The organism is Providencia sp. PROV268 (genome assembly GCF_028477805.1).
In the GTDB taxonomy this organism is placed as follows: domain Bacteria; phylum Pseudomonadota; class Gammaproteobacteria; order Enterobacterales; family Enterobacteriaceae; genus Providencia; species Providencia stuartii.
The window spans coordinates 1-94,503 of sequence record NZ_JAMPLW010000020.1 but is presented as its reverse complement, the minus strand read 5'-3'; the positions used below and the strand labels follow the sequence as shown (position 1 = coordinate 94,503).

The window sequence follows — 94,503 nt, the reverse complement described above, 5'->3', positions numbered from 1 at the left end:
TTCGCATAATCTGGTCGCTTCACAACGACACGACGTTTAGCTAAGGCTAAAGCGGGAGCCAATAAAGAATCGGCATCATCATCAGCCCCTACCAATGATTGAAAAACACGCATCTCTTTTTTGACTAATGCACTTTTTTGGCGGTGTGGATACATTGGGTCGAGATAAATAACATCAGGCGGTGTTGTGATATTGGCTAATGCAGTAATACTCGAGGCATGGATTAACGACATACGTTGTTTTAGCCACTCGCCAATTTCGCTATCTTGATAACCACGTTGTAGTCCATCATCTAACAGCGCGGCAACAACAGGATGACGTTCAAACATACGTACCTGACAACCTAGCGCCGCTAACACAAAAGCATCACGCCCAAGACCAGCAGTCGCATCAATTACATCGGGTAAATAATCTTTTTTGATCCCAACAGCTTTGGCAACAGCTTCACCACGGCCGCCACCAAATTTACGTCGGTGCGCCATTGCCCCTGAAACAAAATCGACAAAAATCCCCCCTAGTTTTGGTTCATCCATTTTGCGTAATTGCAAATTCTCAGGTGTCAGAACCAGCGCCATAATGGCATCAGGACAATGGATAAGATTCCATTTTTCAGCAAGTTGAGATAGGGCGCCTTGATCGGCACCCTCTTCACAGATCAATTGGATCTTGATGTGATCAGCCATTGATACCATAGCTCTTCAACATTGCATCCAGCTCAGGCTTACGGCCACGGAAACGTTCAAACAGTACCATTGGCTCTTCTGAACCACCACGACTGAGGATATTGTCGAGGAATGATCGCCCAGTTTCGCGGTTAAAAATACCTTCTTCCGCAAAGCGTGAATAGGCGTCTGCCGCAAGTACATCTGCCCATAAATAGCTGTAATACCCCGCAGCATAACCACCCGCAAAGATATGGCTGAAGGCATGTGGGAAACGGCTCCATTCAGGTGATGGAACAACGGCTACTTTTTCTTTTACCGCATATAAGGTTGGCATGACTTGCGCGCCTTTCGCTGGGTCATATTCAGCATGTAAGCGGAAATCAAATAAACCAAACTCCAACTGACGCAGAACAAACATGGCAGATTGGTAGTTTTTCGCTGCCAACATGCTATCAAGCATTGCGCGTGGTAATGGCTCACCCGTTTCATAGTGTCCAGAGATAAACTCAAGCGCCTCAGGCTCCCAGCACCAGTTTTCCATAAATTGGCTTGGTAATTCAACGGCATCCCAAGGTACACCATTGATACCCGCAACATCGGCGACATCGATTTTTGTCAGCATATGGTGCAGGCCATGACCAAATTCGTGGAATAGGGTGATCACTTCATCATGAGTGAATAAAGCGGGTTTATCACCAAGTGGTTTGTTGAAGTTACAAGTCAGATAAGCGACAGGGTTTTGTAGCGAGCCATCTTTATGAACCATTCTACCTGCACAATCATCCATCCACGCACCGCCACGTTTGTGCTCACGCGCGTATAGGTCAAGGTAGAAGCTACCGCGCAATGTGTTGGTGTCATCATATAGCTCAAAGAAACGCACATCGGGGTGCCATGTTTCAACATCTTTGCGCTCTTTTGCCGTTAAACCATAAATACGATGAACGACTTCAAACAGACCTTCAATAACACGTTGCTCTGGGAAGTAAGGGCGCAGTTGCTCATCACTCAGTGAGAATTTGTGCTGCTTCTGTTTTTCGCTGTAATAAGCAATATCCCAAGATTCGAGCTTATCGACGCCATAATGTTCTTTCGCAAATGCGGTGAGTTCCGCTAATTCATCCTTACCTTGTTGATGAGCTCGTTCAGCTAAATTGGTTAAGAAGTCTAATACTTGCTCTGGCGATTCAGCCATTTTTGTTGCGAGTGACTTTTCAGCAAAGTTTTTAAAACCAAGCAATTGAGCGAGTTCATGACGCAGTGCCATCAATTCATCGATAAGTTCACTGTTATCCCATTTGCCTGCATTCGGACCCTGATCGGAAGCTCGAGTGCTATAGGCATAACTCATCTCGCGGCGTAGCTCAGCGTTATCTGCATAAGTCATTACAGGTAAGTAACTTGGCATATCCAGAGTGAGTAAATAGCCTTCTTCACCTTTGGATTCAGCCATTGCTTTTGCTGCCGCGATAGCGCTTTCAGGCATACCAGCCAGTTCGCTTTCATCTTTAATTAATTTGGTCCAGCCCATTGTCGCATCAAGGACATTGTTGCTGAATTTAGAGGCGATTTCTGACAAACGGGCAACAATTTCACCGTAGCGCTGTTGTTTTTCAGGTGGTAGACCAATGCCTGACAATTCGAAGTCGCGCAGCGTATTTTCAATCGATTTTTTCTGGGATTGGCTGAGTGAAGCAAATTGTGCACTATCTTTTAGGGATTTATACGCCAGATAGAGAGGTTCATGTTGGCCCATCCAAGTGCTGAATTCAGAGAGTAATGGTAGGCATTTTTCATAAGCTTCACGCAGTTCTGGGCTATTTTTGACGGAATGAAGGTGCCCAACGGGTGACCATACACGGGATAGTTTATCGCTTGCTTCTTCAAGCGGTTGGCATAGGTTATCCCAAGTATATTGATGAGTGGCTGACAGGATATTTTCGACAGTTTGACGATATTCAGTCAGGACTTGTTGAACCGCAGGAAAGACGTGATCAGGTTCAATTTTAGTAAAATGAGGTAGTACAGAATCGGTTAATAATGGGTTTGTCATATAAACATCCTGTGATAGCAGGCTTGCGCTCGTAGGCCAAGGCTTACTGTATTGACAATAAGTTAAACGGCTGACCCTCAACTTAACGAAAGCAGCACGCCACTGTGAATATGTAAAATTATATGGGGGCGGAAATGAAAACCTCAATACAAGATAACGTTTTTTGTGCTTAATCTTTATCAATAAATGTGACTATTTGATTTCATAGGCTTTGGAAAATAGAGTATTCGGGCTATAATCAAGCCTCTACAGATAAGGAAGATCGTCGTCTCCGGTGAGGCGGCTGGATTTCAAATCCAGTTGGGGCTGCCAGCAGTCCCGGGCAGGTTCGACTCCTGTGATCTTCCGCCACTCAAGTTCAATACACCGCCACAAAAATCAGCTAATCCCTTAAATATCAATTATTAATCCACTTTCAATTTAACGGATGCCAGCTCAGCTCACCCCAAATCAATAGGATTGTGGGGGCATATGAGGTGCCCCAATGACATAAACCGCCCGTCAGGTAGAGGCTGCAAAGCCTAAAGAGAAGCCATATAAACTCTTTGATGGTGGTGGCTTATGCCTTGAAGTTACAACGAAAGACTCATGCTACTGGAGAATGAAGTAGCCTTTAGTGGTAAAGAAAAAGATTAGTTTTTGGTGTATTGCCTATCGTGACGTTTGCTGAAGCGCGTGAAATGTGAAACCCATTTTGGCGACAGATATCTTCGACTTTCATACCTGAATCAGCGAGTTTTAAAATATTAACGATTTGAGTTTCAGTAAAACGAGCTTTTTTCATCATGACCTCTGCAATTTTAGGGCAGAAACTCTAATTATCGCTGTCTTATTTTAAGGGAAGTGGACATATATGGATGGGTGCAGGGAAATGTGTGGTGGTATGTGGATTACATGGACAAGCGTTTGAATAATATAGCCAGTGTGAATTTTAAGTGATGATTGGCCATCTTTATCTATAAATATAAAGATGGCCATATCTATTAGAAATTTAAATAATATTTAATATATTATTTATTATTAACATTATGGTTTATTTATAATGTTGTTGAATCTTTTGCGCAGTAGCAAATCCACGTTTTGCTTCTTTCTCGGCAATTTCAACAGACAAACCAATATAAGCTCGAGGGTCTAACATTTCTTTGATTTCATCATTGCTAAATGCCGCGGAAATGATCTCATTCTTAGTTAAGTTAGTATAAAAATCCTCACCATCAGCAGCGGTTTTAATCGCTTCCTCATAGAGTAGTGAGTGAGCTTTATCTTTACCCAATTTTTCAGCCATCTTCATCATAACGTATTCAGTATTATCTAATCCTTTATTTCTGAGGACGTTATGTAGCATTCTTTCTTCATGAGGCACAATCGTTCTAGACAGCTCTTCAGTTCTCAACAAGATCTCCGTAGTAAGCTCTAATGCTTCTTCAATCAAGCCATCAAACAACATGTATGAACTGCTATCCCCTTCATATGGTCTCACAGCAGAGTACATACCCACACTTGGCAAGGAATATAATTTCTGTGAGTTAGCAATGATCCCTTTGGCTAATTTAGGGTTAATTTTATGTGGCATGGTACTGCTACCCACGGTGCCTTTAGTAAACCCTTCCGAAACCTCAGCGATTTCTTCCAATGTTGTGCTATAGACTTCTTCACCAATTTTATGGCAGATGTTAGCCATCAACGCTAAGTTAGCCATATATTCTAATTTATGGGTACTCAGGTTTCTTGATGGTACTTCCATCGCTTCCATGCCCACTAATTCGGCAACTCTTTTTTGTACCTCTAAACCTACACCTGGCATGGAGTTAAATGCCCCAACAGCGCCGCCCATCATGATAGTAAATACACGCTTTTCACACTCTTGCATACGCTGATAACAGTCAATGAAGTCACTGATCCAGACAGAAACCTTATATCCATAGGTAATCGGGATCGCATGGCGACCATGGGTCCTTCCCGGCATGACCATCGATTTGGTTTTCAATGCTAAATTAGATAAGTTTTCAATGATCTCGCCGAGCAGCAACATAAACTTATGATGTACCGTCTTCATCATATACAGCTGTGAACTTTGTTGTATATTCTGTGTGGTAATTCCATAATGAATATATTTACCGCTCTCTTCGGAACAAGCATTCACCAGTACTTTTAAAAAAGGTACAAAGCCATGACCGATTTTTTGATAAATACGGTTCATTTCTTCGAAATCAATATTCTCGATAACTGCTTTTTCTTTAATTTCATCCGCTGCCGATTGAGGAATAAAACCAAGTTCGGCTTGAGCCTGAGCTAGCATTGATTCAAACATTAACCAAGTTGAATATTTGGCTTCATTCGATAACAGGTCTTTTATTCCACGGTCATCAATAGTTTTACTTTTAGAATCGTATAACGCTCTCATTTTGTATCCCTTCTTTATTTCTTCATTGCTTCATCAACAGCATTACGAACAAACTCAACTTTTGGACCATAGACAACATGGACATGGTTTGCCGATGGGAAGAAGAATGCAGTACAACCAGACTCCAACATTAAATCTTTATCAATTTGATTCACTTCTGCGACGTCAATACGCATACGGGTAATACAGTTATCAACATTACGAATGTTTTGTTTTCCACCTAATGCATTGATCAGTATTTCTGCAACCTCGCCATAACGCTTTTCTTTAATTAAGGTATTTTTCAAATTACTTGATTCTTCTCTGCCCGGTGTTTTGATATCAAATTTGATGATTGCCCAGTAGAAGATAAAGTAAGTGACAACAGCTAAACAGCTTCCGATAATCACTAAGAAGATCCAGTTCGTATGTTCATACAGCAAGCCAAAGATAGTGAAGTCAAATATTGTTCCCCGGATATAGCCGATTGCAACACCCGCTAAAGAGAGTAGAACTGCACCAATCCCAACAATGATTGCATAAACTAAATATAAAAGAGGTGCGATAAAGACGAAGGTAAATTCTAACGGTTCAGTCACGTTACCTAATATGGCGGTTAATACCATGGTAACTAACATTGATTTAACTTCAGCACGATTCTCTTTTTTGGATGTTTTATAGATGGCTAAGGCAATAGCAGGGAATAAGAACAAGGTCACTAACATCTGCTGTTGAGCCATAAAACGTGTCAGGCTTGGCATCATTGCCCAGTATTCACTGTTTGGTCCTTGTTTGAATAACACTTCCGTCATTGCAGGAACAACCCCGACAAAAGTTTGCCCATCAATAACGTAAGAGCCGCCTGCTTCTGTAAATCTAAATAAAACGTTCCAAACATGGTGTAAGCCAAATGGAATAAAGAGTCGTTCACCACCTGCCGTAAAGAATGGTCCGACTGGGCTGAGGATCACGGCTGATAATTTCATCAAGCCAAGAACCAAAATTTCCCAAATAAAAGGTAAGACTGCACCCACTGCGATCATTAAACCAATCATAATAATCGATACTGATTTTTTACCTGAGAAGAAGGCAAATGCAGTCGGTAACTCAAGGTTATAGAATTTATCGGTGGCCCAAGCAGCAATTAACCCAGTGATTATCCCGCCCGCGGCGCTAATATTCATGGTTTGTATGCCTAACACCTTAATTTGCCCAACCTGAGTCATAACGGCAGGATCCGCAAGCTTACCTGTCAGTACTAGCCAGACATTAATGGTTATGATTAATGTTAGGTAGCCAACGACAGAGGCAAAAACAGCAATGCCTTTATCTTTTAAGCTCATGCCATAAGCCACCCCCATTGCGAAAAGGAGCGGGATATTGTCAAAAATAACACCTGCAATTGAACGGATACTGACTAATAACGCATTAACGGTTTCATTCCCCAGAAAAGGAAACCGAGCTATCATATAGGATTGAACTAAAGCACCGCTGATACCCAAAATCATACCAATGGGTGCCAAAACACCGATTGGAAGAAGTAAGGTTCTCCCAAAACGTTGAATTGATTCACCGAACTTTTTTTTGGCCATATTTTTTTCCTTATGACTTCGAATATAAAATATATTCTAAATAATTCGAGGTGCAGCTAAGCGACAAGCCAAAAAATCGTTATGCGCTTAGAAAACGCTGCAACTAGAAGTATGACGAGTATAAAAGGGATACTAGCACTGGAGATCGAGTAAAATAAATGATGTTTCGGTTTTAAATATTATCTTAGGTCATTAATTATGACCTAGGTCATTTTATTTTTTCCAATATGAGAGGAAATTATTCTAAATAATGTAGGAATAATATTGTTGCTCACATTAAATAATGGTTAAAATTATTTAAGTTAAGTGGATATAATAAACAATACATAGGCATTTCTTTAGATAAAAAAATTTTAATTTAACTTTATTTATACTTTAGTGATTCGAGATATAGATAAGTAACAAATCAACGTAGTCACCATACTTTAACGAGAAGCATTGCAGTTTGAAATATGACGAGTACAGATTATTTTAAAGCAAATACTCCAATTCATTGATCAATAAATCAACTAAAATAAAAAAGCCAGTTCTGGACTTGGTATCATCGATCTTAGTGTCATAACTATCTGAAAAACAAAATAGAGTATTGTCTGCATAGCTGGTAAGCTCATTGGTATGAAATGCTGTCATACTAATGATATTTGCCTCTTTTAACTGGACAATTTTCGCTGTTTCAATGATTTTTTTTGTTCCCCCAGACAGAGAAATAAAAATCACGGTATCGTCCTTGGTCACTAAGCGTGTGAATGAATCCGATAGGTTGTAATCATTAATAAAAAAGCAATGTAGCCCCAGTGCAAACAGCATATGTTCAAGATAAAAACCTACAGCTTTACTCGTTCCCCTAGCAACAATAAAAATATTCCTAGAATGACGTAATGTTTTGGCACAATTAGCAATTTGCTCCTCATTTATCAATGTAAAGCTTTTATTAATGTTTCTTTCTAGTTGTTTTTTGTAGGATGACGGGTTTATTTTTTCTGTTTTATTTTTGCTGAGAATATAATTATTAATTTGAAATTTAAGCTCTTTAAAACCACTAAACCCTAATTTTTGCGATAAGTTAATGATCACCGTTTTTGAGACAAAGGTTTTAGCCACTAATTCATTAATATTTAAATAAGGGATATCAGTAATATTATCGGTAAGATATTTTAATACTTTTTTTTCGCTAATTGTTAAGTTATCGTAATTTTTTAAAAATTCCAACATACCTTACCGCCTTATTCAGTATAAAAACAGCATCAAAAACCGGTCATTTGATCAATTTTACCGTTTCATCAATATCTATTTCATCTTCTGAGAAGATCAGCGTTGTGCCATGTAACGTGGTGATCGCCAATTTTTTTAATGAGCGCATATCACCCGCTTTAATGTCTGATTTTGGCCTAATATTATTCATTAAAGCGCCTACAGATAATACAGCATTTTCTTTATTAATTCCTGTATCAGCAGGTACTTCTTCACTGTAAACCACATAAGACTTGATGGATGTCAGCTTAATACGTTCACCAGCAATATAAATATACTTGCTTTCAGGTATTACTTTAACAGCGTAAGCCGATAACCCTTTATTATTTGTTGTTGGCTCAAAGGTGACTGCTGCATTTTTCTTAATCAGATCAGGGTTGGCGACCTTAATCACATGAAAATAGCGGTTATCGCCGTTTTCATCTTTGATAAACCCAAAACCTTTATCTTCAAACCACGTTGTGATTGTTCCATTCATCGCCATTACCGCCCATTCAATTATTTCATTACAGACTGCAGTATAAAGCACAATGATAGTGCAAACTATGCCTTTAATTTAGCTTGTTACCTAAATTAGTTATTATATGCGAAATAATTTGAGGTGCAGCTAAGCAACTCATTGGCGCCTAACATACCAGTAAGTAACATAACGTATTTTAAATAATCAAAATAGATAAATTATCAACTTGCTATACTGGTTTGGCAGGTTTTTTGTGATTTGATTTTAAGTTATATCGATATTTTTTAGCGGCTGGTATTTTGTAATACCGCCGCCTGCTTTTGGCATTTTATGAATTTTTTGGGAATTATTTCGATGTTCCTAAGCCACCAATGATGAGGTTTAGCCCGTCTATAAAGCGTTGGTCATAGTTATCAGAAAACAATGTTGCTTTAGCTTCCCATGTATATGGGTACTTATCATTCGATAATTTATTGAATTCATTTAATTTTTCTTGTAGATCACTGCCGTTAGAAAAGAGAGCCGCTTGCTGCTCAATACAGCACCCTAAAATAAAATAGAACACGGTCATGGTGCAGCTTGCTGCTTTGTCGGCGGACATTCCTGACTGTACGAATGTTTTGATTAATGCGTTATTAATTCGTAATACATTATCTGAAATTGCATAGGTCCCAGCGAAAACACGGGCGCCATCTCTGTGTTGTAAGAGCGCTTTTCGCAACTGAGTTGTGATCTTCAGTAAATTAGATTTCCAATCATCACTATCGCACTCATTGAGTGCAACCTCCGCAACAATGTGATCTGCCATGCCTTCGACCAACGATAACTTATTGCTGAAATGCCAATAAAGTGAAGCGGCTTTGATATTCAGTGCGTCCGCAAGCTTGCGCATCGTTAATCCATCAATACCTTCTGTTTCTAAAAGTTGAAGCGCGGTCTCAAGTATTTGTAACCGTGTGATTTTTGGAGTTTTCATAAATAATTCTCATTTAGCTCTTTATTCCCTAACAATGTTAGTTTAACATATTTATCCAACCTAACAATGTTAGATTGCGGGTGTTATTTATTGCGTTGCCAATCGGTGTAAGTATAGAGGTCCATAGAATGACGACAAATGAGACTAAACAATTTTCAAGAAAAATCATTGGATTAACACCTTGGGTTAGTCTGTTGTGTGTCGGCGTATTAGTTGCTATGACGACCCTCAATTGGGATCGGTGGCAAAGTAATCGACGCTATCAAGAATCGAATAATGCCTACATTAAATCGGACTCTGCAATACTGAAATCAAGAATGACGGGGTATATCTCACGTATTTTGGTGGAGGATTATCAATATGTCCGTGAGGGAGACGTGATTGCAGAAATTAACAACCAAGAGGAGTTGTTAAATCAACAGATTGCTAAAGCTAACTATAAAAAAGCACAGCAGCAACTCAATAATCTTGCGGATGAAATTAAAGAGTATGACCTGACCATTGAAAAATTATGGAACCGTTATAAAGCAGCAGGTATTGAGGTTTCTCAAATGCAGCGTAGTCCTTTACTGCGTAAAGAATTAATTAAAAGTGGGGCGATCACTTCTCAAAATTACCTTGATGCGAACTCAGATTTACAGCGGTTAATAAAACTGGAACAAGCCGCAAAAGCCGAATGGGAGCAAGCAAAACAATCGAAATTACTCTTAGCTCAACAAGAGAATATTCGTCTTGCAGAGCGTGATATTGCCTTGGCCAATTATCAACAAGCAAATACGCAAATTTCGTATGCGACGATTACTGCACCTTTTGATGGGCAATTAAATAAAATTAAGCTGAATGTAGGAAGTTTGGTAACGCCAGGCACCGAAATTGTCACCGTCACACCGCGTTCACAGCCTTATGTCATTGCTCATTTAAAAGAAACCCAATTAAAAAATGTCCAGTCGGGGCAGTCTGTAGCCATTTCAGTGGATGCTTTTCCTGATATGACATTTAGTGGCGTCGTGCGTGATATTGGAGCACAAAGCAGCGGAGAGTCCGCTTTAATTCCCGCAGATAATAGCAGCGGAAATTTTACGAAGGTCGTCCAAAGGATCCCTGTTTATATCAGTTTATTATCAGAGCAATCGGCGATAGATAAGTTGCGTCCGGGTATGTCGGTCATTGTGAATATTGATACTCAGAGTACGCAGTCACAAGGAGACTGAGATGAGATTAGCAATATTGCAAAATAGCAAAGAAACTAATCCGCTTTTTGTTGTGATATCCGTCTTTATCGGCGCAATATTGTCGACGTTATTTGTACGCATGTTCTCTTTATCACTGGCGGATATTCGAGGCATTTTTGGGTTAGATGTACAAGAAGGCACATGGATTAATGTCTCTTTAAACGCTGCGCAATTAATCAGCATGACATTGACGCCTTGGTTTATGGTCGTGCTGGGTGCCGAAAAAATATTAATGAGTACCAGTGCCGTATTGTTGGTGAGCTTTCTCTCTTTTCCATTAATAGGGGAAGGTGGGGATCTATTTACTGCATTAGTCTTGATCCATTTTGTTATTGGTTTTTGTTTAGGTGTGTATTTACCGATGACAATTTCATTGGCTTTACGAAACCTACAACAGAATGTTTGGTTAATCGTTATGGCCGCGTATAGTTTGCGCGTCTCTTTGGGGATGGATGCGGGGGTCGGAATTTCAGGATCTTTTATTGAAATTTTTGGCTGGCAATGGATGTATTGGGTCTGTGCTTGTTTTGCCTGTTTAATATTTATCTTTGCATGGAAGGGAATGCCATTAGTCGGAATTAACCATGATTTTTTGGCCCAAACAGATTGGGGAGGCATGGCGCTGAAAAGTGTCAGTTTGGTTTTACTGTATATTGGTGTTGTGCAAGGTGAAATGTTGGATTGGTATGATTCAGGCTTGATCACCGCTTGCTTAATCGCGAGTGTGGCTCTTTTTGCTATTTTTATTATTCGTGCATTCTCTTTTAAGCAGACTTTTGCTCACCCCAACTGGTTAATGAATAGAAATTTATTTCTTTGTTTTGTCGTTTCCTGTTTATACGGCTTTTTGATGCTAGCAAATTCGCTGTTTATTCCCTCATTTTTAATCACAATTGGGGGATTAAAACCTCATCAGATAGGCGAAGTGACGAATATTGCTTTTATTTCATACCTATTGTTTAGCCCGATCGCAATTTGGTTAGCTAGACGGGTGGACTCGCGGTTATTAATGATCATCGGTGTGTCTATTATTGGTGGCGCGAGTCTATTGGGAATGCAGGTTGATTATCAGTGGCGAGTTGATGAATTTATTCCATTAATGATCATGCAGTCTTTTGGGGAGTGCTTGGTGCTCATTGGCTTAATTGCTTCTTTTGTGGTCAATATTAAGCCGCAAGATGCATTAAATTTAGGCGCCTACATTTCTATTGCGCGCGTATTGATGCCTGCAATAGCAGGCGCATTAATGAACACTTATTTACGAATCTCTTTTGATGAGCACTTTGAGGCAAAAAGAGCTTTTATTCAGACTGGGGAGCAGAAATTACCCACAATGGATAGCGTGAATATGAGTTTGTCTCTTATCAGTAGAGAAGCTCATGTTGGCTCATTCATTGATGGCTTCGCCATTACATTAATGGTTGTTATCATAGTATTAACCTTATTAATGTTTATAAAACCCGCACCAGAGAATAACATCGTCCCTGGGGGGAAATAAAAAATGACAGGTGATTTATTGGTTCGCGACAACGGTCAGTGAAATTTTATCAGTATTATTTTTAGGAAATGGGCTAATTTGCTCGGTCATCATAATTAGCTCATTATTTTTTTCTACCCTTGCACTAATACCTAAGTTGTTTTTTCTAATAATTATGTCTGGAGGGAGTGCAACACTAAATGCAATAGTGCGTCCAGCTTCTTTAGTTTTAAACTGAAAGTTATCATTTTTAGTACTTTCATTATCATTTTGTTGTAATGGTGAAAATGACAGAGTAATAATCGATTCATTTGGTATATCAATATTTTTGGAATAAATATTACCTTGTAAACTGATTGCGTTTTCTTTATTACTAAGGTTATGCGGTTTTTTCACACAACCAGATAGAAAAAAAGCGAGAATAAATAAAAATATTGATGTTTTTAATCTTTGTTTATAATTCATAATCTTCATATTGATACTCTTTATCTTTATAAGATAGTGCGATTAAATACTTTTTGAAAGAAACATTGAATATATGAATAAACCCCTTTCTTTTGGTGGTTGAATAGCGCATGGCTAGCCTCCGATTTAGTGCCCGTATAGAGGATGCCGACTCTAGGCAGCGTCATAATTAGGTTTTCATCAAGCTCCATTTTTTTGAAAGAGAGGCGTAATTGTCTGACTAATTTGTAATAACTACTTTCAGTCACAATTGTTCCACGTTTTTCCCAGATCTCATACATAATTTCTCGCTTACTGCTGGTTTTATTCAGTAATAATTTCAATAAGCATGATTCATTCTCTGAAAGATTAATCGTTTTCTTCCCCCGAGACAGGGTTCGCTTAAGTGGGTCATAAACAACATGTTCAGATAAAATAATAAGAGGTTCTTGTTCAATTTGTTCAGTATTATTCATATTATTTTCCGTAAATATAATTTCATCGACAAGTTATTCTTCCATATCCTAACGTTCAATACGTCGTGCCACAATATAAAAAAACGACACACTATAAGATATTTATAAAAAAAAGACGATTTTTAATAAAAACTCTCTGTTTTTTTAGGATGACTTAATTTATAACTTTACGACGCGCTATATATATCAATTTTGTATATTGATTTTTTATATTTTTCTATGGAATGTTTTGGGTTAAGACTTAACATAAAAATAATATATTAAGTCTATGAGAAGGTGGGGATATTAAAAGGAGTGACGCTTTAAGTGTGCTATAACGAATTTAATTGATTAATAAAATTTGAACTCATCATCTTGGTCACCCTCTAGACTAATACTACTGATACTATCATTCATCTGGTTGATAAATGGCTGAGTCATCAGGTTAGTTGCATTAACTCGATATAAGGTTTTTTCAAATGTTGCTTTGAGTTGTTCTTGATCAGCAAATGCGTCGGGAGTTTTTAGTCGTTGCATTGCTCCAGTAATAAACCGCTCTTTTGCTTCATTCGTTGAGTTGGCGAGTTTTTTATACAAGACCAAAAAATTGGCTCTGCGCGCTTCGTTATTTGTGTCATCAATTTTTAATTGACTTAATAATTGATTGATCTCGGTATGTTCAGCATCAGTTAATACAATATAGCGCTCTTGAGATGCTGTCGGTTTGACGGTGGTAGATTTTGTGTGCCACGCATCACTCACTTTGGTTGTAATATTGGGGCGATTCGAACCTGTTGATATTTTTTCATTCATTCCTACGTTGAGTCTATTAAGCGTTAGTGGGGATATCATTACAATCTCCTTGTTCGATCAAAGCCATGATGTGCTGATAGGCTGATTTTCTCTCTGCTAAAATTTGGCAGCGGGCCGAGACGGATAATATTTGAGGCAAAGTCTGCTCGGCGGCAATCGTCGGGGAAAAATGAATGACTTCATTACCTATTTCTAAAGCAATATCCCCCTCTACACTGGGTAAGATTTTTAGACCCGCCTCGATATGGTTAAACATGTTTTGTAACCTATCAGGTAAATACAGTGTGATGGGGCGTCGCTCTTGTTGCTGAATAAGGTATTTAGCAATGATTTCTTGTAAGTGTGGATCATGAAAAAGCGCAGAAAGTTGCTGCAATAACGTTTCTTGGCTTTGATTCACGGCTTGTTGATAGCACTTTTCGCTGATCTCAATGCTTTCAATTAATTTAGACAGGAGCTGTTTTAAGCCATCAGAGTAGCCTTGCTGATAGGCAATTTTGTGAATATGTTCCACCTGTTGCTGAGCTTGTTGATAACGCTCTGTGGCTTGCTGTTGAGCTTGTTGTTCAATCTGTTTCACATAGCGAAACGCACGAGTAGCATGATGTTTAATCAATACTTTTTCACATGCGGTTTGTTGGATATCAGGCTGTATTTTTTCTGACATAACGGCAAGTTTCTTCAATGATATTCCAAGGTAGCATCGCGTTAAACGATGAAGGGATTAGCGCTAACGTTTGATTGCTGAACATATATTTTAACCTCTCGGTATAAGCACGCCCGAAGGGAGTGATATAGGCGAAAAGTTGTTCAGCCCCAAGCGCAAGTAAATGTTGGGGAGTCGGGCTTTCTCTATCAGTGCACTGCCAGAGTGGGTCACTGTATTTGTGGCGTAAGTCGGAAAAAGCCGCCAACTCTCCCCACCAAGGCAGCGCGCCTGAATGTAAAATAGCCCCTAATCCGAGAGCGACTTTTGGGAGTTGATTCCACTCCATCGACAAAATACGAGGTAGCCGTGCCGTTGTGCTATCAGGCCAAGGCAAAAGATACTGTTGGATCAACTGCTGGTTATGCAGTTTTTTTAACGTTGCAGGTAATCGATGATAATCAACATCACTGTATTCTAAATGGAAATAACTCCCCGGCGCTAAGAAGATATCTGCTTGCAGAAGTGGATGAATATTATGCAATAGTGTCATCGATTTTTGCCTCTATAGCGGCCTTGTCTTGATCATCTCTATTTTTCAATGATTGCTGGCGGTGCCAAAGGAATATGGCTAGGCCAAGAACAGCGGCTCCCCCGAGCGTCAGTATGGCAACCCAAATAGGATTAAATATTGATTCAGGTTCAGTGCGAATTTGATGCTGTAAAGGTGGGCGGCTGACAATCACCACAGAAACATTGTCATAATTGGTTTCTGCAAAGCTACTGGTTAGGAATAGTTTGATTTTATTCATCATCAATTTCGGGTCTTCATTACCAGAGTAGGTCACTAAACTAGACACTTTTTGCGTCTGCTTAGTCGGGGTATTACCATTCAGAGGGTAACTGACATGCACCCTCGCATTAACAACATCAGGGATCGTTAATAGAGATTGCTCTAAGCGTTGTTCAATCAAGGAGAGCAGTCGAGTGCGTTCCGCCTGTGGTGAAGCAACCAGCGAGTCTCCCGGGAAAGCCTGAATGATCTCCACAGGGTCTTTAGACGGTAAGTTATATTGACGTAATAAATCTACGGCGATCACAAAGTCACGCGGCGATACCTTTATAGAATCCCCTTGTTTATTATCTTGTTTACGTGAAGCTTCAACGCCATGCTCTTGTAAGATGGCTAGGACTTCATTGCTCTGGCGTTGGCTAAGATGACTGAGTAAGAGTTGGTTATCACACCCAGCCAATAACCCGACGAAGGTAATTAGGATTAATTTCTTCAATGTATTCATGACTTATTGGGCTTTTAGTAGAGTATCAATAGCACCTGTGGCTTTATGGGTGAGGGTCGACACAAAATTGAGGCCTAAACTGTATTGGGCGATTGAATTTTGCATATTCATCACATCAATGGGATTGCTAACATCTATGGTATCGGCTTGGTGAAAAAGGGCCTCTTTTTTATTTTGTACTTCAACAGAATATTGTGCATAAAGAGATCTAACCGTACTTTCAAGAGATTGAGTCGATACGCTGTCAGTAGTATTATCTAACATCATTGACATGAAAACGGATCGATTAATAGGCTGTATCATCATAGGCTCCTAAAAGGTAGAGCACCCACAAAGCGATGCTCTATTGTGAAATTAAACGTTACGGATAATGGCTTGAGCGGTATCTTTAATGGATTTCATTAAGTTGCTTTGTAACTGTCTTGCCATATTGTAGCTACCACTTAAAGCGGTAATTTTTCCGAGAGTCAGTGGGTTATCGACTTCTAACTTTACCGTCTTACCATCAGGTGTTGTCGTCTTACCATCAAGTATGTCTTTTAATTCATCGGCGAACTCTTTGGCTCGGTTACTGACATTCGCACTACTGCGATACATCATTCCCCAGTTTTTATCACCAGCCACCGGCGTTTCGAATGCGGATGACTCCCAATTACCCGTGTCTTTATTAATACCTAGAATACCTGAATCTGACATATATCACCTCATTAATTAATTGTGTTTGAATTAAACGACCAATGGTTATGGCCTAAAATAATAAAACCCTGATCGTTACGGATAAATGATTTCCCTGTTAGTTGATTCGTTGCCAGAGAAATTGAAAACTGAATATGCTGATTTCCCCATTGATTAATAAATTGATCCGCGAGCCGAACAGTAGACGATATCTGTTTATCATCCAAACTTCCTTGAACAATAAATATGGTCATATTATCTTTATCAACTCGTTTCCACGGAACGTTACTTTCTGTTAATCCTATTTCCGCCTTTTTTATCAGTTCGTCTAAATTGACGGTCAAAATTTCACTGTTTTTATAGCAGCCAAGATAACCTTTCATAATATTATTAATGATTTTTTCATCCTTAGTGGTTACCTGTTTATTGGCTTTTCTAACAATAGGGTGACAAGGATTACTTAAATCAATCTTTAATAAACTCGGTACGTTTTCGGAAATTTTATTCTCAATTTCACTTTCCAACTGAGCTATTTTTGTTATCTGATACTTTTCAGAATAATGCTCTTTTCTTAGGCGTTGAATACTCCAGTCGACGTCACGCTGATTTCGCACTAAAATTAAGGTTTCACCTTGCTGGTTCAGAGTCACAATGATGGGATAATGGCTGCCTTGTAGAATGTTTTCGACAGTGTTTATCTTTTTTAAAGAATTATTTCCAGAGTAGTATTGAATAACTAGAATTATTGAAAAAATAGTTAAAACAAATAGCCCAAAGAAAATAAAATTTTTCTTGGTTAATTTGGATTCCAGCATAGGTTGACTGTCATTTTCAATACAAATTTCAGGTAATGCAGGCTCACGAGTTGATAGGTTCCATGGTGCATCAATTGGTTTTATTGCAATAGGAAATGTGTCGGCCAATATTAATTCTTGAAAGGGGATAGGAATAGACTTTGATTTCATACCATCATTGATATGAAGATAAAATATTGGTTCATCGGCATCATTGATATGATCATTCGAACCATCCTCTGTTGTGATAGCTAGTTCGTAATGTATTGATTCACTAGGGATATAGTAAGTCATAAGCCCATCATTATCGACCTCCGTGTGGTATTCAACATTCGGGTCAATAACAATCAAATGAGCGTCAGCAGTTAACATTAGCTCATGTCCATTCATGGGGCCGCTAGCAATTTTCATTATACAAGCGCGGCTATTTGTATCTTTCATAAAGTAAATTCCAATGACAAGAAATTGGCGCTAGTAAAACTGATAACTGCATTTCCGTCAGTAGAATTTATCTTAATCATTCTGACCTATTATGTTAGATATCGAGTATGAGTTATTCCGGATTATTCCTTTGTGCCATGATGCATTTTCCGCCATTTTAGCGCTATTGATTCTCTTTAGATAAAGTAGAAACATCATGGTGAATACAAATATTGCGGCATTACTTGAAAATAAAGAAGGCTGCTTCTCTTTACAAGACAGCTTAGTTTTAGCGATACCTAACGCTGAGGAAACAGCGTTAATTTTTCATTCTCCCTATTCGGGTAAAAAAGTAGAGGTAATGGGGCAATCTTTATTTGTATTCCCATCATCAGATATTACTTCTATTAATAAAAAGGGCTGGTTTATTCATTCAATGCTACTTTCTGAGGTCATTGAAGTTCTTGCTGTTATTGATACCGCAATGGGGCAATCATTTCTTGCAGAAAACGAAATAACCTCATCAGATAATAAAGAAGATGAAGTTATTCATCTATCAAGTGATATTTTTTCCGAATATTCAATAAAGAATATTGTTATTGATTTGATTATTCAACGGCAACCTCAGTTTTATTCATGGTGCAATATATTAAGGCGCTATGAAGCATACGGCATTATGCGTTTTTTACTTTCTGCCGCCGAAAAAGATAAAAATGCCAATATTAACCAGCTATGTGCAAGGTATGGTGTGTCGGCTTCTTATTTTAGGCAGCTATATCGAGAAAACTTTAATAAAACAGCAAAAAGAAAAATTATGAGTGTGCGAATGGCATCAGCCATTTTGAAATTAATTGAAAGTGATAATTCAATACTCGATGTTGGGTTGGAAGCGGGTTATTGCTCCGCATCGCATTTTACTAACGATATTAAAAAAGAGCTAGGGTTAACTCCCTCTGATATTAGGCACCTTGGAGCAAAATTATATGAGCAGTAAAAGAGGTGGAGTGATCTTATTGTCACTCTTTTTACTGAGTGTGGATCATAGTTTAGCGCAAACGACAGTGATCACAGCAGAGCCGGTTAAACAAGAAATGGGTCAGGAGACCTTTGTCGCCAATAATATTGCGGTAGGAAAAGTGTTTGATTCTATCGCTGAGCGACTGAATAAGCCGATTATTCTCAGCAAACTTGCGGCACAAAAACGCATTACAGGTAATTTTAATTTAGCGAATGCCGATGAAATGTTTAAAGCATTAACTCGCCGTATTGCGCTGGTTTGGTATGACGATGGTGCAGCGATTTATGTTTATGATAATAGCGAAATGCGTAGTGCAATTATTCCGATGAATAATGCCAGTAGCCAACAAGTCCTCAATTATATTAAGAAAAATGGGATCTACGACCCGCGTTTTCCTGTCCGTACTCAAGGGGAAAATAGCCTGCTATTTGTTTCTGGGCCGCCGTTATATGTTGAATTGATAAAAGCCGCTACGCTGTATCTTGATGAGCAAGTTAAGCAGGAGTCGTTATCTGGGGGAGAGTTGGCAGTGATCCCCGTAAAATATGCTTCTGTGACAGATAGAAACTATGCGTTGCGCGGTAATAACATCACGGTGCCGGGCATGCTGTCAGTTATCAGTGAGCTATTCAAAGATACGCCGACCGGCGCCGTACCGACGCAAAAAATAACTCCCAAAGAGAAGGTTGGAGATGATATTGATGCCTTGATGGATGCACCCATCGGTGAAGCTTCTGAGTCTCTAGCGACATTTAGTCACTCTTCATCATCAAATGTGCCTTTTTCTTTGGTGGCTCACCCTGATAGTAACAGTCTAATTGTTAAAGGTTCCCCTGAACAAATTCGTTATGTTCGCCAACTGGTTAGAACGTTAGATACGCGTCGCCGCCAAGTTGAGCTATCACTGTGGATTATCGATATCACGCGTAGTGAATTGGATAATTTAGGCGTCAATTGGGAAGTTGGCACGATTAATACGGGGAACACGGCATTTTCTTTTAATCGCAGCACGTTATCAAACAGTACGGATTTTCTGTTACGCGTTGATGCCTTAAGCAAAAGCGGTAATGGCCATATTGTTTCTCGTCCTGTTCTGCTAACCCAAGAGAACATTCCTGCCTTATTTGATAACAACACCAGTTTTTATGCCAAGTTACAAGGGGAACGTATTGCCACCTTGGAGCAAGTCACTTACGGCACCATGGTGAGTGTGATGCCGCGTATTTCATCTGGTCATCAAGTTGAGATGGAAGTGAATATTGAAGACGGCGGTGAAAAACAATCAAAAAGTGGTGAGGTTTCGAATGTGGAAGGCCTTCCATCTGTTAATCGTACGACTATCAATACGGTTGCGCGTATTGCGCAAAATAGCAGTTTATTAATTGGGGGATACACCCGAGAACAAGTGGTTGAAAATGAAAGTCATATTCCTTTATTGGGGGATATCCCACTGATCGGCGGCCTCTTTAGTCATACCTCCGTTAATAAGCAAAAAATGGTGCGATTGTTTTTGATCCAACCGCGTTTATTGGACGAAAACGAAGTATGGGATGGGCGTCAGTTCTCGGAAAATCAGCGTATTAAAGAACAAAACGGGCAGTTGCACAGTACCGTTAAATTTTTGAAAACCTATATGGAGCAACCATGGCAATAACGCCTTTGGGCTTTGGTTCCCGCATAGTCAGCAGTTCACATGAAAAGAGTCGATCATCAAAAACCAGTGATGATTCGGACGAAGTATTGCGCGGTCAAGGGGTTATCGATAGTGCTGGGGAATATGCCTCAATGTCGATGTTGGCGGCGAGCCATGTAAAAAAAAGTGGCTCTAAACAAGGAGAAACCGAAGATTGGATGCAATTTGCTGAGCGCATCCTTGATGAGCATGCCGATGAAACCATTTTACATGTTGAAAGTGCGCTTAATCGGCAGTTTATGACTCCTAAAGAGCTAAGAGCATTTTTATTGCGCTTTTTTGCCGACCCTAGCGATTTGTTAATGGCGCTTGCGGCCTTAATCAATCGAGGGAAATTGAAGGCTGAGCAACTCGAACAACTAAAAGAGCTGGAGCAACAACTTAACGCTGAGGATAGCGATAGAAGCACTCAAGCGGGGATAAATATTGCACTGGTTGCGAAGGCGTTTGCGCAAAAAATTAAGCAATCCGCAGGGAACTTACGCATGTTATATCGTGAGTTTCTTAGTTATGACGGCCCTGTAGTTTATCTATATGAGCAGTGGGTTGAGGAGATGGAAAGCCAAGAGCGCGAAAATATTATGCGTTATTTAAGCAGAGCGCTGGCGTGTGATCTACAAGCCCTGCCATTGGGCGATATTAATATTAGTGAATTTGGTGATTATTTTCTCCGTGTAGGGCGGTTACGTGAATTGCAGTCACTTGAGCATGTGTTCACCCAACAATTTTTCCAATCGGGGCTTTTTCGGCAGCACAGCCAACTGATTAATTCTGAGTTTGCTAAAAAGCTCAGTCAGCTCTTTACCAGTGGTATTCGTAACCAAGCGCAATTTGAAGAGAATTTGTTGTTATTTATTTCATCACAGTTAGGGGCGATGAGCACGGACTTACGGGCGCGTTTTTTACAATTATTAATTTTGGCATTTGGAACAATACCCACCGCAATTTTTCAATCATTGGAAGCACGAGAAGAGCTGCTCAATCAATTGAAAATATATATGGACTATGTGAAGGCACAAGAGGAAATCATGATGCGCAACGGTTTGCTAAATAAGGAACAGAAACCGCATGAATAAATTTACGGGATTTCTTTTGGCGATCCGCAATCGCCCAGAATTGATGGTCTTAGTTATTATGGTGATGGTCATCGCCATGCTGATTATTCCATTACCAACAATATTGGTCGATTTATTAATTGGCTTGAATATTATGATATCGGTGCTCATTTTTATGAGCTCTTTCTATATTACTCGCATATTAAATTTTCAATCATTCCCTTCTATTTTATTAATAAGCACATTATTTCGTCTCGCATTATCTATTAGCACGAGCCGCTTGATTTTATTGGAGGCTGACGCGGGCGATATTATTGCCACCTTTGGTGAGTTTGTGATCCAAGATAATTTAGTGGTCGGTATGGTGGTGTTTGCCATTGTGACCATAGTGCAATTTATTGTGATCACGAAAGGGTCTGAGCGTATTGCTGAAGTGGCAGCACGTTTTTCCCTCGATGCAATGCCGGGTAAGCAAATGAGTATTGATGCCGACTTACGGGCAGGGATGATTGATGAATCGACGGTGAAAGAGCGGCGCGGCGACTTAGAAAAAGAGAGTCAATTATTTGGTTCTTTTGATGGTGCAATGAAGTTTATTAAAGGGGATGCGATTGCAGGGATTGTCATTATTTTTGTCAATCTGATCGGGGGAATTTCTGTGGGTGTTGCACAGCAGGGCATGGATATGTCATCGGCTCTGAATACATTCTCACTCTTAACCATCGGTGATGGTTTGGTGGCACAGATCCCAGCACTGCTTATCTCTATTAGTGCAGGCTTTATTGTGACTCGCGTTGGAGGCAATGATAAAAACTTAGGTCAAAATATCGTTTCTGAGTTATTTGCGAATAATTTTACGATTCTTATTACTGCCTTCATCGTTTTATTTATGGGGTTCCTGCCGGGTTTCCCTACTGCTATTTTTCTCTTTTTAGCCTCTTTGCTATCAGTACTATTTTTTGTTCGTTTTTGGAAAACGCGTAAAGAGAAGAATAAGCAGATATCACAAACTGAGCAGGTGAGTGTCGATTCGGAAGTCACCGAAGGGGAAACACAAAGGGAAAATAGCCGTTTTGAGCCTGAATATATTCCTGAAACCTTGCCGATTATTATTTCGGTTAATCAGCAATATAAAAAACAGCTCGAAGAAAAAAACTTTTTGTTTCGTATGAAAAAGGATGTGTTTGTTCGTTATGGTTACCGGATACCCGATATTGCCATTAATTATTCACCTATCGTTCCAGATAACAAAATCATCATTTTAATTAATGAAGTTAAAGCAGGTGAATACGATATCTGTTTCGGTGGATTTCGCTTATTAACCATGAGTGATGAATTGGAATATTTAGGCATAACGCTGACTCATTTTACTGATGAGTATGGCGCAATTAGCTCTTGGTGTGGCAAGCAAGATCACGAACATATTGAACAGCTTGGTTTGATGGTGCGTGATGATGTGACCGAGATGATTGATTGCGTTAGTACACTATTGCTGCGGCATATTAATGAGTTTTTTGGGATCCAAGAAACGAAAAACTTACTAGATGATTTAGAAGGCAAATACCCTGAGCTATTAAAAGAGTGCTATCGACACGCGACGGTGCAAAAGGTGACAGAGGTTTTCCAGCGTTTATTAATGGAGAAAATCTCAGTGCGTAATATGAAACTCATTATTGAAACTCTCGTGCAATGGGTGCCAAGAGAGAAAGATAGCTTAATGCTCGTTGAACATGTCAGAACCTCAATGGCGCGCTATATCTCTTCCCGTTTTGCCATTGATGGCCGCTTAAATGTGCTTATGGTGAATTCTGTTTTTGAAGACACCATTCGCCAAGGCATTCGTCAATCTTCTGGGGGAGTCTATTTGCATTTAGAACCAGAAAAGACCAATGAATTAATTCAAGCTGCCGAGCTAGCCCTCGAAAATAGCCATTTATCTATTCGAGATATTAATGTGCTGGTGCCGGTCGATATACGTCGTTTTGTGAAAAAAATCCTTGAAGGACGCTTTCCTGAATTAGAGGTGCTCTCATTTAATGAGGTATCTGAAATGGTGAAAGTGAATATTATTAAGACAATATAAGGAAGTTTCTTATGAAATACCGCTTTGTAGAAGCATTAAATACATTTTTAAATTCAATGGGCCGTAGTGATCTAATTAATCCGCAACTCGACTGTCATTCAAATATTCAATTAGAAATGAATGACTCGCCAGCGATTAATATCGATCTTTCTGGTGATGATTTAATTATTTGGTGTCACCTTGCTGAATATAGTCCCGCAAAATTTGATTCAATGGCGCATATGCTACTGAGCATGATCGTGGAATATTCACCTCGCAATTTTCAATTGGGGCAACCGGCATTGAATCTTATTGATAATAGCTTGGTGCTTTCGGCTGTGATGAAAGAGTCAGCCTTAAACGATACTCAACAATTTGCTGACAGCTTTGAAGAGTTCTTTGAGCGTAGTAATCAATTCCAAACAGTATTAGCTAATTAAATCATGAAGCTTTTTGATTCTTGCGCGCACCCTGCGCGCATTCATGGCTGTTTAATGGAAGCCCCTTTGCAGGGAGTTTTTATTGGTGAGATCTGTGTTGTTGAACGCTCGATAACGTCAAAAGAGCGCATAGCAAAAGCACAAGTCGTGGGGTTTAAAGAGGGCTTAACTGTGCTCAGCTTAATTGGTCGAGCACAAGGGTTAACGCGTGATATGGTGATCCGCCCAACGGGCCTACCTTTCGTGTTTGAAATGCATGAGCAGCTTGCCGGTAAAATTTTTGATGCGGCGGGTGAGCAGGTTGGTGTGCTCGGTCATACAGCCGAAACAGCGTTCTGCCCTGACTCAAGACTAATGCGTATTGATAGTCCACCCGCGAGCGTGACATCTCGGCGTCCGATTGATGAACCACTTATCACCGGTATCCGTGCGATAGATGGCTTATTAACCTGTGGTCTTGGGCAGCGTATTGGTATTTTTGCTGCGGCAGGAAGTGGCAAAACTTCATTAATGAATATGATTATTAACCACGCGAAGGCGGATATCCATGTTGTTGCTTTAATCGGTGAGCGTGGCCGAGAGGTTATTGAATTTATTGAGGAGTTACAAGCCTCTCCTCATGCAGCCCAAACGGTGCTTATTTATGCCACTTCCGATAGCCCACCGATAGAGCGGTGTAATGCGGCGTTGCTTGCTACGACAATCGCGGAATATTTCCGTGACCGTAATCGACATGTCTTGTTATTTGTCGATTCAATGACACGTTACGCCAGAGCATTACGTGATGTTGCTTTGGCGGCGGGGGAACTTCCAGCAAGACGAGGCTACCCAGCGTCGGTGTTTGAGCAACTGCCTATGTTGCTTGAGCGCCCAGGTCGTATGCAGCAAGGCTCAATTACCGCCTTTTATACCGTATTGCTAGAAAGTGAAGAAGAGTCAGACCCTATTGGTGATGAAATTCGCTCGATTCTTGATGGGCATATTTATCTTAGCCATAAGTTGGCGGGAAAGGGGCATTACCCAGCGATTGATATTTTGCACAGCATTAGTCGTGTATTCCAAAAAGTCACGACGGATACACATCGCCAAGCCGCAACAAAAGTGCGTGATCGTCTATCTAGGCTAGAACAAATTCAGCTGTATTTGGAGCTTGGCGAATACCAACGTGGGGAAAGTGAAGACAACGACAATGCTTTGGATAAAAAAGAAGATATTGAACAGTTCTTGCAACAAAAGATGGATGAAGCTGAGCATTTCGAAATTGTATTAAACCGCCTCGACTATTTGGCTTCCTGATGATTAAAAGTCTTCTTACGTTAACGGAAAGACGCCTTGATCGCGCTAAACAGGAACAATGGCAAGTGCAGTCAGCAATCCGTGCGCTACAACAACAATTAACGGATATTCAATCGCGTATTGCGATATTGACGACACAAATCGCGTTATATGAGCAATCCGCCGAACTGAGCAAAATGGCTTTTTGGGAGAGCCAAAGGCTGAAAGCCGCTTTGCTCGCGGAAATTGCTCATCTTCAATACCAAACGGAGTCAATTAATACGGAAATGACTCGGTATGAGCAATCACGAAAAAATATTGTTGTGCGTATGTTTGCGTTACGTAACAAGTGCGAGAAATTCCAAAATTATCTCAAGCAGCAACACCGTGCTCGGCGTTTAAAATCGGAACGTCAGCAACAAAATGAAATTGAGGAGTTGTCCGCCTATGGCAACAGTAAAACTGGCGTTGAATGAACTGAGTACTAGGGTAGCGGAAAACCATGCTGCCTTCCCATTAGCAAAAGGTAAACAACCCGATAGCAAGTCGCTAATTAAACAGCGTATGGCGGAGGTCGCTTCGAAGAAAGCACAAACGTCGCCACCACAAAAACGACGCAAGAAAGAAATGGAAGACAGCTTAGCGCTATTATTGGCGCAGTTACCTGTGCACCTACGCCATACTGAAACGGCGGAAAAAATGATGGCATTTTGCCAATTGGGTATCAATGCAACGGCGGATGTGAAAGCCGCCCAATCACACCGTGAATTACCTGTGATAGAAGCATCGCTGTCACATAGGGCGCTACCGATGACAGAAATATCGTCGGACAGTGAGGGTGATTCGACCGATAAAGCGCTTATTGATGCGCCATTAGTTCCTAATCATGTCACGATTGGGCAAGGTGTTATCGGGAAAACTCACTGGCAACAGGAGAGCAATCGGTTATCAAATACTGCTGAAACGGTCTCTGTAGAAACCAATGCAAATTTATCTATCTCTGCAAATACAAATAAAAATGTGGTGAGACATCAAGCGTCAATAACAGCTTTAGCGCCTCAGCCAAAAAAATGGCAAGGAGCAGAGCACAATAAGCACGCATTGCCGCCATCAACGCAGATTAAACATCGTGAAGTAGAGCAAAATGATTTGCATATTCACCATGAAACCCATCATGAAATGCCAATACCGCTAGGCGTAAAAACGACGTCAGTTACTCGAGAGGCGATGTCTGTATCCCCCCTCTCTTTCCAAGCGCCAGCGCTATCTCTGCCTACGCATGAAAGCCGGATTTTGCCTCAATCCGAAATAACCGCACGACCAATGTCACCGTCACCATCTTTGGCTTCTATTTCAGTGGCAGATCAGGGGCAGTACAGTACGCCCTCCTCATTGCCGCTTGTTCAGCCAGCGCAATCACAAAAAATAGATGAAGGCGATACAGTGCCTAAGATTAGCCAGCCATATCCGCAATTGGAAATCGATGACTCCCCTGATTGGGTGATACCACCATTAGCCACTACGACTTGCAATGAAAAGGGGCAAATAGCTCCGATGGTGCAATCTCGTCAACCCACAAATAAAGCAAATTCCACCCTAGATATGGGCACAGAAGCGATGGCGGCAGCGACAGAGAATAAAGTGACACAAATTGAAGGAAGCCGCCTCACTTATACCTTTAATCAATGGCAGAACAGCCCTTCGGTGACATTTGAGTTAGCCACTAGAGGCAGTGAACTATTGGCTACCACCACTAGCCCGGAAGTTCATCGTGCGTTACATGAAAATCAGCACCTTTTACGCAGCGATCATCCGTTATCAATTCGTGATGAAGAATCGCGTCATGAGCGACAGCGCCAACAAAGGCAACAACAGTCTGAGCAAGAAGATCATTAATCATGTTGAATATTCGTCGTATTAGCCAGCGAGCACTCCAAGTACGCGCTTGGCAGCAATGTTACCAACCTGATTTGGAAACCGTCTCCCCCAGACAGGGGGAGCGCTATTTCCAACTGACGTTAATCAGTCACACGGAAAAAGTACATGCACTGGTCAATGTGGAACGTTGGTGTCACCACCATTGGCCCGCTTTCACGCATTATGCTTGGAATAGCATTGATGAGGATAACTTAATCAGTCTATTTACGACTGAAAATCGTGGAATGCGCTTTTTCTCCGAGCATTTCCGTTGTGGTTCACTCGAAATTATTGATGATAGCCCTGCAAAGCCTTGGTTATGTGTGCAAGAGCCGGCTTTGGGCCAGGTGTTGTTACCTTCACCAATAGAAGGGTTAGCAAAACAATCAAAACAACAATTTGCGTTGCATAAGCTTAAGTTACAAGCGGATTGGGTATTGGGCTATAGCTATATTAGCGCAAAACTTCTGCAATCTATCCAGTTGCATGATGTGTTTTGTATTCAGCAATTACTGCTGAATATGTCAATCGCAGGGCGCCCTTTTGCCCGTTTTCAAAAACAACAAGAAGGTCAATTTATGATTGAAGAGACGATCGCCCCTATTGCCGATGAGAGTGCGTTATTACAAGAAGAAACCTTTTCAGATGAGGTTGTGAAACCATTCGATGTGAATGCGATGACAATCAAATTAACGTTTGTACTTGGTCAGACTGAAATTACGCTGAATGAGTTAGCCGATATTCAGCCGGGAGCCGTATATTCGATTGGTGAAAATAAAGAGCGTGAAGTCAAAGTGTATGCCAATAAGCAGCTCATTGCTGAGGGAGAGCTGATTTATATCGGTGAGAGTGACGAGTTAGGCTTAGAAATTACTCGTCTTGCTCATCTGGGTGATAAAAGGCCATAACATGTCCATTGTATCCAACGAAATACCCATGTTGGCACTGGTTTCACTGGCCACATTACTGCCGTTTATTATTGCGGCAGGCACCTGTTATTTAAAAATATCGATCGTATTAATCATGGTACGTAATGCCATGGGGGTTCAACAGGTTCCCTCAACCATGGCTTTAAATGGCATCGCGATGTTGTTATCCCTTTTTGTCATGATGCCAGTGGTACAAGACATTAGCCATTATATGCGTGAAGAGAAGGTGGATTTTGGCAATGTGGAATCGGTCGATAATTTTGTTGATGGCGGCTTAGGACGCTATAAGGCCTATTTACAAAAATATTCTGATCCTGAACTGGTGCAATTTTTCGAATCAGTACAACAGCAGCGAAATGAAGAGCCAATGGACGCCGAAGCGCATTCAGCCACACTATTTTCACTATTACCTGCCTATGCACTGAGTGAAGTTAAGTCAGCATTCGAAATTGGTTTTTATATCTATTTACCCTTTGTTGTGATTGATCTGGTGATATCTAGCATTCTGTTAGCTCTCGGTATGATGATGATGAGCCCAGTCACTATTTCGGTGCCAGTTAAATTGATCCTGTTTGTCGCTATTGATGGATGGTCACTGATTTCGAAAGGGTTAGTGATGCAATATCTTGAATTGGCACAGCAATAACAAGGATACGATGAATGGATGAGATTATTTATAGCAGCAATAAAGCAATGTTATTGATTGTTATGTTATCCGCTATCCCTGTTATTGTGGCGACAGTGGTTGGGTTGCTGGTGGGATTAATCCAAACGGTTACGCAATTACAGGAGCAGACGCTTCCTTTTGGGATTAAATTGCTGGCGGTGTTTGGCTCGTTATTTATGATTTCAGGCTGGCTGGCAGATAAAGTGATGAATTATGCGTTAGAAGTGTTAACGACAGCCATTCCAGCAATAGGGCTTTTGGGATGAATCAAGAGATACTGTCTTTTTATTCGTCCATGTATTTTACCTTTCAGGAAGGGTTAATCACATTAGCTATCGCTTGGGTACGTATTGCTCCAACACTCTTCTTTTTACCTTTTTTGAGTAACAAGTTACTCAGTAGCGGTATGATTAAAAACTGTGTGACTGTCTATATTGTATTAGGGCTCTGGCCACTGCTATCGACTCATAATCTTCAAGAAGAGCGTGTTGGTTTTATGGAAATAGTGCTGTATGAATTAGCGGTAGGGTTAATCACGGCACTTATTTTAGCTTTACCGTTTATGATAGCGAATATTATCGGTGAGCTGATTGATACTCAGCGTGGTGAAACAATTAGCAGTATTGTGGATCCTGCCAGTGGCAGTGAAGCGTCAGAACTTGCGGTCTTTATTAGTTATATCGTGTGTATGGTCTTTTTATCGCAAGGTGGCATGCTATTATTAGTTAAAACATTTGCACAAAGTTATCAGCTATTACCGTTTGCGGCAGGTTTTTCCCAATTTAATAGTTTGCCATTAGGGGAATGGATGAACCAAATGGTGGTAAAAGCGATTATATTGGCGGCACCTATTCTCATTACCCTATTTATTAGTGAAGCTGCATTGGGGTTATATTCACGTTTTTGCCCACAGTTAAATGCGTTTTCTTTATCTTTAACCATTAAGTCAATTATCGCATTTGCTGTTTTTTTGCTCTATTTTCAGAATGAAGTGCCTGATATCTTGGTTAATATGATTTCAACCTCTCCATTACATAACATCTTTATATTATCGGACCCAGCATAGAGCACATATAAAATGGCAGAGAAAACCGAAAAACCTACCGAGAAAAAAATTAAAGATTCTGCTAAAAAAGGGCAAAGCTTTAAAAGTAAAGACAGTGTTGCGGCATTAGTGTTAGTCGTTAGCGTTTATGTAATCACAGGAACAACCAGTTTATTTGAAATAGCTGGATTGATGAAACGTATTTTGTTATCACCTTATAATATTAATATCAATATATTATTAAGGGAGTTTATTGGTGCCTTTCTAAAAATAGTTATTCCTGTACTACTCGCCTGTTTTATTTCAGGAGCGATACTTTCTTTATTACAAAGTCGTTTCCGCTTAGCAACAGAAGCCATTAAAGTTGATTTTTCAAAGCTCAATCCAATTTCAGGGATTAAGAAAATATTTTCACTGAATTCTCTTAAGGAATTAATTAAAGCATTTCTTTATCTGATCGTATTTTCTATCTCGGCCATGGTATTTTTTATTCTTTGGCGGCATGACATTTTCTTGCTGTATCGTAGCACGATAAATGGAGTGATTTATCAATGGGTGGGGCTGTGCGCTACCTTTGTTGTCGTTTTTTTAGCCGTTGCGTTATTTATCATCTTAGTGGATGTGGTCACAGAATTCTTCTTGTTTATTAAGGGATTAAAAATGGAAAAACAGGAAGTGAAAAAAGAGTATAAAGATAATGAAGGGGATCCTCACTTAAAAAGCGCTCGTAAAGGGCTGCATCAGGAAATATTGTCGGAAGAGGTGAAATCCAATGTGCGTAACTCGACTTTTGTGATGGCAAACCCGACGCATATTGCAATGTTAATTTATTATAATAATGATATTGCGCCATTACCTTTTTTATTATTTAAAAGCCATGGATTACAGGCAAAAATGATTGTTCGATATGCCGAGCAACAAGGCGTTCCTGTTGTCCGTGATATTCCATTAGCTAGAAAAATATGGCGCTATTATCGGAAAGATAGTTTTATTGATGAGCATGGTTTGCAGGATGTAATGCGGATCATCAATTGGTTAATTCGCATTGAATTAGAAAAGATGGGAATAGATCTCGATGAAGAATCAATGAAACTAATAAATGAGAGAAAAATCATTCAGGAAGATAAAGACAGTTAAATTAACCATTTGTCGATAATATCGTTTTTTATAAGAAAATTCAGTTTTGAATAGTTATGATGTAATTATTAATGATATTGCGTCATATATCCTACATTTTTATAAGGTGAATATATGAGTAACAAAGAAAAACAGTCTATAGATATGGATGAATTGCTTAATGATGTTACGTCGGCATTAATGTCTGGGGCAACTTATAAAGATATTCATGGTATTTCACAAGAGATGATGGATGGCATCTATGCCTACGCTTATGAGTTTTATCAACAAGGAAAATTAAAAGAAGCAGAAACCTTTTTTCGCTTTTTGAGTATTTATGATTTTTATAATACCGACTATGTGATGGGGCTTGCCGCTGTTTACCAATTAACTAAACGTTATGAAAAGGCCGCTGAACTTTATGCATTAGCTTTTGTATTGGCTAAGGATGACTATCGTCCTTTATTTCATGCTGGCCAATGTAATTTGATGCTTAAAAAAAGCAGTGCAGCACTGCACTGTTTCGAAAATGTTTGTAATAGCAGTACCGATAGTGAGTTAAAAGCCAAATCTCAGGCTTACCTTAATGCATTGAAAAAGAATCTTGAAAAGACTGATTCAGTGCAGAAAGACTCTTCAATAAAGTAGAGGAAACAATATGGCAGCAATCACCAATATAACATCTGATAGGATAGGCCTAGTCAAAGCCTTTCAGCAAGGTGTTAATCCATTAGAAATGGGGGATAACATCGCCAAAGCGATGTTAAGTATGGAGACCGCATGCGAAGAATTAACATCAAATGAACAAGTGAAACGCAGTAAATTAGAAAGCCAGCCGCAACTGCAAGAGCCGAAAAAAGGTGTGAATGCAAGAGTGTCAATGATGGAGGCTTTCTCATCGATACGTAAGATATTAGGTGAAAATAATATCAATGAATTACGTAATCAACTGCATCAGTTAAATATTGAATCCGATGCGCTGAGGCAACATGGCAATGCGTTATTAGATTCATTTGTAAAAAATACAGAAAAACTACAGCAAGCTGAAAAAGATGTGAATGCTATTTGCGTTGACCATACTAATACCAAAAATGAGTTAGAGGAGCTAACGAAAACACAGACCCAGCAGCAAAATCGACTGAATGAAAATAAGCAGGCGTTAGCCAGTAAAACGAACGCACTCGATTTTGCTAAAGCGAGTTTAAGTGGGATACCAAAACCCCCTAAAACAGCCGATGACAAGCAAGATGCGCAAAAACTGACTCAGTTAATTGAACAGCTAACAACGGAAGTGAATGAGCTTAAACAGCAGGGGGGACAATTAACGACTCAGCTTGCGCAAAGTAATACCCAACTTGCTGATTTAGAATTAAAACTATCTACGATTGAAAGCAATCTTAAGGCCGCGTATTCAACAGCAGAAAAACTTACTGTGGCTGCTAATAGTGATCGCGACGTTTTAAATAAATTTATCCAAAATGCACCACGCCCTGTCGAAGTCGACGGTGAAAAGTGGGAAAACACGCTTGCTCTATTGACCATGTTAACCGCATCGCTGAAAAAAGCGATGAATGAAAACTCTATCCGCAATATGAAAGAGCAAGAAGAGGTGATGGCTAAGATCAGCGAAGCCTCTCGTAAAGATTCAGAGAAAAAAGCCAAAGAAGCCGAAGAGGCTCAGCGTAAAGCAGATGCTGCCAATAAAGCCGCATCGTGCGCCAGTAAGATTTTTAGCTACGTCATGTTAGCGGTTTCTGTTATTGCGACAGTCGCAACATTCGGCGCGGCTGCACCATTAACCCTTGCCGTTGCCGCAATCGGTATCGCCATTTCTGTCACTGATATCGTGTTGGAAGAGACGGGTAATGCAAGTTTAATGCAGATGTTAGCGACGGAAATTTCAAATGTTGTCACGGATATGTTGATATCGTTTGGGATGTCTGCCGAAGAGGCGAAAAAGATTGGTAGCATTGTTGGCATGGTTGTCGCAGCCGTCGCTTTTCTGGCGCTCTCTTTGGTTTCTATGTCCTCTTTTGTGAAAAACATCGCCAATACCGTAAAAACGGTCGTCAAAATTGCGGCCAATACGCTGAAAACTGTCGTGAAAAGCACATTAAAGGCGATGGCGAATACGATCGTCAATCTCGTTAAAAACCTGCTCAGCAAAATTAAAACGTTAGGCAAAGCCGCGGATGACATGGTGGTATTAACGAAATTTACTAAATTAGCCGATGCGGCGGAAGAGTTACAAAGTACCGTTAAAACAGCCAATCAGGTCGTGAGGAAGGCTCGTGATATTAAAAATGTCGCAAAAGCCGTTGATAGGACGCATGAGCAGGCTGATAGCATCAAAGATACTGCAAAAGCGGTCGACAAGTTACATGAACAGGCAGACAGCGCTAAGCATGCAGTAAAAACGGTTAATCAGGTGAATGAACAAGCAGACGGTATTAAGGATGCCGTGAAAACCGTTGATAAGGTGCATCAGCAAGCAGATAGCATCAAAGATACGGTGAAAGTGGTCGATAAAGTCGCTGATCAGGTTGAGGATGTTGCTGATATCGTTGATACAGGGAAAAAACTGGGCAAACAGAGCCTATTAGCGTCACGTGTCGAAGTTGGTGCGAAAGGGGCTGGTGTTGCGACGTCGGTGACAAGTGCGGTGACTGTTGGAGCATTACGCTTAGAAGGGGCCGCGCAACTACGAGAGCTTAAGACGCTATTCGCCAAAATGATGATGAATGATGAAATCATTAAAGTTCTCGATGAGTTGCTTGAGTCTCTGATTAAGATGCTGTCAAAACAATATGAGGTGTTTAATAACCTATTTACTGACACGCTGACCTCATTGAAACAATCAAATGAGCGTAAAGCTAATTCAATCAATCTCTCTAATTATGCCTAATTTTCATTAAGGAACTCTATTATGACGACTATTTCCTCACCAACGCCGTTTTCTATTCCAACCCAAAAGTTAGGCAATCTTGAGGGGCTGACTACTTTAACCGGTAGCGAAACTCAAACGATGTCAACGCAAGCACCAGCACAGCAAGTGTCCATCAAAGATGCTGTCGATATTACTGTGCTACGAACGCAAGATAAGCCGTTATTAAAGCTCCCTGAGCAAACGACGGTTAGTCCATCACTCCTGTTTGAAGTGAAAAACATGAACAAGGTCGAGCTTGAAGAGACCTCGAAAGTCATAGGCGGATTTTCATCGGCTTATGCAAACCTTCAGGAGCATATTGCCGTCACAGCAATCAAAGTTGAAAAAGCCGTCAGAGAAGTGATAACGGAAGAAAATAGCAAGTTGGAAAAAATGTTCCCAACAATCGCTAATTTGGACGAAAGCGAGATCAAGCAATTATCTCAAGGGGTTAATTTAATGCTGGCAGCCTCGGCAATTAAAGATGTGCAAGTGGCTCAAGCAAATAGTGAGGATGTAAAACCTGGTATTCAGTCACTTGACGCAATAAAAGAGAGCCAATTTATCGGCATTATGAGTAGCGATATTTTAATGGAGCTACGTAACCTACTGAGCCAGATTAAATCGATTATTAATACCGCTGATCGCCAACTACAAGCGGATTTTTTAAAGCTAAAAACGCAAATGGTGCAAAGTGCAGCAGATACAACGATTCAAGAGGGTAAAAAAGCATTTGAAGGAGCACTGATGGGATTTGCGGTTTCTCTGGGTGTAACACTTGCGGGGGCGGCATTACAAACTAAGCAATTAGTGAAACAAACCAAAGCTATTAATGTTCACGGTGTCGAAAGGCATAAATTATCTACTCAAGCACAATCAGAGATTGAAAGCAGTCGCCCATATATGAAAAAAACGGGAAATAAAGCGCTTGATCAACAAAATGAGTTACATGTTACTAACGTTCAAGATAAGGTTAAAGGATTGCAGTTAAAAGCGGAGCGGGAGCAACTGCAACTCGATCGAATTACCAACCAGACCCAAAAGAAATCGAGCATTATTGAAACAATGACTCGTTTATCCGATAACGCAGGTCAATTGGTAACTTCTGCGCTTAATATAGAGGTGAAAGCACTAGAAGCCCAAAAAATGGTGCTACAAGATATTGGTGATACTGCACGTGCTATAGCAAGTGATAAAGAAAAACAGATTGATACTGTTCTGGATTTGATGAAAAAAGTCTTTGATATTTTAAAAGAAATTATTGAGGGGCAAATCCGTACATTCCAAGCTGTTGCAACCAGAGGTTAGAGTATGAACGGAGTTAATATTGTTATCCAACCATCAGCTCTTGCTTCGATGACACCATCATCAGCGACAATAACTCATGATGATAGCGTGGTATCTCCACTGAATTTACAGGGGACATTTGTCCCCGATTTAGAACTCCCTATAGAGGAACGAGCTGAAAAAATCCTGCAGCAATATGGTGTTGACTACCCTGAAAAAAATAATTACCTGATTTCTAATAATATGCAAGACCATGAGCAAATCTTGGCACTAACGAGACTTGCACAATTTGAATTTAAAGATTCAATGGATAAAACCAGTAATCTTATTGCCTCAATGTCGGCGGAAATTACAAAAACTGAGGATGGCCGATCGCACATTAAAAGTATCAAGGGGTTAATTGATAATATTAACTCTAACTACCAAAAAAGCTTTGGTGAAATAACTAAAGGGGCGACGAAATATATGGAAACGCTTAATAAAGCATTAGGCTTATTGAGTACTTATATTTCAGCAGGAAAAGATGGTAAGATACGCTTTGATAGGTCAAAGTTTAATAATCAATTTATGATAGCTCTAAAGGATTATGTTATACCGAAAACCGGTACGGCATGGGATGCTTGGAGAGAGAAAGTTATTGATGATGATAGAATAAGCGATTTTATTAATGATATCGCTTCTATATCTTTTAAAGAGGGGGTGACAAGATCTACTATAGAGGGGGTGGCAAGTTTTTTTAAGAAAAAATTAGAAGGGCAAGGTTTTATTGTGAAAGAAACAGATGGAAAAATTAAAATTTACCCTGATTTTAATGTTGTCAAGGAAATAAAAAAAATAGTTGATGGTGTTGGATTAGATAAGGATGGTGACCTAATTTCCCAAGCGTTCCAAAGTATGCAAACGGCGATTGATAGTAAAAAAAATTCAGTGAATAATAGTGTATCCCGTTTATTAGAAGCTTTCCGTCAAGATAATAGCCATTTTGAAACTTTAACTCAATTATTAATTCAGTTATTAAAAGACCTATTTCAATATAATGCAGGTTTTGCTAATACATAACTGTTTAAAGACAATGTATCTTAATAGAGTGGGGTTTAAATACCCTGCTCTATTCTATTGTATCGAAATGGCTAATTATATTTATATAATTAAAAGGAGTTTCTATGCCAACAATCTCTCCCTCTACAACTATGCGAAGCACCGTTGAGCATAGGAGTAATATTCAGGCTAATGAATCCACTCATACATTGTTAAATGTTATGAATGGAGCTTTAAATATCGGTGATAGTAGCCCTATACAAATGGGAAAAAGAATCAATTTTTTTGCAAGTAGTAAAGTTCTACATCGTGAGCTTGATAGTGCTAAAGCAAATAACTTATTTACATTATTAAAAAACTCATCAGACAATTTAGTAGCAAAATATCATCTGACACCTGATATGATTGTAAATGTTCTAAGAGAAGACAAGAATAATATCAATGCAGTGTTAACTTCCTTTTCATTATTAAGCAAAGATGAAATTCCTTCTTCCGTATTAAATAGTCTTGCCAAAAATATTGCGGTGATGTCTAAGTCCTCAGCGGAAGTATCAAGTAAAACTTTAAGTAGCGAATTATTCAATTTATTACCTAAATTTGAAAGCAAACTGCAAACACGGTTTTTATCGGAATATGTTACGCCTGCGATTAAAGCTAAATTAAATGAAACTTATACTGATAGTCAATTGAAGCAGATGGCAGGTCTTGACTCTGCTCAACAGATTGATGATACAACACTGGTTAATCATTTTTTAAATCCAACGTTAGTACAGGAAAAACTAACAGGATTTGAGCGTGGGGTTAAGTCGAGCCAAGAGTTAAAATCTTGGAGTAATAAGAATTATAGATTGAATCAATGTTTTCAAAATTTAGAGGAACACATTGAAATTATTCTTGTAAATAAGCTGAGTGTACCGAGTGCAGATCATGCTCCTGTACAGATGAAACCAAAAGCAACAAGACAAGAACAGCCAACTTTATTGACCAATCCACAGCAGTCAGATGATGTGGATGGTGTGCCATATCAAACCAGTAGCCAAACGTCAGCGCCGATCATCAATAATTATTATATAACTAATAATTATGCTTGCCCTCACTGTATTTGTAAGGTGTCCGATACACCGAGTCGTTATGGTAGTGTGGCAACGACGGTAAATATTGACAGCGCGGCCTCTTTTCAGGCGGCGCCGAGTAAGACGATAGCGCAAAAAACCGCGACACCAGCGGCGGAAACCCCAACAACCTACCGAACTGAATTGCATGTTCAGCTCAGCGGTGACGGGAAAATTGTAAAACAGGATAGCCCGACACCGCCAAATAACGCCACTCAAGTTGATGATAGCGCCTCTCACCAGCCAGCGTTAAAAGATAAATCGAGTGGTGAAACATCAGAGAGCACTGAGCCACAAACAGGGGTCAATGAGGCGATTCTGCTGCAATCCAATCAAGAAAAAGAGGCTCCTGAACTTCCTCCTCGCCATCAAATGGGGGGGTATACACGCACAATGGATGGTAAATGGTTACCAAATACACAACAAACTGCCCCATTTGTGATCACCAGCGGGGGATTTAACCAAAGCACAAACCCTGTAGGCAGGTTGCAGTATAGCGCGAGTGATTCCAAGGTTGAGAGTGCAAAACCGACCGATCAACAGCTCATTGCAGCACAACGACAAAGAGCAGTAGATGGAATCGACTCTCAGTCGTTAGAAGAGCAAGTGACTCAACAGACAGATCATCTGTTTGATGCTCAGATACAACCGAATAGCCATTCACATTTAGTGGATGCGGCAAAGCAAGTGGCAACTGAATTAAGCAATATGCTGGATGTGGCAAATCGCTCTGCCATGGTGCTGAAAGACACGTCATTAGCGGCTGAACAAGCTACGCGCCAGTTAGATACACAACAATCACTAGATGATAAAGAGAAACCGGCTGTTCAATCGAAAGCAAGTTTTCCGTTGAGCAGCCATGCAAGTGGGATTTATCACGCTAAGGTGGCACAGGTTGTGGAAGAGCAGCCAACGGCAACAGTCGTTATTGAAAAAGAGAGTGCCGAACCGGTTGGAGCACAGCCTATTCATTATACTGAAACCACGGAGAAAAAAGCAGATAGCGATGTGACGAAGAAAAAATATCGTTGGCAGGTGAATACGGATAATCGGGTATATACGACGTCAGGTGGGCAGGCTAGAGATTTGTCACAGAAAAAACGTTATATCGGCGATGATCAGCGATTTAAATTAGGAAATGGGTCATGAGTACAGATAATTTAATTCATCAAACATGGCTGACGGAGCAAATAAAAGCGATCCGTGCCTATTCGGGGATCCATAAACCCATTACGATGGATTCGACCTTAATTTTAGATTTACATATTGATTCATTGGAAATGCTTGAGCTAATCACCGCCATTGAAGATTACACTGGCCAACGATTAAACGATAATATCTGGGTAAAATGGCATCGATTACAGGATATTGTTGATTACCTTTCTCAAACGAAGACCTGAAATTATTTTTACATCATGACCTGATAACAAGGATGTTCAGGTCATATCCGTGGTAATCGTACTTGTTCTATATACAACATCTTTAACAGTAATTCTGTTTACTGCTTAATGTTAAATTCACATAATATTAGACCATCTGTTTATTCTATTAATACAAACGTTTTTGTGTTTATATTGAAAAATAGCCATCGACGAGTATTTTCTCAAAACAACATATCACAAAATAAATCTGATTTAGCCAGTTAAAGATAATCTCATGGCAAATCCAAAAACCAGTGGTACTTAGGCGAGTCATTAACAAAAGGCTCGTTAGCGTTATCGCTTAAAATCGGTATTGAGTCATCATAAAAAGATTTGTTTTTGGGTTGATTATGAAAATTTTGTTTTAAAAAAACAAAAAATGGAAAATGAAAAATAATGGGGTTAATTTGATAATTTTATTTATGTTCTTTTTACAACAATAGGTTATTAACAATAAAATATATTTTATAAAATAAAAATTACATTAAATCATCATCTCATGAAATCGATCACAGAATGTACGATTCGTTAAATATATATTTCGAAACATTAATTTCATTATCTGGAGATGGGGATGAATGCGATTTCAGCGAGATATACGTTTATTCAACAAGTCGTTATTGAAGCCGGCAAATTAGCCGTATCTTACTATCATGACCGAAACCAATTAAATATTGAAAAGAAAAAAGAGGATGGGCAGGATTTAGTCACTATTGCGGATAAAAATACGGAACAATTTATTCGTGAGAAAATTCATCAGCAATACCCCCTCGATGCTCTATTTGGTGAAGAAGGGGGTTATACACAAGGCGCATCGCAATATACTTGGGTTGTTGATCCTATTGATGGCACAAGTGCATTTATTTTTGGATTGCCTTCTTGGTGTATTTCGATAGCCCTCTTGGATGAACAACAAAATACACAAATTGCGGTTGTGTATGATCCCGTACAGGAGGAGTTGTTTCATGCAATGGCGGGTCATGGCGCTTATTTAAACCAATCACCTATCCAAGTTAATGCTGTTCAATCCCTGAATAAAGGTTTATTTGGCGTTGGTATTTCAACGCGTCTATCGCCTGAATACATTATTCCTTTTCTCGATAAATTGCTCCACGCAAAAGGAATGTTTATACGCAATGGCTCTGCCGCATTAATGTTGGCTTATGTGGCGGCTGGGAAATTAATTGGTTATTACGAACCTCATTTAAATTCATGGGATTGCCTTGCGGGCTTATTGTTAATTCAAGAAGCTGGCGGTGTCATGAATAACTATAAAGAAAAGGACGATTTCTTGTTAAAAGGGAATTATGTGTTGGCATCTAGCCCTGGGGTATATCAGCAACTCGCCTCATTTAGAGATTAAAATAATAAAATTAGTAAAAGGTCAATAATATGAGTTCTAAATTTTCGTTTTTTGATATTAAAAGGCTACCGGCAGGAAAAATACCCCTCTCTGTACAACGTGATTTATGGTTAAGAAAGTTTATGGAGCCATTCATCGTGATGTGTTTGGCTTATACAGGGATCTATTTTCTTCGCTATAATTTCAAAGCAGCAACCCCATTTATTATTGAACAAACCAGTTTTACATTAAGTGATTTAGGCACAGTTGGCTTTGGGTTCTCTATTACATACAGTCTAGGCCGTGTATTACTCTCGTATTATATTGACGGTAAAAATACCAAGAAAATACTCAGTTTCTTATTAATGCTCTCGTGTGCCTCTTCATTTGCTATCGGGATGTTTTTACTTTCGTCAGGGCATTCTCTCGGGATCTTTATTTTCTTATGGGCGCTAACGGGTCTATTTCAAGCGCCGGGCGGCCCTTGCTCTAATTCAACCATAAACCGTTGGACGCCAAGAAAAAATCGAGGCCGTTTTATCTCTTGGTGGAATGCGTCACATAATATCGGGGCAATTTTAGCTGGGCCGATTGCATTATTTGGTATGGAATATGCCTTTAATGGCAATGTGGCAGGAATGTTTATTTTCCCAATTCTTTTTGCTGGGGTTATTGCTACATTTGGGATGTTCTTCGGTAAAGATGATCCGTCTGAGTTAGGGTGGAATACGCCAGAAGAGATTTTTGATGAACCAATCTCCAAAGATGATACCGCCGCGGAGAGTATGTCAAAATCTGAAATTTTTGTGAAATATGTGCTGAAAAATCCGGCGGTTTGGTTTTTATGTTTTGCCAACCTTTGTGTTTATACCATCCGTATTGGTGTTGATAACTGGAGTGTGGCATATGTCAAAATGGCGCTTGATTGGGATGATATTTCCGCGATAGGTACGATTACGGCATTAGAATTAGGCGGATTTCTAGGATCACTCACTTGGGGTTATGTGTCCGATAAAATGGGCGGTCGCCGCGCATTACTCGGTATGTTATGTATGATTTCAGTGATTTTCCCATTAATCGCTTATCAAAATATGTCCAGCGTATGGGGCATTTATATTGCATTGTTCTTTGAAGGATTCTTTATTTTTGGCCCTGTGATCTTAATCGGCATCTCTATCATTGGCTTTGCACCAAAATGTGCAACCGCGGTAGTGAACTCCATTCCAGGCTTCTTTGGTTATCTGTTTGGCGATGGAATGGCAAAAGTGTTAGTGTCTCGTATCGCTGATCCAACAGGGAAAGGTATCTCAGTGGGGGGCTTCACGTTTCATGGTTGGTCAGATACTTTCTATCTGTTATTTGCCGCAACCGCTGTAGGTATTGTGATGCTAGCGGTAGTCGCCTTCTATGAGGAGCGTAAAATTCGCCGTGACCGTAGTATCGGCCATTAAGTGATGTGTTTTCTACCCCATATACCTATGGGGTAGAGCATCATTCAATATTGAAGAAGCACTCATAGACATGTTGTAAATGGTTATGCATGCATTTGGCGGCTTCTTTAGGGTTTCTATCCAAAATTGCATTCACAATTAATTGATGGTCTTCATTCATGGTTTTGGGTAAATCAATATCCGCATAGTGTGACTCCATGCGAATAAAGCGTGTTGATTGTCGCATATCCCATAAGTGTTCCATCATGCTGTGTAATACTTCGTTGCCTGTCATTTCACTGATTAACAAATGGAAGCGTTTATCCTCGCGCAAAAAGTTTTCATCATTATCTTTTTGTTTGATGAGATCTTTCATAATCTCTTGTAATTCAGCACATTGTTCATCAGTTGCATTGCGGGCAGCAAGTTCTGCAATCATGGTTTCGAAAGATTGCCTCGCCTTCAATAAATCGCGTAAGCTAAATTCTGTTTCATCTTTTTCTGTTGCTGTACTGACCGCCTCTTTTTTGGGCTCAAACTGCGGTAACGGATTTGCCACATAGACCCCATTACCAACCCGAATTTCAATCCAACCCGTCATTTCCAGTGCAATAAAAGCTTCTCGGATGGATGATCGGCTGACTTCCATCTGTTTTGCCAGTTCTCGTTCAGAAGGCAACGGCTCTCCTGCGTTGAAATCGCCACGTTTTATACACTCAATAATAAGGTTTGAGATCTGGCGGTATAATCGTTCAACTTTCAGTGGGGCTAATGCCATGTTAATTCCTCGGTATGCTCATCCATATCGGCACATATCATACGCTTTAATCCTGATTGACTGCTAATCTGAATCACAAAAAAACAGATCTGTGAGCCATATCAAGTTAATTTTTTCTCAATTCAATAACTATAATACCGGCCTGACCACCTGACAATCAAGCCATCAGTCATTCAGGTCACATGACAACTATAATTACTTTTTGAGGATGTAACTATGCAGAGTTCAGCATCTGACATAACACCCGATAATATTGCAAAAACCGCCAGGATTAAGAAAATTCAACGGATCTCGTTACTGCTGCTGTTTCTAGCTGGGATCATTAACTTTCTTGACCGAGGCTCTCTTTCGGTCGCTAACGAAGCTATCCGAGCTGATTTAGGGCTTTCAGCAACTCAATTTGGTGTTTTGTTATCCGCTTTTTCATTATCTTACGGTATCTCACAGCTTCCTTCTGGTTTACTACTCGATAGGTTTGGCCCACGTATTGTGTTAGGAGCAGGATTAATTTTCTGGTCAACGATGCAAGGTATGGCAGGGTTGATCCAAAACTTCTGGCAATTTATTGCGCTGCGTATCGGCCTTGGGGTCGGCGAAGCTCCCTTTATGCCAAGTGGCGTTAAAGTGGTGAATGATTGGTTTAATGCCAAAGAGCGCGGCATTCCCATGGGGATATTCAACTCCTCGACCACAATTGGGCAGGCGTTTGCGCCACCTATCCTTGTGGCTCTCATGTTAGCGTTTGGCTGGCGAATGATGTTTATCATCATTGGTGTGGCTGGAATTTTAATCGGGGTGTGTTGGTATGCTTACTACCGTAACCGTGAATCATTAAAGCTCTCTGAAGAGGATTTGAAATATCTCAACTCAGGTCGTGAGGAGCAGCCAAAACAGAAAGTGACATTGAAAGAGTGGGGTGCTCTGTTTAAGAAACGTACAGTTTGGGGCATGATTTTGGGCTTCAGTGGCGTGAACTATACCGGCTGGTTATACCTTGCATGGTTACCAGGCTATTTACAGGCCGAACGTGGGTTGAGCTTGGCCAATACGGGGTGGGTCGCCGCTATTCCATTTTTATTCGGTTCGCTAGGGATGCTGGTCAATGGCATGGTGGCAGACCGACTGGCGAAAAAAGGTTATTCATTGATGAATAGCCGGAAAATCCTTATCTGCTTAGGGCTGATTTGCTCAGCGGCTTGCACTTTATTGGTCGTGCAATCGACATCTACCGCGATGGCAGTTGCTTTTATCAGCTTGGCGCTATTCTTTGTGCATTTTGCGGGCACTTCTTGCTGGGGACTCGTGCAAGTGGTGACACCAAGCAAAATGGTCGCTTCCGTAAGCAGTATTCAGAACTTTGGTAGCTTTGTTTTCGCATCATTCGCACCGATTGTTACAGGTTGGGTATTAGATACAACCGGTTCATTTAACTGGGCGCTCATTGTTTGCTCAATGGTGACCTTCGCGGGTGCATTAGCTTACTTCTTCATCGTTAAAACTCCGATTGAAGAAACTGTTACACAGTAATTTTTAGGGCACTTGTCTGTGCCCACATATTGAGGTGAGTAATATGGAACAAACATGGCGCTGGTATGGTCCTAACGACCCTGTTTCTTTGAGTGATATTCGCCAAGCAGGGGCGACAGGGGTGGTAACGGCTTTGCACCACATCCCAAATGGGCAAGTATGGACTATCGAAGAGATAGAAAAACGCAAGGCGGAAATCGAAGCTAAAGGCCTTGTCTGGTCAGTGGTAGAAAGTATTCCTGTTCATGAAGAGATCAAAACACATCGTGGTGATTATGAACAGCATATCGCTAATTACCAGCAATCGATTCGTAACCTCGCTGCATGCGGTATTGATACGGTGTGTTACAACTTTATGCCCGTACTGGATTGGACACGAACTGATTTGGAATACGAATTACCTGATGGTTCGAAGGCATTACGTTTTGATCAGATAGCATTTGCCGCTTTCGAACTGTATTTGTTACAGCGCGAGGGGGCTGAGCAAGATTACACGGCTGAAGAGCTTATTCAAGCCAAAGCTTATTATGAAGCAATGAGCCAAGCCGATAAGGATAAATTGGTTGGTAATATTATTGCGGGCCTGCCGGGAGCAGAAGAAGGCTATACCCTTGAACAATTCAAAGCACATTTACAAACTTATGCAGGCATTGATAAGGCTAAGTTGCGTGAGAATATGGCCTATTTTTTACGAGCCATTATCCCCGTAGCAGAAGAGGTTGGCGTGAAAATGGCCGTTCATCCTGACGATCCACCGCGGCCTATTTTAGGTTTACCGCGGATTGTTTCAACGATTGAAGATATGCAATGGCTAAAAGAGACGGTGGATAGCCTTCACAACGGTTTCACTATGTGTACAGGCTCTTACGGCGTGAGAAGCGATAATGATTTAGTCAAAATGATTGAGCAATTTGGTGATCGTATTCATTTTACACACTTGCGCTCGACGTGCCGTGAAGATAATCCAAAAACGTTCCATGAAGCAGCGCATTTAGGGGGCGATGTGGATATGTTTGCCGTGGTTAAAGCAATTTTGGCGGAAGAAGATCGTCGCCAAAAAGTCGGTAATATGCGCCGCATACCAATGCGTCCTGATCATGGGCATCAAATGTTGGATGATCTGCAAAAGAAAACAAATCCAGGTTATTCTGCGATTGGGCGTTTAAAAGGATTAGCGGAAGTTCGTGGTGTTGAATTGGCGATTAAACGAGTCTTTTTCCCTGATTTAAAATAATTCTGAGTACTAAGTGAGTTGGGCCTATCTAGGCCCAACTGGGTAATAAAGAGATTAAATTAGCCCTTCTTCCTGTAATGCGAGATGAAAGTGTTGCACTTCTTCCGGAGTGGCTTGAATTCTTTTTAATGATAAATCCAATATATAAGGAATGTTTTTTTGCGGTTCACAAACGGCTAAAGCATATTTTTTGCCATTTTCTTCGAAGACTATAGGGGATGTTTTTTTATTGCCTGAATAGCCAGTCGATATTTTTTTACCATCTAAATTGAATTTATAAGAAACCATCAATAGGCGGTTAGAATTAACAACTTTGGCAGGAACAGCGATAAGTTTTAGTGGCATTTTGCCGCTAGATAATAATACTTTTCTGATCTTATTGTTCGCTATGTAGCGGTAAATAATAAATACAAGGCTAAAAATTAATAATGCGATGATAATAATTGTAGTTACAAAGCGGAGCATCACATTTTCGACAGCCACATCAACCGTTAAGCGTGATAGATCATTGGCATCGGCGATTGGTTGCACGGCAACATTTCGTGAAGTTCCTAGGAAACCAAAGCTATGTGAAACAGTGTGGCCGCGGTATGTCACCTTAACATTACAATGGGTAATAACCATCAGACTTGATCTACAAGAGCCATTTATATTGGCATTAACAGGAACCGCATTTTGACCAATTTTATAGTCATACGCGATACCAGGTAATTGAAAAGCAACAAAAACGGTTAAACCGATAAGAACGAGAACAAGAAAAATTAAGCGTATTATGCCACCATCCCCTTTTAGTGGGGTTAACTGTAAGTCTCTTGTAGGAAATGCTTTTATTAATTTTTCAGGTAATTGAATATTATCTTGCATAGTAGTAGTGCTCATTGGAAATTAGAGGTATGAATTATAATAATTAAAAAAAACTGATAATAGGATTACTACCAAAATAGTATTTTTGTGAGTACAAAAGTGATTGCAGATAGGATGAAATAATTTAGTGGCTAGATAAACAAGGGTATTCAATATCTGGTATCAGTTACACTACACATATTTAGCATAGCCGAAAGATAAATAAAAAATAGATTTAAAATAGGGTTAACATAATACAAGAATAAAAAGAGAGCCACATATACGAAACTCTCTTTTTAAGAGTAAAGATGATAGCATCTTAAATTAGCTTATTTGTTTTTTAATCGCGCCTGACGCTAAGCTCCCTTTGTGGAAACTGGCTTGCCTTGGCGAAATTCGGGCGACCGCCTCTGCGGAGCAGGATGCATCGACGAGTACAAAGCTGGCATCATCCCCAACTAATGGCCACACTTGTTTGCCTTTGTCATCTAATGGCAACTTATTACCGGTGGCAATTGCCAGTGAACGTGATAGGGATAGTTCATCGGGGCGGGTATAGAGCTGGGCATATAAATTCGCTTTTTCTAACATATCACCGAGGCCAAATGGCGACCAATGATCAATCACGCTATCGGTTCCAGACATCACAAAGACACCGTTTTCATTGAGTGTTTTTAGTGGCATATGTAAGGTGCCAATAGGCACTGTGGTGGCGATAGTTATGTGTTGTTCGGCGAGTCGGTGTGCAGTTTCTTGTGCCTGCTCAGGTGTCAGTGTTGCAAGAGCAAAAGCATGGCTAATAGTCACTTTACCACGAAGAGTGCGGTTTTTATCGACGGTATCAATCATATAGTCGATAGCTGCGCGACCAGCTGGGCTTGTTTCATGCAAATGAATATCGACCCCTTTATTATAATCTAGCGCTATCTGGAACATGGTATCGAGCGATTTTTCCATTGCGCCATCAACGTTCGTGGGATCAAGTCCACCCACATAGTGCGCCCCTGCCTGCATTGCCTCTCGCATTAATGGCTCTGCTTTGGATAACAATAACCCATGTTGAGGAAAGGCAACAATTTCACAAGTTAGGTCTTGCTGGTGCTGATCAAGAACTTGAGTGAGCGCTTCAAGGTTCTTAAGACCGGAAACGGGTTCAATATTACAATGACTGCGGGCTATCGTTGATCCTTTGGATTGGATCAGTTTGATAAGCGCATGTGCGCGCTCTTGAGTATACGGCTGTAATTCCGGCAACAACTTTTGCTCAAGCGCTATCATATCAAGGATAGTTTTACCTTCTCGTGATTCGGGAGCTTGCCAAGGTCCACCATAAAAGGTTTTATCCAAGTGAATGTGCATATCACGAAAAGCAGGTAGCATGAGTTTACCATCTGCACTATAGGCTGCTAATTGCTTATCAATATGCTGTTTATTCGCGAGAAGTGCTGCAATTTTTCCATTTTTAATTTCAAGGGTGTGTAGGGCCGTTTTGGTGCCAATCACGCTCGCATCACGGTAACGAAAGCCTGTTTCCAGTAACACATCATCAAGATAGTAGTGATCATCTTTAATGGTGGTCGTGCTATTTAATGAGGTGGGGCCATTATCTGCGGCAGCAATACCGGATATCGCTCCAAATAGCGTGCAGGTGGCTGCCAGTTTTGCACTCGTTGAAAGAAACTCTCTTCTGTTGGATGGCATAAAAACTCCTTAATGAGAGGGTTGCAAGTTACTCGGCGTAACCTGCAATCGTGTGGGGCTAACCTTGAACAATGTGCGTGCCAGTTTCACCGCGTAAGGCTTGTGGCAATCTCTCAGGCGTTGTAATGATCACGCGTTTGCCACCATTGGCGAGAAATGACAGGCTAGCTTCAATTTTGGGTAACATACTTCCCGCTGGAAAATGCCCTTCACGCATATATTGCAGCATCTCCGTTGTTGTCGCCTCCCCAAGCGCTTGTTGCTCAGGTTTGCCAAAGTGAATACACACTTTCTCTACGCCAGTGGTGATAATCAAAATATCGGCTTTTAACTCTTTTGCTAGCAATGTGGTTGATAAATCTTTATCAATGACGGCGTCGACACTCTGGAAACCGCCATTCGTATTTTTAATAACAGGGATCCCCCCGCCACCAGCCGCAATAACAACATAGTTATTTTCACTGAGCGTCTGAATAGCCGCTGATTCGATAACACTCTTAGGCGCCGGTGAGGCGACGACACGGCGGTAACCTCGGCCAGAATCTTCAACAAAATGCCAGTCGGGATTGGCTTTTTTTAACTTCTCAGCTTGTTCTAGGCTGAAAAATGCGCCGATAGGCTTGGTCGGTGAGTGGAAATTAGGATCATTTTTATCGACTTCAACTTGAGTCACAATGGTCACCGCTTGGCGGTGATGGCGTTTTGCCAAGGCGTTTGTCAGGGCTTGCTGGATCAAATAGCCAATACCACCTTGTGTATCGGCGACACAGTTTGCTAATGGTGTGAGTGGTAGCCCTTCAACGGTGTGAGCGATTTCGGCACGGCGTAAATCTAATCCCACTTGAGGGCCATTACCGTGAGTCAGAACAATATTGTAATTACCCTCAAGCATATCACAGACATGGGAAGCGACCTCTTGTACCGCTTTTTCTTGAGCTTCAATCGATTGGCCGTTGTTATCTTTGATAATACTGTTGCCCCCGATGGCAACAACCACGAGTTCTTTCATTGTTATTGTATCCTGATACAGAGTCTATAAGTCGATGTGCTCAGCACATCGACGATCGGAGGTTAATGGCATTACACTGATTTGCTGATTTTCTCAGCGGTTTCAGGTTGTTGCGCTTCTATTGATTTCCCTTTATCTAAGAAGTATTTCATCACAAATAAGCCCGACATCATGAGGTAAGCGTATACAAACATCAAGGCGGGTCCTTGTGCTATCCCTACCATCGGTGAGTGGATAATACCGAAGAATACCAGTAGCGCGCCTACGGCGGCTGTTATAGCCCCACGTAGTGGCTGATTGAGAATGGCAAAGATAGCGATACAGCCCCATAACATACTGGCTAATGGCGCACCATTCCCGAGATGGACTAAACCTTGGTAGTAAACACCTTTACTGAGTAAGACATCTGTGCCGATTTGTGCCGCAGAAGTTCCCGCCGCCCCCATCATGCTGTTCATCATGGTCAGTGCCCAGTTGGCAATCCAAGGGAACAGACAGATAAAGATGACAGGCACTTCCACTTTCGGTGTCTCTCGCACCACTTGGTTAGCAGTGACAACACCTATAAACACTAGGATAGGCACAATAGCCGTCATCGGAATTATGGCTAACATAAAAGCGCCTAGACCGAACAACGGTACGATGAACATGGTAATACCAGAGGCGAGTGTATAGCCGATACTGGCTCCCATAGCTTTCCAACCTGCATGACCCACATAGACAGTGACAGGGAATGGGTTACCCATAAAACAGCCTACAGTAGAGGATAATCCATTAGCTAACATTACTTTACGGGTATTGTATTCATCGCCAGCGGCATGGGCGCTTTCAATATTTTCAAGGTCGAAAATATAGTTTGCTAAGCCTAATGGTACGGCTGAAGCCAAGTAGGGTAAGGCATGTGGTAACCCCTGTAAGAAGCTATCAATATGAATACCGGGCGGGTTAAAGCCAAATGAGGCAACGGAGGCTTTAATGGCTTCAGGACTTTGTAAGCCAGAGACCCACGCCAGCACAGTTCCTGCAATAAGCAGTAATAACCCCGTTGGAATACGCGCAAAGATAGGTTTTTTACCAAACCAGTTGATAAAAATGAGCAGTAATACGATAAATGAAACGGTAGGCGCTTCAAAAGCCTGTAACATCGGGTTCATTGCCAGTAATAGCAAACCTAGCCCAGAGAGACAGGAGAGCAATACGGTGCGAGGGATCATTTTACGGATAGTTTCGCCGAGGAATGAGCCACCGACAAGGATCATCGATTCTACAAAACACCAAACCAGTGCGATTTGAATCGCAAACTCGGCATTTTGAGTCGTTTGGTAAACAGGCATGATGACCAAAAAGGTCACGGTAAAGATAGAGGGAGCGCTTGGGCCGGAAGGCAGTGCAGTGACATCATCGCGCCCAGTCTGTTTGGCGAGTTGCTGACCAAAATAGGCATAGCTGATACTCGCTAGCAATACGGCAAAACCAAATGCAGGTGCAATACGTCCATAAACAAGATCTTTAGGGATGCCGACGACAAAGATCAGTAATCCCATCATAGTGAGCAGGTTGGTTAAGTTATTGGTCATCAGCCCGAAGTAGGCCGCCCAGTCACCACGTTTCCACTTTAGTTTCGTTACACTCATGGAATGTATCCTTCAAAGAAGAGACTGCGGGGGCAGTCATGATTAAAAACCCTATTGCTCAGGTGAATCACAGCGCATTATTATTAATTGCCCAACCGAAGTTGGGCTTATTATCGGCGACTAGGCGTATTTTTCGGCATAAGCCAACATAGCTTTTTCAAAGCAGTCGAACGGGGGATGCACAATACCAGCCCCGATCATACCGATACCTGCGTCTTTGTGGGCGATGGCCGTATTGATGACCGGAAGGATACCGCTGGCGGCAACCTTGGTAATATCAATGGCTGTGGGGATCCCCATAAAACCTAACAGCGGGATCGTGACGTTAGGGTTTTCACCTAATGTGATCTCTCGCATTTGACGTGAGAAATCGATGGCCTCTTCAACGGTTCCTCCGACCAAAGCGACAATGGCAGGAGCGGTTGCCATGGCGAATCCGCCAATGCCATAAGTCTCGGTAATGGCGGAATCACCGATATCAAGGCCTGAATCTTCGGGTTTATAGCCAGCAAACATCGGGCCGATAACTTGCTGTGAAGGGCCTGTAAACCATTGACCCGGTAGCCCACTGATACGTAATCCGAATTCATAACCATTACGCGCCATGGTGGTAACGACGGTGCTGTATTCGATACCATGAGCCGCATCCATCGCCGCTTTACACATCGCCATCCATGTAGGGCCAGAGAAGTAATCGCTGCTTGCGACAAAATCAAAAACGTCTTTTTGTTGAGCAACTGAGAAATCCGTTTGGATGATATAAGGGGTCAGTGCTTGGATAAGCAGCGTGGTGCCTGCGTTATTACGGTTATGGCACTCATCCCCCATATGCAGTGCTTGAGCCAACATCAGACGCAAGTCGATTTCGCCGGCCAGCTTCATAGCATCACGTAGCATTGGGCCTAAAACATCACGCATCCAGTTCAAGCGGTCAATCACACTTTGGTCGTTGGCTCCCATGCGTAAAATTTTTGCCATTTGCTCACTGAGGTTGGTAAATGCGCGGTTACCATAGGTTTTGTTTTCGACAATGTGCATAAACATTGAGGCAGAGGTCACACCCGCCATAGAGCCAACACAGTCGTGTTCATGACAAGGGGAAAAAATAATCTCGCCAGAAGCGGCTACGCGTTCGGCATCTACTAAATCTTTTGCTAGCCCTTCAAATACCAGTGCGCCAGTCACTGCACCTTTCATTGCGCCACACATGTCTTTCCATTCAACAGGCGGTCCAGCATGTAAGATGGTGTTTTTAGTCATCCCCGGTACGACGTTAATGGCTTGATCATAGCCAACAAGTACAGGTTGTGACTGAATAATGCGTTCTAAGGCCTGCGCATTGGCAGCGGCAATTTTCTCTTGTAATGCGCTATTACTTTCAATTTTATCTAATGCGTTGATCACGGCAATATTGCCTTGCCCGGGTGGCGTCCAATCTAAGTGCGTGACGGGAACATGCTGCTTTTTAAGGTCATCACTGAACATTTCGATGCCCACGTTAATCACATTTAATGGCTGTTTAAATAATGAAGTCATTACGCATTCTCCCCTTTCCAGACAAATTCGCGGGCTAACAAACCGGTGTTGGTGCTACTACTTGCCCAAATCACACCTGCATCGGTGAGCATTTTCACTTGGGCATCCATGGATGGAGTGTCTTGGTCAGTACCGAGAACATAACCAAGGATTTCCAGCTCTCGACCCTCTTGTTTGGCAATCTCTTTTGCTGCTTTGATGGCATCGATCATCACGCCAACAGGATCTTCATGGGAGCCGTATCCCAGCACAAAATCCATAACGATAACGCCGACTTCTGGGTCACGAGCCTCTTGCAGTAGTCGTTCGATACGGTTGGTCGGATCAATCATTGGATGGGGTTTACCATTGGTGAAGTCATCATCACCAAAATCTAAGAAGGTGTGTGCGATGCTCTGGTTAAGATCGCTTAAGCGATATTCAGGGTTTGGCTGGATATTACTGTAGACATCATCATATTTTTCTAAAGCGGCAAACATCGCTTCATCACATAAGGTGCCACCACAAAATAGACCGCGAATGTATTTTTGCTTTGGTGATAGTTTGGCTCTGACTTCTTCAATGAGAGGCCAATTGAGTGAGTGTAAATTCAGTTGTTCTTTTTTGATACCGGTGAGTAAAACCGCTTTCAATGCTGCCTCTTTGGTGCTTTTAGCAAAGCTTAAGCCAGGCTTATCGTCGGGGATTGGCTGATTACCGAGGAAACAGACCACCACAGGTTTATGGCATTTTTCGGCTTGTGCTAAAACTTTTTTAGCGACGGTGGCGGCTGGTGGCTTAGAAATTAACACAATGACGTGAGTTTCTTCATCAGCATCAAGCATTTTTAGGGCATCAATCATCATGATCCCGCCGATCTTTTCACTCAGATCGCGTCCTCCCGTTCCGATCAGTTGTGAAACGCCCGCGCCAAACTCATGAATACGTACACTCAGTTCTTGGCTGCCTGTACCGGAGGCGCCAACAATACCGATATTGCCGCGACGAACGTTATTCCCAAAACATAAAGCCGCGCCATTGATTATTGCGGTTCCACAGTCTGGCCCCATCATCAATAATCCTTTACGGCTAGCAAGCTGTTTTAAGGCTAGCTCATCATCAATAGAGACATTATCAGAGAACAGCATGACATTAAGGTCATTTTCAAGAGCAATACGGGCTTCACGAGCAGCAAACTGACCATTAACCGAAATGACCGCTAAGTTGCTTTCTGGAATATGGCTATGCGCCGAATGGAGAGTGGCATATTTGGCTTCGTGTTGTGACCCACCTTGGTTTTTCTTATTAAATAGCGCTTCAATGGCAACAAGCGTCGCCTCATTCGCTTCATCGCTGGCGCCTTTAATGACAATCATTAAATCGCCATTTTTTGCCGCTTCTAATTCTGGTGTTAATAACCCTAAATTTTTCAGCACGCCTTTATTCATCTCTGTTGCCATTGCCACAAATGCCTGCTCAACATTGTCGAGTTGATTGGCTTTAGTGGAGATAGACATCAGTGATACGGAATCAAAATACGTATTCTTTTTGATGACAACTTTAGTCGACATACTTTTCTCCAAAGTAGAGGGTCAGGTACAGTGCATCACGAATGCCTAATAACATGTCGCTGCCTGAGCTTGACCCGATATCTAAAATCTTTTGCAACTGCGAATAAGGCTTGGCGTCATTTGTATTTGCAGTCGCTAATATGTGTAGTAGTTGCAGCAAATTTTCTCGATAGTGACGGTTTACTGCTTTTTCTAAGGTAATGGCACTGACTTTAGTGGTTGCCTCTTTAGCATGGCGAATACCCTGTTCAAAAAACGGATGCAGACATTGAGCTGGATGATGTTTAAGTAATAAAAACGCCATTAATCCAACCAAATAATCATCCCCAGATGGGGTCAAACCAATACCTAGGCCAATAAACTGCCTAACCATTTCAGGCAATTTTTGATGGTCTTTTTTCTTTAATAAATTAATCAGTTCAATGCGTAATGAATTTAATTTTTTTGCTGCGGTTAAATAAAATAAATTATCTCCATGATAATGAAATAAAGAGTGTCCTTCTCTGTTTAGCAAAACATCGATTACGCTTATTTGTGTATTTAAAAAGGATAAATAGGTTTTTTTATTGATGTTTTCTGGGATAAAACACACATTATTGGGCTGCCATGGATGGCAAAAGGAAAACGATATAAAATAATATTTACCCAAATACAGTGTTTTATTACAGAAATAAATATATTCTCCTTCTTTTAAATTTAATTTAGATAAGTCATTATTCAATAATCGACAACTGTTAGGGGCATTATCTAATTCAGCACTGAGTAAAGTAAAAAGCGTATTATTAATAGAGATATTAATTGCTTTACGAAAAACTTGCTCTATTTGTCCTGAAAATGTAGGCTGATCGAATAAATTTAAAAATGTCGCATCAGCCGAAAGCCCAAACAGTTGTTGCCTTTGAGTCTTGGTCTTGTTCACAAGCCTCCTTGTGATGCACTATGCGCCCGCTGTGATTAGTAATTCAGCAATTTCGTGATAGCCTTTTTCGCGTGCTAGTTCTAAGGGTGTTTTACCGTATTTATCCGTCATATGTGGGTTGGCGCCGTGGTCGAGTAACAGCTTGACGATCTGTTGCTGCTTTTCGCCGCCATCATTTAATACGATGGCTTCAAGCAGTGGCGTCCAACCGACAAAGTTGGTGTGATTCACATTGATATCTGTTTTTTCGAGCAATTCACGGACGATTTCAACATGGCCTTTTTCGCTGGCGGGGGTGATCCCTACACCACCAAAGCGAGTTAATAAATCAAGATTGGGCTTAGCGGGAAGGACGATACGTAATAGGGTTAAGTCATTATTCAAGCAACTTAACAAAAAGGGGTTGAAGCAAGTTTGGTCTTGCTTATTAATATCCGCACCGGCATTAATGAGGAAAGTGACGCATTCGTAATGTTTATTTAAACTTGCATTTACGATAGCTGTCCGGCCTTGGCGGCTGGTAGTATTGATGTCCACTCCTTTGTCGAGGCAGTGCTTCAATAACGCTAGGTTGCCTTGTTCTGCTGCGGATAAAAACTCTTGCTCTAATGTCATGGTTTTCCCCTTATTTGGTTATCTGCATTTCATTGACGACAACCAAAATAGATAAAGACAATTTTAAATGTAATACCCAATCCGCATTATGTATGAGAAGAATGGGTATTTTTATGATGGATTAAGCATAGCAAGCTGTTGAAATAAATAGAATCCATTTAAAATTCATTCATCAATAGCAGCCTTGATTATTGAATTAAAATCAACAATTTCGTTTTTTTGTGCGCGAAAGCATAATTTTTCATCAATTCCTAGGCTTTTTTGCGTAATAAATGACCGAAACAATCCAATTTCACTGGTCAATCAGATAGGCAATAAAGGATTTAGTCAGTTTTGTGATAAGCATCAAACTAAAGGTTTTGCAACTGTTAAAAATGTGAATTAATTGATCGAGATCAGCGAGATTGTTAAGGGGATGCTCTAGTATTTATTTCAATGTTATTAATTATTTTGATTATAAATTAATGGGCTTTCTTTGCAGTTAATTCATCTAAAAAAGATAGTCCTGATAAATGGCTCAGTATGATAAAAGATTTCTTTTAAACGTAATAAAATGGTTGATAAACAACCAATATCTATAGGTTATTAAATATAATTCACATATATTCTTCTTACTTTAAGCGACAGGGTTGTTGGCGGTATTCACGGATCTGAGTCTCGCAGTGATCGATGTTGCTAGTGACCCCGCTATGTTCTGCCTTTCTGTAGCTCGAATTATTTTGATTATAAATTTTTTAATTTCTTTCTATCCAATTTCGGGTCACCAGTATGAATTCAATATTTACCGAAGAAAATTTACTGACATATACAACGGCTGCAAAATATGCCAGTTTTAGTAAGGCGGCAGAAGAGTTGGGGATCACCACGTCTGCGGTTAGTTACACCATTAAACGTATCGAAACTTATTTAGACGTGGTGCTATTTATTCGTGATACACGGAATATTGAATTAACAGAAGCGGGTTACTACTTTTACCGCAAAGCCACGGATTTATTAAATAACTTTCATCTGATCAAAAAGAGTATTTACTCTATTGAGCAGGGGATTGAGGCTCGGGTGCGTATTTGTATTAATCAGTTGCTATATACGCCTTATCACACTGCAAAGTTACTGCAAATCCTTAAAAAACAATTTCCGACTTGCCAAATAACAGTGACCACTGAGGTGTATAACGGGGTATGGGATGCCATCATCAATAATCTCTCTGATATTGCGATTGGTGCACCAGGCACTTTGATGGATGGCGGAGGCATTGATTATACGGAAATCGGGGCAATTCATTGGCAATTTGCCATTTCAGCAACGCATCCATTAGCGTTGATGCCTGAGCCTATCGCCGAAAGCCAATTGCGCTTATATCCTAATATCATGGTAGAAGATACAGCACATACCATTAATAAGCGGGTTGGTTGGCTATTGCATGGGCAAGAAGCGATACAAGTTCCTGACTTCAATACCAAATGCCAATGTCAGATTTTAGGTGAGGGGATTGGTTTTTTGCCGGATTATATGGTGAAAGAGCATGTTAAGAATGGCCTGTTGGTCATAAAACAGATCCAAAACCCACGGCAAGACTCGCACATGTTATTAGCAACTCAGCATTCTGCGACGGGCCTCGTGACACAGTGGATCCGTAGGGAATTCACCGCAAATGGGATTCTAACGAAACTCTATAGTGATTTGTTAAAACCCATTAATTAGCCCGTCACATTTTACGTGTTTATTGAACGGTGACATCCAGAGCTTTATTGATAGCGTCAGGGATCACGCTGCCATGGCTTTGATTGGGGTAAAGTGTAAATTCACAATGGCATCCATGGTCGCTGAGCATGGTGCATAATTGGCGTGAGGTTATCCAACTTGAGCGTGATTGATAATGCTTAATCTGCTCCTCGCTGAGACGCGATAAATCAGGCTTTTCTTCTAACTCTCCTAAGGTGATAAATAAAGGTGACGCATTTTGTTGTTGCGTTAACTGAGCCTTATCTATCATTGTGCCTTTTCCCCACCATAAAGAAGGGCTAGCAGAAACAAAAGATTGAAATGCCGTAGGATGCTTTTGATAAGCCATCAACGTAAATAGCCCACCAAATGAATGCCCAAACAGGGTCTGTTTTTGTTTATCAATAGCAAATTGCTGCTCCACCCAAGGGCGAATTTGGCTTGTCAGAAATTGAGATAGTTCCTCTGATCCACCACCTTGTGCGAAATCATCACCAGCAACGCGGGGCGTATAATCGTAGGTACGCAATTGCTTAGGAAAGGCTTCATGGATTGGATAACCGACCCCAATAATAATAGGCAGTTTATCTTTGGGGAGTTTTTGGATGGCGCGATTGACGACAAGCGGGAATATCCCATTGCCATCAAGCATATACAGCACAGGTCTTGGTGACTGCATCCCATGAGGCACAGCACTAAAAATTCGATAGGTACGGCTTCCCTTTGAGCTATGGGGATTTTCCATATCATGATGCTGAACATCATAAAATTGGCTGACTTGCTTATCCAATGCCGGAGGGGTTTGCGATGGGCGAGCATAGGCGGTCGTCAAAGCCATTGAAAAGAGTAAACTGGAGATAATAAGTTTATTTATCATTTGGTTATTATGTTTTTTAGTTGTTGACGGTGTCTATGGGGAGGCCTAGCGCCAGCATAGGCAAACAGCGAATATTGGCCGATGACGCCAAATATTCGCTGCCGATGGCTAAGATAACTTAGAAGCTAACATTGACGTTAGCCCAATAGCGGCGTCCGTCTTCAACATCCCAGTTGCCGCCTTTGGTATCAATTTTGGGGCCTTTTTCATTCGCAATATTCAATACTGCCAAATTGAGTTTGGTATTTTTCAGTAGCTGATACGTCATCCCAACATCCATGGTGGTGTAGCCGCTACGGTAGCGTGGTGCGGTATAACCGTTACGCTGAGCGGCCCACACCTGTTTGCCTTCATAATGGGCGCGGGTATAGAGGTTCAAGTCTTCGCTATATTGCCAGTCGAGTTTAGCGTTAGCGGTGTGTTTCGGCGTCTTATCTAGAGGGTAACCTTTCAATGACATGTTATTACTCAACTTTTCATCATCGCTTCGACGTTCAGAATCGACATATGTGTAGTTCATGCTCAGTTTCCAATCTTCTGCAAGAGGGATACCTGTTGCGACTTCAACACCCTTAATATTCGCTTTACCCACGTTATCAAAGGTATAGAGTTTTAGGCCTGTGATAGGGTCTGGCTCACCCGTATAATAGCTGGTGAGTTTATTTTTAAAATCAGTATTAAATAGCGTCAGGCTCGCATTAAAGCCTGATTCGTGGTCATAGGCGATACTGATTTCTTCACTTAGGCTTTTTTCTGGTTTCAGATCACGGTTACCATAGATAATGCCTTCACCCTTTTCGGTTGACGTACCATAGCTTGGGCTGACTTCACGTAAAGTTGGGGCGCGGAAGGCTTGTGATACACCACCTTTGATGGTGATTTCATCGGTTAAGTAATAGATGGCATAACCACGAGGATTCCAGTGGTTACCATAAAATTCGTGGTGATCTAAACGCAAACCACCAGTCAGTATCAAATTATCTGTTGCTGTAAATTCATCTTCTAAGAAGAAAGCATATTGTTCAGCGCGGAGTGTTGTGTCTTCAGTGGTCTTTTTCCCTGTCGCAGAAGTATCTTTTAACCTAGCGTGTTGGAATTGACCACCTACTGTCAGAATATTATCGGGTAAGAACGCTACAACCTTACCATCAACGACAGTATTGGTAATTTCGGGTACGCGTGCCTCATAAACAAAGTGGTAATCGCCAGCGCTGTCTTTAACTTCTGATTTGGTATTTCGTTTCGTTTGCTCTTGGTACACGCTCAATTCGGTGTTGAACAGATCCCAATCCCCTTTATAGGTAAGAGCGAAATGGTTTCTATCATTGTGTATCTCAGTTTTGGTATTTTTCTGTTTTGATTCGCCACGCATCGTATATTCAGCGAACGATTTACCCGGCGTTGAGGTGCGCTCTTGCGTTGTTCTACCCGCTTCAAGTAAAAAGGTTTGATTTTCGAGTGGGGTAAAAGTCAGTTTTGCTGTCAGGCTACGATTATCGCGTTTGTTATGGCCCTCAGTAATTTTATCTTCTTGGCGGTAATCGCCACCACCATACAGTTGTAGCCCTAATTTATCGTTGATCAATGGACCGGAGAGGTAGAAATTACCATCAGTAGAATCACCACTATCACGGTTTTCTTGTAAAATACCACCCAATGCTACATTGCCATGCCACTCATTGGTCACCTTTTTCGTGATGATATTGATAACCCCACCCATTGCATCTGAACCATACAAGGAAGACATGGGGCCGCGGATCACTTCGATGCGTTCAATCGCTTCAACGGGAGGCATAAAGCCCGCTTCAAATCCACCACTACCATTTGGGCGAGATTCACGGCTATTTTGGCGGCGACCATCGACCAATATTAAGGTGTATTCGCCGGGTAGGCCGCGAATATTAATATCTTGTTTATTGGCACTACCAACAATACTCACGCCTTCGACATCTTTTACGGCATCAGCTAAGTCGCGAACGGGTTTATTTTGTAGCTGCTCTTTAGAGATAACCGTAATACTCGCGGGGGCATCGCGTAACTGTTGTGAATATCCCGATGCAGTCACAATCATTTTGTCTGGATCTTCTTGGGCGAAGGCAGGAAGAGATGAAATGGCAGCGATAACAGCCGCTGCGAGTTGTGTGTAGTGGCGTTGAATAGACATGGTAACCCTTAAAACAAAATACAAATGTAAATGAGAGTAATAATCATATTGAATACAAATAGTATCACCGAAATAGATGAAAAATAAATAAGTGATTTGCTAATTAAATGATAAAAATGAGCGGTTAACAGGGATGAAGTAAAATGATCAACAAGCTGCAACTTCTACGCTATTTAGACGTTACAATTGAGAAATAGAATATAGCCATAAAATAAATCTGGTTAAGGCGGGTTATATTAGAAAAATAATATTTATCAAATAGTTCATTAATAAAGTGTCAACTTGATTACAAAATAGAAATTTCAAAATTAACTTAATTGACATTGTTAATTCGCTCACCTAATGTCAGCAAATAAAAGCTATTCTGTGAATATGGGCATCCTCCAATTATGTCAGTATCAGCATCACACTCATCAATGCCATTATTTCGAATCTCTGCTGCCATGTTTTTTTCGTATATGACCGTTGGATTGCCATTAACGGTAATACCCCTATTTGTCCATCAAGAATTAGGCTTTAGCGATGTATGGGTCGGGGTGGTTGTTGGTATTCAGTTTCTGGCGACGGTGTTGACTCGAGGCTATGCAGGCCGCTTAGCTGACCAAAAAGGCGCTAAAAGAACCACGTTGCAAGGGATGTGTGCCTGTGGAATATCAGGGGGCTTCTGTTTGATCGCGGTATTATTACCTCTCGCACCTTTGTACCAAATTCTATTATTGATGGTAGGACGTTTGGTTCTTGGTTTAGGGGAAAGCCAGCTGTTAACAGGTAATTTGACATGGGGTATGCGGCTGGTTGGGGCGACACAAGCGGGTAAAGTCATGTCATGGAATGGTATGGCGATTTATGGGTCGCTAGCGGTTGGCGCGCCACTCGGGCTTGTTATCTACCAACATTACGGTTTTGTCGCGGTGAGTGCGATGGTTATGTTGTTGCCCTGCATCTCTTTGCTGATTAATGGCACAGTACCTGCGGTGGCGCCTTTACATGGCAAATGGCTTCCTTTCTGGTCAGTGATCCGCAAAATTTGGAAAATGGGTATCATATTGGCGCTAAAAGGTATCGGTTTTGCGGCAATTGGTACCTTTATTTCCCTGTATTTTGTTTCTGAACAGTGGGGAAACGCTGGACTTGCCCTCAGTGCTTTCGGCTGTACTTTTGTATTAGTGCGGGTGCTGTGGGGCGGGCTGCCAGATAAAATGAATGGTTATCGCGTCGCAGTAGTCTCTCTTGCCGTAGAGTTTGTAGGGTTGCTCATATTATGGGCGGCACCAGTGTATGGGGTTGCACTCTTAGGTGCAGCCTTGACGGGGGCGGGGTGTTCATTAGTTTACCCTGCCGTGGGAACGGAAGTGGTTAAAACTGTGGCGCCTCAAATGCGTGGAACCGCATTAGGTGGTTATTCCGCTTTCCAAGATATCGCCTATGGTATTACTGGGCCGTTAGCGGGTATGGCGGTGGTTTATTTGGGATATCGAGGGATCTATTTTATTGCGGCACTCTGTGTACTATTTGCGTTGATAATGACGCTATCGGCAATTCGTCATACTCAAAAAGTGACGTGAGTATCTCGATAAGTTGCGTAGCCATAAGCTACGCAACGATATTAGTTGGCTTATTTTTTAGCGTTTTTTACTTGTTCAACAAAGTTAGCCTTCGTGTCTTTTTTACAGGCATCAATCACAACCGGTGTGAGTGTTTGGATACCATCAACATCTAAAACTGCATCTTCAACTTTATCTTTTTTAGTTAATAGCTCACCAAAGCCGACAGCCGTTGGGTAAAAATTATCATCGATAGCTAAAAACTCTTCACACGTCCACTCTGCTAAAGGCTTAGTATCGTTTTTTTTATCTTCAGCCATTGCTGAAAGGCTCGTTAATGAAGCTGCAATAATGCCGACAATAAAATATTTTTTCATAATTTCACCTTAATATTTAACGATCATTGGATGAGTTTTTCATAAAAGGTTCTAATATGGATATAGAAAAATATCCCTATTTCTTAATCATCATAGATGATGAAAAATAAAAAACAAAGAGCGCAAATCGATAGTATTTATATGATTATTTAAATACCATCGGTATTGATTCAATATTGGAAAATAAAACGCAAACTCATCATTTAATGACAATAAAAATTAAATACCAATTAAGTTTTATTTAATTAAAGGCGTTTTTACTTTTATTAAAACTATTTATAGGTATACTTTTTTTATCAACAAAAAATAAAATTCAACCTTGTTATCGATTATTGACTAATACCTATTTCGTTGCAGTTATTTCAACACCAGAAGGAAGAAAGTTGTTCGCTTAGGTCGCGTTATCATTTATCGACTTAAGCTCGGGGGTTTCCTGTAATACAACACCCATTGCCAACGTTGGCAAAGCGGAGAAAACTTTCTATGTCTTTAACGAGTAAAACATCTTGTGTTATTACAATTTCGGATGTTCCCACAACAAAGCGAATTTTAGTCATTGATGTTGGTGGTACTCATGTCAAGCTATATACCGCCCCCAACACCCCTGCCATTGAATTCGTTTCTGGGCACACCATGACACCAGAACAATTTATTCATGATGTGAATCAATGCGTTGATACCTCTCTGTTCGATGGCGTCAGTATTGGCTTTCCATCTCCTATCTCTGGAAATCGCATCCTTAAGGAACCCGTTAATTTAGCCAGTGGTTGGGTCAACTTTGATTTAGCCGATGCGTTCCCTTGCCCTATTCGCCTAATTAATGATGCCGCAATGCAAGCCGTCGGTAGCTATGAAGGTGGCAGTATGTTGTTTTTAGGGCTTGGAACTGGATTGGGAAGCGCATTGATTGTTAATCAGCAGCTACAGCCAATGGAAGTCGCGCACCTGCCATACCTTGAACACGACTATGAATACTATGTCAGTGAACATTATCGTGAATCCGAAGGTGATGCCGTGTGGCGGCAGAGTGTACTGACGGTAGTAGACCTCTTTTATCAAGCATTTATGCCGGACTACATTGTTATCGGTGGCGGGAATGTGCATCAGTTTACGACGTTACCGGAACATGTACGGCGTGGAGATAATGACAAAGCTTTTCTTGGTGGAATCAGAATTTGGGGAAATAACTTATGAATCAATCATCTAACAATCAACTTCAACTCGGTTTTATAGGGCTAGGCAGAATGGGTGCAGCAATGGTTCGTCGCATCCAACAAGCAGGCATATCGTGCGTTGTTTATGACCAAAATTCGGCTATCCGCCAGCAGCTACCTGACAGTGTTATCTTCAACCATTCATTGGAAGAATTAGTGAAGAACATGAAAGCACCACGGCATATTTGGTTAATGTTGCCCGCAGCGGTCGTAGATACCGTGATTGCCCAGCTCAAACCCTTATTGGAGAAGGGTGACACGCTGATCGATGGCGGTAACTCCCACTTTACAGAAGATATTCGCCGCGCCAATGCACTGAAAGCCGATGGAATTAACTATATGGATGTGGGAGTCAGCGGTGGCGTATGGGGTGAAGAGCGTGGTTATTGTCAGATGATTGGTGGTCCAAAAGAGCATTACCAATATTTAGAACCTGTTTTTCGTGCATTAGCACCCGGAGTCGATGCAGCGCCACGTACGGAAGGTAACCATGGTGAACCTTCACCAGCAGAGCAAGGATATCTGCACTGTGGGCCAAGTGGAGCAGGCCATTTTGTGAAGATGGTCCATAATGGCATCGAATACGGCTTAATGGCGGCTTATGCGGAAGGGCTGAATATTCTAAAACATGCGGATCAAGGGTTGCACCCAGTGGCAGCAGATGCAGAAACCGCACCACTTGAACATCCAGAGTATTATCAATATCAATTGCCTGTTGGTGAGATCAGTGAATTATGGCGTCGTGGGAGTGTGGTGGGATCGTGGTTACTCGATCTGATCGCACAAGAGATGCATCAATCCCCTGATCTGGAAAATTATGCTGGTCGTGTTTCAGATTCTGGGGAAGGCCGCTGGACCTCGACGGCGGCGATTGACCTCGGCGTGCCGGCACCAGTATTAACGAGTGCACTTTACTCACGTTTCACCTCTCGTGGCAATGACCTGTTTGCAGACCGAGTTCAGTCTGCCATGCGCCATGCTTTTGGTGGCCATAAAGAAAAAACTGAGGATCAAGGAGGGGCGAAATGAGTCGTTTCTCTTTGGTGATCTTGGGGGCAAGCGGTGATTTAACTAAACGTCTATTGATGCCTTCTCTATTTCGTTTACATCGATTAGGACTGATCCCTGATTTGAACATTATCGGGTATTCGATTGATAAATGGGATCATGACTCGTTTTTGCAACATATCCATGATGCATTGGCGGAGTTTATTACTGATTTTAATGAAACAGAATGGAAAGCGTTTAGCGAACATTTGGATTTCGTCAGTGGCTCATTAGAAGCGAATGATTTGAAGGCGTTGGAAAGTAAACTAACGCCATCTGCACTCTTTTATTTAGCCTTACCACCGACCTTATTTGGGCAAGCGGCTCAGGCGATAGGCGAAGCGGGGCTATCTAAAGAAAGTGGTGATAATTGGCGACGTATTTTAATTGAAAAACCGTTTGGTACTGATCTTGAATCGGCAGAGGTATTGCGCGGGCAAGTACATGCTTATTGGGATGAATCACAAGTTTACCGTATTGATCATTTCTTAGGAAAAGAGGCAACACAAAACTTGATGATTTTCCGTTTTGCTAACCGCGTCCTCGCCCCGGTTTGGAATGCTGAGCATATTGAGCAGGTGCAAATTACTTATGCAGAAACATTAGGTGTAGAAAACCGAGCTGTCTATTACGACCACTCTGGTGCGATGCGTGACATGCTGCAAAACCATCTTATGCAATTGCTGACATTAACGGCAATTGAGCCATTAGGGCGCTGGGATGGTGAGATTCTACGTGATCATAAAGTGGAAGTGTTGAAATCCATTCGACCAACAGATGATATGGATGCCAATGACTGGGCCGTTCGTGGGCAGTATTGTGCAGGGCAAGTGAATGGCGAAACTGCGACGGATTACTGCAACGAGCCAGGTATCCCTGTCGATACCAACACAGAAACGTTTGCCGCATTGCGAATAGAGATAGATAACTGGCGCTGGAAAGGTGTGCCTTTCTATTTACGAAGTGGTAAACGGTTAGCCAATAATTACGCTGAAATCGCTGTGCAATTTAAAGCTCCGGCCGGTGCATTACCGGGGGATATTCAGGTCGATAATAATTGGCTCGTCTTTAGATTATCCCCAACGATGGGGATGGATATGCATATGACGGCGAAGTTGCCAGGGATGAATTTAAATACGCATGGCATCGTGCTCAGCGCGCCTTATACCTTACCGGGGCAGTATGAAGTTTCGGCTTACGAGCAACTTTTAATTGATGCACTGCATGGTGAGCGTGCGCATTTCCTCCGCTTTGATGAAGTCGAATGGGCATGGCGGGTCATCGACCCTGCGCTAAAAGCGTGGCAGAAGGGAATGCCTGACCTGTATAAGGCGGGAACGGAAGGGCCAGATACGCAATCTCGGATCATGCGCCCCGGTCATCAATGGCGTTCACTGTTTGAACAGGAGGGTCGCGAATGATAGCACAGCAAGCCCCGGGCGCCCCGGGAAGCACTGCGACGTGGACAAGTAGTGCAAAAGACATGGTGGGAACGGCAATCGGTCAAGGACGAGTATGGTTTACCGTAGGTTATGGCATCTTAAATGAGGTGTATTGGCCTTCTTGCAGTACGCCACAAATTCGTGATTTAGGTTTTATTATTGCTGGGGATGACTTTTGGTCAGAGGTAAAGCGTGTCCACCAATACAGTATCACTACGCCGTCATCCTCCTTACCACTGCCAAAAATCGTGCATCAACATGAGCGTTATCGCCTTGAATTAGAAATTATCACTGATCCTGCGCGCGATGTCTTGCTGATCCATTATCATCTTGAAGGTGAAGGGCTGCGATTATATCCGCTATTAGCACCACATCTCGGCGGCGATGGTGACAATAATTATGGTTCGGTGACGCCTCAAGGGCTAGCGGCTCAGAAGAACGGGCAATATCTGATCTTGTCTGCTGAAAATGGCTTTGCAAGAGGCAGTGTGGGGTATGTTGGTAGCTCAGATGGTTGGCAGGATTTTAGTCAAAACGGTGGTATGAGTTGGGAATACCAGCAGGCTGGGCCAGGTAATATCGCGATGATAGGCGAGTTAAATCATAACTCAGGCGTATTGGCGTTAGCATTTTCTGCCAGTGCGCAAGGTGCTGCAACCTTAGCTAATAGCGCCCTAGCAGAGGGCTACCAAGAAGCAAGGCGCCAGTATGCTTATTTGTGGGCGGCATGGAATGAAACGGTGAATTTCCCTGGGTTAGATAAGCTGCCTAAAACGTTATCGGATGCTGTTCGCACTTCGGTTGTGGTCTTGAAAACCCATGAGGGTAGAACATTCCCCGGCTCGCTGGTGGCAAGTTTAAGTACGCCATGGGGAGATACTCATAAGGATCCGGGAGGATATCACCTTGTTTGGCCTCGTGACTCCGTTGAAGTCGGTTTTGCCATGTTGGCGTGTGGTTTGATCACTGAGGTTCGAGCTTTACTGGCTTACTTGATTGCTATTCAACAGCCAGATGGTCATTGGATGCAAAACAATTTCACCGATGGTCGGCCTTATTGGCAGGGGATCCAATTAGATGAAGTGGCATTGCCTGTTTTATTTGCAGCGAAATTGCATGAACAGGGCTTACTGGGGGAAATGCAAGGTGCGGCAATCCGCATGGCGCGCAAAGCGTTAGCCTTTATTGCGCAATATGGCCCAGCCAGCCCACAAGACCGCTGGGAGGAGAATTCAGGGATCAACCCATTTACGCTGTCGGTTTCGATAGCAGCATTGGTGGCTGGCGCCAAAGCGGGCTTCCTTGAGGATGGAGATAAGCAGTATGCGCTTGACTTAGCGGATGATTGGAATGAGCGGTTAGAATCATGGGTGTATGTGGCTAACACGGAGTTAGATAAAGAGCTTGGTATCTCTGGGCATTACATCCGCTTGAATCCAAATTGCCATTCTGCACGTTTTGGTGAGGTGATGTTGCGCAACCGGAACAATGAAACCATCAATACGCGTGCGTTATTGGGGATGGAATATCTCTATCTTGTTCGCTTAGGTTTACGTAAGGCATCAGATAAGCGGATTGAAGAGACGACTAAACTTGTTGATGAGCAACTGTGTGTCAATTTACCCGCGGGGCCATATTATTATCGTTATAACGAGGATGGATATGGCGAGCATGAGGATGGGCGTGCTTTTGATGGTAGTGGTGTAGGTCGTCTTTGGCCGTTACTCAGTGGGGAGCGAGGGCACTATGCCGCCGCCCGTAAAGAGGATATTAAGCCTTATTTAAATGCCATTTTGGCTTCAGCAAGTACAGGTGGTATGTTGCCGGAGCAAATTTGGGATAAGGAGAGTATACCTGAGAGGGGGCTATTAACGGGTAGGCCAAGCGGTAGTGCGATGCCACTGATTTGGGCTCATGCGGAGCTTATCAAGTTAATCTATGTGCAAAAGACGGGTGTGCCTATTGAGCAACTAAAATCGGTGAGTGAGCGTTATGGCAATAAACCTCCAGCACCACGCGCACGACATTGGCGTGATAATTTATCTTGTGGTGCGATACCCGCCAATCGCCAGTTATGGATTGAAGCACAAGAGCCATTTGTTTTGCATTATGGTTATGACAATTGGCAGGATATCAAGGAGCAGAGTAGCCAACCTCTCGGTTTAGGGTTATATGGTGTTGCGTTAGATGTCAGCGCATTGGCAGGAAAAACACTACAATTTACGCGTAGGTTTGATGCTAAGGGCTGGGAAGGACGTGACTGGCAAGTTGAGATAGAGGTGTAGTACTACTCCATTAATTAAACTAAATATCAATCGAGCACTTTATGGTGCTCGTTTTTTTGAATATAAAATCGTACTGCACCTAAAATATAGGTCAGCGTTACCTTCTCAAAGGGCAAATTAAAAAACTATTGTTTATAGGTAATAGTGACTAATTTATGGAATAATTATATATATAAATTATTTATTCTAGGTTTTAATAGGCTGTTAATAAGAACGACAAGAAAATTATCTAATCAACACTATTTATACTTATAAACACTTCACTCTTGACTAAGCCTAATCACTTATCACGTTATAAAATTTAGCTGTTGAGATTATACTCTAACTGCGGTTAATTATTTTTTTTATTATTTTGGTTAAATATTTTGTTAACCTTATAAAAAATTTTGTTTTATATTGTAGAAATTAATCAGACCAACTATAAACAGGGTTAACTATTTATCGCTGTTTATTTCTGAGATTAGTCTTATTTATTATTAATAATATGGTTCTTAATTGGATTTTTCTTATTTTTAATTTTTTTATCGTTTTGTTTAAAATAAGTTTAATCTAGATTATTATTTTGTTTTTATGAGCAAATTATATTTACTCAGCATATTTGAATGTTGAGAATAAGTTAATGCTGGATATCGCTACTTTTATTGTTTTATTATTAAATACGTACCTCCACATTAATTGCTTGTTAAATAATGATTTTTTCCTTGTTAACTCGTAAAAAGTTATAATGTTTTACTATTATATAGTCATTAACCAATGTTCTAAAAAAAATTAATTTTTTATTAAATTACGCCTGTTTTATCTTTTTTTAACGTTAAGGAGAGTTAGTTAATTAATTGACTTTTATGCTTTTTTTGCTGCTCTGTAACATATGATTGCAAAAAACATTTTCCTTAAGGTAAGTTTTGCTATTGACCATAAACAAAATTTATATATTATATCCCGATAAAAGCCAAAATAATCAGTATAAATAATTATACACCTATATTTTTGACCACCGGGACAAGTTAACTCTCTTAATGGGTATTCTGTACTCGTTAGGACTTCTATGCTCTGAATTTATTATTCATTATAATTTTGAGCAATTTTTAATCATGTAAGCAGGTTTAAGATTTTAAGCTAATAAGGGAGCTTAACTTATAATGAGTAAAAAAGATCTCGGTAGTGTTGCACCAAAAGAAAGGATTAATATCAAATATACACCTAATGATGGTGGAGCTAAATCTGAAATAGAATTGCCGCTTAATATGCTAATCGTGGGAGACATGATTGGTCGAACGGAGGAAACTCCGATTGAAGAGCGTAAAGCTATTTCCATTAACCAGAATAACTTTAATTCAGTCATGGAAAGTGCTGGAATAAGCTTAAATATCAATGTGGAAAATACACTTGATGAGAAAAGTGATTCTGATCTTAATGTGAATTTAGATATTAAATCCCTTCAAGATTTTTCTCCCGACAATGTTGCTCGCCAAGTTCCAGAATTGAAAAAATTACTTGAACTTAGAGAGGCATTAGTCGCTTTGAAAGGTCCTCTTGGCAATATTCCTGCTTTTAGAAAACGTCTGCAAGAGCTTCTAGATAATGAAGAGACTCGCGAACAGTTGCTGAAAGAACTTGATATTGCTAGCCAAAAATAATGTTTATAGAGGATTATTTCATGTCATTAAATAGCGAAACGCAGGAACAACAAGTTTCCTCATCCAATGTTTCATTGTTAGATGAGATTATGGCTCAATCTCGTATGTCTCCTGAGTCAGAAGCTTATGGTATTGCCAAACAAGGTGTTGCTGCATTTATTAGCAATCTTTTTGCTAGCCAAAATGAAGAAGAGCAAATCAATAAGCTATTGATTGATAAAATGCTTGTTGAGTTAGATAACAAGCTGAGTACACAAGTTGACCAAATTCTTCATGCACCAAAGTTCCAAGAGCTTGAGTCTTCATGGCGTTCACTGAAACTGTTAGTTGACCGCACCGATTTTAGAGAAAACATCAAAATTAATATTCTTCATGCAACGAAAGAAGAGTTATTGGAAGATTTTGAATTCTCTCCTGAAATCGTACAATCAGGCTTCTATCAGCACGTTTACTCATCCGGTTATGGCCAGTTTGGTGGTGAGCCAGTAGCCGCTGTAGTCGGTAACTATGCTTTCAATAACACCACGCCTGATTTGAAATTAATGCAGTATGTGAGTGCTGTAGGCGCTATGGCGCATGCACCATTCCTTTCTTCCGTTTCACCTAATTTCTTTGGTATTAACAGCTATGCGGAATTACCTGCGATCAAAGATATTAAGTCTGTCTTTGAAGGCCCTGCACATACTAAGTGGCGTTCATTGCGTGAAGCAGAAGATTCCCGTTATCTTGGTTTAACAGCACCTCGCTTCTTGCTGCGTCTGCCATATTCACCAACAGAAAACCCGGTTAAGTTGTTTAACTATACTGAAAATGTTAAGCAGGATCATGACCATTACCTTTGGGGAAATACGGCATTTTTATTAGCAAGCTGTATCAATGACAGTTTTGCTAAGTACCGTTGGTGCCCAAATATTATTGGCCCACAAAGTGGTGGTACAGTTAGCGATCTTCCTGTACACGTGTTTGAAGCAATGGGCGAATTACAAGCTAAAATTCCAACTGAGGTTTTAGTTACTGATCGCCGTGAATTTGAATTGGCAGAAGAAGGCTTTATTACATTGACGATGCGTAAAGGCAGCGACAATGCCGCGTTTTTCTCTGCGAACTCAGTTCAGAAACCTAAAACTTTCCCAAATACTCATGAAGGTAAAATTGCCGAAACCAATTATAAATTGGGAACTCAGCTTCCTTACATGTTCATTATCAACCGCTTAGCACACTACATTAAAGTGCTACAGCGTGAACAAATCGGTTCATGGAAAGAACGTCAAGATTTGGAACGTGAACTGAACATTTGGTTGAAGCAATACATTGCTGATCAGGAAAACCCACCGGCTGATGTACGTAGCAAACGTCCATTACGTTCAGCACAGATCCAAGTTCTCGATGTCGAAGGGGATCCAGGTTGGTATCAAGTTGCGATTCAAGTCCGCCCTCATTTCAAATACATGGGTGCTAACTTTGAATTGTCACTTGTTGGTCGCCTAGACAAAGAGTAAGGCAATGGCTGCTAACTATAACTGGGATTCTTCAGAGACTGCCAGCTTATTTGAACGCATCCAAGGGAAGAGCTCCGGCTCTTCCCATCATGCTCGAATGGATGCCTTAGTGAGATCAATTAAGAACAATTTAAATCAAATCCTAAACAGTCGACCAGATGCTTGTCAAAGTTCGGCTAGCCTAGGAGTACCTGATTTAAATGATGCAACACAAGCAGCAACAGATTTTAGGCGGAGCCTAGAACATTCTATTACAACCTGCATTCAAGACTTCGAACCTCGGATCAGTAATGTCCGAGTGACATTTATCGAAAATGATGCAGATGCCTTGTTGCTCCAGTTCAGCATCACCGCTTTTATCGATCTCGACAGCCAGCGGCAGCTCATTGAATTTAATATGCAGCTCGATAACAACCGGCGATATCAGTTGAAACAATTCTAATATGTCTTCAAACCCGTATTTTGCGAATGAACAAGAGTACTTAAAAGAGCTTGCCAGTCATATAGCGATAGAAAAGCCTCATCTTGTTGATTTATTATCCAATAAGATTCAGGATCCTGATGGTGCACGCTTGATGGATGGGTTAGCCTATCTTTCAGGAAATCTTCGTGAACAGCTTGATAGGCAATTCTCTGAATTAACGAGCAGCCTAGTCAATATGCTGTGGCCTGCTTATGCTCGTCCTTTTCCCAGCATGACTATTGTTGAGTATCAAACAGATGCTCAGACACTCAGCTATGCAAGCAAAATAGCCGCGGGCCAACCTTTTGTAGCTAAGCCCTTGTATGTTCAAGGCGAAACCCCAAATGCAGATAGCCTGCACCAATGCCGATTTAGCCAATGCAGAGACCTTTGGTTATTACCTGCAAAAATTTCACATGTACGCCAACGAACCAAGTCCATTGAGATTGACTTCAAACTCGATAAACCCCGCGTATTAGCAGAAATTGGCTTAGATAAGTTGCGTATCCATTTGAATGGTGCAACCTATACGACACATCAATTATTTTATTTGTTGAGCCATCGCATTAAGCAAGTGACGCTTGTCACCGAACATCATCGGTTGCCTTTAGATAATTTTGCAGCATTGCCAGTGGGTTTCAAAAAAGAAGATGCTTTATTGCCGTACCCAAAAAATAGCTACGATGGGTATCGTATCTTGCAAGAGTACTTCTGTTTTCCTGAAGCCTTTATGTTTATGGATATTAAAGGCCTTGAAGACCTACCTTTAGCACTGAATACAGATTCCTTCACATTAGAGATTGTGTTTGAAACGGAGATCCCTGACGCGGTGGTGATCCGAGATGACAGCATCAAACTGAATTGTGTACCTATTGCCAATTTGTTCACTATTGACAGTGAAGCTATTGACCTTACAGGTAAAAATGATGACTACATCTTGAGCGCCAGTTATCGAACACCACTTTGTTATGACATTTTTTCGATTAACCAAGTACAAGGGTTAAGGTATCCACAAAATGCCTCTCCTTATGCCGTCAATTACACCGCATTTGAAAGCTTTCATCACCAAAGCCATAACCTGAAAGATAAAAATCATGGCTATTACAGGCTAAAAATCAATCAGATGAGAGAGGCGGTAGGCTATCGGCATACGCTCTCCTTTGTGCGTGACAATGAAACGAAACTACAAAACTGTGAAGAAACCGTTTCTGTATCATTAAATTGCACAAATAGGAATGTTGCTTCAAGGCTTTCAACCCATTCGATTTCACTTGATAAAGCCTATCGGCCGGAAGGTGCTTTATCTGCCACAAACTTGTTTAAGCCAACAGCGCCATTATACCCATTGTTGGGTCAAACATTGTATTGGTCTGAATTAACGAATCTTTCGTTAAATTATCAATCACTTTTGAATCTAACCTCGTTGAAGCAGATTCTTCAACTCTATGATTTACCGTCTGTTTTTAATCGTCAAACAGCAAGGCAATCTCAGCAGTGCTTAGATTCTCTCATTAGCTTAAACACAGAGCATATTGAGCATCTTTATCGTGGGTTACCAGTAAGAGGATTAAAAACGACATTAACGGTTCGTCAAAGTGCTTTTTTAAGTGAGGGTAGCTTGTACTTGTTTTGTACAGTTATTGCTCAATTTTTTGCTTTGTATACCAGCGTGAATATGTTTCATGAGCTGGAAGTAATCAATATTGATAATAAGGAAACCTACCGGTGGCCAGCACAAATCAATCAGCAAATACTGAAGTGATAGCGCGCTGGCTAGATGAAGCTGGCAATTCTGTTACTGAATATAGTTTTTATCAACTTGTTGAACTACTTAATAAGTTACAAGGTAAAAGCACAACCACGCAGGAAACAACGGATGAAATAATTCGTTTTAAGTCCTGTGCAAATATTGCTTTTCCTACGAGAGATGTCATCTCGGTCAAAAAGAATCAAAACGGGAAGTTTGAGCTTGAAGTCTCCTTCTTGGGGTTACACGGTAGTCAGTCTCCGTTACCGAGCTATTATCTGGATGATTTTGCTTGGGAAGATGCCCAACAACAACCTAGCGTGACAGATTATTTGAACCTTTTTAATCACCGTTTAGTCACGCTTTTACATCGTATTTGGCGTAAATACCGTTACTACATTTGCTTTGAAAATGAGGGAGTTGATTCATTTTCTCGCTATATGTTTTCGTTGGTTGGCTTAGGGAATGAAGTCAACAGAGAAAGAGTTCATATCAATCACAGTAAGATGTTGGCCTACGCTGGGCTTTTAGCGAGTCCAAGCCGTTCTCCCGATGTTATCAGTAGTTTAATTGCCCACTGTTTCGATCTCGAACACGTTGAAGTTATCGGTTGGGAAACTCGTAAAGTACCTATTCCTGAAAATCAACAAAATCGGTTAGGTGTGATTTCTCATCAGGCTGGGAAGAAATCGCAGCCCCGTATGTTATTGGGCGATAACTTTAGTTTGGGCGGGCATATCTATGATTGTAATGGCAAATGTACCGTCGAAATCAGTGAATTATCACTCGAGCGTTATATGTCCTTTCTGCCTAATGGAGCTAATTTTTTACCTCTTGTCGCTTTTGTCTCTTACATCTTCCATGAGCAGTTGGCATGGGACTTACGGCTCAATATTGCTGAAAAACAAGCTGAAGGGATCCGTTTAGGCCAGAAACAACACAATCAATTAGGGTGGCAAAGCTTTTTAGGTAAACCTGAGAAACAACCTAATGTCACCATTACTGTACTGGAATAAATCGCATGGATAAGTATTTACCGACAATTTCATTTCGCCTGATTAATAGTGAATTACTCGAAAGCGGTTATGTTTCGAGTATGACATTTTCACAAGATGGCGGGCAAATAGGCAGTAGCGCACAGTGCCAGTGGCAGATTCAAGATAACCAAAATTCCGTGGCACCAGTGCAATGCACTATTCTTTGGAAGGATAAGCACTTTTGCATTAAGACCAATACAGAATCAGTTTATGTCAATAATGCGATTGTACCTCTTCATCTTGATGCGGTACGGCTTGCTCATGGTGACCAGATCAAAATTGGTCAGCTTAAATTGTCTGTTAATGTGAATCTTACTGGACAACCAGCAGAAGACTTAATGGCTGTCACCCCTCAATCACTGGTTTCTAGCGATAGTAATCCATTAGATTCTCTATTTAATACCACACCGACTCAATCTTATGAGCAAGAGGAGTATGAGCTTGCTCCGACCGTTCAAGGGTCCCTAACGTATGATCCGCTTCAAGCCTTAGAAAATGAGAGTCTTAGCTTAATTTCTCAGAAAAATAAGCAAGCTTCAGACCCATTATTAATGAATGAAGCACACTTAACGCACTCAGTCACCTCCCCATTTTCAGATAATCAAGGGAATACCATGGTTCAGGAATTTATGGATTTACCAAAAATCACACCAACACTTGATGACACTATCACAGACATTGAGCATGTGGCTGTAAACCCTTTAATGCAAGGGCTTGGTATTCATTTAAATTTACAAACTTCACAACAAGCGAACGATTTTCTAGTGGAGCTAGGGAAGACTATTCGCTCCGCCATCGAAGGTTTATTGGCATTACAGCAACAGCAAGAAAGCCTGCAAGATAAGCAACTTAGACCAATTGAAGATAACCCATTGCGTTTAAACAGCAGTTATGAAGAAACAATGAAGTTGATGTTTACGGACGAACGTAGTCCCGTTCATTTATCAGCCCCTTCAGCGGTAGCAGAAAGTTTGCATAACATTCAGTTGCATTATCGAGCAAACCAAGAAGCTATTTCGACGGCACTTTCAACGATGTTGGCTGCTTTCTCTCCTGAACACCTTTTAAATCGTTTCGCGCACTATCGCCGTGCTTCAGATAACTCTTCGACAAACGATGCTTGGGCATGGGAAATGTACACCAACTACTATAAAGAGCTGTCATCTTCTCGCCAGCAAGGTTTTGAAAAGTTGTTCTATGAAGTCTATACCCATGCCTATGACAGAGCCTTAAGAAAAGGGCTTGAGGAAGCATAATATGCGTGCGAAAACCTTACTAGGATACCTATTTTTACTCTTTTCAATGATGGCGCTTAGTGGATGTACTAAGCCATTGGAAGCTGTATCCAAAATAGGTCAAGTCATATTAGACCCTTCGATTCCTATCGGGCCGCCACAAGATAGGCCATCAACGATATCGTTGACTATCTTGGCTGAGCCCAACATCAACCCAAATCAGGATGGTGAAGCAACGCCACTGAATCTACAGATTGTCTACATGAATGAAGATTCATTGTTTGCTGCGCTCGATTTTGACCAGATTGAAGAGAAAGATGGGGATCTCGAAAAGGTACTGAAAAAAAACTATATCGACCATCAGGACTACACCATTTTACCTGGGCAATACAAGCCGCTACCTGACATTGAGCTATATCCAGACAATCGTTATATCGGGGTCATTGGTTACTACTCAGACCCTGATAACGCGGAATGGAAAAAAATTGTTAAGGCACGTGGAAAAGGACGCCATTACTTCCTCCTAGCTCATATCAGAGGAAATGAAATCGAATTTAGACAAGAGGAAGATGACTAATATGTCGACAAAAAATAGAGTGATTTGGCGTGAAGGTTTATTTATTAAGCCTCAGCATTTTCAGCAGCAACAGCGTCATCAAGACTATATTACTGAAAGCATACTGAAGAGCTATATTTCTCATTTTTGGGGGCTCAGTTCGTTAATTCTGAGTGATGAATTGTATAGCTTAGGTCGTATTGGTATCAAGGAAGCTTCAGGTGTGATGCCTGACGGCACGATCTTTTCTATGCCTCATCAAGATATTCTTCCTCAACCTATTGATATTAAAAATATTAGTGATGGTGATAACAATATCGTTTACCTTGCATTTCCCTTAGTGAATAGCACGGTCAATGAAGTGTCGACTGAACATAGTGGTAACCGCTTGTTATCACGTTATAGCGACAGTATGGAAGATGTTCGCGACCTGCATACGGAAGGTGGGGATGTCAGTACGATCAATGTGGCCAAATTAAGACCGATTCTGAAGCAAGGCTCCAAAGAGATGGATGCTTATGTCACTTTGCCTATTTGTAAAATTAGGGAACGTGGTGCTGATGGCAGCTTAACACTTGAGAATGACTTTATTCCGACATGTTTGAATGTGCGTATCTCACCAATGCTAAATGAGTTCCTGAATGAAATTCATGGTGCTTTATATGAGCGTGGTAAACAAATTGCGTTACGTATTGGCTCCCCAGGGCAACAAGGTGTCGCGGATGTAGCAGAATTTATGATGTTGCAGGTATTAAATCGTACCTATCCATTGTATTCGCATTATGCGCAAGAGCCGGTTATTCATCCGGAAAAACTGTTTAGAGATTTGCTCGAATTGTGTGGTGAATTACAAACGTTCACTAATACCTCTCGTTTACCTGATTCTGTGGCTAAATATAAACATTTCAATTTATCTGAAAGCTATATCCCACTCATCAAAGATATTAGGGAAGCACTGAGTGTGGTGTTAACACCTCGCGCAATTCCAATTCCATTAGATACGCAAGAGCACGGTATTCGTGTTGCGACGATCCATGATAAGCAGTTACTGCAAAAAGCAGAATTTATTATTGCGGTCAAAGCGAATATGCCACAAGAACAGTTACGTCAACTGTTCCCACAACAATCGAAGATCTCTTCAGTGAGCAATATTCGTAAAGTGGTCAGCGTGCAGATCCCAGGTGTGAAATTGATTCCATTATCAACGGCACCACGTCAATTACCTTATCACTCTGGTTATAACTACTTCGAATTAGATAGAAGTGGCGATGTTTGGCAGGAAATTAAGCAGCACTCCAATATGGCATTCCACGTTTCTGGCAATTTCCCTGAGCTTGATATTCAACTTTGGGCGGTAAGAGGCGGAATAGACAATGACTAATGCAGCTTTCCTTAATGACTATGCCGAACAGGGCAACTTGCAAAAAAATTATCAGTTGCCTTTGCGGGGGAATAGCATCAATCCAATGATTGATGCTGCGACGCCATTGCTTGGGATGGTTCTCAGAATGAAAGCGATGTCAGAAACCCCTCTTTCGGAAAAGTTATATCAGCAGGTGGTGACCGATATCACCTCAATAGAGCAACAACTACAAACCCAAGGTTATGAACCTGGGGCTATTGTTTCATTTCGCTATGTTCTATGCACCTTTATTGATGAAACAGCATTGGGATTAGGTTGGAACCAAGACAACGGCTGGGTTAAACAGTCGTTATTAGTACACTTCCATAATGAATCTTGGGGTGGTGAAAAGGTTTTTGTATTAATTGAGCGGTTACTCGGTGAGCCTAAACGCTATCTCGATTTGCTGGAATTTATCTATTTGTGTTTGTGCCTTGGCTATCGTGGTCGCTACAAAGTGACAACAGGGCATAGTGATGAATTTAACCATTTACTCAGACGGTTACAGAAACAGATTCAGCAACTTAGAGGCGAAGCAAAACCCGTTATCCTTTTTGATGAAGGGGGTAATAAACACCATCGCTACCGTTTAGGCCGGCGCTTTGGTGTTCGCTACGTCATTCTTGGCGCCGTTATCTTAGCGGCAATTATTTACAGCATTTATTCATCCCGACTGAATCATCAAACACTCAGTATCGTGGAACAGCTTAATACTTTACTCGGCTAGGATGCACTATGATTCAAATTGATCTTTCGACACTCGTTAACCGTCTTCACCCTATCGCGAAGCATGCGTTAGAAAGTGCTGCGGCTTATTGTGTGAGCCATCAGCAGCCTGAAATTACGGTATCGCAATTTTTGCAACAACTGGTCGAAACACCATTGACGGATATTCGCTTAATTAGCCATAAAGCGGATCTGGATTTAGTCGCACTTGTTGAATTGTTAGAAGTACAAATTCCGCCACATCATGCGATTACTCAAAGCTATCCGAGTTTTTCTCCGTTATTGATTGAATGGATGAAAGACAGTTGGTTATTAGCCTCGACAGAATATAACCACAGTGAATTACGCTCTGGTACTCTGTTTTTAACCCTTTTGCAGATGCCATTACGTTATCTGTCAAAACCAGTTGCTGACTTATTATCACAAGTAAATCGTGAACAACTGCGACTGAATTTTGATAGTTGGACTGCGGGTTCGGCTGAAGCACCACTGACTGAAGCAGAAAAACAATCTGGAGAGAGTCGTCCTGCGGACTCTTTACTGGCGAAGTTCACGCAAAATATGACTCAGCAAGCGCGTGATAACCAATTAGACCCTGTTTTATGCCGTGATCATGAAATTGATTTAATGATCGATATCTTGTGTCGTCGTCGTAAAAACAACCCCGTGGTTGTGGGAGAGCCGGGGGTAGGTAAAAGCGCCCTAATCGAAGGATTGGCATTGCGTATTATTGCAGGTGAAATCCCTGAAAAATTACGTGGGTGTGAATTACTTACTTTAGACCTTGGTGCTTTACAAGCGGGTGCTGCGGTCAAAGGTGAATTTGAAAAACGCTTCAAAGGCATTATGCAGGAAGTGAGTCAATCACCTCATCCTATCATTTTGTTTATTGATGAAGCACATACCTTAATTGGTGCGGGTAACCAACAAGGTGGATTGGATGTCTCCAACCTATTAAAACCCGCCTTGGCTCGCGGTGAATTACGTACTATCGCGGCGACAACATGGAGTGAATACAAAAAGTATTTCGAAAAAGATGCTGCCCTTGCGCGCCGTTTCCAACTTGTTCAAGTTAAAGAGCCAACGGCGGCAGAAGCAGTCATCATCATGCGTGGCCTACGCTCTATTTATGAAAAAGCGCATAAGGTCTTTATTGATGATGAAGCATTGCGTGCGAGTGCTGAGTTAAGTGAGCGCTACCTATCAGGTCGCCAACTCCCAGATAAAGCGATTGATGTACTTGATACGGCGGGGGCTCGTGCGGCTATCAACTTATCTTCACCGCCGAAAAAGCTCTCGTTGCTGAAAACGGAACTTCATCAGATTGGTATGGAAACGGATGTGCTACAACGTGAACAACAATTGGGGCTTAATGACCATAGTTCGCGTCTGAGTGCACTAGCTGAACAGGCTGAAACTATCAATGCTCAGGTTGAGGAGCTACAAACCGCGTGGGAAACCCAGCAAGAGATTGTTTCTCAAATTATTGCATTAAGAGCGCAGCTACTGGACAGCGACCAAAGTGAAGAGCTTCCAACTAACGACAGTTTGGTATTAAAAGAGCAGCTTAAACAATTAAATGAGCAATTGAATGAGCTACATGAACAGCATTTATTAGTCTCGCCACATGTCGATAAAAAACAAATTGCTGCCGTTATTGCTGAATGGACGGGGGTACCTTTAAATCGTTTATCGCAAGATGCTCTATCAGTGGTAACGGAGTTACCCGTTTATTTAGAACAAACAATCAAAGGGCAATCATTAGCGATTGAGTGCTTACATAAGCATTTGTTAACTGCTCGCGCTGACTTACGACGCCCAGGTCGACCGTTAGGTGCATTTTTATTGGCGGGGCCAAGTGGTGTCGGTAAAACAGAAACGGTTATTCAAATAGCACAACTGATGTTTGGTGGAACGCAATATTTAACGACAATCAATATGTCAGAGTTCCAAGAGAAACATACAGTTTCACGGCTGATCGGTTCACCTCCAGGTTATGTTGGTTATGGTGAAGGCGGCGTACTGACAGAAGCGATCCGCCAAAAGCCTTATTCTGTTGTTTTATTGGATGAAGTTGAAAAAGCCCATCCTGATGTTCTGAATCTATTCTATCAAGCCTTTGATAAAGGTGAATTAGCCGATGGGGAAGGGCGAATTATTGACTGCAAAAATGTCGCTTTCTTCCTAACGTCTAATCTAGGCGACCAAATCATTACTGCCTATGCAGATAAGCCTGATGAGTTGCAAGATGCGCTTTATCCGGAATTAACCGCATTTTTCAAACCTGCACTGCTGGCACGTATGGAAGTGGTTCCTTATTTACCATTATCTCAAGAGATCCTTCAGCAAATTGTCGGTGGCAAGTTAGCTCGTCTGACTTCGTTACTTGAACAGCGTTTTGGTGCGGAAGTTGTGGTCGATGACAGTGTACCTACAGAGATCTTACGTCGTGCTTCTCGTGCGGAGAATGGTGCGCGGATATTAGAATCCATCATCGATGGCGCACTGTTACCACCGTTATCGCTACTGCTACTACAGCACAGCGCAAAAAATGAAGACATTAATCACATTCAATTATCAACACAGAACGATGAGTTCGTTGCGACGGTGAATGCTGAACTATGAAATCACGACTGAAAAATGCCTTAGCCTTACTTGAATGCACTAATTTGGATGTGTTAGCGAGCCAATTTTTAACGTTTAGCTTTACACGCAGTCCATTTAGCGCACTGATTGTGTCATTAATTAACCGACCTGAAAATTGCTTACAGAGTTGGAGTATTAAGCAATCAAATGAAGTAGAACAAGGGCATTTGGATGTCGAGATCAGCGATGCTGACCACCCTTTGATTCAGTTGATATCAAGGGGTGAAAGTGTCCTATGGGAGAACCTGAATCAAGGAATTCACATCAATGATAATAGGTTTCGCCAATTTGTGGCTGAATTACCAATAGGTACAGGGCTGTATAGCCTCCCATTAACAGATTTACGTCATAAAATTTGCGGAGCTATTATTTTGTTTGGGAAATCACTCAATACGGAGAGTTATGAGCAAGGAATTTTCCCTATTTATTGTGCGTTATTTCACCATCAGTTGAAAAGTCTCCTCGAATTATCTTTGACTCAGCAGAAGATTTCTCACCTGCAATACCTTAATTCACTACAACAAGATCGTGAACGGCAACTACAGGCAGCTGTGAATATGTTAACGACGTCAGCTCCACCTGTTGCGAGTCACCATTTCTCTGATTTTAGAGAGATTGATGACTTAACCGTGGCAACTGAACGTTACGAAGAGCAAATTTTAAAAGACCGACAACAACAGGTTAATGGTGATTTAGATACGATGGCAACGAGTCTGAATTTATCGAAACGGTCCCTAATATACAAATTGAAAAAATACGGGTGCATGAGATGAATATTTCACCGCTTACATTGTGGTTGATGACCTCTTTATTCGTCGTCACCACTGCCTCAGCGGAAAAAACAAATCCGCAAGCACTGGCTCAGGCGCTTTCAGAGTGCCGCCTTGAGTCGTCTCAACTGATCCGTCTTGCATGCTATGACCAAATCATGGCCGACTCACCTGCACAGACACCTTTTGACCCGAGTCAAATGGGTAAAGCATGGCGCCAGGCAATGGAGCATGAAATGCAACGAGAAGATAATAGCGCGGGGTTTTTAGTCACCCTTCCTGAAACAGGAAATTACCCAGTTATTATGACTATCCCTGCGATTGGTTTTGCGCCGCCTCGCCCTGTCATGATGATCAGTTGTATCGACAATATTACTCGATTGCAGGTTGCCCTCCCTCGCCAACAGGAGGCGGGAAGTGTGATGTTAACGACAGACAAAACGCAATTCACTGCCGATTGGTTTCTTCGTGAAAACGGTTATGTATTGGAGTCGAGTCGTGGCATTCCCGGCATTGATGAAATTAAACGTTTATTAAACGGTGAAACACTGACGTTGAAATTAGCAAACAATGACCGGCTAACTTTCAATATTTCAGGTATTTCAACTGATATCAAACCGCTAAGAACGGCCTGTCACTGGTAAGCATCATGACGATTAATACACAATTAAAATGGAAAGAGCAGCTATTAGCTCCCCTTGAAGAAAGCCAGCAAGCAGCACCGATTGCCGATGATAACCCTGATTGGGAATACATTGACGGCGAAATGATTAAGTTTGGCTCACTTAGCCATGCTCAATTAAATATTGAGGAAATCCAGCGCAAGGCATTACAACTGTTTGCTAATGAAACGAAAGACTTCCGTTTATTAGTGCACTTATTGCGTACCTTACAACATGCAGGAGAGGCTGATGAGCTAGCTTTAGCCGCTGAATTATTGGCGGAGTTTGTTCGTCATTATTGGGAAAATAGCTATCCGCAAAATATAAAGCTTAAACAACGGCTTGCAGGGCAAATCCTTAAACGATTTGAAACTGTACAAGACAGTTTTTGCCGTCAAGCCGATATTAACTTGCGCGACAATATTCTTGGCTCCTTTGCCTTTTTGGCTAAATCTTGGCATGAAAAATGCCCAAATTTATCCGCTGAAGTCGATACATTAAGCCGTGGTTACAGCCGTATTGAACAAAGTGAACCTGTCATCGTTGTGGCAACGGAAGAGCCAACAACAGATAAAAAGGGAACAGTAGAAAATACTCAACAAGCACAGACTCCGGTGGCAGCAACAAAAGTACCTACAGTTGAGGTGAACCAAACGGATGAGCGTCAGTGGAAACAGACATTGCTTAAAGTGGCTGAGGCGTTATGTGAGCAAACGCCTTCGGATGCGGTAGGTTATTGCTTACGGCGCTATGCTATTTGGCACTCCATTCATGCGTTACCGATGGCAAATAATGATGGAAAAACGCCATTAGCCCCTGTTTCTCCTGACCGAGTGATTGATTACAAAAACCAAATGGCGCAACCATCAATGGCGTTGTTGAATAACATTGAACAAAGCTTAACGTTATCGCCTTATTGGCTGGAAGGCCATATGTTAGCTGCTCAAGTTGCAACAAAGTTAGGCTATCCGCTGGTGGGTGTTGCGATTGCTCAGGCGTTGCAACAGTTTTTAAACCGATTACCTGATTTAGCCAAACTGAGTTTTTCTGACATGACACCTTTCTTGCCTGAAGAGGTTCAGTCTTGGCTTTCAGCTTCTCAAAAATCAACGAGTCACGACGCCTCGACGAGTTCTCACAGTTTACAAGCTGAACAACAAGAAATTTTACATTGCTATGAACAGCATGGCTTAAGTGAAGCGTTAAAAATGGTCGAAAATTTTATCGCTTCTACGAACGAGCCGAGAGCTCGTTTTTATAGCCAATTGTTATCTGCCCAGTTATTTGAACAAGCGGGGATGCAGCATATGGCTGAGAACCTGTATCAGCAACTGCATACCGCAGCATTACATTACTTGTTATCGGACTGGGAACCCGATTTGCTCAATCGTTTAGCACAGAAGGTGCAAGACAAGCAGGAAATGACTTTTGATAGGAATTCACAACAATGAAATTATCTTTTCTATCCATACCAAAAATAACGGGTTCTCTTAAGAAGCTGTTTTTTGGCGATAAGCCCAAAATTAAATCATTCTTACTGCTGTGTTTGGCACTGCTCCCAGCGATTTTGATTATTTGGATTTGGTGGTGGGGACCCGATTTTAACTACAAGGGCAGTTATCCCCTTAAAGAGCTGAGCGCGCGTTGGTTAGCGACGATTATTATTCTTCTCATCATTGTGAGTTGGATTGGGATCGCGACATGGAAACGTGTAAAACGCCTTGAAAGCCTTAAATTAGACGTGGAATTAGCGGTTGTTGATCCTGTTCGTCACGATATTGAGTTTCAAAATCGTTATCTCGATTATTGGAAATCGCAATTTGTTCGTCACCTCAACGGACATACTCAATCCGTATATTTACGTCCTTGGTATTTCGTATTGGGGGCCGATGAGAGTGGTAAGCATACATTACTAAAAAATAGCCTTAATACTTTAGATATTGCACCAACAGAAAATGTTGTTAGTGACCAGAAACTCCCTCTGCATATTCAATGTCTACTCGCGGATAATGCCGTCCTTTTTGTGCCAGATGGGAAATTATTGACCCAGCCAGTGAGTGAGGGGGATAAGCCCCAGCTATATCATCGTTTATGGAATGAACTTTTACACTGGTTAAGCAAAAACCGTTCAAGACAACCAATGAATGGCATTGTTTTAACCGTGGATACTTTGTCATTACTGACAAATTCGAAGGAAAAAAATAGCCAGCTCATTGCTGATCTACATATGCGTATTGAAGAAGTCCGTATGACATTCAATAGTCAATTACCACTCTATATTGTGTTGACTAAACTGGACTTGTTACGTGGTTTTGATGCGATGTTCCAATCCCTTGATGCTCAACAGCGTAATCAGGTATTAGGGGTATCTTTTAGCTCAAAAGAAAATGTTAATTGGGAAAAACAGCTCAATCACTTTTGGAGCCAATGGGTTAGCCAAATGAACAGTGCTTTACCTGAAATGATGTTAAATCGTTCAGAAGGAAGCCAAAGAAGCGACTTATTTAGTTTTGTTCGCCAAATTGAAGGGTTACAAAGCAGTGTAGCAAAATTAATCTCTGCATTGGTTGCTAACAATGAACAGAAAAATATCCGTTTAAGAGGGGTTTATCTCACCTCTGCGACTCAAGTTGGTCAGATTGACGACGTCTTTAGCCAAACGGCGTCAGTTCAATACCATTTACCAACAGCACCACTAACAACTTGGCCTATTTCAGATACACATCCCTATTTTACGCACAACTTATTCAGTGATGTGCTGTTTAGCGAGCCAAACTTAGCAGCGGAAAACCATTATTGGCTGAAAAAACATCGTACCAGACTTTTAGTTGCTTCAACTGTCAGCATTGTTGGTTTGATATTGGCTTGGAATGGCTGGAGCCATTACTACAACAAAAACTATCGTGCGGGCGAGAATGTGCTTAATGAAGTTAAAGCATTTAAAGCGATTGAATCAACGACAACTAAAGATACTGACGGTAGCAAACAACTTCCTGTTTTGAACCCACTTAGAGAAGCAACATTAGCTTACGGAAACCATCGTGATAAAAATGGCATTCTGTCTGAAATGGGGTTATATCAGGGGCAAAAAGTTGGACCACAAGTTGAAAATGTCTACTTGCAATTGTTAACGGAACGCTTTTTACCCGCCATTATGGCAGGGTTACTTATTGAGCTGGATAATGCTGAAAAAGGCAGTGAAGAGAAGCTCGAAATCTTACGTGTTATGCGCATGCTTGAAGATAAAAGTGGGCGTAATAACGGGTTGGTTGAAGATTATATGGCAAACTACTGGAGCCAGCTATTTACAGGGCAACGAGATATCCAAGCTCAGCTTCGCGGCCATTTACATTATGCGTTAGAGCACACTGACTGGAAAGCTGAGCGTAATCAAGGTTCAGCGATTGCCAATAAAGTCTTTGGGCCATTTGCCAAACCAATCAGTGACGCTCAAAAAGAGCTGAGCACGCTGTCGCTATACCAACGTGTTTATCAAACACTGAGGCTGAAAGCGAATCAAACACTGTCATCACCATTAAACCTCCGTCATCAAATAGGCCCTGGTTTTAACTCAGTGTTTACTGTGAACGATGAAGATAAGCTCGAAATCCCTCAGTTTCTCACCCGTTCTGGGCTGATTAACTACTTTATTAGGCAAAATGATGAATTGGTCGATCTGACATTACTTGATGCTTGGGTGCTAAATTTATCAAGCAATACACAGTATAGCGAGAGTGACCGTAAAGAGATCCAACGTCAAATTAGCGAACAATATCTGAATGACTATACTGCGCAATGGCGTGGAGCGATGAGTAATTTAGAGATTCGTGAATTTGACACAATTCAAGATGAAATCAATGCATTAGAACAGATAATCAGTGGTGAGCAGCCGTTAAGACGTGCATTACAGGTACTGAGAGATAACACTTCTTTACCTACCATTGATAGTTCGCTGTCTTCACAAGAGCAGCAAAAATTGATGGCAGAGCCGAAATACAGGTTGCTTAGCAGGCTGGATAGAGAGTTTTCACCTGAAACTGAGATCTTAGTGAGTAACAATGGTGAAAACCTACAAAATCTCAATCAGAAGCTAAATGAATTGCATCGTTATTTATTAAGTATTCAAAACTCACCAGTACCAGGTAAAGCTGCACTAAAAGCGGTGTCTATGCGTTTGAATGATAATAACCGTGATGTCATTTTTGAGCTATCACAAATGGCGAAAACATTACCAGAACCATTAAATCGTTGGGTAGGAGACCTCTCGGACCAAGCATGGAATGTGGTACAAAAAGAAGCTATTCGTTATATGGAAGTCGAGTGGAATGAAAACGTTGTCAAACAGTACAACGCGTACATCGCTGGACGTTATCCATTTAATCCGAAATCTAAACAAGATGTGCCATTAAGCGAATTTGAACGTTTCTTCAAACCAAATGGCACCATCGATAGTTTCTATCAACAGAATCTACGTTTATTTGTTGAAAATAACTTGATTGAAAATATGGAAGGCCAATCGCTGATTCGCCCTGATGTATTGGAGCAAATTGAGATTGCTAACCGCATTCGAGACACCTTCTTTACTGCTCAAGGTAATCTTGAAACACAATTTGCGGTAGAACCGTTGTCACTGTCAGGTAATAAACGTCGCAGTATCTTGAACCTTGATGGGCAGATTATTGACTACTCTCATGGGCGCAGTAACACCGTACATATGGTGTGGCCAAACTCAATGCGTTCAAACATTGAAAGTAAGCTGACATTAGTGCCTCTTTCTGGTGATAAATCCCCTCGTTCGCTCAGCTTTAGCGGACCTTGGGCGCAATTACGCCTTATCGATAGCGGCAGGTTAATGAATGTGAAACCAAACTCTTTTGAAGTTCGCTTCACAATTGATGGCGGAGATATGACTTATCGCGTGCAAATTGATGAATCTAACAACCCGTTCTTCGGAGGATTATTTACCCGATTCCGTTTACCTGAAACGCTTTATTAATATGATTTTTCAGTATTAATACGAGGGAATAGAACAATAAATGAGTACGCAATCAGAAAACTTGGTGATTAAAGTAGGAGGGTCTCCCTTGGAGACCCCAGAATTTATCGCGCTAAAAACCGAGTTCAATAAACTTAACCATCCAGCCCGCCCTGAAGTGAGCTGGACTTTAATTGAGTCATTGTGTTTAACGCTATTTAAAACCCATGGCATTGATTTACAAAGTGGAATTTATTACACCATCGCGCGTTTACAATTACATGGTTTAAACGGTTTTACCGAGGGATGTGAACTATTAGCAAGTGTTGTTGTGACACAATGGGATCATTTGTGGCCAGAACAGCCCCATCATCGTGCTGATATTTTGAATTGGTTTAATAGCCGTGCTGGTTCAGCATTGCGGCAAATCAGTTTTAAAACCAGTGATCTACGGTTAATCTATCGTTCCGAGCGTGCGCTACAGCTCATTATCGATAAGCTTGCCCAAACAACGTGGACAAAAGTACCGAAATTAGAAAACCTTTTGTGGTTTTTCCAAAACTCAGCGAAAAACCTCGAACAGCGCGAAAATGCATTAAATCAAAATAAAGGTCAAACGGTAAAGCTGCCGCCTTTAGTTTATATCCAGCAGCCGAAAACGGAGCAAGAGCCACCAGCACAATCAATCGTGATTGAAACAGCGGCTCAAAAACGGCCTTCTTCACCTATGCCTACTCAGGAAAAAATGAGTGCGACAAAAGGGTTTTTTTTAGGGTTATTATCAAGCGCAGTCATCTTTTCTGGTATCGGCTATGCGTTGTATTACTCGACCCAGCAAGAAGTTATTGCAATGGCTTCTGTTCCTGAAGGCGCGGCGGCTCAATGGCTATATAAACCTGAGCTTACAACCTACGCGGATAACTTAGGGTTATTAGAGAAGCAGTCACCTATTTTTACCTTAAAGCTCGCTGATTCATTAGTGGATGTAGCCAAAAAACGGTGGCCTAACAATGCGGATCAAGCTTATGTCAGCCGTAACTGGCAAAACTTGATAACAACTCGGTTAGAAAATGCGCCAATTAGCGATAGTTGGTCAGAAACAGCGACATTATTACAGCAGCTATCAGACAAAATTGTGATGCAAGAGCGCAATCGCGGGAGTTTTACTCTCTCTTATTTGAAAACTGCTATCTATGATATTCAAAAGCAGCATAACAAGAGTACACCTGTTGAAGAAAGACTACGTGAATTCTCTTTACAAATTGAAAATGACCAGCCTATCTCACCAACATTAATTAGTAATATCGATTCACAAATTAATGGCTTATTAGCACGTTACTATGATTTGCAAAAACAGGCAGAAGAACGCGGTTTAAAACCAAACTCATATTAAAAGGATATTATCATGGCGAATATGATCTATTTGACATTAAAAGGCAGCAAACAAGGTGCAATTTCTCAAGGATGTGGAAGTTTAGACTCGATCGGTAATAAGTATCAAAACGGTCATGAAGATGAAATTTTTGTCCTACGATTAGGAAATGGCTTTAGTCGTACTCAAAATATTAATTTTCAACCTGTTACATTAATTAAGTTGTTAGATAAATCATCTCCACTGTTGGCAAATGCAATTGCCAATAATGAAACACTTGAGATGACATTTAATTTTTATCGGACTTCACAAACAGGCTCTCAAGAAAAGTATTACACCATTACTCTGAGAGAAGCGTCCATTATTAATTTAGAGTCAGACTATCCTCATTCATCGAATAATAATGAGCAATTACCAGAGGAAACACTAACTGTGAAATATAAAGATATTATATTTCAGCATGTTATGGCTGGGACTTCAGGCTACTGTAGTTGGCAAGAAAATACAATTTAATGGATGTTGAGCCTAAAAGATGAGTGAAATAAAGTATCTACAAGAAAAGCAATATTTACAAAAACTCGCTGACGATTATGCGAGAGAGAAGCCGCATTTGGCTCACGTATTAGATCCACAAGATCCTCATACGGGTTATTTACTTGAAGGGTTTGCTTTTCTTTCGGCACGCCTACAAGAAAAAATTGATGACGCTTTTCCTGAAATTACCTTACCTTTACTACAACGTTTAGGCTCACAAGCGATTAAGGGGCTACCTTCAACAACAATTATTCAGGTTGACCAAGATGGGGTCATTGATTATCCATATTATCTTTCAGAAAATAATTTGATTCTAGGTCCTAAAGGTGCCAGTTTTAGTCTTTGTTATGGAGTGACCCTACAACCTTATTCTATTGTTGAGCGAAAAATTACTCATCAGCCTAATCGGAGTTGTATCTCATTACGAGTAAAATACCGAGGCATAATAAAAGAATATGATACAGCATCGCTAAACCTCTTTTTGAGTAAACAAAAAGCTATTGCAGATACTTTGATGCTCGGGTTTAGCCAATATTTTGATTATATAGAGCTGAATCATGATGGAAAAAGCTATCGTGGGAACAGCCTTGATTTTTATTTTGAGCCGAAGATAGGTAAAAAATTTCAAATTTTCCAGCAAACAGATAATCAATTATCAGCCCCTCAACAGCTACTGGAAGGGTTTTATTTACCACATGTTCATCATTTTATCGATATTAATGTACCGTTGATCACTAAGCAGCTTAATTGGCAAGATGATGATACGTTTGTGATCAATATCTATTTCAATAAGCAGCTTTCGATTACTCAGGCACAGTGTGAAGAGAGTTTTTATTTAAACTGTGTACCTGCAATTGATAAAGAAAAGCAAAATGAGCTGAAAATAGATTTTAAATATAATCAATCGTCGTATTTATTACCTATACCTGATAATCACTATTTGGCGCATTTATCAGATATTCAGTTGTCATTAGAGCCTCACGAAAAGGTTCGTGGCTTATATTGTGATTTTTATCCGATGACGGATTTTACTGCGGCATCACGTCTGCTGCCCCAATATCAACAAGCGTTGTTTTATGCACTCACTATTGATAACGATATTCGAGGAAGGACACTATATTATTTAAATTTTTATGATAATAAAGGTACACCGATGGTAGTGCCTCCTAGTTTACGTTTTTCATGTAATTATGTGAGTTTTGAACAATATCAAGAAAGCCGCATAGGGGTCTTAAACAGCCATAGTGAGAAGGTGCCAGAAGGAGTAAAAACAGCAAATATCACCGAGTTATCAAACTGTTATCCACCGATTGTGAATGATAAATATTATTGGCAATTACTATCACACTATAGTGCTAATGCTTTTATGTTGATGTCTCTTGATACTATCAAGCAGATGTTGACGGAATATATTTTATATCGTGAAAACGATAGACAAGTTACACGCAAACTTGAACGGTTATTATCAGGTTGTATTGCGCTTAAAACGAATTTATATGATCACATTTTAAAAGGAAAACCATATCGCTGCTTATCCCTTGTGGTGACATTAGACATTCAAAAATTTGAAAATGAAGGTGAGGCATTTATGTTTGTCACTCACCTATATCATTTTTTCCCTTTTTGTTTATCTGAAAATATGTTGTTGGAAATGTCAGTGAATTTCAATGATGCTGATTTACCGACATGGTATTTATCACCCTCACCATTACAAGGATATAAATCACTGTTATAAAAAACCATGGCGCAACAATTGAGTGCGCCATTTTGCAAGGTTAAGTCTATGTCTTCAAATATCTCGAGAAAAAATGTATCTGATGCTGAAAAAGCGGGTCAACATTGGCAATCTCTATTAAACAGGCCAGAGCCACAGCGCCTTAAATCGGCTTCTGACGCCAGCGGATCTCAGCCCTCTCAATCTAAGAAAATAGATATTTACGATGCAATTGCTAATCGTAAGCTGTATTCCGGACTCGTATTTACCTGCCAAATTGGTGATCTTCCTGTAGAGACCTTTCAGGTCACCCAATTTGATTTGCACGAAGGGTTATCCGAGTTATTTACGCTGAACATTCAAGCCGTCAGCTCACAATCAGAGATTGATTTTCAAGATGTATTGGGGATGGCTTCCTCCATCACCATCATGCGTGAAGGTATTGTTACCCGTTGTGTACAAGGGATTTTAGCTAGCGCCGAGCAAGGCAATACCGATGGCGTGAAAACGTGGTATCAGTTTGTCATCCGCCCTGAAATGTGGATCATGACGCTTAAGCAAGATAGTCGTATTTTCCAAGACACTACCGTTCCCAACATACTAGAAACCTTGCTGAATGAATCCCATGTTAAACACGATAAATTATTTTATCACCCTGAAGAGCATTTGCAGCGCTCTTATATCACGCAAAAACGTGAAACCCTGTATGAGTTTTGGTGTCGCCTCGCTGCCGAAGAAGGGATTAACTACTGGTTCGAGGAAGGCCCACAATTATTCTATAGCGATCGCCACTTGGGTATGAAAGCGGGGATCCATTTAACTTATAATCCCCAATCAGAAACCGATATTACCGACAGCACGGTCACCGCATGGCGTTATGCAGAACGCTTATGTAGTGATATTCGTATTGATAAAGATTACAATCAGTTACGTCCTTCTTACCCATTGAGCCATCAGGTAACGGGTGAAGTACATCAACAACACGAAGTATTTGAAAGTTATGGGCGCTTCCAAGAAGATGCTGAAGGTCAGTCGTTTAATCAAATCCGCTACGAACAATCGCAAAATAACCGCCAAACAGGCACTGCTAATACCAATTGTATTGAATTAGCACCTGGACGAATATTCAGCTTATCTAATCATCCCAGTAGCCGTATGAATGACAGCTGGCAAGTGATTACGGCACACCATCACGGGGTACAGCCCCTCGCTGACAACAGTGGCGGTGAAGGTACGCAATTGAGTAATACCATCACCTTTATTCCAAGTACCCAAGAATGGCGTCCACCGTACCGCTATAAGCCGACTGCTGATGGGGATGAGCTGGCTACAGTCGTTGGGCCACCAGGAGAAGAAATTTACACCAACAGTAAAGGGGAAGTTATAGTCTATTTTCATTGGGATAGACGAGGTATACCTGACTACGGTGCTTCATGCTGGGTACCTGTTTCACATGGTTGGAGTGGTAATGGGTACGGATTTATGAGTATCCCACACATAGGTCAGCAAGTCCTTATTAGCTACTTGAATGGGGATATTGATAGGCCTATTGTTACGGGGTGTACTTATAACGGGAGTAATAAGCCTCCGTTAGATTTACCAAAAGAAAAAACACGAACGACCTTTAAAACCTGTACTCACAAAGGCGAAGGATTTAACGAACTACGTTTTGAAGATCAAAGTGGGCAAGAGGAAGTATATCTTCATGCTCAACGTGACCTAAATGTGCATATTGAAAACGATAGCCATTGGCATATACAGCGTGATTCGAAACAGCGTGTTGACCAACATCGTTATACAGAGATTGAGGGGGATGATCACTCCCATATCAAAGGTACACAAAAATCTCTTGTTGAAGGTGATAGCTCCCTACAAGTACTTGGCAGTCATCACCAGAAAGTTAATGCCGTAATGGTTAGTGAAAGTGGTCAAGAAACCCATATCACTAGCCAAGGTAAAGTGGTAATTGATGCCGCCACAGAAATTACTCTTAAGGTAGGGGGGAGCTTTGTACGTGTGACGCCAAGTAATGTGTTTACCTCGGGTAATGTTGTCATTGGTGACAGTGCGGGAGGAACAGGACAAGCGGTTAATATCCAGTTGCCAGAAGGTGTTGCGCCATTTGTGTCACCACCTTACCCAATCAAACCATACTGTGCGATGCAAGCACAAGCAACAGGCAGCTGGGTAATTAAACTTAAAGGAGGGAAAGCATGAAATCGAATGATTGGACACGTTGGTTGACTGAACCCTCGACTGTCCCCGTATATTTGATGCTCAATACGTTATCGTCCCCAAACCCGACAGATTTATTGTTTGCCAATGATTGGGTTGAGCAATCTTTTCCACTGTATAATGGCACGTCACTGGCACATTTGATCGCACAAAGTCCATGGCTCGTACAGTTAAAGGTAAAGGCTTACGCACCATTAGGGCAACTTCTTGACCGCAAAGCATTAAGTGATAAATCATGGGGGTGGGCATACCGGAGCTCGTTAGGTTGGGCATATCAACTAAAGCATTGGCAAAACCGACAACTGGTATTACTTAATAATGAATTAGTGGTACTGCGTTTGATGGATAGTCGTATTGCTACAGTCTTGATACCCAAAATGAATATTCATGATTGGCATGTTTTAATGACTCCAGTACATGAAGTGATGCTCGATACACCAAATGGAGCAAACTTATTCGAATCACAGGCACGTCATGAGTCATTGCCGTATCCCGAAACCCAAGCTCGCCCGTTTGTGATAGGACATCATTTACAAATTGCGTGGGAAGACTCAGAAACCTTTATCCAGTTGACAGCAGAAAATATGGCTTGTGAACTGTGGGAAAATGTTCCCAATGATGCCATGAAACTTGATACCCCCGAAGGTCAACTTCACCGACGTTTAGTTGATTGGTTACATATTCATCCCTCATTGGCTGGAGATGTTACATCCCGTACCATCGGACAATTTTTGAACTATTCCCAACAGCAGGGATGGTTGACTTTGACAATGGAGCTGTCATGAATCAAAAAACAGAATCTTGTATTATCTGTGAAAATTATCGGTTCTGGCTTGAGCTACAACTGGTGGATGATAAAGGGCAGCCGTTAGCAAATGTACCTTATATGTTGTCAGAGCGGGGAACCGACCGCATCCTACAAGGTAGTAGTGATCCACAAGGACTTATTCATGTCGAAGGTCTTACCGCACGCCCTTATACATTAACTTTAGAAGCTCAATCCCTTGCTGATGCGCTCACAGCTATTTCACCTCCAGCAGCTATCCAAGGAAAAGAGAAAATGTTGAGTGATTTTTGCCGTGAGCAAAATTATATACTCAGTGAAAACAATCGTGCAGGGGCGTTTAACTCAGTGTTACCTGAGACGGTTCACCGTATGACGGCAGGGCAAATTAAACGCTCTCTACACTATCAGCAGCTAGATACTGGTTACCCACTATTATTTCCGTATGACCAGCGCCGTGTGATTGCCATTAAGAGTATCGCCGAACCGGTGTTTGCCAAATCTATCTTGCGCGGTGAAGGCAATACCGATGCGGGTGACGCGGTCGAAGTCAGTAACTATTTTGGCTCGACTGTGGTGTATCAGGTACAACCCAAACTGATACCGTCCGAACAAGCTAAACCTACAGAATTTACCATTGCGTCTTTATTTGGTATTTCGACGGCTGAAGCCAATCCATTGATACTCATCCCGTTAGCGATGATATTTCTTCAGCAAATGGCGGTATCGGGCGGCGCAGCTCAGAGTCAAAATACCTGGCAATCCTCGGATAAGTTTTTTGATGATTACTCAACATCTCGTGTATCACCTACAATAAAAGTGAATGCTCCTTCACTATCAGCACTGAGTATCCTTGTGAGTATGGGATATGTAGGGGTTTTTACTCGTACAGAATCGAGTGACTCGAGTGATTTACTGACTTATGAGGATTTAAAAGAAAAGGCGCTCGCTAAGGGAACCGCGACTACACGAATACGCATGGGTGTCGATGAAAATGGCCAAGTAGTCGGCTATCATACCTCTACGGAGAGCGGGCAAGACCAAGTTCCTGTAAGGATGATGGAACTCGCTTCAGAAGCGGAAA

At 41.2% G+C, this 94,503-nt stretch carries 79 protein-coding genes, 1 tRNA gene and 2 pseudogenes; 53 read left to right on the top strand and 29 right to left on the bottom strand.

Features of this window, described 5'->3' with window-relative positions; all coding sequences use genetic code 11:
- Both rsmJ and prlC read right to left on the bottom strand, forming a co-directional pair.
- A partial coding sequence (rsmJ, locus tag PR699_RS15405; RefSeq protein WP_272572922.1) for a 16S rRNA (guanine(1516)-N(2))-methyltransferase RsmJ occupies positions 1 to 683 on the bottom strand: 683 nt, incomplete at its 3' end.
- Positions 676 to 2,718: an oligopeptidase A gene (prlC, locus tag PR699_RS15400; RefSeq protein ID WP_014657108.1), complete on the bottom strand. Its 2,043-nt coding sequence runs from the start codon at positions 2,716 to 2,718 to the stop codon at positions 676 to 678. The genes prlC and rsmJ, both read right to left, overlap by 8 nt.
- Positions 2,719 to 2,974: 256 nt before the next feature.
- On the opposite strand from prlC, the gene PR699_RS15395 reads away from it, so the two are divergent.
- Together PR699_RS15395 and PR699_RS15390 are read left to right on the top strand one after the other, a co-directional pair.
- Positions 2,975 to 3,069 (top strand) — tRNA-Sec (locus tag PR699_RS15395).
- A gap of 133 nt (positions 3,070 to 3,202) precedes the next feature.
- Positions 3,203 to 3,398: pseudogene (locus PR699_RS15390) on the top strand (Arm DNA-binding domain-containing protein); the annotation flags it as partial.
- Here the strand turns inward: PR699_RS15390 and PR699_RS15385 are convergent.
- From PR699_RS15385 to PR699_RS15360, 6 genes and pseudogenes are all read right to left on the bottom strand, one after another.
- Positions 3,386 to 3,502, bottom strand: a pseudogene (locus PR699_RS15385) (transposase); the annotation flags it as partial. The pseudogenes PR699_RS15390 and PR699_RS15385 sit on opposite strands and share 13 nt — an antisense overlap.
- A gap of 249 nt (positions 3,503 to 3,751) precedes the next feature.
- A complete protein-coding gene (locus PR699_RS15380; protein ID WP_004926185.1) occupies positions 3,752 to 5,122 on the bottom strand; it encodes an adenylosuccinate lyase family protein in 1,371 nt (456 codons plus the stop codon).
- Positions 5,123 to 5,136: 14 nt separating this feature from the next.
- A complete protein-coding gene (locus PR699_RS15375) occupies positions 5,137 to 6,693 on the bottom strand; it encodes a PTS transporter subunit EIIC (RefSeq protein WP_004926187.1) in 1,557 nt (518 codons plus the stop codon).
- A 471-nt stretch (positions 6,694 to 7,164) separates the two neighbouring features.
- On the bottom strand, positions 7,165 to 7,905 hold the full coding sequence (locus tag PR699_RS15370; protein ID WP_004926190.1) for a MurR/RpiR family transcriptional regulator: 741 nt from the start codon (positions 7,903 to 7,905) through the stop codon (positions 7,165 to 7,167).
- Between the two features lie 43 nt (positions 7,906 to 7,948).
- Positions 7,949 to 8,428, bottom strand: a complete 480-nt coding sequence (locus tag PR699_RS15365) for a cold-shock protein (RefSeq protein ID WP_014657106.1) — start codon at positions 8,426 to 8,428, stop codon at positions 7,949 to 7,951.
- A gap of 322 nt (positions 8,429 to 8,750) precedes the next feature.
- On the bottom strand, positions 8,751 to 9,380 hold the full coding sequence (locus PR699_RS15360; RefSeq protein WP_014657105.1) for a TetR/AcrR family transcriptional regulator C-terminal domain-containing protein: 630 nt from the start codon (positions 9,378 to 9,380) through the stop codon (positions 8,751 to 8,753).
- Between the two features lie 128 nt (positions 9,381 to 9,508).
- Between PR699_RS15360 and PR699_RS15355 the strand changes: the two genes are divergently transcribed.
- Both PR699_RS15355 and PR699_RS15350 read left to right on the top strand, forming a co-directional pair.
- Positions 9,509 to 10,591, top strand: coding sequence for an HlyD family secretion protein (locus PR699_RS15355; RefSeq protein ID WP_014657104.1), 1,083 nt, complete (start codon positions 9,509 to 9,511; stop codon positions 10,589 to 10,591).
- Position 10,592: 1 nt separating this feature from the next.
- Entirely contained in the window at positions 10,593 to 12,110 is a 1,518-nt protein-coding gene (locus PR699_RS15350) for an MFS transporter (protein ID WP_014657103.1), read from the top strand.
- Between the two features lie 15 nt (positions 12,111 to 12,125).
- Here the strand turns inward: PR699_RS15350 and PR699_RS15345 are convergent, their stop codons facing one another.
- The 9 genes from PR699_RS15345 to PR699_RS15305 form a co-directional block, all read right to left on the bottom strand.
- The gene (locus PR699_RS15345) at positions 12,126 to 12,563 is read right to left on the bottom strand and encodes a YbaY family lipoprotein (RefSeq protein WP_040132643.1); all 438 of its coding nucleotides are present in this window, start codon (positions 12,561 to 12,563) and stop codon (positions 12,126 to 12,128) included.
- Between the two features lie 17 nt (positions 12,564 to 12,580).
- Complete coding sequence (locus PR699_RS15340) at positions 12,581 to 13,009, bottom strand: hypothetical protein (protein ID WP_004926207.1); 429 nt, start codon at positions 13,007 to 13,009, stop codon at positions 12,581 to 12,583.
- 330 nt (positions 13,010 to 13,339) lie between these two features.
- Positions 13,340 to 13,840, bottom strand: a complete 501-nt coding sequence (locus tag PR699_RS15335) for a hypothetical protein (RefSeq protein ID WP_004926210.1) — start codon at positions 13,838 to 13,840, stop codon at positions 13,340 to 13,342.
- Positions 13,818 to 14,468, bottom strand: a complete 651-nt coding sequence (locus tag PR699_RS15330) for a hypothetical protein (protein WP_014657101.1) — start codon at positions 14,466 to 14,468, stop codon at positions 13,818 to 13,820. The genes PR699_RS15335 and PR699_RS15330 overlap by 23 nt, the downstream gene beginning before the upstream one ends.
- Positions 14,446 to 15,000, bottom strand: coding sequence for a hypothetical protein (locus tag PR699_RS15325; protein ID WP_004926214.1), 555 nt, complete (start codon positions 14,998 to 15,000; stop codon positions 14,446 to 14,448). The genes PR699_RS15330 and PR699_RS15325 overlap by 23 nt, the downstream gene beginning before the upstream one ends.
- Positions 14,984 to 15,745, bottom strand: a complete 762-nt coding sequence (sctJ, locus tag PR699_RS15320) for a type III secretion system inner membrane ring lipoprotein SctJ (protein WP_004926218.1) — start codon at positions 15,743 to 15,745, stop codon at positions 14,984 to 14,986. Before sctJ ends, PR699_RS15325 begins: the two co-directional genes overlap by 17 nt.
- A gap of 3 nt (positions 15,746 to 15,748) precedes the next feature.
- A complete protein-coding gene (sctI, locus tag PR699_RS15315; protein WP_004926354.1) occupies positions 15,749 to 16,051 on the bottom strand; it encodes a type III secretion system inner rod subunit SctI in 303 nt (100 codons plus the stop codon).
- A 48-nt stretch (positions 16,052 to 16,099) separates the two neighbouring features.
- A complete protein-coding gene (locus tag PR699_RS15310) occupies positions 16,100 to 16,441 on the bottom strand; it encodes a type III secretion apparatus needle protein (RefSeq protein WP_004926220.1) in 342 nt (113 codons plus the stop codon).
- Between the two features lie 11 nt (positions 16,442 to 16,452).
- Entirely contained in the window at positions 16,453 to 17,655 is a 1,203-nt protein-coding gene (locus PR699_RS15305) for a PrgH/EprH family type III secretion apparatus protein (RefSeq protein ID WP_004926223.1), read from the bottom strand.
- Between the two features lie 196 nt (positions 17,656 to 17,851).
- Here PR699_RS15305 and PR699_RS15300 point away from each other — a divergent pair, with 196 nt between their 5' ends.
- From PR699_RS15300 to uhpT, 21 genes are all read left to right on the top strand, one after another.
- Positions 17,852 to 18,628, top strand: a complete 777-nt coding sequence (locus tag PR699_RS15300) for a helix-turn-helix domain-containing protein (protein ID WP_004926225.1) — start codon at positions 17,852 to 17,854, stop codon at positions 18,626 to 18,628.
- The gene (gene sctC, locus PR699_RS15295) at positions 18,618 to 20,306 is read left to right on the top strand and encodes a type III secretion system outer membrane ring subunit SctC (protein ID WP_004926229.1); all 1,689 of its coding nucleotides are present in this window, start codon (positions 18,618 to 18,620) and stop codon (positions 20,304 to 20,306) included. The genes PR699_RS15300 and sctC overlap by 11 nt, the downstream gene beginning before the upstream one ends.
- The gene (gene sctW, locus PR699_RS15290) at positions 20,297 to 21,421 is read left to right on the top strand and encodes a type III secretion system gatekeeper subunit SctW (RefSeq protein WP_014657098.1); all 1,125 of its coding nucleotides are present in this window, start codon (positions 20,297 to 20,299) and stop codon (positions 21,419 to 21,421) included. Before sctC ends, sctW begins: the two co-directional genes overlap by 10 nt.
- Positions 21,414 to 23,483 carry an EscV/YscV/HrcV family type III secretion system export apparatus protein gene (locus tag PR699_RS15285; RefSeq protein WP_014657097.1) on the top strand — a complete coding sequence of 690 codons (2,070 nt, stop codon included), beginning with the start codon at positions 21,414 to 21,416 and terminating at the stop codon, positions 23,481 to 23,483. Before sctW ends, PR699_RS15285 begins: the two co-directional genes overlap by 8 nt.
- Positions 23,484 to 23,494: 11 nt before the next feature.
- Positions 23,495 to 23,902, top strand: a complete 408-nt coding sequence (locus PR699_RS15280; RefSeq protein ID WP_014657096.1) for a type III secretion system protein — start codon at positions 23,495 to 23,497, stop codon at positions 23,900 to 23,902.
- Between the two features lie 3 nt (positions 23,903 to 23,905).
- Positions 23,906 to 25,198: a type III secretion system ATPase SctN gene (gene sctN, locus PR699_RS15275; protein WP_014657095.1), complete on the top strand. Its 1,293-nt coding sequence runs from the start codon at positions 23,906 to 23,908 to the stop codon at positions 25,196 to 25,198.
- Positions 25,198 to 25,653 (top strand): hypothetical protein, encoded by a 456-nt coding sequence (locus PR699_RS15270; protein WP_004926241.1) that lies wholly within the window; start codon positions 25,198 to 25,200, stop codon positions 25,651 to 25,653. The genes sctN and PR699_RS15270 overlap by 1 nt, the downstream gene beginning before the upstream one ends.
- Entirely contained in the window at positions 25,625 to 27,073 is a 1,449-nt protein-coding gene (locus PR699_RS15265) for a hypothetical protein (protein ID WP_014657094.1), read from the top strand. Before PR699_RS15270 ends, PR699_RS15265 begins: the two co-directional genes overlap by 29 nt.
- Before the next feature lie 2 nt (positions 27,074 to 27,075).
- Positions 27,076 to 28,002: a FliM/FliN family flagellar motor switch protein gene (locus tag PR699_RS15260; RefSeq protein ID WP_014657093.1), complete on the top strand. Its 927-nt coding sequence runs from the start codon at positions 27,076 to 27,078 to the stop codon at positions 28,000 to 28,002.
- A gap of 1 nt (position 28,003) precedes the next feature.
- Complete coding sequence (locus PR699_RS15255) at positions 28,004 to 28,669, top strand: EscR/YscR/HrcR family type III secretion system export apparatus protein (protein ID WP_036942351.1); 666 nt, start codon at positions 28,004 to 28,006, stop codon at positions 28,667 to 28,669.
- A 14-nt stretch (positions 28,670 to 28,683) separates the two neighbouring features.
- Positions 28,684 to 28,956, top strand: coding sequence for a type III secretion system export apparatus subunit SctS (gene sctS / locus PR699_RS15250; protein ID WP_004926250.1), 273 nt, complete (start codon positions 28,684 to 28,686; stop codon positions 28,954 to 28,956).
- On the top strand, positions 28,953 to 29,756 hold the full coding sequence (sctT, locus tag PR699_RS15245; protein ID WP_014657091.1) for a type III secretion system export apparatus subunit SctT: 804 nt from the start codon (positions 28,953 to 28,955) through the stop codon (positions 29,754 to 29,756). The genes sctS and sctT overlap by 4 nt, the downstream gene beginning before the upstream one ends.
- 12 nt (positions 29,757 to 29,768) lie before the next feature.
- Positions 29,769 to 30,872 (top strand): EscU/YscU/HrcU family type III secretion system export apparatus switch protein, encoded by a 1,104-nt coding sequence (locus PR699_RS15240; RefSeq protein WP_249890607.1) that lies wholly within the window; start codon positions 29,769 to 29,771, stop codon positions 30,870 to 30,872.
- A 114-nt stretch (positions 30,873 to 30,986) separates the two neighbouring features.
- A complete protein-coding gene (sicA, locus tag PR699_RS15235) occupies positions 30,987 to 31,499 on the top strand; it encodes a type III secretion system translocator chaperone SicA (RefSeq protein ID WP_014657088.1) in 513 nt (170 codons plus the stop codon).
- A gap of 10 nt (positions 31,500 to 31,509) precedes the next feature.
- Complete coding sequence (gene sctE / locus PR699_RS15230; RefSeq protein ID WP_060561524.1) at positions 31,510 to 33,756, top strand: type III secretion system translocon subunit SctE; 2,247 nt, start codon at positions 31,510 to 31,512, stop codon at positions 33,754 to 33,756.
- A gap of 21 nt (positions 33,757 to 33,777) precedes the next feature.
- The gene (locus tag PR699_RS15225; protein WP_060561525.1) at positions 33,778 to 35,085 is read left to right on the top strand and encodes a hypothetical protein; all 1,308 of its coding nucleotides are present in this window, start codon (positions 33,778 to 33,780) and stop codon (positions 35,083 to 35,085) included.
- Positions 35,086 to 35,088: 3 nt separating this feature from the next.
- The gene (locus PR699_RS15220; RefSeq protein WP_272572921.1) at positions 35,089 to 36,123 is read left to right on the top strand and encodes a hypothetical protein; all 1,035 of its coding nucleotides are present in this window, start codon (positions 35,089 to 35,091) and stop codon (positions 36,121 to 36,123) included.
- A gap of 104 nt (positions 36,124 to 36,227) precedes the next feature.
- The gene (locus PR699_RS15215; protein ID WP_014657080.1) at positions 36,228 to 38,363 is read left to right on the top strand and encodes a hypothetical protein; all 2,136 of its coding nucleotides are present in this window, start codon (positions 36,228 to 36,230) and stop codon (positions 38,361 to 38,363) included.
- On the top strand, positions 38,360 to 38,614 hold the full coding sequence (locus PR699_RS15210; RefSeq protein ID WP_004926263.1) for an acyl carrier protein: 255 nt from the start codon (positions 38,360 to 38,362) through the stop codon (positions 38,612 to 38,614). Before PR699_RS15215 ends, PR699_RS15210 begins: the two co-directional genes overlap by 4 nt.
- Before the next feature lie 595 nt (positions 38,615 to 39,209).
- Positions 39,210 to 39,998: an inositol monophosphatase gene (locus PR699_RS15205; RefSeq protein WP_014657079.1), complete on the top strand. Its 789-nt coding sequence runs from the start codon at positions 39,210 to 39,212 to the stop codon at positions 39,996 to 39,998.
- 29 nt (positions 39,999 to 40,027) lie between these two features.
- Positions 40,028 to 41,428 (top strand): hexose-6-phosphate:phosphate antiporter, encoded by a 1,401-nt coding sequence (gene uhpT / locus PR699_RS15200; protein ID WP_004926266.1) that lies wholly within the window; start codon positions 40,028 to 40,030, stop codon positions 41,426 to 41,428.
- Between the two features lie 40 nt (positions 41,429 to 41,468).
- On the opposite strand, the gene PR699_RS15195 is transcribed toward uhpT, so the two are convergent.
- Positions 41,469 to 42,185: a FadR/GntR family transcriptional regulator gene (locus PR699_RS15195; RefSeq protein ID WP_004926269.1), complete on the bottom strand. Its 717-nt coding sequence runs from the start codon at positions 42,183 to 42,185 to the stop codon at positions 41,469 to 41,471.
- A gap of 216 nt (positions 42,186 to 42,401) precedes the next feature.
- On the opposite strand from PR699_RS15195, the gene PR699_RS15190 reads away from it, so the two are divergent.
- A complete protein-coding gene (locus PR699_RS15190; RefSeq protein ID WP_004926270.1) occupies positions 42,402 to 43,712 on the top strand; it encodes an MFS transporter in 1,311 nt (436 codons plus the stop codon).
- A 43-nt stretch (positions 43,713 to 43,755) separates the two neighbouring features.
- On the top strand, positions 43,756 to 44,946 hold the full coding sequence (uxuA, locus tag PR699_RS15185; protein WP_004926272.1) for a mannonate dehydratase: 1,191 nt from the start codon (positions 43,756 to 43,758) through the stop codon (positions 44,944 to 44,946).
- Positions 44,947 to 45,000: 54 nt separating this feature from the next.
- On the opposite strand, the gene PR699_RS15180 is transcribed toward uxuA, so the two are convergent.
- The 8 genes from PR699_RS15180 to PR699_RS15145 all read right to left on the bottom strand — a co-directional run bounded on the left by PR699_RS15180 (position 45,001) and on the right by PR699_RS15145 (position 54,753).
- Positions 45,001 to 45,810, bottom strand: a complete 810-nt coding sequence (locus PR699_RS15180) for a hypothetical protein (protein ID WP_231136195.1) — start codon at positions 45,808 to 45,810, stop codon at positions 45,001 to 45,003.
- A 303-nt stretch (positions 45,811 to 46,113) separates the two neighbouring features.
- Positions 46,114 to 47,490 (bottom strand): amidohydrolase family protein, encoded by a 1,377-nt coding sequence (locus PR699_RS15175; RefSeq protein ID WP_014657076.1) that lies wholly within the window; start codon positions 47,488 to 47,490, stop codon positions 46,114 to 46,116.
- A 58-nt stretch (positions 47,491 to 47,548) separates the two neighbouring features.
- Positions 47,549 to 48,499 (bottom strand): carbamate kinase family protein, encoded by a 951-nt coding sequence (locus PR699_RS15170; protein ID WP_014657075.1) that lies wholly within the window; start codon positions 48,497 to 48,499, stop codon positions 47,549 to 47,551.
- 71 nt (positions 48,500 to 48,570) lie between these two features.
- Positions 48,571 to 50,133, bottom strand: coding sequence for a hypothetical protein (locus PR699_RS15165; RefSeq protein WP_004926277.1), 1,563 nt, complete (start codon positions 50,131 to 50,133; stop codon positions 48,571 to 48,573).
- Between the two features lie 120 nt (positions 50,134 to 50,253).
- The gene (locus tag PR699_RS15160; RefSeq protein ID WP_014657074.1) at positions 50,254 to 51,669 is read right to left on the bottom strand and encodes a DUF1116 domain-containing protein; all 1,416 of its coding nucleotides are present in this window, start codon (positions 51,667 to 51,669) and stop codon (positions 50,254 to 50,256) included.
- A complete protein-coding gene (gene fdrA / locus PR699_RS15155; protein WP_004926280.1) occupies positions 51,669 to 53,219 on the bottom strand; it encodes an acyl-CoA synthetase FdrA in 1,551 nt (516 codons plus the stop codon). Before fdrA ends, PR699_RS15160 begins: the two co-directional genes overlap by 1 nt.
- Complete coding sequence (locus PR699_RS15150; RefSeq protein ID WP_040132655.1) at positions 53,209 to 54,138, bottom strand: DUF2877 domain-containing protein; 930 nt, start codon at positions 54,136 to 54,138, stop codon at positions 53,209 to 53,211. The genes fdrA and PR699_RS15150 overlap by 11 nt, the downstream gene beginning before the upstream one ends.
- Before the next feature lie 18 nt (positions 54,139 to 54,156).
- Entirely contained in the window at positions 54,157 to 54,753 is a 597-nt protein-coding gene (locus tag PR699_RS15145; RefSeq protein WP_014657071.1) for an ankyrin repeat domain-containing protein, read from the bottom strand.
- A 768-nt stretch (positions 54,754 to 55,521) separates the two neighbouring features.
- On the opposite strand from PR699_RS15145, the gene PR699_RS15140 reads away from it, so the two are divergent.
- On the top strand, positions 55,522 to 56,454 hold the full coding sequence (locus PR699_RS15140; RefSeq protein WP_004926286.1) for a LysR substrate-binding domain-containing protein: 933 nt from the start codon (positions 55,522 to 55,524) through the stop codon (positions 56,452 to 56,454).
- Positions 56,455 to 56,473: 19 nt separating this feature from the next.
- On the opposite strand, the gene PR699_RS15135 is transcribed toward PR699_RS15140, so the two are convergent.
- Together PR699_RS15135 and PR699_RS15130 are read right to left on the bottom strand one after the other, a co-directional pair.
- Complete coding sequence (locus PR699_RS15135) at positions 56,474 to 57,352, bottom strand: alpha/beta hydrolase (RefSeq protein WP_014657070.1); 879 nt, start codon at positions 57,350 to 57,352, stop codon at positions 56,474 to 56,476.
- Positions 57,353 to 57,470: 118 nt separating this feature from the next.
- A complete protein-coding gene (locus tag PR699_RS15130; protein WP_004926288.1) occupies positions 57,471 to 59,516 on the bottom strand; it encodes a TonB-dependent receptor in 2,046 nt (681 codons plus the stop codon).
- A gap of 389 nt (positions 59,517 to 59,905) precedes the next feature.
- On the opposite strand from PR699_RS15130, the gene PR699_RS15125 reads away from it, so the two are divergent.
- Positions 59,906 to 61,081, top strand: a complete 1,176-nt coding sequence (locus PR699_RS15125; protein ID WP_014657069.1) for an MFS transporter — start codon at positions 59,906 to 59,908, stop codon at positions 61,079 to 61,081.
- A 50-nt stretch (positions 61,082 to 61,131) separates the two neighbouring features.
- Here PR699_RS15125 and hdeA read toward each other — a convergent pair whose 3' ends face one another.
- A complete protein-coding gene (hdeA, locus tag PR699_RS15120) occupies positions 61,132 to 61,437 on the bottom strand; it encodes an acid-activated periplasmic chaperone HdeA (protein WP_004926290.1) in 306 nt (101 codons plus the stop codon).
- 483 nt (positions 61,438 to 61,920) lie between these two features.
- On the opposite strand from hdeA, the gene PR699_RS15115 reads away from it, so the two are divergent.
- The 24 genes from PR699_RS15115 to PR699_RS15000 all read left to right on the top strand — a co-directional run.
- Positions 61,921 to 62,631, top strand: coding sequence for an ROK family protein (locus PR699_RS15115; RefSeq protein ID WP_004926291.1), 711 nt, complete (start codon positions 61,921 to 61,923; stop codon positions 62,629 to 62,631).
- Positions 62,628 to 63,680 carry a phosphogluconate dehydrogenase (NAD(+)-dependent, decarboxylating) gene (gene gnd, locus PR699_RS15110; RefSeq protein ID WP_004926293.1) on the top strand — a complete coding sequence of 351 codons (1,053 nt, stop codon included), beginning with the start codon at positions 62,628 to 62,630 and terminating at the stop codon, positions 63,678 to 63,680. Before PR699_RS15115 ends, gnd begins: the two co-directional genes overlap by 4 nt.
- On the top strand, positions 63,677 to 65,119 hold the full coding sequence (gene zwf / locus PR699_RS15105) for a glucose-6-phosphate dehydrogenase (protein ID WP_004926295.1): 1,443 nt from the start codon (positions 63,677 to 63,679) through the stop codon (positions 65,117 to 65,119). Before gnd ends, zwf begins: the two co-directional genes overlap by 4 nt.
- Positions 65,116 to 67,425 (top strand): glycoside hydrolase family 15 protein, encoded by a 2,310-nt coding sequence (locus PR699_RS15100; protein WP_014657068.1) that lies wholly within the window; start codon positions 65,116 to 65,118, stop codon positions 67,423 to 67,425. Before zwf ends, PR699_RS15100 begins: the two co-directional genes overlap by 4 nt.
- A gap of 1,139 nt (positions 67,426 to 68,564) precedes the next feature.
- Positions 68,565 to 69,062, top strand: a complete 498-nt coding sequence (tssB, locus tag PR699_RS15095) for a type VI secretion system contractile sheath small subunit (RefSeq protein WP_004926301.1) — start codon at positions 68,565 to 68,567, stop codon at positions 69,060 to 69,062.
- Between the two features lie 20 nt (positions 69,063 to 69,082).
- Positions 69,083 to 70,561 (top strand): type VI secretion system contractile sheath large subunit, encoded by a 1,479-nt coding sequence (tssC, locus tag PR699_RS15090; RefSeq protein WP_014657067.1) that lies wholly within the window; start codon positions 69,083 to 69,085, stop codon positions 70,559 to 70,561.
- A 4-nt stretch (positions 70,562 to 70,565) separates the two neighbouring features.
- Positions 70,566 to 71,003 (top strand): type VI secretion system baseplate subunit TssE, encoded by a 438-nt coding sequence (gene tssE / locus PR699_RS15085; protein ID WP_004926302.1) that lies wholly within the window; start codon positions 70,566 to 70,568, stop codon positions 71,001 to 71,003.
- Between the two features lies 1 nt (position 71,004).
- Positions 71,005 to 72,786, top strand: a complete 1,782-nt coding sequence (gene tssF / locus PR699_RS15080; protein ID WP_004926305.1) for a type VI secretion system baseplate subunit TssF — start codon at positions 71,005 to 71,007, stop codon at positions 72,784 to 72,786.
- Positions 72,750 to 73,787 (top strand): type VI secretion system baseplate subunit TssG, encoded by a 1,038-nt coding sequence (tssG, locus tag PR699_RS15075; protein WP_014657066.1) that lies wholly within the window; start codon positions 72,750 to 72,752, stop codon positions 73,785 to 73,787. The genes tssF and tssG overlap by 37 nt, the downstream gene beginning before the upstream one ends.
- A gap of 5 nt (positions 73,788 to 73,792) precedes the next feature.
- A complete protein-coding gene (gene tagH, locus PR699_RS15070; RefSeq protein WP_014657065.1) occupies positions 73,793 to 75,064 on the top strand; it encodes a type VI secretion system-associated FHA domain protein TagH in 1,272 nt (423 codons plus the stop codon).
- A gap of 1 nt (position 75,065) precedes the next feature.
- On the top strand, positions 75,066 to 75,620 hold the full coding sequence (tssJ, locus tag PR699_RS15065) for a type VI secretion system lipoprotein TssJ (protein WP_004926310.1): 555 nt from the start codon (positions 75,066 to 75,068) through the stop codon (positions 75,618 to 75,620).
- Position 75,621: 1 nt separating this feature from the next.
- Positions 75,622 to 76,980: a type VI secretion system baseplate subunit TssK gene (tssK, locus tag PR699_RS15060; protein ID WP_036942310.1), complete on the top strand. Its 1,359-nt coding sequence runs from the start codon at positions 75,622 to 75,624 to the stop codon at positions 76,978 to 76,980.
- Positions 76,973 to 77,728: a type IVB secretion system protein IcmH/DotU gene (gene icmH / locus PR699_RS15055; protein ID WP_004926314.1), complete on the top strand. Its 756-nt coding sequence runs from the start codon at positions 76,973 to 76,975 to the stop codon at positions 77,726 to 77,728. The genes tssK and icmH overlap by 8 nt, the downstream gene beginning before the upstream one ends.
- An 8-nt stretch (positions 77,729 to 77,736) precedes the next feature.
- On the top strand, positions 77,737 to 80,352 hold the full coding sequence (gene tssH, locus PR699_RS15050) for a type VI secretion system ATPase TssH (protein WP_014657061.1): 2,616 nt from the start codon (positions 77,737 to 77,739) through the stop codon (positions 80,350 to 80,352).
- Positions 80,349 to 81,146 (top strand): hypothetical protein, encoded by a 798-nt coding sequence (locus tag PR699_RS15045; protein ID WP_004926317.1) that lies wholly within the window; start codon positions 80,349 to 80,351, stop codon positions 81,144 to 81,146. The genes tssH and PR699_RS15045 overlap by 4 nt, the downstream gene beginning before the upstream one ends.
- Positions 81,143 to 81,787, top strand: a complete 645-nt coding sequence (gene vasI, locus PR699_RS15040) for a type VI secretion system-associated protein VasI (protein WP_004926319.1) — start codon at positions 81,143 to 81,145, stop codon at positions 81,785 to 81,787. The genes PR699_RS15045 and vasI overlap by 4 nt, the downstream gene beginning before the upstream one ends.
- Before the next feature lie 5 nt (positions 81,788 to 81,792).
- The gene (gene tssA, locus PR699_RS15035; protein WP_014657060.1) at positions 81,793 to 83,256 is read left to right on the top strand and encodes a type VI secretion system protein TssA; all 1,464 of its coding nucleotides are present in this window, start codon (positions 81,793 to 81,795) and stop codon (positions 83,254 to 83,256) included.
- A complete protein-coding gene (tssM, locus tag PR699_RS15030) occupies positions 83,253 to 86,801 on the top strand; it encodes a type VI secretion system membrane subunit TssM (RefSeq protein WP_004926323.1) in 3,549 nt (1,182 codons plus the stop codon). Before tssA ends, tssM begins: the two co-directional genes overlap by 4 nt.
- 40 nt (positions 86,802 to 86,841) lie before the next feature.
- On the top strand, positions 86,842 to 88,173 hold the full coding sequence (locus tag PR699_RS15025; RefSeq protein WP_014657057.1) for a VasL domain-containing protein: 1,332 nt from the start codon (positions 86,842 to 86,844) through the stop codon (positions 88,171 to 88,173).
- 12 nt (positions 88,174 to 88,185) lie between these two features.
- Positions 88,186 to 88,665, top strand: a complete 480-nt coding sequence (locus PR699_RS15020; protein ID WP_004926326.1) for an Hcp family type VI secretion system effector — start codon at positions 88,186 to 88,188, stop codon at positions 88,663 to 88,665.
- A gap of 19 nt (positions 88,666 to 88,684) precedes the next feature.
- A complete protein-coding gene (locus PR699_RS15015; RefSeq protein WP_004926329.1) occupies positions 88,685 to 90,421 on the top strand; it encodes a type VI secretion system baseplate subunit TssF in 1,737 nt (578 codons plus the stop codon).
- Positions 90,422 to 90,469: 48 nt separating this feature from the next.
- The gene (locus PR699_RS15010) at positions 90,470 to 92,617 is read left to right on the top strand and encodes a type VI secretion system Vgr family protein (RefSeq protein WP_014657056.1); all 2,148 of its coding nucleotides are present in this window, start codon (positions 90,470 to 90,472) and stop codon (positions 92,615 to 92,617) included.
- Positions 92,614 to 93,420, top strand: a complete 807-nt coding sequence (locus PR699_RS15005) for a DUF4123 domain-containing protein (RefSeq protein ID WP_014657055.1) — start codon at positions 92,614 to 92,616, stop codon at positions 93,418 to 93,420. Before PR699_RS15010 ends, PR699_RS15005 begins: the two co-directional genes overlap by 4 nt.
- On the top strand, positions 93,417 to 94,503 hold a 1,087-nt coding region (locus PR699_RS15000; protein ID WP_272572919.1), incomplete at its 3' end, for an S-type pyocin domain-containing protein. The genes PR699_RS15005 and PR699_RS15000, both read left to right, overlap by 4 nt.

What these genes read in the sequence shown, in the direction of transcription:
- PR699_RS15165 (WP_004926277.1), bottom strand. Translation starts at nt 50,133, where the DNA reads ATGAGTGTAACGAAACTAAAGTGGAAACGTGGTGACTGGGCGGCCTAC.
- PR699_RS15380 (WP_004926185.1), bottom strand. Translation starts at nt 5,122, where the DNA reads ATGAGAGCGTTATACGATTCTAAAAGTAAAACTATTGATGACCGTGGA.
- PR699_RS15360 (WP_014657105.1), bottom strand. Translation starts at nt 9,380, where the DNA reads ATGAAAACTCCAAAAATCACACGGTTACAAATACTTGAGACCGCGCTT.
- PR699_RS15005 (WP_014657055.1), top strand. Translation starts at nt 92,614, where the DNA reads ATGAAATCGAATGATTGGACACGTTGGTTGACTGAACCCTCGACTGTC.
- PR699_RS15160 (WP_014657074.1), bottom strand. Translation starts at nt 51,669, where the DNA reads ATGACTTCATTATTTAAACAGCCATTAAATGTGATTAACGTGGGCATC.
- PR699_RS15240 (WP_249890607.1), top strand. Translation starts at nt 29,769, where the DNA reads ATGGCAGAGAAAACCGAAAAACCTACCGAGAAAAAAATTAAAGATTCT.
- PR699_RS15325 (WP_004926214.1), bottom strand. Translation starts at nt 15,000, where the DNA reads ATGACACTATTGCATAATATTCATCCACTTCTGCAAGCAGATATCTTC.
- tssK (WP_036942310.1), top strand. Translation starts at nt 75,622, where the DNA reads ATGTCGACAAAAAATAGAGTGATTTGGCGTGAAGGTTTATTTATTAAG.
- sctI (WP_004926354.1), bottom strand. Translation starts at nt 16,051, where the DNA reads ATGATGATACAGCCTATTAATCGATCCGTTTTCATGTCAATGATGTTA.
- zwf (WP_004926295.1), top strand. Translation starts at nt 63,677, where the DNA reads ATGAGTCGTTTCTCTTTGGTGATCTTGGGGGCAAGCGGTGATTTAACT.
- PR699_RS15330 (WP_014657101.1), bottom strand. Translation starts at nt 14,468, where the DNA reads ATGTCAGAAAAAATACAGCCTGATATCCAACAAACCGCATGTGAAAAA.
- PR699_RS15350 (WP_014657103.1), top strand. Translation starts at nt 10,593, where the DNA reads ATGAGATTAGCAATATTGCAAAATAGCAAAGAAACTAATCCGCTTTTT.
- PR699_RS15220 (WP_272572921.1), top strand. Translation starts at nt 35,089, where the DNA reads ATGAACGGAGTTAATATTGTTATCCAACCATCAGCTCTTGCTTCGATG.
- PR699_RS15365 (WP_014657106.1), bottom strand. Translation starts at nt 8,428, where the DNA reads ATGGCGATGAATGGAACAATCACAACGTGGTTTGAAGATAAAGGTTTT.
- tssM (WP_004926323.1), top strand. Translation starts at nt 83,253, where the DNA reads ATGAAATTATCTTTTCTATCCATACCAAAAATAACGGGTTCTCTTAAG.
- PR699_RS15205 (WP_014657079.1), top strand. Translation starts at nt 39,210, where the DNA reads ATGAATGCGATTTCAGCGAGATATACGTTTATTCAACAAGTCGTTATT.
- PR699_RS15305 (WP_004926223.1), bottom strand. Translation starts at nt 17,655, where the DNA reads ATGAAAGATACAAATAGCCGCGCTTGTATAATGAAAATTGCTAGCGGC.
- PR699_RS15210 (WP_004926263.1), top strand. Translation starts at nt 38,360, where the DNA reads ATGAGTACAGATAATTTAATTCATCAAACATGGCTGACGGAGCAAATA.
- PR699_RS15285 (WP_014657097.1), top strand. Translation starts at nt 21,414, where the DNA reads ATGAATAAATTTACGGGATTTCTTTTGGCGATCCGCAATCGCCCAGAA.
- PR699_RS15215 (WP_014657080.1), top strand. Translation starts at nt 36,228, where the DNA reads ATGCCAACAATCTCTCCCTCTACAACTATGCGAAGCACCGTTGAGCAT.
- PR699_RS15255 (WP_036942351.1), top strand. Translation starts at nt 28,004, where the DNA reads ATGTCCATTGTATCCAACGAAATACCCATGTTGGCACTGGTTTCACTG.
- hdeA (WP_004926290.1), bottom strand. Translation starts at nt 61,437, where the DNA reads ATGAAAAAATATTTTATTGTCGGCATTATTGCAGCTTCATTAACGAGC.
- sctS (WP_004926250.1), top strand. Translation starts at nt 28,684, where the DNA reads ATGGATGAGATTATTTATAGCAGCAATAAAGCAATGTTATTGATTGTT.
- vasI (WP_004926319.1), top strand. Translation starts at nt 81,143, where the DNA reads ATGAATATTTCACCGCTTACATTGTGGTTGATGACCTCTTTATTCGTC.
- PR699_RS15190 (WP_004926270.1), top strand. Translation starts at nt 42,402, where the DNA reads ATGCAGAGTTCAGCATCTGACATAACACCCGATAATATTGCAAAAACC.
- tssJ (WP_004926310.1), top strand. Translation starts at nt 75,066, where the DNA reads ATGCGTGCGAAAACCTTACTAGGATACCTATTTTTACTCTTTTCAATG.
- PR699_RS15340 (WP_004926207.1), bottom strand. Translation starts at nt 13,009, where the DNA reads ATGAATAATACTGAACAAATTGAACAAGAACCTCTTATTATTTTATCT.
- tssF (WP_004926305.1), top strand. Translation starts at nt 71,005, where the DNA reads ATGTCTTCAAACCCGTATTTTGCGAATGAACAAGAGTACTTAAAAGAG.
- PR699_RS15375 (WP_004926187.1), bottom strand. Translation starts at nt 6,693, where the DNA reads ATGGCCAAAAAAAAGTTCGGTGAATCAATTCAACGTTTTGGGAGAACC.
- PR699_RS15020 (WP_004926326.1), top strand. Translation starts at nt 88,186, where the DNA reads ATGGCGAATATGATCTATTTGACATTAAAAGGCAGCAAACAAGGTGCA.
- uhpT (WP_004926266.1), top strand. Translation starts at nt 40,028, where the DNA reads ATGAGTTCTAAATTTTCGTTTTTTGATATTAAAAGGCTACCGGCAGGA.
- sctJ (WP_004926218.1), bottom strand. Translation starts at nt 15,745, where the DNA reads ATGAATACATTGAAGAAATTAATCCTAATTACCTTCGTCGGGTTATTG.
- PR699_RS15145 (WP_014657071.1), bottom strand. Translation starts at nt 54,753, where the DNA reads ATGACATTAGAGCAAGAGTTTTTATCCGCAGCAGAACAAGGCAACCTA.
- PR699_RS15345 (WP_040132643.1), bottom strand. Translation starts at nt 12,563, where the DNA reads ATGAAGATTATGAATTATAAACAAAGATTAAAAACATCAATATTTTTA.
- PR699_RS15260 (WP_014657093.1), top strand. Translation starts at nt 27,076, where the DNA reads ATGTTGAATATTCGTCGTATTAGCCAGCGAGCACTCCAAGTACGCGCT.
- PR699_RS15130 (WP_004926288.1), bottom strand. Translation starts at nt 59,516, where the DNA reads ATGTCTATTCAACGCCACTACACACAACTCGCAGCGGCTGTTATCGCT.
- PR699_RS15045 (WP_004926317.1), top strand. Translation starts at nt 80,349, where the DNA reads ATGAAATCACGACTGAAAAATGCCTTAGCCTTACTTGAATGCACTAAT.
- gnd (WP_004926293.1), top strand. Translation starts at nt 62,628, where the DNA reads ATGAATCAATCATCTAACAATCAACTTCAACTCGGTTTTATAGGGCTA.
- PR699_RS15195 (WP_004926269.1), bottom strand. Translation starts at nt 42,185, where the DNA reads ATGGCATTAGCCCCACTGAAAGTTGAACGATTATACCGCCAGATCTCA.
- PR699_RS15300 (WP_004926225.1), top strand. Translation starts at nt 17,852, where the DNA reads ATGGTGAATACAAATATTGCGGCATTACTTGAAAATAAAGAAGGCTGC.
- tssE (WP_004926302.1), top strand. Translation starts at nt 70,566, where the DNA reads ATGGCTGCTAACTATAACTGGGATTCTTCAGAGACTGCCAGCTTATTT.
- PR699_RS15310 (WP_004926220.1), bottom strand. Translation starts at nt 16,441, where the DNA reads ATGTCAGATTCAGGTATTCTAGGTATTAATAAAGACACGGGTAATTGG.
- tssH (WP_014657061.1), top strand. Translation starts at nt 77,737, where the DNA reads ATGATTCAAATTGATCTTTCGACACTCGTTAACCGTCTTCACCCTATC.
- sctT (WP_014657091.1), top strand. Translation starts at nt 28,953, where the DNA reads ATGAATCAAGAGATACTGTCTTTTTATTCGTCCATGTATTTTACCTTT.
- sctC (WP_004926229.1), top strand. Translation starts at nt 18,618, where the DNA reads ATGAGCAGTAAAAGAGGTGGAGTGATCTTATTGTCACTCTTTTTACTG.
- uxuA (WP_004926272.1), top strand. Translation starts at nt 43,756, where the DNA reads ATGGAACAAACATGGCGCTGGTATGGTCCTAACGACCCTGTTTCTTTG.
- PR699_RS15355 (WP_014657104.1), top strand. Translation starts at nt 9,509, where the DNA reads ATGACGACAAATGAGACTAAACAATTTTCAAGAAAAATCATTGGATTA.
- PR699_RS15180 (WP_231136195.1), bottom strand. Translation starts at nt 45,810, where the DNA reads ATGCAAGATAATATTCAATTACCTGAAAAATTAATAAAAGCATTTCCT.
- PR699_RS15370 (WP_004926190.1), bottom strand. Translation starts at nt 7,905, where the DNA reads ATGTTGGAATTTTTAAAAAATTACGATAACTTAACAATTAGCGAAAAA.
- PR699_RS15280 (WP_014657096.1), top strand. Translation starts at nt 23,495, where the DNA reads ATGAAATACCGCTTTGTAGAAGCATTAAATACATTTTTAAATTCAATG.
- tssC (WP_014657067.1), top strand. Translation starts at nt 69,083, where the DNA reads ATGTCATTAAATAGCGAAACGCAGGAACAACAAGTTTCCTCATCCAAT.
- tssB (WP_004926301.1), top strand. Translation starts at nt 68,565, where the DNA reads ATGAGTAAAAAAGATCTCGGTAGTGTTGCACCAAAAGAAAGGATTAAT.
- PR699_RS15125 (WP_014657069.1), top strand. Translation starts at nt 59,906, where the DNA reads ATGTCAGTATCAGCATCACACTCATCAATGCCATTATTTCGAATCTCT.
- fdrA (WP_004926280.1), bottom strand. Translation starts at nt 53,219, where the DNA reads ATGTCGACTAAAGTTGTCATCAAAAAGAATACGTATTTTGATTCCGTA.
- PR699_RS15135 (WP_014657070.1), bottom strand. Translation starts at nt 57,352, where the DNA reads ATGATAAATAAACTTATTATCTCCAGTTTACTCTTTTCAATGGCTTTG.
- sicA (WP_014657088.1), top strand. Translation starts at nt 30,987, where the DNA reads ATGAGTAACAAAGAAAAACAGTCTATAGATATGGATGAATTGCTTAAT.
- PR699_RS15270 (WP_004926241.1), top strand. Translation starts at nt 25,198, where the DNA reads ATGATTAAAAGTCTTCTTACGTTAACGGAAAGACGCCTTGATCGCGCT.
- PR699_RS15175 (WP_014657076.1), bottom strand. Translation starts at nt 47,490, where the DNA reads ATGCCATCCAACAGAAGAGAGTTTCTTTCAACGAGTGCAAAACTGGCA.
- sctN (WP_014657095.1), top strand. Translation starts at nt 23,906, where the DNA reads ATGAAGCTTTTTGATTCTTGCGCGCACCCTGCGCGCATTCATGGCTGT.
- sctW (WP_014657098.1), top strand. Translation starts at nt 20,297, where the DNA reads ATGGCAATAACGCCTTTGGGCTTTGGTTCCCGCATAGTCAGCAGTTCA.
- PR699_RS15225 (WP_060561525.1), top strand. Translation starts at nt 33,778, where the DNA reads ATGACGACTATTTCCTCACCAACGCCGTTTTCTATTCCAACCCAAAAG.
- PR699_RS15010 (WP_014657056.1), top strand. Translation starts at nt 90,470, where the DNA reads ATGTCTTCAAATATCTCGAGAAAAAATGTATCTGATGCTGAAAAAGCG.
- PR699_RS15265 (WP_014657094.1), top strand. Translation starts at nt 25,625, where the DNA reads ATGGCAACAGTAAAACTGGCGTTGAATGAACTGAGTACTAGGGTAGCG.
- PR699_RS15140 (WP_004926286.1), top strand. Translation starts at nt 55,522, where the DNA reads ATGAATTCAATATTTACCGAAGAAAATTTACTGACATATACAACGGCT.
- PR699_RS15100 (WP_014657068.1), top strand. Translation starts at nt 65,116, where the DNA reads ATGATAGCACAGCAAGCCCCGGGCGCCCCGGGAAGCACTGCGACGTGG.
- tssA (WP_014657060.1), top strand. Translation starts at nt 81,793, where the DNA reads ATGACGATTAATACACAATTAAAATGGAAAGAGCAGCTATTAGCTCCC.
- PR699_RS15335 (WP_004926210.1), bottom strand. Translation starts at nt 13,840, where the DNA reads ATGATATCCCCACTAACGCTTAATAGACTCAACGTAGGAATGAATGAA.
- PR699_RS15025 (WP_014657057.1), top strand. Translation starts at nt 86,842, where the DNA reads ATGAGTACGCAATCAGAAAACTTGGTGATTAAAGTAGGAGGGTCTCCC.
- PR699_RS15015 (WP_004926329.1), top strand. Translation starts at nt 88,685, where the DNA reads ATGAGTGAAATAAAGTATCTACAAGAAAAGCAATATTTACAAAAACTC.
- PR699_RS15170 (WP_014657075.1), bottom strand. Translation starts at nt 48,499, where the DNA reads ATGAAAGAACTCGTGGTTGTTGCCATCGGGGGCAACAGTATTATCAAA.
- sctE (WP_060561524.1), top strand. Translation starts at nt 31,510, where the DNA reads ATGGCAGCAATCACCAATATAACATCTGATAGGATAGGCCTAGTCAAA.
- PR699_RS15115 (WP_004926291.1), top strand. Translation starts at nt 61,921, where the DNA reads ATGTCTTTAACGAGTAAAACATCTTGTGTTATTACAATTTCGGATGTT.
- icmH (WP_004926314.1), top strand. Translation starts at nt 76,973, where the DNA reads ATGACTAATGCAGCTTTCCTTAATGACTATGCCGAACAGGGCAACTTG.
- tagH (WP_014657065.1), top strand. Translation starts at nt 73,793, where the DNA reads ATGGATAAGTATTTACCGACAATTTCATTTCGCCTGATTAATAGTGAA.
- prlC (WP_014657108.1), bottom strand. Translation starts at nt 2,718, where the DNA reads ATGACAAACCCATTATTAACCGATTCTGTACTACCTCATTTTACTAAA.